The organism is Vitreimonas flagellata (assembly GCF_004634425.1).
GTDB lineage: Bacteria > Pseudomonadota > Alphaproteobacteria > Caulobacterales > Aquidulcibacteraceae > Vitreimonas > Vitreimonas flagellata.
The window spans coordinates 115,344-225,323 of sequence record NZ_SBJL01000005.1 but is presented as its reverse complement, the minus strand read 5'-3'; the positions used below and the strand labels follow the sequence as shown (position 1 = coordinate 225,323).

Below are 109,980 nucleotides of genomic sequence, written 5' to 3'. Positions count from 1 at the left end.
GGCACGTTGTTGGCGATGTGATATTTGGCGCCAGGATCGAAGCCCGCAGCCGAACGCTCAACAGGCGGACGAATGCCTTGATAGCGCTCCCGCAGGTCCCACCAGGCCGTATTGTATTGATCCGGCGTGATGCGGCCGTCGAACACTTGCCAGCGCCATTGGTCCATCGCCAACGCGAACGGCAGGAACGAAATTTTGCCGAGCGCTTGCTCCAGCAAGAGGTTCGTGTCGGCCGCGGCGGACGGCACTTGATTGCGGCGCAAGAGGCCAATCTCGACCAGATATTCCGGCGTGATGTTCAGCGCGATGAAATCGCCGATGGCTTCGTGGAAGCCATCATGCGCGCCGTCGCGAAAGAGAAACGGCTGCTGATTGTAGGCGCGTTGATAAAAATTATGACCGAGCTCGTGGTGGATGGTTTGGAAATGCTCTGCGTTGATCTGGATGCATTGCTTCACGCGCAGATCTTCGACGTTGTCCACGTTCCAAGCTGACGCATGACAAACCACATCGCGATCGCGCGGGCGCGTGAGCAGCGAGCGCTCCCAGAACGTATCCGGCAGCTCTTCCATACCGAGCGAGGTGTAGAAGCGCTCGGCCGCTTCTGTCATCGTCACTGGCGTGTAGCCGGCGCGGGTGAGCAGCTGCGTCGTGTCGTAGGTTTGCGCACTGCCGCGCGGGCGGACGATCGGCATCAAAGCCGTCCAATCCTGCGCCCACATATTGCCGAGCAGATCGGCGCGGATCGGGCCGGTGCGTGACTGGACCGCTTCGCCGTAATTGGCGCTCAAACGATTGCGCACGAAGCAATGCAGCTGTTCGTAAAAGGGCTGCATCTGGCCCCAGAGACGCTCGACCTCTTGCTCCATGTCGTCGGCCGGCATGTCGTATTTCGACAGCCACATCTGCGCTACGTTCTCGTAGCCGAGATCGCGGGCGCCTTCGTTGGCGATCTCGACCATGCGGGCGTAATCGTCATGCATGGGCGTCGCGACATCGTGCCATTCGGTCCACATCTCCTGCAGACGCGCCGGGTTACGCTCCGTGCCCATCAGGGTTTCGAGTTCGTCGAGCGTGACTTGGCGGCCCTGGTAGTCGATGCGGCCGGTGGAATAGATCGAAGCCAAGCGCGTGGTGATTTGCGACAGCTCGTCGGCCGCGCCTTCGCGTTGCGGCGCGGGCAGTGTGAGGCCGAGGCGCAGCATGTTGAGCTTGCGCTGCGTTTCGGGCGAGAGGTTCAAGCCCTGATAGCGCGCGGCTTCGCTGGCGATACGAACGCGGGTCTGGGTGCCTTCGGCGTCGGCGCGCTGCAGCAGCCATTCGGTGTCGTAATTGATATTGGTGCTATACACCCAAGCGACCCGGCCCTCGTATTCCGAGCGCGCCATCAATTCGCGCTCTGCATTGTCTACGAAGGCTTGCGCAGCTTCGGGCGTTGCAGCGGGCGCCGTGGCGGCCTGTTGCGTGGGCGTGGTCGCACATGCGGCCGCGAATGCGGCGATGGCGATCCAGGACGCCGCCGCCTTCAACAACGGTTTCGCGATCATCTTTTCCCCTCTCTCCAACGCCCGTTCGGTGTCTTGGGCGTTCCGTGACTTAAAGGCCTTCGGCGGCCAGCCATTCGATGCCGTCAGCCGACATCATGAATACCGCCGCTTGGCGCGGATGCGCCCCTATGGCGGCGAAGAAGCGCTGTGCGACTTCGTTTTCAACCCCTGTCGTGATCGCAAGCTCGCGCGCGCCCAGATCTCGCGCCCGCTGCGCCACCGCCGACATCATTTTGCGGGCGAGACCCGAGCGGCGGAACTCCGGTGCGACGTACAGCTCGCAGAGCACGACATTCGGACAGGCCCGGCGCGTGTCGTAGCTTTTGGTAATGATGGCATGGGCGACGAGTGGGCTATTGTGCCGCTCCTGCGCGACCCAGGCCTCAAACAGCGGGCTTGAGCCAAACGCGTGCGCTTTGATGCGATCGACTTCGAGCCCAGAGACGCCGCCCTCTTCAGCCGCCGCCGCCGCCGCCAACTTGGCGATCGCATCGGCATCGCGCGAAACGGCGCGGCGGATCTGGAAAACTGAATTCATACGTCTTGGTCATGTAAGACGCTCGAAGACGCTGGTGGCAAGCGAAACCGTGAAGCGGGCGTAGTGATCCGCTAGTGGTCGGCCCAGGGGCCCATCGGGCCGTCGTCGCCCCAGCCGCTGTCGCGCCGCGCCAGGAAGGCGCCCAAAAGCGTGAGGCCGACAACGACGCCAACCGCGATAAGGAACCAGAAGAACATTTCTTGCTCCAGGCGGCGGGATTCGAGCCCGCCAGAGGCTAGCGCGCCTCCCGTACAAGTATGTCGGGTTTGGTAACACGCACGTCCACTCCCTTCGAGGGCAAACCGATCCAGACGCGCAGCCAAGCAACCCGGCGCCCCAAATCGAAGAAAAGCCAGCAGCCCAAAGCGGTGGTTCCAATCAGCACTGGCGCTTCGATCCAGAGCGGCAGCTGCAGATCATCGAGATAGAAGCCGGCCACGACGATAATGGTCTGGTGGATGAGATAAAAAGGGAAGATCGCTTGTGTGAGCAGGCGCCGCATGGGCCCGTCCGCGTCGCGCAAATGGCGATGGGCAAAGCCGATGCAGGCCACGATCGCGCACCACGCCTCGAGTTCGCGCACAGCACGGAAGATCATGCGCATCCATTCCGGCGGCGTCTCGGGCGCGAGCGCAAAATATGTCACCAGCGCAGCCCACGAGGAGAGCGCGATGCCGAGCGCGACCCAGCGCAGCTTCATGCAGCGCGCGAAGAAGGGTTCGTGCTTTGCGATCGCGAAGCCGAACAGGAAAATGCTGAGATAAAGCGCGTGCAAATACCAGTCGGCCCTGAAATCGTGGCTCTCACCGAAGATCGGCATCAGCGTCACGCGCAGCGCGGCCATCACAAGCCAAGGCGTGAGGAAGAGGCCCGGCCCTGCGATCAGCACCGAAATGATTTTCGGCACGCGGCGCAGCAGCGGCGCCACCAGCACGAGCGCCAGCGTGTAAAGGATAAGGTACGCTACGAACCACATATGATTGTAGGTGGGTGTCGTGAGACAGCCGTCTGCGTCGCACCAATTGCCGGAGGCGGTGACGTAGCGCTGATAGAAATTCTCGACCGAAAGCGGAAACTGCGCCGCCTCCGCCGGCGGGTTCATCTGGATCGCCTCGACAACTTCGTAATAAGCCTGCGGCGGCACGATCACGAACACGGCCAGCAACAGCGGCGGCCAGAGCCGGCCCATGCGTGCGCTGGTGAAGCGCCAGGCGCTCATCTTGTCGACCATGAAGCGCGACGCAGCGCCGGCGACCAGGAAGAGCAGAGAGAGCCGCCAAGGATTGGTGAGCAGCATGAGCGGCTCGATCGCATCGCTCGCCCGGCTCGATTTCACGTGCCAATCCCAGGTCACGTAAAACATACCGCAATGGTAGAGAATGAGCAGAGCGAAGGCGATGATGCGGAGCCAGTCGAGGTCGTAGCGGCGGTCGTTCATGGGCGGGGATGTCTCCAAAAGCCCCCGCTTCTTTCGCGGCGGCTGCGCGCCGGCTAGTTTGGCGCCGCGCCCGGCGGCATGCGGGGACGAGCGGAGAAGCCTCGGTGACGAGCGGCGGGACAAGCGGGACGAGCGGTTGGGCCCGGTTTGAGTGGCGACCGTGGGCGTTTATCGCCCTTGTGTCGCTCGTCGTGGTGGCGGTGAACGCTTCCTCCGACTTTCTGGAGATGCGGCGCGCCGGGTTCGACTTCTATTGGTGGGAGCCCCTGCTCTGGGAAGTCACCAGCGCCCTCGTGATCGTGGCGATGGCGCCCTTGATTGGGATGGCCGTCCGGCGCTGGCCGCCGACGCAGGACAATCTCACCCGACCAGGCCTCATACATTTCGGGCTGACCGTCCCCTTCGCGATCGCCCACTTGGTCGGCATCTTCGTGCTGCGGGAGTCGGTCTATTGGCTGGCCGGCGCGCATTACGGCTTCTTCGACGAAGGTGTCGGCGCGGTGCTGCTCTATGAATGGCGCAAGGACGTGCTGACCTACGCCGTCATCGCCGCCACGTACTGGATTTTCGACTACATCGCCGCGCGCAAGCCGCTTCCCGCGCCGCCCGCCGGCGACGACCGCATCGAAATCCGCGACGGCGCGACGGCGGTGTTCCTGTCCCCTGTGGATATCCTCCTGGTGGAAGCAGCCGGCAATTACGTCGAATTCCACACCGCAGTGCGCACGCATCTGGTGCGCGCCACCCTGGTCGCATGGGAAGCGCGACTCACCGCGCGCGGTTTCGTGCGCGTCCATCGCTCGCGACTGGTGAACCGCACCAACATCATAGCGATCAAACCGACGGCCTCGGGCGACGTGGAGATCACTTTGAACGATGGGCGCACCATCGCCGGCAGCCGCCGCTATCGCGATGCGCTCGAAGGCAGCGCGGCGGTGGCGCCCTAACCCTCCATCTCGTCGCGGATCGTGCTGCGAGCCATCCAGAAGAGGAGCGCGGCGCCCAGGCCGGCGAAGGCGGAGACGAGCAGCGCCCAGCGCACGCCCTCGGCTTCACCCATGCCGAAAGTGATGGCGAACATATCGGACAAGGCGCCCACAGCGAGCGGGCCGAGGCCCAGGCCGATCAGATTGATGATGAAGAGCAGAACCGCGGAGGCCGTGGCGCGCATGTGCGGCGGCACGATGGTTTGCGCCGTGGCATAGACGGGCCCGTACCAGAGCGTTCCCAGAATGGAGCCGATGAGTAGCGATCCCAGCGCGAACGTCGCAAACGGCGAGAGGATGGCCAGCACATAAATCGGGATCACAGCGAGCGACGCGATCGCGGGCACGCTCACATAGGCGCGATAATCGCGCGCGCCGTATTTGTCGGCGATCATGCCGCCGAGAAACGCGCCGATGGCCCCGCCGATCCCGCCCATCAAGCCCAGCGCAAGCCCGAGAAATCCACCGGATTGCAGGCCGAACATCGCGGCAAGCGATGCGATCTCCTCGGTATGGTTGCGATAAAAGAACGAGGCCGCGAACGGGGCTTGGCCATAGCCGATGAAGGCTTTGATCGCGGCCGCGAACGACACGAGCCAGAATGTGCGTTTGCGTCTCAGCGTCGCGAGTGCAGCCTTGAATGGCTTTGCATCGCGCATCGCTTGCGCGCGCTCTTTGATGTCTGCGGCCGTTTGGCGAATGCGCGGCTCGACAAGCGTGAGCGCTGCAATGATCGCCAGCACAATGCCCGGTATGCCGCAGACGATGAACGCCATCCGCCAGCCATAGGCGTCCGCGATAATGCCGCCTAGCCCCATGCCGACCAGACTGCCGAGCGGCGTGCCCATTGAATAAAAAGCAAGCGCGGAGGCGCGCTTCTCCTTGGGCACATAATCGGTGATCAGCGAATGCGCGGGCGGCGTACATCCCGCCTCACCGACCCCGACGCCGATACGCGCGAGCAAGAGCTGGGTGAAATTCTGTGCAAGGCCGCAGAGCGCCGTGAAGCCCGACCACACAGCCAACGCCGCGCCAATGATGTAAGGGCGGTTGCCTCGCTCGGCCAAGCGCGCGATCGGCAGACCGAGCACGGTGTAGAACAGCGCAAACGCCAAACCGCTCATCGCTCCCAATTGCCAATCGAGCAAACCGAGTTCACGCTTGATCGGCTCGGCCAGGATATTGACGACCTGCCGATCGACGAAATTCATCACATAGATGACGAGCAACAGGCCCATCGCATAAGAGCGATAGCCTGGCGAAACGGCGCGCACCTGCGGCGCAGCCGCAGCGGCGGCGTCAGACAATCGGCTTCCTCCCCTTGTCGTTGAGAGAAAGCTTAGAGCGATTGGGAGGAACGTCTAGACGCGCACCGCCTCGGCCACGCGGAAGGTCAGCACGTCGCCGTCACCTTCGCGGACGGTGACGTATTCGCCGGGGCGCAATTCGTGGGCGCCGAGTTTGAAGAGCGGCTCTTCGGGGCCTTCGTCGGCCTCGTCATACCAGAAATACCAATTGTCGCCGCGATGGCGCAGCCAGCCGTCGGCCGGCGTCTCATTGGGATGAAAACGCCGGACCGCACATTGATCCTTTTTGTCGCGCCAGAGTGCGGCACTGAGCTTGCCGTTGCTATCGAGTGGCGCGTGGATCACGTAGCCGTATTCATCGTCCCCATCAGGGTAGCCGGCGTCTGGGTTTCGCCCCAGACGGAGAATTATTCGGGTCAGACCTGATGTTGGACCAGACATCGGATGCTCCTAAGTGCGAAGTCGCTTATGTCCGCCCCTGACACATCTTACATTGAGCCCGCGCAAAGATAAGAGGTTCCATGGCCCGCGCGCCAAAGATTGCCGCTTCCAAAGTCGCTGACGCGCCGCGTGCGTGGCAGCGTATGCTATCGGGCCGGCGGCTCGATCTGCTCGACCCCTCGCCGCTCGATGTCGAGATCGAGGACATCGCGCATGGGCTTGCGCGCGTGGCGCGCTGGAATGGGCAAACGATCGGCGCGCATGCGTTCTCGGTTGCGCAGCATTCACTCATCGTCGAAGACATCTGCCGCAAGCTTGCGCCCGAATGGGACAAGCAGAAGCGTTTGATGGCGCTTCTCCACGATGCGCCCGAATACGTGATCGGCGACATGATCAGCCCATTCAAAGCCGCACTCGGCATCGATTACAAAGCCTTCGAAGCGAAACTCGAAGCGGCGATCCATCTGCGTTTTGGCCTACCGGCGCATCCTTCGGCAACCGTCAAGGGCGTGATCAAACGTGCCGACATTATCTGCGCCTATTTCGAGGCGATCCAACTCGCGGGCTTCACCGAGGTGGAGGCCAAGCGCTTCTTTGGCGCGCCGCCGCGCAATATCCGGTTGAAATTGACGCCATTGCCGACAGGGCAAGTGCAAGAAGCCTTCCTAAAGCGCTTTCGCTCGCTCCTCGATCCGGCGTAGAAGACGGCCATGTCCATCATCGTCTGCCCTCTCTCCCGTGCGCCGGAAATCGCGCGCGAACGCAAGCCGTCTCATGTCGTCAGCTTGCTCGATCCGGGTTCGGGATTTCCTTTGCTCAATGGCTATGGCAACGATCGCCACCTTTGCCTCGAAATCCATGACATCGAAGCGGAAGTCGAAGGCCAGGACGCGCTCTGCGACAAGCGCATGCGCACGATCCTCGATTTCGTCGGCCAATGGGGCCGCGATGTTCCGATCCTCATCCATTGCTACGCCGGCATCAGCCGCTCGACAGCGACAGCCTTCATCACCGCGTGCGCGCACAATCCCAGCGCCGACGAAGAAGAGATCGCGCTGGCGCTGCGCGCAGCATCGTCCACGGCGAGTCCAAACCGCCGCTTCATTGCATTGGCCGACGCCGAGCTTGGCCGCGGTGGGCGCATGAGCCGCGCCATCGACAAGATCGGTCGCGGTCCGCCTTGGTATGAGGTGGGCGAAGCCACGCCCTTCGCGATCCCCGCGCAATTCGGCGCATGAGCGACACGCCGCGCATCGCCATTGGCTTGTCAGCCGTCATCGTCGCGGTGACGGAAGATGCCCCATTCGTGCTGGTGACGCGCGAAGCGGGTGAAGATGTGCCAGGCCTCCCATTCGGCCCGTTCGATCCGGCGGGCGACCGCACGCTTGAACTTTCGCTGCGCGGGTGGGTGCATGAGCAAACCGGCTTCGACATCGGCTATGTGGAGCAACTCTACACGTTCGGCGATCGCGGCCGCGAAGCGCCTCTGGCCGACATGAAGGGCGCGGGCCCCGATCGCGTGATCTCGATTTCGTATCTGGCGCTCACGCCGTCGCGCGCCACTTTGGATCGCGTCAGCGCGCGCTGGCGGTCCTGGTACGATTTCTTTCCGTGGGAAGATTGGCGCGACGGCCGTCCATCGCTGATCGATGAAATCATCGCGCCGAAGCTACGCGACTGGGCGCAAAGCGCGAGCGATTCCGCGACGCAGACCCAACGACGTGCGCGGGCAAAACTGGCGTTCGCGCTTGAGGGCGCCATCTGGAACGAAGAGCGCGCACTGGATCGCTACGAGCTGCTCTATGAAGCGGGCCTGGCGCCAGAAGCCGCCCGTGACGGCGCCCGCTTTGACGGCAAACCCACGCCCGCAATCAGCGCCGCGCATGGGCTGGGCGAGCCGATGCAATCAGATCACCGCCGCATCCTCGCCACTGCGATCGGCCGCTTGCGCGCGAAGATCAAATACCGCCCCGTCGTGTTCGAACTCGCGCCCGAACGCTTCACCCTGCTCAATCTGCAGCGCGTTGTGGAAGCGATCGCGGGCCTCGAATTGCACAAGCAGAATTTTCGTCGCCTGCTTGATCGCACTGGCCTGGTCGAGGGCACCGGCGAGTTTGATACGAGCGCCGGCGGACGCCCCGCCGAACTTTTCCGCGCTCGACGCGAGACATTACGCGAGCGACCCGTCGGGGGTGTGCACGTACCAGCGCCACGCGGCGAGTGAATGATGAAAATCGTTAACCGCAGACTGGCGTCCCAAGCCTAGGCTCCGCTACGAGATTCGGGACAGTCCGAATTGGGGAACGTCGCGACACCATGACGAGTGCTACCGCTAAGCTTGCGCCCATCCCGCCTTTCGGCGCGCATCCCACACTTTACGATTCCGATCCGGCGATGAATTCGTTCCGCGCCAGCGCGGTGGGCGGGTCGTTGTCAGTGATCGACGTGGCGAGCGCGATCCGCAAAGGCACTTGGCCGCGCGCGATCTTTGCAGTCATCATGGCGGTGGGCGCCAGCACCGTCCTTTCGCCGCCGATCGCCGTACTCTGGTGCGGCTTGATGCTGGCGTGGGAATTCGTGATCCGCATCTGGCTTGAGGACCACGTGTTCGCGCCGATCGCGGCCCGCTCGCAGAAGAACGGGTTCACCGCGCTCACGGCGATCCATTGGGTGGGCGCCATCGCCTACATGATTTTTCCCGCCGCCGCCTGGATGACCGGCGATCCGCTGGGGATGGTGCTTGCGACCGCTTGGGTGTGCGGCGCGGCCAATCACGCGTTCGTCTATTTCTCCAGCGAGCGCGGTCTGCTGCTCTCCAGCGTTCTGCCCATCCTGGCGTGCGCAGTCGTAACGCCCTTCGTCACGCATGGCTTCACCTCGACGGCGATTTTCAGCGTGATGGCGATGCTGTGCCTGCTGATGGCGGCAGGCTTGTTCGGCCACGATCGCCGCATCTTGCTCAGCCTACTAGCGAAGAATTTCGCCGCGCGCGTCGCCGCCGAGCAAGCCAATGCCGCAAAGTCGCAATTCTTGGCGACGATGAGCCACGAGCTCCGCACGCCGCTCAACGCGGTGATCGGCTATGCCGAGTTGATCGAAGAAGAGATGGCGAGCGCACAGGCGGACGTCGCCGAAGACGCGCGCAAGATTCACGGCTCAGCGCGGCAATTGTTGTCGGTGATCGACGTCATCCTCGATCTCTCAAAACTGGAAACTGGCGCCACCGTACTCGAGCGCGACCGCTTCGATGTGGCAGCTGTGCTCGCCAATTTGCGCGCGGCCGCCGCGCCGTTGGCCGAGATTAACGCCAATCAACTCTCGATCGAACAAACTGGGCCTTTAGGCGAGGCCGAGATCGATCATGTGCGCCTGCATCAATGCCTGATGCAGCTCATCTCCAATGCCGCGAAGTTCACGAAAAACGGCTATATCCGCGTGCTCGCGACGCGTGAGCAGGTCGGCGGACGCGCGCGCTTGGTGTTTGAAGTGACAGACACCGGCATCGGCATCTCGCCCGAACAGCAAACACGCATCTTCGACCCGTTCACGCAGGTGCAAGCCGATGCGGATCGGTCCTATGAAGGCGCAGGGCTGGGTCTCACGCTCGTGCAGCGTCTGGCGCGGCTGATGGGCGGCGATGTGACCTGCGCCAGCGAACTCGGCAAAGGCTCGACCTTCGTGCTCACGCTGGACGCCGGCGCCGCTTAGAAAATCGCCGGCGCTTCGCGGCCATATTGTAGCGGATCGACTAGGAGGCCGTCGACGCTGACCTCGTAGTGCAAGTGCACGCCGGTGGCGTTGCCGGTCATACCCATGCGGCCGATCGGTTCGCCGGCCTCGACGTGCGCGCCACGCCGCAAGCTCGGATTGATGTCGTCCAAATGCGCATAGAGCGTGCGCACGTTGCGACCGTGATCGATCTCAACGACATTGCCATAACCGCCGCGCGGACCGGCCTCGGTGATGCGCCCCTCGCCCGCGGCATAGATGAAGCCGCCTTCGCGATTGGCGAGATCAAGGCCATTGTGCAAACGCCCGCCGCCCGACGCCGTGCCGCGCCAGCCAAAACCGGAAGAGAGACACGCCACTTCAGTCGGATTGCGCAGCAGTGCGCCGGCCGGCGTGTAAATGTATGGCGTATAGAGCGTCGTCTCGCCTCGCGAGCCGATCTCACCGATGTTCGAACCCCAATTTCCGCACGCGAACAATTCGCTGTGCAGCGGCGCACGTGGCGCGTTGGTGTAGATATTCGGGCCAGCTGGCGTTGGCGCAGCGCCATAGACGTCGCCCACACGCGGGTACGGCGTATTGGTGACCGCGCAGCCGGCAAGCGCCGACGCGCCCAGCACGCCCAATGCAAAATTCCGCAGCATCTTCGAACCCAAAAGCTCAGACGCCCCCGCGTCCAGTTTGCCCCGCGACCATGAACGACACCTGAACGCTCACGCCACCGGCGCATTGCGCGGCAGCAACGTCCACCAACGCGCGGGCGCATTCATGCGTTCGGCGCCTTGGCCAGCCTCAGGACCGGAGCCGAAGAACACATCGCCGCGCAATGGCCCTCGCCGAATGGCGCCGCCCGTATCCTGGGCGACAAGCAAACGGCGGAAGGGCTGGCCGTCATATTGGCCGTCCACGAACACAACCGCGCCGTAAGGGTGATACGCCGGATCGACCGCGATGGAGCCAAGCGCTGTCAGCGGCACGCCCGAGGCGCCGTTCGGACCGGCGTTTGGATCACTGATCGCTTCCTCTTGGAAAAACACATAAGACGGATCAGCGTTCAGCGCCTGGCGCGTTGCCTCATGCCCGCGCTGCTCGCTCCAGGCCTTGAAATTCGCCCATGTCGCGCCGCCTTGCAGCTCGCCGCTGTCACGCAATGCGCCGAGCGCGGAGCGCCAGCGATAGCCGTTCTGCGCCGCATACGCGGCGCGCGATTGGGTACCGTCCGGAAAGGCGATGCGGCCGGAGCCTTGGATCTGCAGATTGTAGACATCGACAGGATGCGCGTAGGCGAACGCCTGATCGGAATTTGGATTGATCTGATCGCGCCGCGGATACGGGCGCACCTCGTTGCCGACGATCACGCCCGTCAGCGCGCGCGGCGCGCCGCGCAGCGCTTCGTTGTCGTAAGCTTCCGCGAACGCCGCGAGGTTGACGCTGATCATATCACCGGGTTTGCGCAGCAGCGGCGCGGAGAATTGCGCGTCAGGAAAGCGGCGCGCTTCGATGATCGGTTCGTAATACGCCGTGAGCCGCGCTTCGCCTGGGCCACGCACATAGAACGGACGGAAGTTCGCTTCGAAGAAGGCGCGCTCACCGCAAGCCGCAACGCTCTGCGCCGCAGCGCATGCTGGCGCCCAATCCGCAACCGTGCCGCCATAACGACCGCCACCTGGCAAGCTCGCATCCAGCGCACGCGCGCGACGGCCATCGCACGCGCGTCGGAATGCCGTGAGCGCGGGCGCGAGATCGGCGCTGGTCCAATCGGGGATGTCGGAGAAGTCCGCCGGCTGCAGTGCGAACTCCGCTTCAGGTTCAGGGTGCGGACCTGGCCCCGGTCCGCGCTCCGTCGTGGCGCACGCGGCGAGAGCAAGAGTGGCGCAAACGAGCGCAAGACGGCGGAGCATGGGCTTCTCCCAGAAAGCGAGGCCCGACCTTCTACCTCGCCTCGGCGCGCGCTTCAGCCACGGAAGGCTGTCATCGGCCTGAGATAATTCGCGCTTGCGCCGCGATTCCCCTGGGAGTAACGTAGTCGAGTTATGCTCAAACGAAGCATAAGGGTGGGTCGAGGCCCTTCTCGGCCATTTTTCACACCCTATATATGCTCTGATTGAGTATAAATGGCCCATTCGGGGCCGCAGGAGGCCGAACATGGCCCGCATTATTGACGCCCCCCTCACCAGCGCCGACGAAGGCTCGGGTTGCGACCCGCGCGCCATCCACGGCCAATGGGGCGCGCTCAACGCCGCCGCCGCACGTGGCTTGGCCTACACGCCTGAGGTCCAGGCGGAGACCGCCCCGCTCTATCAGCGCGTGAAGCACGTCATCCCCGCAGTGGAATGGCCGGCTTACGCGCCGCTGATCTCGGCCATCAACAAGATGAAGCGCGAAAAGAACGCGGTGATCCTGGCGCACAATTACATGACCGCCGAGATTTTCCACTGCGTCGGCGATTTCAAAGGCGACTCGCTCCAATTGGCGCGCGAAGCGGCAGAGACTGACGCGCAAGTGATCGTCCAAGCTGGCGTACACTTCATGGCCGAGACGTCGAAAATCCTCGCGCCGGAAAAAACCGTGCTGATCCCGGACATGCGCGCGGGCTGCTCGCTCGCGGCTTCGATCACGGGCGCCGACGTGCGCTTGATCAAAGAGCGCTTCCCTGGTCTGCCGGTCGTCACCTACGTCAACACGTCGGCCGATGTGAAAGCCGAGAGCGATGTGTGCTGCACGTCGTCGAACGCCGCGGCCGTGGTTGAATGGGCCGCGCGCGAATGGGGCGTGGATCGCGTCATCCTGTTGCCGGACGAATATCTCGCCAAGAACGTCGCCGCACAAACAGGCATCAAGATCATCGCCTGGCATGGCCGCTGCGAAGTGCACGAGCGTTTCACCGCTGAAGACATCAGCGAATTGCGCGCGGCACATCCTGGTCTTGTGGTGCTCGCACACCCTGAATGCCCGCCTGAGGTGATGGCGGCGGCGGATTTCGCCGGCTCGACGGCGGCGCTGCAAACCTACGTGGAAGAAAAGCGCCCCGGCAAAGTCGTGCTGCTCACCGAATGCTCGATGAGCGACAACGTCGCGGCCAATGCGCCGGATGTCGATTTCATCCGTCCGTGCAATCTCTGCCCGCACATGAAGCGAATCACGCTCGAAGCGATCTACGACTCGCTGGCCGAGATGAAGACCGAAGTGACGATCCCAGAGGACGTGCGCGTGCGCGCGAAGCTGGCGATCGACCGGATGCTGGCGCTGCCGAAGGAAAAGCCGCGCGCTTTTGCGACGGGCATGCCGCTGGCTGCGGTGGAAGTGGTCTAACCGGCAAAGTCCGCCCCATTGTCGCCCCCTTCGCCAACCACGACACGCCGCGAAAAGCGAGACGAGGTTTGGCATGCGTGCGATTTTGGCGGCGGCGGCGTTTGGTCTGATGAGCGCAATGGCCACGCCCACACTGGCGCAGAGCAACGACGATTATTCGGGCGCCTGGGCTTTCCAAACGACGCCCTATGGCGACGAGCAATTCGGCGTGGTGATGAGTGGCGCGGCGATCGTGCAATCGTCCGGGCGCGACCGCTACGACATCCAATTGATCGCCAACGAGCTGATTATCGAGCGGCAGACGGCGCGTTCGAGCCTCGTCAGCGCGCGACAGAATTGCACGGGCGTGGTCGAGGACGGCCAATTCAACATCGATTGCGAAATGGCCGAAGCGGTCGAAGGCTATCAGCCGGACAATTTCGTGCTCCAACGCAGCTCGCCGACGCAGCTGCAAGGCGTGCTCGCCTCAGCGGCCAGCGCGCAAGTGACGTTCAACCGCGTGCGGTGAGTGCACCCCTAACCCCCTCTCCGCATGGGAGAGGGGGAAGGTGAAAACTGACAACGTCCTTATCGTCGGCGCGGGCCTCGCTGGCCTGTTCCTTGCGCTCAAACTTGCCCCGCGGCGCGTGACGGTGCTGAGCCAAGCGCCGCTGGGCCAAGCCTCCTCGTCCGCGTGGGCGCAGGGGGGATTGGCGGCGGCGTTGTCGCCGGAGGACGATCCGAAACTCCATGCACAAGATACGATCGCGGCGGGCGCCGGCTTAGTCGATCCCGAGATCGCGTCGTTGATCGCACGCGAAGGACCGGCGCGGGTGATGGATTTAATCGCGCTTGGCGTGCCGTTCGATCGCACGCCAGACGGCAAGCTCGCGCAAAGTCTGGAAGCCGCGCACTCCAAGCCGCGCGTGGTGCGCGTCGCAGGCGACCTCGCCGGCAAAGCGATCATGGATGCGCTGATCGCCGCAGCGCGTGCGGCCCCGCATATCGAGATTGTCGAGAACATGCGCGCGCGCGTGTTGCTGCAAGATGCGAACGGGCGCGTGCGGGGCGTGTGGTGCGACGGCGATCATAGCTTTGTCGCGGACGAGACGGTGATCGCCACCGGCGGCGCTGGCGGGCTTTACGCCGTCACCACCAATCCACCGGAAGCGCAAGGCCAAGGCTTCGCGATGGCGGCGCGCGCGGGCGCACTGATCGCCGATCCCGAATTCGTGCAATTCCACCCCACCGCGATCGATGTCGGCCGCGATCCCGCGCCGCTGGCGACGGAAGCATTGCGTGGCGAAGGCGCGCATCTCATCAACGGCGAAGGCCAATCCTTCGTCGCTGATCTGGACGCACGCGACGTCGTCGCGCGCGCGATCCATGTCGAGCGCGCGGCCGGTCGCGGCGCTTTCCTCGATGCACGCGAAGCCGTCGGCGCGCATTTCCCGGACGCGTTCCCCACAGTGTTCGCCGCCTGTATGAGCGCAGGGCTCGATCCGCGCGTGCAGCCGATCCCGGTCGCGCCTGCTGCGCATTATCACATGGGCGGTGTGGTCACTGACGTTTGGGGCCGGACGACGCTTGCCGGCCTCTGGGCCGTCGGCGAATGCGCTTCCACCGGCGCGCATGGCGCAAACCGGTTGGCCTCCAATTCGTTGCTTGAAGCCGTCGTATTCGCGAACCGTATCGCCGAGGCGTTGCGCGACGGTGGCGCCGCCGGACTTTCGCGGCCCGAAATCGCCGCGCCGCCGCCTGTGATGGGGGAAACACCGCGCGCGGAACTTCGCCAATTGATGCAAGCGCATGCCGGCGTCGTGCGTGACGCCGCCGGCTTAAGTCTAGCGCTCGACCGCATCCACGCGCTCTGCGATGCTCACGGAATCGCAAACGCCCTGCTCGCCGCACGCCTCATCGTCACCGCAGCACTCGCTCGCAAAGAAAGCCGCGGTGCGCATTTCCGGAGCGACTATCTCGATGCCGCCGAAAAAAAACACCGCAGCTTCCTCACGTCTGCTGCCACCGCTCCCTGACATCGTCCTCGAGCCGATCGTCAAACTGGCGCTCGCGGAAGATTTGGGCGCGGCGGGCGACATCACCACTGATGCGCTGATCGATCCTGAAACGGGAGGCCGCTGGGCCGTGCGCGCGCGGCAAGCGGGCGTAGTGGCGGGCTTGGACGCGGCAATCCTCGCGGGCTTCCTCATCGATCCCGACATGGTGTTCGAGATCGCAGCGCCCGACGGCGCGCGCGTGAAGGCCGGCGACACCATCATGACGATCGAAGGCTATGCGCGCTCAGTGCTGATGGCCGAGCGCACGATGCTCAATTTTATCGGCCGCCTCTCCGGCATCGCGACGCTAACGCGGCTCTATGTCGATGCGGTGGACGGCATGGGCGTGATCATCGCGTCCACGCGCAAAACCACGCCGGGCATGCGCGCTTTGGAAAAGCGTGCGGTGAAGCTCGGCGGCGGCGGTGCGCATCGCTACGGCTTGGACGACGCGATGTTGATCAAGGACAATCACATCGCCGCTGCCGGCTCGATCCCGTTGGCGCTGCAGCGTGCGCGCGAAGCTGCGGCGCATCTCACGTGCATCGAGATCGAGGTCGATAATCTCGATCAGCTGAAGCAAGCGCTGCCGCATGCGCCCAGTGCGATCCTGCTCGACAATTTCACGCAAGCCGATCTGCGCGCCGCCGTGAAAATGGCGAAGGGCCAGACGATGCTGGAGGCCTCCGGCGGCATCACGATCGAAAACGTGTTCGCAGTGGCGGAGACGGGCGTCGATGTCATCAGCATCGGCGCGCTGACGCATTCGGCGAAGACGTTGGATATCGGGCTGGACGCGCTGTGATGCTCAAGGCGATTGCTGGGACGATCGCGATTGCACTCATGGGCTTGGGCGTGTTCGCGCTGGCCATTATTTGGGTGTTTCTTGGCTTCCCGTTCTTGCTCGCCGCGGCGATGATGATAGCATTCGCCATCCGGACGCCAAACGCATGGTGGTTTCTAGTTTCGATTTCCGCGTTAGGGGCGTTACTCGTCGTCGCAAATTTCGCTTGGGCGGTGTCACAGCCTTTGACAGGTCAGACCTGGCAAGATGGTGGGAGGGTTGATATGCAACCTCTAAGCTCAGCCAATATCGCCACCACCGGCGCGGTTGTCGGATTGGGTTTGTTCGTTACTTATCTAAGCGCTTTTGCGCTCTGGAAGCGCGTCGTCTTCGATCGCGCAGCGGTTGCCACTAACCCGTAGGGTTGACGATCGCGAACAGCAAATGGTCGCGCCAGGCGCCGTTGATCTTGAGATAGGCGCGCGCGACGCCTTCCTGGGCGAATCCGGCTTTCTCCAATACACGGCGCGAGGCCATGTTGTCGGGCTGGCAGGCGGCTTCGACGCGGTGCAGGTCCAAGTCCTCGAACGCGTAACGCACTACAGCGCGCACAGCGGCCGTGATGTAGCCTTTGCCGGCATAGCGCTCACCCGCCCAGTAGCCGAGCGAGGCCGTCAGCGCGACACCGCGGCGGATGTTCGAGAGCGTGCAGCCGCCGACGAGTGCATCGTCCTCGTCGCGAAACACGAACAGCGCGTAGGCCTTGTCGTCGCGCGCGTCTTCTGTGTAACGGCGCAGCTTATAGCGGTACGAGCCGCGCGAAGTTTCATCTTGCGCCCAGGTCGGCTCCCAGGGCGTCAGGAAATTGCGGCTGGCTTCGCGGATCTCGGACCAATCGGTGAAATCGCGTGCTTCAGGCGCGCGCAGATAAACGCCCTCGCCGTCTATGCGCCGCATACCGTCGCTGTCCTTGCGCATCAGCACCATGATTCAGGACTTTGCCTCAAACGCGGCCAGCGCGCCATGCCCCGCCTTGGGCCCAATCGCAGCCGCGCAGGCCTGGCCCGCCAGCGCGAAACGGGCGATCGCCTGCACGTCCTCAGCTGTGACAGCATCCAACCTTGCGCGAACTTCATCGAACGAGACGAGCCGGTCGCGCATCAACACTTGGCCCACGCGCGCCTCGGCGCGGGCGGACGGCGCTTCCAGGCCCATGAGCATCTGCGCGCGCGCAACGGCTTTGGCGCGCGCGAGCTCCGCATCGGTGGGGCCGTGATCGGCCATGATCGCGAGCTGCTCGCCAACGATCTTGGCGACGGTCGCGGCGTTGTCGGCCGAGCAGCCGGCGTAGACGCAAAGGCGCCCGTCATCCTCGAACGTGTCGAGGAAGGAATCGATCGCGTAAACGAGCCCTCGTGTTTCGCGCACTTCCTGGAAGAGCCGCGAGGACATGCCGCCGCCGAAAATCTCCGACATCAGCCGCGCCGCAAAGAGCTTGTCGCTGCCGGATTCCGGCGCGGCCCATGAGAAGACGAGATGGGTTTGCTCGAGCTTGCGCGTCTCGCTTGCGCGGCCAGCGAAGGGCTTCGCGGCGGGGCGCTCTTGCGCGGGGCCGGCTTTGAGATGGCCGAAGCGCTTCTCAGCCGTTTCCAGAAACGCGTCGCGATCGAAGGCGCCGGCTATGGAAACGATCACGCGCTCCGGCGTCATGTGCGCATCGTGAAACGCGCGCAGCGTTTCGACGCTAACGTTCTTCAGTGTTTCGTCTTCGCCCAGGATCGGCCGGCCGAGCGGCTGAAAGGGATAGAGCGCGGCTTGGTGCAGTTCGAACACGCGATCGTCCGGCACGTCGAAGGCTTCGCCGCGCTCTTGCGCGACCACGCCCTTCTCTTTCTCCAGATCATCGGGCGCCCAATGCGGCGCGAACAGGATATCGGCGATCATGTCGAGCGCGAACGGCGCGTGCTCGGCGACGACGCGCGCATAATACGAGGTGCGCTCATAGCCGGTGCCGGCGTTCATGGCGCCGCCGACATTCTCCATCGCTTCGGCGAATTGGCGCGCATCGCGCTCGCCCGCGCCTTTGAACGCCATGTGCTCGAAGAGGTGCGCAATACCGTTATGCTCCGCCGGCTCCCAGCGCGCGCCAACGCGCTGCCACACGCCTAGCGCCGCCGTGCCGAGACCAGGCATCGGATCGAGTGCGACGCGCACGCCGTTCGTCAGGCGATGGAGTTCTAGCTCCATGCGCGAGATCGTTCTTGGATGAAGCGCTTTACGGCTTCGACGTCATTGGGGAGCGTGTCGATACGTTCAGGGCGGCTGAAGAGATCGGCATGCTTGGCCGGCAATGGCGGACGCATGCCTGTCGCCTGCTCGACAGTGTCGGGGAATTTTGCGGGATGGGCGGTAGCAAGTGTGACGAGCGGATGGCCGAGCCCACTCACCTGCTGACGCGCACGCAAGCCTACGGCCGTGTGCGGGCACGCGAGGTAGCCGCTCTGCTTCCAGGTCGCGCGCATGGTCTCGGCGGTTTCCGCATCACTCACAGCAGTGGCGTCGAAATGCTCGCGCAAGAAGGCAAGCGCCTGAGGCGGAATATCGAAACCGCCCGATTGTGCGAATTGGTCGTATAGGCGTCGCACGACAGCGCCATCGCGGCCGACGGCTTCAAAAATGATGCGCTCGAAATTCGATGCGACTTGAATGTCCATCGCGGGCGAAAGCGTAGCGTGCGAGTGCGCGGCGCGTTCGTAGCGCCCTGTTTGCAGCGCGCGCGTGAGAATGTCATTGGCGTTGGTGGCAAGCACGATCTTGCGGATCGGCGCGCCGCACATCTTGGCGACATAGCCGGAGAATGCGTCGCCGAAATTGCCCGTGGGCACGACGAAGTCCACCGGGCCTGGCGCGCACAACGTATGAGCGGCGACCTGGAAATAAACGGATTGCGCGACAATACGGGCCCAATTGATCGAGTTCACGCCGGACAGACGTGCGCGCTGCGAGAAATTACGATCCGCGAACAGCGCTTTGACGATCGCCTGGCAGGCGTCGAAATCGCCGTCGATGTCGATCGCATGCACGTTGGCCGCGCCAGAGGCGGTCATGAAGCGCTTTTGCACATCGGAGACACGCCCCTTCGGCATCAGCACAAAGAGATCGCTGCGCGCGCTGCCTTTGATCGCTTCAACCGCTGCGCCGCCGGTGTCGCCGGACGTCGCGCAAACCACAGAGAGCTTCTCGTTGCGCAGCGTTAGCGCATAATCGTAGAGCGGCCCAATGAGCTGCATCGCTACGTCTTTGAACGAGAGCGATGGACCGTGGAAAAGCTCCAATATCCATTCGCCACCATCGATTTGGACAAGGGGCGTGATGGCTCTGTGCCAATTCTTATCGGCGGCCAGAAAGCCGTACGCGCTGTCGGCTAGCGCGCGTGCGGGGCTTTCGCCAAACTCGTCCTGCTCGCCGAGATCGGGCTTACCGAACGCCCCCAGCACGATCCCTGCGGAATTATGGAAGTGTCGCGTGAACGCCCAACCGTTATCGCGTCCAATAACCGGCCAATTCTCCGGCATATAGAGCCCGCCATCGGGCGCGAGGCCGGCGAGCACGGCGTCGAGAAACGAAACAGCCGGCGCTTGGCCGCGGGTTGAGATGTAGCGCATTAGTCTTCTGGTCGGCGTGGCGGCTTCAGGGCGAGGCGTCCGACGCTCATGTGATACGCGAAATAGATCACGATCAGCACGATCGCGAGGCCGTACCACGTGATCGCGTAGCCCATGTGCCGCTCGGGTGGCAGCGCATCGGCGCCGGGCGCAAGCGCAAACGGGTTTGGCGTGGCGCGGCCGTCGGCGCCGAGATAGGCGTTGGCGACGTAGAAATCGGCGACGTTTTGGAGGCCCGCGTTGCGTCCCATCGCCGGCAGATCAACAGCGAACCACAAGCGTTGCAGCGGGCGCGGCGCGAGCGTCATCGGCGCAGGCGGCTCAGGCCGGATCGAAGCGCCGATGATCGGTGCGTCGAAACGCAGTGAAGCGGGAAAGCGAATTTCGTCCGGGTTGGGCGGCTCGACGCCCTCGATGAAATCGGAATCCACGAAGACGATCTCGTCGCCGTATTGCACGGGTGCGAACACGCGCCAGCCCTGCTCACGCGTATCGGTGCGCACGCCATAGACGAATTGGATGGCGCCTTCGATCGGTTGGTAATCCTCGATCGTCATCTGCGCGACCGGCTCTTCGGCCAGCGCCATCTTCGTGTCGTACTTTTCCCATTGCCAACGGCCGAGCGACACCAGGATCGCAAACGCGATGATGGAGAAGATCGTCATCAGCCAAAGCGGGCGGAACTGAATCATCATGCTCCCCCATTTATGGCGGAGTTGTCGGCGCAGCCGACTGAGGGGGCGGCGCGCGCCACGGCCCCCTTCGTCTCGCGCTGCGCGCGATCCACTTCCCCCGCACGCGACGGAAGATTGGTGGTGCGGAACGAGTTCATTCGATGTCCGCGTGCGTAGCTTCACGCGCCTTATGCTTCCACTGGAAAGCAAACAGCACGGCTTTGAACGGCGGGAGAAGCGCCAAACACAGCGCGATGGCCGCGACCATTGTGATCGTGAGCGCCATCCAGCCGGGCAGTTCCAAACCAAACTGCAGAATGATGAGCAGCGGCGCGACGATGGCGCCGACGATCAGGATCACGAACACGGCTGGGCCGTCGCCAGCATCAGCGGCTTTGAAGTCGGCGCCGCACGCAGCGCACGTGTCGCGAAACTTGAGATAGCCGCTAAACAGCGCGCCCTGCCCGCATTGCGGGCAACGGAGCTTAAGCCCCGCTGCCCAAGCGGATGGCGGCTGTGCGCCCGTCACCCCTGCATCGTCAGGTACGGCATCACGTACACGAACGTGAAGAGGAACAGCCACACCACGTCAACGAAGTGCCAATACCAAGCCGCGGCTTCGAGGCCGAAATGCTTCTGCGGCGTGAACTGGCCGGCCATCAGGCGCAGCAAGCACACGAACAGGAAGATCGTGCCGATCACGACGTGGAAGCCGTGGAAGCCGGTCGCCATGAAGAAGGACGAACCATAGAGCGTCGCGTTGGTCACATCGCCCTGGTTGCCGAAGGCAAAGCCCGCGAGCGGGTATTCGACGCCGAACTGCACCCAGCTGAAGATCACACCCAGCACGACAGTGAGGATGAGGCCCAAGCGCGCGCCGTTGCGATCGCCGCTCTGCAGCGCGTGGTGCGCCCACGTCACCGTGGTGCCCGAGAGCAGCAGGATCAACGTGTTAATCAGCGGCAGATGGAAGGGATCGAAGGTCTCCACGTGTGGCGGCGGCCAATTGGCCCAAGCAGCGGCGGTGGCTTCATCCCACGTCGGCACCAGCCAATCGGCGCGATGGCCGTGATAGATGGCGAGCTCGAAGAAGGCCCAGAACCACGCGACGAAGAACATCACTTCCGACGCGATGAAGAGGATCATGCCGTAGCGCAGGCCGATATCGACCACCGGCGTGTGATCGCCTTGGCGGCTTTCCTTGATCACGTCGCCCCACCAGCCGATGCAGGTGAGGATGATGATGCCCATGCCAATGGCGAAGAGCGTCCAATGGCCTTTACCGAGGAAGAAATCCGCCTCGTTCGCCGACAACCCACGCATCAACACGACCGCGCCGACAGCCGCGATAAACGCGCCGAGCGAGGCCAGGAACGGCCACGGACTCGGATTGACCAGGTGGTAGTCGTGCTTGACTTCGCCGTGCGCCATTTGATCCCTCATGCGCCTTTGCCCATGCGCTTACAGCGCACCGGCAACAATGCCAAATCCATTACCCCGCCGGCGCCAACGCCGCGTCGGCGTCAGTGGAGCGGAAGAACGTGTACGAAAGTGTAAGTGTGTTGATCTCGGCCGTGTCGGAATCCGTCACGATTTCCGGATCAACGAAATAGACCACCGGCAGCTCGGCCGTTTCACCCGGCGCCAGCACCTTATCCTGGAAGCAGAAGCATTCGAGCTTCGCGAAGTACGGCCCAGCCATATGCGGCGTCACATTGTAGGTGGCGCGCGCGACGATCGGCTGATCGGAATTGTTGTGTACGGTGTAGAAGGCAAGGCCGGTCTCGCCGATGCGCAGCGTCTGATTGATCTGCGACGGCGCAAACTCAACCGGCAGGCCCGGCGCGACGTTGGCGTCGAAGCGGACCTCGATGCGGCGCTCGAGCACTTGATCGGGCGCCGTATCGGCTTCTTGCGTGGTGCCGCCATAGCCGGTGATCTTGCAGAACGCGTCGTAGAGCGGCACGGCGGCGAAGGCCATACCAGTCATGCCGACCACAACGCCGACGACGATCGCGGCCGTGCGCGCCATGCGCTTCGGATCCGGTGGTTGCGGGGCGCTCATTGGGCGCTGAGTCCGAGCAGGCTGAACGCCTGCATCTTCGACACCGTGATCGCGAACACGAGCACGATGAACGCGCCGATCGAGAGCGCCAGCCACATATTGCGGCGCTTGCGGGCTTTCTGCTCTTCCGGCGTGAGGATCACAGTCTCGTTCATGCGAACCCTCGTTCGATGAAGATCACGGCGAACAACGTGAAGAGATAGAGGATCGAGAACGCAAACAGCGCGCGCGCGTGCTTGTCTTCAGCCGGCACGCCCTCGCCCGCTTTCGAGCGCAGCACGCGATAGGCCAAGAACACGAACATCGCGCCGCCAAGCCCAGAGACGGCGGCGTAGATCATGTTGCCGAGGCCCGTGAGCACCGGCGTCATGGCCAGCGGCGCGAGCAGCAGCGAATAAAGGAAGATTTGTGTGCGCGTCGCCTTCGCACCGTGCGTGACGGGCAGCATCGGCACTTTGGCGGCGGCGTAATCGTTCTTCTGCAACAGCGACAGCGCCCAGAAGTGCGGCGGCGTCCAGAAGAAGATGATAGCGACGAGCAGGAGCGGATCGATGCCGAGCGCGCCTGTCTTTGCAGCCCACGCGATCGCTGGCGGCAATGCGCCAGCCAAGCCGCCGATGACGATGTTCTGCGGCGTCGCGCGCTTCAGCCACATCGTATAAACGACGGCGTAGAAGAAGATCGTGAAGGCCAGCAGCCCAGCCGCGAGCACGCCTGCGGCCAGATACATCGTCACAACGGAGAGCGCCGACAGCGTCAGGCCCATCATCAATGCTTCTTCGCGGTCGATGCGGCCCGACGGGATCGGGCGCGAACGCGTGCGCGTCATCACCAGATCGATATCGCTGTCGTACCACATATTGAGCGCGCCGGACGCGCCCGCGGCGACCGCGATCGCGAACACCGCGGCAAAGCCCAGCACCCAATCGCCAGCCCCGGGTGCGGCCACGTAGCCGACGAGCCCGGTGAACACCACCAAGCTCATCACGCGCGGCTTCAGCAGCGCGAGATAATCGCTCGCGCTTGCTGTGCGTTGGCGGGAGGCGGCGACATCAACCAAGGCTCGGCCTGTCCTAGTATCAGTGATGCGTGTCCGGCTTGATCACCGGCAGCTCATTGAATTGGTGGAACGGCGGCGGCGACGAGAGCGTCCACTCGAGCGTGGTTGCGCCCTCGCCCCATGGGTTCGCCCCGGCTTTGCGACGCGCAACGAACATCTCGACCACCGTGATGAGGAAGATCAGCACGCCAACGGCGGTGATCGCATAACCGATCGAAGAGATGTGGTTCCAGTACGCGAACGCTTCCGGATAATCGATGTAGCGCCGCGGCATGCCTTGGAGACCCAAGAAGTGCTGCGGGAAGAAGATGATGTTCACGCCAACGAACATCACCCAGAAGTGGAGACCGCCGAGGAAGCCGTTGTAGCGATAGCCGCTCATCTTCGGGATCCAGTAGTAGAAACCCGCGAAGATCGCGAACACGGCGCCGAGCGAGAGCACGTAGTGGAAGTGCGCGACCACGTAATACGTGTCGTGCAGCGCGGTATCGACGCCCGAGTTCGCCAGCACGACGCCGGTGACGCCGCCGACCGTGAACAGGAAGATGAAGCCGATCGCCCACAGCATCGGGACTTTGAAGTCGATCGAGCCGCCCCACATCGTGGCGATCCACGAGAAGATCTTGATGCCTGTCGGCACCGCGATGACCATCGTTGCGGCGATGAAATAGGCTTCGAGATCGAGGCCCATGCCGACCGTGTACATGTGGTGCGCCCACACGACGAAGCCGATCACGCCAATCGCGACCATGGCGTAGGCCATGCCGAGATAGCCGAAGATGGGCTTACGCGAGAACGTCGACACGATGTGCGAGATCATGCCAAAGCCCGGCAAGATCAGAATGTAAACTTCCGGGTGACCGAAGAACCAGAACAAGTGCTGGTACATGACGGGATCGCCACCGCCGGCCGCTTGGAAGAATTGCGTGCCGAAATTGCGGTCCGTCAGCAGCATCGTCAGCGCGCCGGCCAGAACCGGCAGCGAGAGCACGAGCAGCCACGCCGTCACCAACACCGACCACGCAAACAGCGGCATACGGTGCATGGTCATGCCCGGCGCGCGCATGTTGAAAATGGTGGTGATGAAGTTCACCGCGCCCAGTATCGAGCTCGCGCCCGCGATGTGGAGCGAGAGGATCAATAGATCCATCGACGGGCCGCTATGGTGCGTCGGCGATGTCGAGAGCGGCGCATAAAGCGTCCACCCGCCGCCGAAGCCCGGATAGTCGCCGTTGCCCGGCACCAGCATCGAAATCACGGCGAGCGCGAAAGAAGCCGGCAACAGCCAGAACGAAATGTTGTTCATGCGCGGGAACGCCATGTCCGGCGCACCGATCATGATCGGAACGAACCAATTGCCGAAGCCGCCGATCATGGCCGGCATGACCATGAAGAAGATCATGATCAGGCCGTGATAGGTCACGATCGTATTGTAATAGTGTTTGGCCGCATCAACGTCGGCGATCCACGGCAGCGACGTGAGCACGCCCACGCCCGGCTCGGCCAATTCCCAACGGATGAGGCCGGAGAGCGCGCCACCGATCAACCCCGCGATAATCGCGAAAATAAGGTACATCGTGCCGATGTCCTTATGGTTGGTCGAATAGACCCAGCGCTTCCAATCCCAAAGGCTCGGGCGGTGATCAGCGTGATCGTGATGATCAGCGGTGTGAGCAGCTTCGTGCGTCATAAACTTGCTCTCCGATCCTTAGCGCGTAGGCGTCGCGGGCGGCGTCGCCGGTTCGGCGGCGGGCGCTGCAGGCGTTTCACCGGCGGCGGGCGCAGCTTCCGGCGTGGCCGGGGTTTCAGCAGTAGCGATCGTGCCGCCCTGCGCTGCGATCCATTGATTGAATTCTTCACGGCTGACGGCGTGAATTTCGACGGGCATGTAGGCGTGGTTCAGGCCGCAAAGCTCTGAGCACTGGCCGTAATACACGCCTTCTTGGTCGACGTTGAACCACGTCTCATTCACGCGCCCCTGGATCGCATCTTCCTTGATGCCGAAAGCAGGAATCGCAAACGAGTGGATGACGTCATTCGATGTCACGAGCACGCGGACATTGGTATCCACAGGAACGAGCAGCGGCTCTGTGGTCGCCAGCAACCACGGGCGGCCAGCGGCCCGCGCCTCATCTTCCGGCAACAAGTTCGCCGCAATCGAGACGCCTTGATCCGGATACTCCAGATTCCAGAACCACGAATTGCCCGTCACTTTCAGCGTCAGTTCAGCTTCGGGAATGCGTTCTTGTTTGTAGATGAGCGGGAATGACTTCCATGCGATCGCAACAAGGATAAGAACGGGCACTACCGTCCAGATCACTTCGACGAGCATGTTGTGCGTGAATTTCTTCGGCGTCGGATTGGCGCGGCGATTGTAGCGCACCATCACCCACAGCAAGAGCACGAGCACGAACACGGAAATAGCGACGATGATCGGCAAAAGCAGACCATGAAACGCGTGAATCTCACGCATGACTTCCGTCGCCGCCGGCTGCAAGTCGACGCCGCGCGGCGTCGGTTGGCCGACCAATGCTGCGTGCGCTGTACCGCTGGCGAACATCAAGCTCGCTGCAGCCGCGAACAAAGCCCCTCGCTTCACGCTTTCGCCTCCTCAAGATTCAGCGTCGGTATGGCGCGAGCCGAGACCCACGCCTATAGTCTGCGGGCGCGGCATTCGACCGCGCCTTGCCGTTCTGTAAGTCACCAATCGGGTGGGGTGCTAGCATGAGCCGCGCTTGGCTTCCAAGGCGCTTCTCCGTCGCGATTCAGCGCGCGGTTGCCGCGATGGCGATCGTCGCCGCCGCCCCTTTCGTGGGCGCAACGGCTTTCGCGCAAGATCCGCGCGCCGTCACCACGATCGGCACTGACGCCAACATCCGTCGCTGCAGTGAAGCCGTGGTCGCCGGCGACACCTCGGACCGCACGGTTGAGGAATGCACCCGCGCACTAAATTACCGCCGCATCGACCGGCCCACGCAATTGCAGCTGCTGATCAATCGCGGCGTCACCCACATGCGCCGCGGCGAAAATGAACCTGCTCTAGCCGACTTTGACGAAGTGATCCGCCTGGACCGCCGCCAGGCCGAGGCACACCTGAACCGTGGCGCGGTCCTGGTGCAAATGCGCCAGCATGGCCCGGCGATTGCCGCTATTACCGAGGCCCTGGGCCTGGGCGTGCGTGAGCCGCACAAAGCCTATTTCAACCGGGGCGCGGCACGCGAAGCCTTAGGTGACCTCAGGGGTGCCTACGAGGATTATTCGACCGCGCTCGAAATCCAACCTGATTGGGGCCCGGCAAGCGCCGAGTTGGCCCGTTTCGCCCGCAATCGACGCGATCATCTGGCCACCGTCCTGAACGAACCGACGCCATAATCGGCGCTTCTGCTGCCGATATCCGGTTCCGGGCGCGCCAGCGCCCGACTCGGCCCCTATATGGAGCAGACGTAATTCCCCCGGAGCGAAGGAGCGCCGACATGGCCGACGGACTGAGCAAGGCCCCCGAACAAGCCGCCGAAATGGATTGGGACGCCGCCAGCCGCATTCTCGCCACGGCCACTCATGGCGCGGACGATGGCGAACTCTTTGTCGAGGACAGCAAGACCGAGAGCTTTTACTGGGACGACGGTCGACTGAAATCAGCCTCGTTCGACGCCACCCAAGGCTTTGGCCTGCGCGTGGTCGCCGGCGAGCGCGCCGGCTACGGCCACGCAAGCGTGCTGGAGACGGACGCCGTCAGCCGCGCCGCCGAGGCCGCCGCCGCCGTGAAGCTCGGCCATACGGGCACGCTTGATGCGAGCCCGGCCAAGGTGAACCGCCAGCTCTATGCCGATTTCGACCCGATCGAAGCGCCGCTGTTCACCGACAAAACCGAACTCCTGGCCGAGATCGACGCCTATTGCCGGGCCAAAGACCCGCGCGTCGTCCAAGTCGCCGCCACCCTCGCCAGCGCGCGCCGTGGCCTCACCATCCTGCGCCCTGACGGCGCAAAGCTGACGGACCATCGCCCGCTCGTGCGGGTGAACGTCTCGATCACCGTCGAGCGCGATGGTCGCCGTGAATCCGGCTCTGCCGGCGCTGGCGGTCGTGAGCCGTACGAGGTGTTCATTTCGCCGGAGCGCTGGAAGGCGCTGGCGGATGAGGCGCTGCGCATCGCGCTGGTGAACCTCGACGCTGAAGCTGCCCCCTCCGGCGAGATGGACGTGGTGCTCGGGCCGGGCTGGCCGGGCGTGCTGCTGCACGAAGCAGTCGGCCACGGCCTCGAAGGAGATTTCAACCGCAAAGGCACGAGCGCGTTTTCCGGCATGGTCGGCCAACGCGTTGCAGCGCCCGGTGTTACAGTTGTCGATGACGGCACGATCGAAAATCGCCGCGGCTCACTCACCATCGATGACGAAGGCACGCCGACGCAGCGCACGGTGCTGATCGAGGACGGCATCCTCAAAGGCTATCTGCAGGATCGCATGAATGCGCGCCTCACCGGCGTCGCGCCGACAGGTTCGGGCCGTCGCGAAAGCTATGCGCATCGGCCGATGCCGCGCATGACCAACACCTTCATGACCGCCGGCGACAAAGACCCTGGCGAGATCCTCGCATCGCTGAAACGCGGCGTTTACGCGGTTAATTTCGGGGGCGGACAGGTCGACATCACGTCCGGCAAGTTCGTCTTCCAATGCACCGAGGCGTATTACGTCGAGAACGGCCAGATCAAATATCCGATCAAGGGCGCGACGCTCATCGGCGACGGCCCTTCCGCACTCACGCGCGTGACGATGGTCGGCAACGATCTCAAACTTGATGAAGGCGTGGGCACGTGCGGCAAAGCCGGGCAGAGCGTGCCCGTCGGCGTCGGCCAACCCACGCTTTACATCACCGGACTGACAGTCGGCGGGATGTAGGACCAAGGTCACGATTTACAATTTCGAGAATCGAAGCAGAGATTTGTTCATCCCACTGTCTGGGGAGGTACATATGGCTGCGAAGAAGAAAACGGCGACTAAGGCTGCGGGCAAAAAGACCGCTGCGAAGAAGCCGGCCGGCAAGAAGAAGTAAGCTTCTTCTTTCCTGCACAGGAAACAGAACGCCGTCGGGGCTCCGCCTCGGCGGCGTTTTCCTTTTCCAGCCGTCGCACGCATCCGCCCCTTCGTCGCAAGGCACGACGAAACGCCCTGAAAACGCCCCCAGCAACGCGTCCAGACACATTGCTGAAATCATCCGGCAACAAAGCGGCGCAAGAAGCACGCGCCCACGCCGCAGGGAGGCGGCGTCGATAGGGGGAGATAGAATGCTCGGACGTATGATGGTGTCGGCGCTTGCGCTCACGGGAGCCGCCTACGCGCAAACACCGGTGAGCACCGATGCAGCTGCGACAGCAGATTGCGCACCTACGCCCGCGTGCGCGGTGACGCCGGCGAGCAGCAGCGATCGCGTGCACTACGACGCGCCCTTCTTCGCACAATTCAATCCGCAGACCGCGCTCGATATGGTGCGCCAGACGCCAGGCTTCTCGCTCGATGGCGGCGATGATCGCCGCGGCTTCTCAGGCGCTGTCGGCAATCTTCTGATCGATGGCTTGCGTCCGAGTTCGAAGAGCCAATCGCTTGAGAACATCCTGTCGCGCATTCCTGCGGGCCAAGTCGTGCGCGTCGAATTACTGCGCGGCGGCGAAGTCGCGGGCGACGCTTCGGGCGCGTCCGTGCTGCTCAACATTGTGCGCACGCCGACCGCCGGCAGCGGCGTGTGGGAAGCGGGCTTCGAATACACCTCGTACGGCGAGCCGGCGCCGCGCGGCGAATTCTCGTACAGCGGCCGCAGCGGGCAAATCGAATGGGGCGCGGGCGTCAATTATCGTTCGCAATATCGCGACCTGCCCGGCTGGCGGCATTTCTATGACGGCAATGGTGTTTACACGGGCCGCGCCGACACGCCCTCGCCCGATCGTGTTTTTCAAGAAGGCGGCATAAACGGCAACATCGCCTTCCCCTTGGGCGGCGGTCGCTTTAGCGCCAACGCAGAATTGAGCGGCTTCAGCTTCGAGACCGAAAACGGCTTCCCATTCTACGACGCGGCCGACGATCCCACTTTCGAACTCGTGCAAGTGTTTGAGGAACGCGAACCCGGCGTTGAAGTTGGCGTGAACTACGACCGCGATTTCGGACCTTGGTCGTTGGCGCTGATCGGCTTGGTCAATCGCGAAAACTATTCGAGCGACGACACCGGCGTATATACGGGCAGCGTTGTCGGCTCCTACATGCAAGAGCTTGATCAGGAATCTGGCGAGAGCATTTTGCGCGCTTCGATCTCGCGTTCGCTGTCGCCGCAGCACCGCATCGAATTTGGCGCTGAGGGCGCGTTCAACTCGCTCGATCAAACGCTCGTGTATGCCGAGAATGGCGCGTCGATCAATTTGCCGAACGCCAACGTGCTGATTGAGGAAGAGCGCGCGGAATTGTTCGGCACGCACACGTGGCGACCCGCCGACGCGTGGACGGTGGAGTCACGCCTTGCATGGGAAACCTCCACCCTCACCTTCACAGGTGACACCAATGACACGGTTGAGCTTTCCTATTGGAAGCCCTCGGTGCAAGTGTCGCGCCGCTTCGGGCAAAACAACCAAGCGCGCTTCCGCATCTATCGCGACGTGGGTCAGCTCGATTTCGGCGACTTCACCTCTGCTGCGGCCGTTGCGGATGGCCTCATCAATGGCGGCAATCCCGATCTCGTGCCGCAAACCTCCTGGATTGCGGAACTCGGCGGCGACATTCGCTTTGGCGCGGCAGCCCTCAGCGTGACGCTGCAGCATCAGCAGATCAGCGATGTCGCGGACCTCGTTCCGATCGTGGCGCCGAATCCGGATGAAGATCCGCTCGATCCGAACGACGATTTCTTCCGCTTCGATGCGCCCGGCAACATTGGCGACGGTGAACTCACGCGGCTCAACGTGAATTTCTCCACGCCGATCAGCTTCATCCCCGGCGGTCGCATCACGATCGACGGCCATTTGACAGATAGCGAAGTCACCGACCCCGTCACTGGCCGCTCGCGCATCATTTCCGAAACACCGGAATCGCGGATCGACATCCAATTCCGTCAGGACCTGCCAGATCTGCGTTTCGCTTGGGGCGTCAGCATCTTCAAGCAAGGCGAGCACCAATATTATCGCTTCAACGAGGTCGATACGAACGAAGAAGGCCCTTGGGTCGATGTGTTTGTGGAAACGACGGCGCTGCCAAACGACATGAAGCTGCGCCTGTGGGCGGCCAATATCACCGACGGCACGATCAATCGCGAGCGCCGCTTCTTTGGCGACAACATCAACCCCGACCGCAACGGCCCGCTCAATCGCGTTGATCTGCGCGAGCGCCAGTTCGCCGAAGCGCCGTGGCTGATCCTGGAATTGAGCGGCACGTTCTAAGCTTGCGAGACGCAGTGTTGCGAGGCGTGCGCGCGCTCGCTACACCGCGCTCATGACAATTCGCAACGCCGCATTCGCTCTCGTTCTTCTCGGTGCATGCGCCGCGCCCGCGCCTGTAGCTGAGACTCCGCGCGCCGCTCCCCTCGCCAGCGAAGCACAGGTCGCCGCGGCTGAAGGCGAAGCGCTGAGCGATGATTGGGGTGCGTGGAACAATCCGATCGAACCGTTCAACGTGATCGGCAACATCTATTATGTCGGCGCCGAGGGCATCAGCGCGTATCTGATCACAACGCCGGACGGGCATATTCTGCTCGACGGCGCCTTCGCACAAACGGCGCCGCAGATCATCGCCAATGTCGAGCGACTTGGCTTTCACATGCGCGATGTCCGCTATCTGCTGAACAGTCATGCGCATGTCGATCACGCGGCTGGCCTCGCGCGGCTGCAATTAGCAAGCGGCGCGCAAATGGTTGCTTCCGAGGCGGATCGCGGCGCCCTTGAGGCGGGCCGCTTTCCTTATGGCCCGTCGGAAGACCTCGCCTTCCCGCCCATCCGCGTCGATCGCGTGATCGCCGACAATGAAACGCTGAGGCTCGGCGGCGTTACGCTCACAGCGCTGATCACGCCCGGCCATACGCCGGGCTGCACCTCATGGCTGATGGATGTCGCGGGCGCGGATGGCGCAACGCACCGCGCCCTCTTCCATTGCAGCGCCACCGTCGCCGGACAAAGCCTGGCGCCGCCCGCCTATCCCAACATCGTTGCCGACTTTGAATCCACGTTCGCGCGTTTCCGCACGATCGAAGCAGACGTGCTGCTTACAAATCATCCGAGCATGATGGATTTGGAAGAACGTCGCGCACGCCAGATCGCCGGCGACGCCAATGCGTTTGTGGATGCGAATGCGCTGCCCGCATTCAATGCGGCGCTGGAGCAAGCATTCCGCGCGGAGCTGGCGCGCCAGCGCGCCGCTCAGAATTAGGGGATGAACCGCCGGCCTTTTGCACTGGTGTCGCCGCGCGCGTTTCTGCGGCGGCGCCGGGCATGGCTAGAAGAAACCGGCGGTGAGCCGGCGGTTCAACTCGTTACCGACCGCGGGGCGGCCGACGTTTCGCAGCACTAGGCGTATCGGTCTCGAACATCGGGTTCGCGTCGAACTGGCCCGCAAAGGGCGCATCCATCAGATAATCCGGCAGACGCGCACTCATCGCTTTTTCGTTCGAGACGGCGATGATCTGACGATCCTTCGTCATCGCACGCAACGTATCGGCGTTGATGTCGCCGATCAGCTCCGCGCTTTCCTTGGCCATCAAATGATTGGCGACGCCGAACAGCTGGAACACGCCGGCATTGTTGAAGATGGTGCGCCAATCTTTCGGATAGAGCCGCTGCAGCTGGCTCAGATCCTGGAAGAATGGCCACACTTGCAAGCCATAGCCGCGCAGCAGCGTCATCGACTGACGCAGCGGCCCGAATTCGCCGAGCTGCGCGCACTCATCCAGCAGGAAAAGCGTCGAGCGCTTCGGCCGACGCTTGCGGCCCATCACCGTCAGCATCAACGCGCCGACCCAAAGCCGCAGCAGTGCGCCGTGGCTTTCGAGCTTATCCGGCGGGATGACGATGTAGATCGTCATCGGATCGCCCTTGCGCACCGCATCGAGCGATATCGTCGAGCGCGACAACGAACGCAGCGCCGAATCCGAATTCACGACCTTCAGATACGATTGCGCCGTCGACAGAATGCCCGAGCGCGTCTGCTCCGTGATCGGTAGGAACGAGCTGATGTTCTGCTTCGACAAGCGATTGAGATTGTCGTGGCTCTCGATCAAGGCAGCGAGGTTATAGACCGCATCGTCGCTCATCAGGATTTCGCGGACCTTGCCGAAATGACGCTCGCTCTTGGTCGAGGTCTCGGCGACGGCGGCGATCACGCCCGACATCAGCGAGCGGCCCCAATTGTCCCAGAAGGGCTCCTTGTGGAAGCCGACATCGCCGGCCAGCAGCGAGGCCAGCATTTCAGAATCCGCGTCCAGTAGCGCGCCAGGGCGGTCGAACAGGTCGAACGGGTTCAGGCTGTCGGTTTTTTTGGAAACGGCCCCGAACGGATCGAGCAGGCGCACCTCCTGGCCCATCTCCTTCCGGCGGCGATGGGTGCAGTGCCAAGTCTCGCCCTTCGGGTCGATGACGATGACCGAGCCCTCAAAGCGCAGCAGGTTCGGGATAATGACGCCGCGGCCCTTGCCGGCGCCGGTCGGCGCGATGGTAAGCAGATGCCGGTCCTCGCCATAGAGGATCGGCGATTGGCTTTCGAGGGCGGTATCAGCGACGCGCGGCGCGCCAAAGCCGATCGGCTCTCTTTTGTCCTCCGAGCTATAGCCGAGCAGTAAGTCCATGACTTCTGGGCGCAATCCCTGCCCCGGAGCCTCAACGGGCTTCCTCTTGGAGCGGGTCGTGCGCGGCCGGGCCATGATCACCTCCATCTGGTCGCTAGAGAGCGCGACCGAGACTCACTTTCATAGAGACCAAACCCGGCTGGACTCGCTCCGCTTTGCGGCGATCGTGTCTTTTTGGTTAACGGCCAGTCGGCGGCCAGCGGCCCCCGTCCGCCCACACACAAGCCGGAAAAAAATCTTGGCGCAACGCCTTGACGGCGCCTCGTCCGCACTTTGTCCAAAAACACACTCGCCGGCCCTCTCGGACCAGCGAGTATTTGTTTTTATTGCATTTTTGATTAACGAACGTCGCCCATCCATTTTTTCAGGAAGGGCGAGATCGCGAGCAGGATGACGCCCGCTGCGATGCCCCACATGCCGACCTGTTGGAAGGTCGTTACGTAGGTGTTGAGCTGCGCGCCAAGGTCAACGACTTGGCCCGCGACTGTGTCCGACGATGTTTGTTGCGCGATGATCGCCGCGAGAATGTGCGCGAGCGAGGACGACAAGAACCACACGCCCATCATCAAGCCGACAACGCGCGCCGGCGAGAGTTTGGTGATCATCGACAGACCAACCGGCGATAGGAACAGCTCGCCCGTTGTGTGCAGCAGATAGAGCAGCGCCAGGAAGATCAACGGCACCTTGAAGTCGTCGCCAGCGAATTGCGCACCGGCAACGAGGATGAAGAAGCCGAGGCCGACTTGGATCAGGCCAAGCGCGAACTTCACCGGCGTGGACGGCTCCATCTTCCGCTTCGCCAGCCAAATCCACATCGCGCTGAACGGCAGGGCCAAGAGCACGATATAGCCGGCATTGAAGCTTTGTGTCTGCGCCGCCGTCATCGTCACGCCTGGCACGACCGTGAGGTCGGTGTTGCGTTCCGCGAACAGCGAAAGCGAAGAGCCCGCCTGCTCAAACAGCATCCAGAAGATGACGCTGAAGATAATCATGATCAGCGCCGCGAGCATCTGCGTGCGTTCCAAGCCTTTGAAACCGATGAGCGCAAACGCGATTACGGCGGCGAACAGGCCTGGCACCAGGATCGGCAACGCCGTTTCCATCAGCTCAGTTTGCTGCACGAGCAGCCAAGCCGGGATCACGGCGACGAGGCCGAGAATCCAGAAGAGGCCTTCGAAGGTGGCCGAGATCGGCTTCGGCGGTTCAGCCCTACCTTTCAGCCATTTCTGGCCCATCAAATATTGGATCAGGCCGAAGGTCATGCCGATGCCGGCGAGGCCGAAACCGTAGGCCCAGCCATAGGTTTGGCCGAGATAGCCGCACGCCAAGGTCGCCAGGAAGGCGCCGAGATTGATGCCCATGTAAAAGATGGTGAAGCCGCCGTCGCGGCGCGGATCGCCGGGCGCATAGAGCGCGCCGACCGTGGTCGAGATGTTGGCCTTCAAGAAGCCGACGCCAATGATGATGAAGGCGAGCGAGAGGTACAGGATCTGCTCGTATGGGATCGAGAGCCCACCCAGGTTCATAAAGTCGGGGCGCGTGCTGAGCGCGTAATCGGCGGTCGGCACCATCGCGGGAAAGGCGTCCGCCGCGCCTTCGATTGCCATGCCCTCGGCCGAGAAGGTGACAGGGTAACGAACCTCGCCAGGTGCAACGAGGAAGAGTTCGCGCTCTTCGCCACGGCCTTCGGAGATAATGTCGAAGGTCTCACCCGCAAAGGTGATCTCTTGCACAGAGCCGCGGCCCTCGAAGGCCATGCCAAAGTGCCCGAGCACAAGGAAGACGGCGCCGATGGTGACGGCTTTGCGAGAGCCCAAAAAACGGTCGGCGATCACGCCGCCGATAACGGGGATCAGATACACAAGCGCAGCGTACGCGCCGTAGAGGCCCTGCGCTTTGTCGTCGGAAAAGAGGAAGTGCTGAGTGAGATAGATCACCAGCAGCGCGCGCATGCCGTAGAAGGAGAAGCGCTCCCACATCTCGGTGAAGAACAGGGTCACAAGGCCACGCGGGTGGCCCATGAACGTCTTTTCGTCGGCGCCAGCGCCGGCGGTTTGGTCTGTCATTTACAATCCCCTGGGCTGCCCTGCCCGGGCGCCCTCCCTTACTTGGCGGACAGACAAGCCGCGCCGCGCGCCTTGCGTCAAGCGTGCGTCGCTGAACGGAGTTCGGGGGTCATGGTCCACCAGAAGGTCTGACCGGGGGTGGAATCCAGCCAGAAGCCCAGCCGGCGCAGGGTGCGCACTGAGGCGAGATTGCCTGAATCGCAGCCGGCAATGATGGTTTCGACGCCCGCATCGTCGAAAAGCCAGTCGATCACAGCGCCGGCGGCTTCAACCGCATAGCCTTGCCGGCGCTGACTGCGCGCGACGCCGTAGCCGATCTCGAATTCGCGCGCGGCGCGAAGCGAGGGCTCAAAACGCACGTCGCCGACGACACAGAAATTATCACGGTGCACTGCAACAACGCGCGTCGGCGCCGGCGCTGGGCCCCAAGCGTGGGAGATCGAACGCGCCACCAAACCCAAACTCGCAGCGCACCAATCGGACGGCGCATCCGCGCCCAGCACGTCCGCGAACGCCGCCTGCCCTGCGCGCGCCGCTTCCGCGAGCGCCGGCGTCACCGGCTCCAGCCGCATACGCGGCGTCAGCAGCGAATGCTTGAGCGCCTGAACCATGAGCGCACCATGCAGTGGCCACGCAGGCCGCGCAACGATCAGGCGCCGTTGCCAAGCCCTCAGCGGCAAGGCAGCAAGGCGCATGGCCAATCCGCGTCTCTTGATAGATCAGAAGCTTGAGCCCGGCGCCGAGATCGCGCTGGACGAAGCGCAGGCGCGCCATGTGGGCACGGTGCTGCGGCTTGATGCTGGCGACGGCTTGCGTGTGTTCAATGCGCGCCACGGCGAATGGCGCGCGAGCGTCAGCGCCAAGACGAAGCGCGGCATGCGCGTGCGCGTTGAAGCGTTGATACGCGAGCCGCGCGAGGCGCCCGATCTGGATCTTCTCTTTGCGCCGGTCAAACGCCACGCTACCGATCTCATAGTGGAGAAAGCCACCGAGCTAGGCGTGCGCCGCATCCGCCCCGTCATCACGCAACGCACCATCGCCGAAACCGTGCGCGTCGATCGTCTGCAAAGCATCGCCCGCGAATCCGCCGAGCAGACCGAACGCTTCGATGCGCCGGAAATTTGCGAACCACTTTCACTCGCCCGCGCACTCGACGGCTGGGATGCGTCACGCCCTTTGATCTATGCCGACGAAGCCGGTGACGATGCGAGCGCGCCCTGGGGCGGCGACACCGGCCGCGCCGCACCCATCCTCGACGCGCTGCAAAAGGTTAAGGCCGAACGCCTCGCCCTGCTCATCGGCCCCGAGGGCGGCTTCACACCTGAGGAGCGCCGCATGTTGCGCTCTTTGACTCATGTCATTGCCGTGTCGCTTGGCCCGCGAATATTGCGCGCCGAAACCGCCGCCATCGCTGCGTTAAGCGTTGTGCAATCAGCCTGGGGTGATTGGCGGTAGGGGTAGGCGCTTGCGGAACGGCCACAAAGCCTCCACATGCCCGCCACAGAGCCTGCCGGAGGAAGCGCTTGGCCGACACCAAAGAACAAGCCCCGCCGCTGACGGGCTTCCGCGATCTCGTCGCGCATTTCGAGAAGGGTCCGAAGCCGGATCGCTCGACTTGGCGCATCGGCACCGAACACGAGAAGTTCGCCTTCTACAAAGATACGCTTGAGCCCGTCCCCTACGAAGGCGAGCGCGGCATTGGCGCGTTGCTGAACGGCTTGGCTGACACTTATGGCTGGCAGCGCATCAAGGAAGGCGAGAACACGATCGCGCTGAAGCAGGGCATGGCCTCGATCACGCTTGAGCCGGGCGGTCAGTTCGAACTCTCCGGAGCGCCGCTCGAACATCTGCACCAGACGTGTTCGGAAACCGGTTCGCACCTCGCGCAATTGCGCGACGTCGCCGGCAAGCTTGGCATTGCGTTCTTGGGCATGGGCTTCTCGCCGATCTGGTCGCTCGAAGAAACGCCGATCATGCCGAAGGGCCGCTACAAGATCATGCGGGACTATATGGCCAAGGTCGGCCGCCTCGGGCGCCAGATGATGTTCCGCTCCTCCACCGTGCAAGTGAATTTGGACTTCGGCTCCGAAGCCGACATGGTGAAAAAGTTTCGCGTCGGCCTCGCCTTGCAGCCAATCGCCACCGCGCTCTTCGCCGCCTCGCCCTTCGCTGAAGGCCGCTTGAACGGCTTCCTCTCCTATCGCGGCCACATATGGAGCGACACCGATCCCGATCGCACCGGCATGCTGCCCTTCGTGTTCGAAGACGGCATGGGCTTTGAGCGCTACGCCCAGTACGCGCTCGATGTGCCGATGTATTTCGTCTATCGCAACGGCAAGTACATTGATTGCGCGGGCCAGAGCTTCCGCGCCTTCATGGACGGCAAGATGCCCGTCCTTCCCGGCGAGCGCCCCACCGCGCAGGATTGGGAAGACCACCTCACCACGATTTTCCCCGAAGTGCGTTTGAAAACGTATCTTGAGATGCGCGGCGCGGATTCAGGTCCCTGGTCGCGCCTCTGCGCGCTGCCCGCGTTCTGGGCGGGGCTTCTCTATGACGACGCAGCACTCGAAGCGGCGTGGTCGCTGGTGAAGAGTTGGACGGCGGAAGATCGCGAGAGCCTCCGCCGCACCGTGCCGTTCCTGGGCCTACGCGCGCCCATCCGCGGCAACAGCGCCCGCGATATCGCTCAAGCCACGCTCGCCATCGCGCGCCAAGGTTTGAAATCGCGCGGCATCACCGATTCCAGCGGCCAAGACGAAACGCATTTCTTGACCGAGCTGGATGACATCGCCTCCACCGGCGTCACGCCAGCCGAGCGCCTGATCGAACGCTACAAAACCGAATGGGGCGGCGACGTCCGCCGCGTGTTCGAGGCGTGCGCGTACTAGCCGGCGCTTCACACTGCAGCCAGCTATGGGGAGCTTCCCTCTCAGAGTGGGGACCCATCATGCTTATCTGGTCAGGTTGGGGTATTGGCGTCGTCATCATCGCCTTCATTGGCTTGGTGATCGCATTTGCGGCGGGCGACGCGCTCATGACGCAATTCGCCATGCCGTCTGGCCCCGCCAATTCGGCAGGCATTATCGTCGGCGGCGTGTTAGCTGCTGTTGGCATGATCTTGCTGACGCGTTGGCGCGTGCGACGCGAGAGCCGGACGTTCATCGATGAACGCACCGGCGAGCGCGTCGCAGTGCGCCCGAGCGCCGGCAGCCTCTTCTTCATTCCGACACGCTATTAGAGCTGGATCATGCTCGCGCTCACCGCGCTGATGGCGTTCTTCCAGTTTGACGCCGTCGGCCCGAGCTATTGATCGGGAAAGCAGGGCAAGGCGGCCTAAGCCGCCTCATCCGCCAACATATCGCCCCGGCTCATCGCGTTGAGCTTGGCGTAGAGCCCATGCCCGGCGATCAGCTCGGCGTGCTTGCCTTGCTCGACGATACGACCTTGCTCGAACACCAGGATGCGATCGGCTTCGCGGATGGTGCTCAAGCGGTGCGCAATCACGATCGTGGTGCGCCCTTGTTTCAACTCCGCCATCGCCGCCTGCACCTCGCGCTCCGTCGCCACGTCGAGCGATGACGTCGCTTCGTCGAGGATCAGGATCGGCGTGTTCGCGAGGAAGGCCCGCGCCAACGCGACGCGCTGACGTTCGCCGCCCGACAGCTTCACGCCGCGCTCGCCCACTTCCGTGTCGTAGGCTTGCGGCAGCTTCTCGATGAAATCATGCGCCCGCGCCCGTTTGGCCGCGTCGATGATTTCTTCCAGCGACGCATCCGGCCGCGCGTAAGCGATGTTCTCACGCAACGAGCGGTGAAACAGCGCCGGGTCTTGCGGCACCAACGCGATGCTCTGGCGCAAGCTCGCCTGCGTCACGTCGCGCACGTCCTGCCCGTCGATACGGATCGCGCCCGCATCAACATCGTACAGGCGCTGTACCAGCTTCACGAACGTCGACTTGCCCGAACCTGTCGGCCCCACCAAAGCCACCGTCTCGCCCGCCGCAATCTCCAGCGAGAAATCACTGTAGAGCGCAGCTGCGGCCTTCTTGTAGCCGAACGACACTTGTTCGAACGCGATGTGGCCGTTCTTCGGCGCGAACGCTTGCGCGCCCGCACGATCCACGACTTCCGCCTGCTCCATCGCGTACGCGACCACGTCCTCGATGTCGGCGATGCCCTTCTGCAGATTTTGCACGTTCTCGCCGAGCGTCCGCAAATAGCCGGACACCAGCAAGAACGACGTGATCGCGAACACGGCGTCGCCGGCCGTCGCGCGGCCATTGCTCCATTCGATCAGCACGAGGCCCAACAAACCGACCTGCAATATCCAAAGCAGAATGTTCTGAAGCACCCACGCATTGGTGAACCGCGACCAGGTTTCATTCGCCTCCTTGGTCCAAGCCCGCACCACGCCATCAAACCGCGCTTGTTCGCGCGCTTCGGCGCCAAACGCCTTCACCGTGGCATTGGACGAAACCGCGTCAGCCAAGGCCGCGCCAATTGCGGTGTCGGCCTTGATGTAACGCTTCAGCGGCTCGGCCACGTAGAAGCGGCTCGAGAGATACGCGACCGCCAAGAACAATAAGATCGTGCCGCCCGTGAACGCGCCGATCACCGGCCATTGCACGAACGTCAGCACGGTAACGCCGATCAGCACAGCAATTGCCGGGATCATGAACCAAACCAACGTGTCGGAGATCACGTCGTAGGCGTTCATCGCGCGGGACACGCGCCGCACCGTGGCGCCGGCGAAATTGTCGGCGTGCCAATCGGCGGAGAAACGCTGCACGTCGCGGAAGCCGTCCGTGACAATGCGCTCCATGTTCTTGGAGGCGAACGGAATGTGGAAGCGCACGCCTGTGTTGCGCGCCATGTAGAAGGCGAGCGCCAACAGCGCGAGCACGCCATAGCCCCACGCAGCCGCCTGTTGGCCCTCCGCCGTTGGCCCAGCCGTCAGCGCGTCGACCAAATGCTTCGATGCAAACGGCATCGACAGGTCAGCCACGATCGCGAGGCCGAACAACAGCCCGACCATCGCCAGCTTTCCGGGCTGGCTCGACCAATGTTTCCACATGAAAGCGGCCACTTGCGCGAATTTCGCTTTGCGCTGGCCGCCCTCGTTCTCGTCGTCAAAATCGTATGAATCGCTCATGGGATTACCGAATAGGAATCGCGGCCGCGCGAAAGCGGCGTCGCGAACTTCAAAGATGGGATCAAAGCGCTGGAAGCAAACGCCCGAAGGCGCGAAACACCCGCACGACTTTGCGCTACGGTTTCCGCAAAACCCGCAACCGGGTTCCGGGATTTCGAGCCGGAGCAGCCAAAGCTGCCGCGAAGCTCATCGGCGACCGTGCGCGGCGCCGCGATTTAACGAAGGCGGGTGTTCATAAAGCGCTCCTCAAAGCGAAGGCAGCTCACATAGCGAGTACGCCGCCTTGCGTAAAGCAAAACAGCCTTGCATGACGCCAATGTGAGCAATTTGAAACCCGCCGATGCGTTGAAGCAACATTGGACCGACGGCTTGCCGCGCGCGTGGAGGCCGTTTGCGCAACTCTCGCGGCTGGATCGGCCGATAGGCTGGCAATTGCTGTTGCTGCCCTGCCTGATGGGGCTTGCCGTCACACGCACGGGCTACGGCTTCTACACCGACGACCTTCGCTTCGCGTTCGCGTTCCTGCTCGGCGCCATCGCCATGCGCGGCGCGGGCTGCACCTATAACGACATTCTCGATCGCGACATCGATGCGCAAGTCGAGCGCACGCGCCTGCGGCCGTTGCCCTCTGGCGCTGTATCGCTGAAAGCCGCGTGGGCGTGGTTGCTGGCGCAATGCTTGGTGGGCTTGGGCGTGCTGCTCTCGCTGCCGCCGCTGGCGCAGATTGTGTCGCTGATCGCTATTCCGCTGGTCGCGCTCTATCCGCTGATGAAGCGCATTACGTGGTGGCCGCAGGCGTGGCTGGGCATCGTGTTTTCGTGGGGTGCGCTTGTTGGGGGCGGCGCTGTCAGCAACGAAAGCGGCGTGCCGTTGGAAGCGCTCATCCTCTATGCCGGCTGCATCTGTTGGACCATCGGCTACGACACGATCTACGCGCTGCAGGACCGCGAAGACGACGCGCTCGTCGGCGTGCGCTCCACCGCCCGGCTCTTCGCCGACAAATGGCGCACCTGGACGGGTGTGTTTTACGTCGCGGCCATCGCACTGTGGGCGTCCGCCGCCGCTGTCGCCGGCGCGGGCCTGATCGTCGCCGTATCGCTCAGCGCCATTGGCGCGTTGCTGATCTGGCCTATGCTGCAAAGCGTGAGTGACAAGAGTCCGGAAACGGCGCTCACCGCCTTCAAGCGCAACGCGTTAATCGGTACGGCCATCTTGCTCGCCTTCTCGCTTGAGCCCATCTGGCGTACATTGCGGCCGGTTTTGGGAATGTAAGATGAACGACGCGGAGAAGCACCTCGCCCAAGTGTGCAAGCGCTTCGCCAAGGTCATCCCCACGCACGAACCTTTCCCGACCAAGTTCGAGAAGAGAAAAGACCCCTATCGCGCTTTGGTGCGCGCGGTCGTGTTTCAACAACTCTCCGGCAAAGCCGCCACCACGATCCACAATCGCGTCCTGGCGCTCTTCCCGGATAAGGATCATCCCGAACCGGAAGATTTGCTCAACGCGCCGGACGAATTGCTCCGCAGCGCCGGCCTCTCGCGCCAGAAGAGCGCCGCATTAAAGGACATCGCGCAAAAGCGCCTCGACGGAATCATCCCGCAATCGCGCGCACTCGCGCGCCTCGACAACGAAGAGATCATCGAGCGCCTCACCGCCGCGCGCGGGGTCGGCCGTTGGACGGTGGAGATGTATCTGATCTTCACGCTCGGCCGGCCTGACGTTTTGCCAATTGACGATCTCGGCGTTCGCAAAGGCGCAGAGAAACTCTACAAGCGCAAATTCACGCCCAAAACACTCGGCGCCTACGGCGAACGCTGGGCGCCGTGGCGGAGTGCCGCCGCATGGCACTTGTGGCGCGTGGCGGATACGCAAACGCCCGAACAATCGAAGCTCTAACTTATCCTGCTCCGTCATTCCGGACGCGCGGAGCGCGATCCGGAACCCAGGGCAATCTGCAGAGTGTTTGCCGTGGGTTCCGGGTTCGGCCTCCGGCCGTCCCGGAATGACGGAGGCTATGTATGAGCTGCCTGAGAATCCGCGGGCGCTTCATCGCGTTCATGCATTCCGTAGTCGCGCACGACATGTGCTACACACAGGCGATAATCATGAACCACACCGCCTCGGCCCGCAACTTGCGCGCTGCGATGCGCTTGCAGTTGGCGCCATTGCGTGACCGCTTCTTCGTCGCGCCAGAAGGAGAGCGAAAGGATGCGGCCCTTGCTGCTCAGACTTTGAAACCGCTCGATCGAGATGAAGCCATCGATCTCATCCAGCAGCGGGCGCAATTCGCCAGCGATGCGGAAATACGCATCGCGATCGGCGGGCTCGACCTCGAAGATCACGGCGATCATCTGGAGCACAACTTCAGGAAGGTGCGATCTTCACGCAAAATGAAGCGCTCGCGCTTGGCGAATTCATAATTCTCCCGCCCCGCAGGATCTTGAGCTAGGCGTGCGCGATACTCCTCGTACGCCGCCAAACTGGCGATGTTGTACAAACCATACGCCCGCGTGGCTGAGCCCTCGTGCGGGGCGTAGTAGCCGATCAGATCGGCCCCGCAGCGCGGGATCGCCTCGCCCCATACTCTAGCGTAACGCTCAAATTCCGCGCGCTTAAACGGATCGATTTCGTAACGAATACAGCATGTCAGCATTTTGGACCTCCAGCCCCAAATCCTAGCGGATTGCGGCGGCGTCATGGTTCGACTAGCATCGAACCATGAAGGAAGGCCCCAACATCGCGGCGATCGCCGCTATGGTCGGCGATCCGGCGCGGGCGAATATGTTGACCGCGCTGCTCAATGGCGCGGCGCTCACAGCCACCGAACTCGCGCTCGAAGCCAACGTGACCAAGCAAACCGCAAGCTCGCATCTCGGCAAATTGGTCGACGCTGGCTTAGTCGACGTCGAAGCGCAGGGCCGCCACCGTTATTATCGCCTGGCCAATGCCGACGTCGCCGGTCTGCTCGAAACGCTGATGGGCGTCGCAGCGCGCGCGAAAGCTTTGCGCGCACGTCCGGGCCCGAAGGAGCCGGCGCTGCGCCATGCGCGCATTTGCTATGACCACCTCGCTGGCGAACTTGGCGTGGCGCTGTTTGACGCCTTCATCAAAAACAAATGGATGCTGCCCGGCCCCGAGAACACCTACACGCTCACCAAGCTCGGCCGCATCAAAGTGCAAACCTTCGGCGTCGACATCGCCGACATCGAGCGCGGCGCGCGCCCGCTCTGCCGCGCCTGTCTCGATTGGAGCGTACGGCGCCACCACATCGCCGGGGCATTGGGCGCGGCCATCCTCGATCAAATCTTCTACCGCGATTGGGCCACGCAAAAGCGCGGCAGCCGCGTGCTCGAATTCACGAAGGTGGGCGAGGCCGGCTTGAAGCGCGTCTTCGCGTTTGGGGAACCGCCGCCCACGTGAACGCCGCGTAAAGTGCTGTTTTTCGCACTGCAAAATGCGCTGCGCGCACATGTTGTGAAGTGAAATCGGAAACCAATTGCGCTAAACGAGGGCCATGCCAGCTGTCGCGCGCATCGACCCGAAAGACGTGTTCACGCCCGAGGAATGGGCGCGCGTCTCCGCGAAATCCTCATGGCGCGGCTTGGCGCTCGTGGCCTGTGCATGGGGCTTGATCGTCGCTGCCGGCGCCATGTTCGTCGTGTGGCCGAATCCGCTGACCTACATTTTGGCCGTCATGCTGATCGGCGCGCGCCAGCTCGGCCTCGCCATTCTGATGCACGATGCCGCGCACGGCGCGCTGCACCCGAATGCGAAGATCAATGATTGGGTGGGCGAATGGCTCTGCGCCGCACCCGTCGGCGCGCGGCTCGATTCCTATCGCGCCTATCACATCAAGCACCATCGTTTCACCGAAACGGAAGACGATCCCGATCTCGCGCTCTCCGCGCCCTTCCCAATTTCGCGCGGCTCGCTCTGGCGCAAGATCGTGCGCGATCTCACCGGGCAAACCTTCTTCAAGCAGCGCGTCGCGCAAATCTTCGGCGGCCGCAAACCCGGCGAAGTCGTCAATGCGAGCGTTGGCCGCTTCCTCGCGATCAACGCAGCGCTCTTCGCGGCCCTCACGCTCGCCGGCTATTGGTGGGCCTATCCCGCGCTCTGGATCGTGCCAATGGCGACATGGCTGCCGCTGGTCACGCGCCTGCGCAATATCGGCGAACACGCCTGCGTCGGCGCGCAAGCCGATCCGTTCACGCACGCGCGCACCACGCTCGCCAACCCGATCGAACGCCTGCTGATCGCGCCGTTCTGGGTGCATTATCACGCCGAGCACCATGTCTTCATGCACGCGCCCTGCTATCGCCTGCCGGCGCTGCACGATGTGCTGATGAACAAAGGCTATTGGTCCCGCATGAAAATCGCGCCGGGCTATTTCAGCGTGCTGCGCGAAGCGACGACACCGAGAGCGGCGGCTCTCGCCGCCGCTTAAGCAGTGGGCAATGGGGAGTAGGCAGTAGGGCGGCTCGCGTATAAACCCCACTGCCCAATACCTCTGCCCACTGCCTCACCTCATGATCTCCGACATCCCTGCCTTCATCCGCGAGAACACGCGCGTGCTTGCGCCGAGCCATGTGCCGGAGCTGCAGCTTCATCTCGCCGATGACGCCGTGAGCCTCTGGCAACTCACGGAAGAACAACTCGGCGAACTCGGCCTGCCGCCGCCGTTTTGGGCGTTTGCTTGGGCGGGTGGGCAAGCTTTGGCGCGCTATGTGTTGGATCATCCCAAAACCGTGCGTGGTCAAAACGTGCTCGATGTTGCCTCCGGCTCCGGGCTTGTCGCGATCGCAGCGATGAAGGCTGGCGCCACATCAGCGCTCGCAATCGACATTGATGCGTTCGCCTCGCACGCGGCGGTTCTGAACGCAGCACTCAATGATGTTGTAGTGCAAACGAGCGATGCCGATCCCGTCGGCCAGCCGACGGACGCGCAGGTCATTCTCGTCGGCGATCTCTTCTACGATCGCGATCTGGCGCCGCGCGTGCTTGACTGGCTGATCGCGCAACAGAATGCCGGCAAAAGCGTGCTGATCGGCGATCCCGGCCGCACCTATCTGCCGCGCGACAAACTCGAACAGATCGCAGCTTACGATATTCCCGTCACGCGCGCGCTTGAGGATGCCGAGGTCAAGCGCGCGGCGGTTTGGAAACTAAAATAGCTCTCCTTCCCGCGTGCGGGGAGGAGTTGGAGGTGGGGATGGCGCCGCCTTATCCGGAAAAAACTGAGCTATCCCCACCCCTGCCCCTCCCCGCGTGCGGGGAGGGATGAAGATTACTCGATCGCACACACATACATCTTCGCCTGCTCATCCGGCTCGCGGCTGCGAGCGTCCTCGCAGACGGCGTTCCAGAAGCGCATCACTTCTTCGCCGAGCGCGTTGCTGCGCGCTTGCAATTCTTCGAGTGTGGGCTCCGCCGTCGCTGGTTCAGAAATCCAAACCGGCTCAAACGCCGGCCCGCACGCGACTTCCGTGAACAGCCCGCGCGCGCAGAGGCGCGAGCGTTCGATATTGTATTCCCACGCCGTCTCGCGCAGCGAACGCGCCAATTCGCGCGGGTCGGTGACTTCCGGCTCGGCCGAGCCTGGGCGATCGCCAGTCAGCGCATGCACGTGGCTCAGCATCACGCCATAGCGGCCGATCTCGATGTTTAGCGTGAACGGATCGGGCGCTTCATTCGCGGCGGGCGCTTGCGGCGCGGGCGTTTGCGCGCCTTGTCCGCACGCCGCCAAAGCCAATGCCAAAATCAACGCGCGGAACTTCATGATCGCCTCCACCGGAATCCGTGAAGCGACCTTAACCAGTGCAGCGCGCCCGGTCGTTTGCTTTTTCGTTACCCGGCCCCCTTAGCCGCCAGTGATGTGCGCCATTGCGTTATACGCGGCGCAATATTCGCCGTGTTCCGCGTCCTCAGAACGACGCGCAAAGGCTATCGCGACAACCGCCAAGCTCAAGCTGGCAATTGCCGCGAACATCGCCCAAGCGACGCTCATAAAGTCGGCGTCGTCTAAACCACCCATCCCGTTGCCTTCGAGGCATTCTGTATGTCGTGACTATGCCGAAAGGCGGTGAACACGCGGTTTCTGAAAGCAAAACAAAAGGTTGAAATGCGGGTTTGTGCAAAAGCCAACAAAGGCTAGAGCAAGATCAGAGGGAGGACGCCGATGCTACGTCTGGAGATCGCTGCGCTTTATGCGGGTGTGAATATTCTGATCCTGCTGGTCTTGGCAGTGCTAGTGGTCGCTGGTCGACGCAAGCACAAGATCACGTTGGGCGACGGTGGAAACGCCGATTTCAACCGCGCCGTCCGCGCCCACGCCAACGCCGCCGAATACATCCCGGCGGGCCTCGTCGGCATCGTTGTTTTGGCCCTGATGGAGCCGGCAAGCCCACTTTGGCTGCTGCACGCCGCTGGAATTTCTTTGACGGTCGGCAGAATTTTACATGGGGCTGGCCTTCACGCCGGCACGCTGAACTTCGGCCGGATGTTCGGGATGATCCTGACCTGGGTCAGCTATCTGCTCATCGGCGGCGGTCTCATCGCCGCCGGGCTCGCCCAGCAGCTCTAAAGAACCCCTTACCGCCACCGCGCGATTGCCGCCCTTGGGCTAAGCGCCCATGTTGGGGGCATGGCTTTCGACGCTGATTCACAGGCCGCCCTGGCGGCCCTCATCGACTATTCCCGCCAGGCCGGGGCCGACGCTTCCGAGGCCTCCCTGGCTGCCCGCGAGAGCATTTCCGCAGAGGTCCGCATGGGCCAGTTGGAAGGCATGGAGCGTGAGGAAGGCCGGTCGGTCGCGCTGCGCGCCTTCATCGGCAAGCGCCAGGCCTCCGCCTCGACAACTGACCTTTCGGCCAAGGGTCTGCAGGCGCTGGCGGAGCGCACCGTCGCGATGGCCAAGGCCGCGCCGGAAGACAAATATTGCGGTCTGCTCGACGGCGCCTATCGCGCCAAAGGTCCGTACCCGGACCTTGAGCAATCGGATTGCGCGCGCCCCTCGCCCGAGCAATTGCTTGAGCTAGCGCGCATCTGCGAGGATGCCTCGCTCAAAATCCCCGGCATCGCCAATTCGAGCGGTGCGGGCGCGTCCTATGACACATCGACTTTCGTGTACGCGACCTCGGACGGCTTTGAGGGCGCGGAAAGCGCGACCTCCTACAGCCTCGGCACCTCGCCCGTCGCCGAACGTGGCGACGACATGGAGCGCGATTACGAATATCGCACCAAACGCTTCTTCGCTGACCTCGAAGCGCCGGAAATCATCGGCCGCCTCGCCGGCGAGCGCGCCGCCGCACGCCTCGGCGCCAAGAAGGTCGCCAGCACCAAAGCGCCGGTGATTTTCGAGAACCGCTTGGCCGGCCGTATCATCGGGCCGTTCCTCTCCGGCATTTCCGGCACGTCGGTGACGCGCGGCGTCTCGTTCGTGAAAGACAAGCTCGGCCAGCGTGTGTTCGCCGAAGGCTTCCGCATTCACGAAGACCCATTCGTGAAGCGCGGCCTCTCCAGCCGGCACTTCGACGGCGAAGGCGGCGCGGTGAAGCCGGTCGATCTCGTCGCCGATGGCGTGCAGACAACGTGGCTGCTCAATTCGTCCGCCGCGCGCCAACTCAATCTCGAGCCCAACGGCCACGCCACGTCCGGCCACGGTGGCCCGCCCGGCATCGGCACATCGAACCTCTTCGTGAAACCTGGCGACCGCGATCTCAAAGGCTTGATGAGCGACGCCGGCAAGGGCCTCTTCATCACCGAGATGTTCTCGCCCTCGCTCAACATGAACACCGGCGATTGGTCAGTGGGCGTGGCCGGCTATTGGTTCGAGAACGGCGCCATCGTGCATTCGGTGAGCGAAGTCACCGTCGCCGGCAATCTGCTCGATATGTACGCCCGCCTGCGCTGCGGCTCCGACGTCTACGAGCACTCTTCCCTGCACATCCCCAGCTTGATCGTGGACGACCTTGCAATCGGCGGCGTCTGACCTCGAGCTCCTGGAAGCAGCGGCACGCGAAGCAGGCGCCCTTGCCCGGCAATTGCTGGCGAAGCCGCTTGAGATCCAGTCCAAGGGCGAAGCGGGCCCCGTCACCAATGTCGATTTCGCGGTGAATGATCTGCTCACCGAGAAGCTGCGCAATGCGCGGCCTGATTATGGCTGGCTCTCGGAAGAAACGCCGGACGATCATAGCCAACGCATCGGCAAGCAGCGCGTCTTCATGCTCGACCCGATCGACGGCACCGCCGCGATGATCGCCAAGGCGCCGCAATGGACCATCTCCATCGGCATCAGCGACAACGACCGCGCCTATGCAGGCGCAGTTTACAATCCGATCACCGACGAGATGTTCTTGGGCGCGCCGGGCGCACGCGCCACGCTCAACGGCCGGCAGATGTTCGCCAGCAGCCGCGACACGCTCGAAGGCGCGCGCATGATCGGCCAGAAGAACCGCTTCTCCGACAAACGCTGGCAATCGCCTTGGCCGAAGATGGACATCATCGAACGCCAATCGATCGCCTATCGCATGGCTCTGGTCGCTGCAGGCCAAGGCGACGCCACGGTTTTGTTCGGCTTCAAGAACGAGTGGGACATCTCAGCAGGCGCCGCACTCATCGAAGCGGCAGGCGGGCGCGTCAGCGATCTTTGGGGCAAACCGATCAGGCTCAATCAGCCCGATCCGCGGGCGCCCGGCGTCGCTGCGGCTGGCGCGGCGCTGCACCCTTTGCTAATCGAGCGCACCACTGATTTCCCTGATCCGCGCAAGCGATAGGATGGAGCGCCATGAGCGAGCAACCACAGCTCCTGCACCTCGTTATCGGCGGCGAATTGAAAGACCTCGCCCGCCCGGAATTCGTTGATCTGACCGCCGTCGATTTCGTCGGCGCCTATCCGAATTATCGCACCGCCTACGACGCCTGGAAGGGTGCGGCGCAACGCACGGTCGACAACGCGCGGATGCGCTATTTTATCATCCACGCACACCGCCTGCTCGATCCGGGAACGGACCCTGAGCACGAACTCTAAACAGAGCACCAAGGCTCGCGGCCTGTTTGGCCGTCTGTGGCGCGAGTATGTCTCGCGCTACACGGGCACTATGGCCGCACTCGCACCGTCGCTGGCGCTCGTGGCCGCGGCCGGTGTCGCGTACGCGCTGATCCTCAAATACACGACGGACGGCATCACAGCAGACGACCCGCGCGTGCTGATCTGGGCGCCGATCGCGGTGCTGATCGCGGGCATCGTGCGCGGCGGGGCGATGTATGCGCAAGCTGTGCTGACGCAAGTGCTGGCGCTCAAAGTGCTGCGCGATCTGCAGAACGCGATGTTCGCGAAGCTCATGTCGGTCGATTTCGCACGCTACGCTCGCGAAGAGCCGGGCCGCCTCGTCTCGCGCTTCACTAACGACATCAACGTCATCGCCGACGCCCTGGTGCGCGGCGCGCAAGCCAGCATTCGCGACACCATCACCTTGATCGGCGCTATCGCGTCTATGCTGTGGTTCGACTGGGTGCTGACTTTGGTTGTGTTCGGCGTCTTCCTGCTCGCGGGCGGACCGCTGATGCGCATCGGCAAGATCGCCCGCAAGCAAACCCAAGCCGCGCAGCAGCAGATCGGCGCACTTTCGGCACTTTTGTTCGAGACCTTCGGCGCCGCGCGTTTCGTGAAGACCTACGGGCTGGAAAGCCACGAGACCGAACGGGCGCGCGAAGGTTTTGAAGCGCGGCGCAAACTCTCGGTGAAGCTCGCACGCAACCGGGCCGTGACTGTGCCGCTACTTGAGATCATTGGCGCCATTGCGCTCGCCGGCGTGCTCTGGATCGCCAGCGCGCGGATTCTGGCCGATCAAATGACAGTGGGTGATCTCATGGGGATGATCGGCGCCGTGGGCGTAGCCACCCCCGCCGCGCGCGCGATGGGCCAATTCACGACCTTGCTCAATGAAGCGGGTGCGGCGCTCACCCGCGTCTTCGGCCTGATTGATGAGCCGACGACGATCAACGACAAGCCTGGCGCGAAGCCGATGAAAGTCTCACACGGCGCACTCTCCTTCGAAAACGTCACTTTCTCGTACGGCGATGCACCGGCGATTTCGGACATCACCTTCACGGTGGAGCCTGGTGAAACCGTAGCTCTCGTCGGCCCATCCGGCTCCGGCAAGTCCACCATCTTCAATCTGCTGCCGCGTCTCTACGACGTCACCGCCGGCAGCGTGCAGATCGATGGGCAGGACGTGCGCGACGTCTCCATTGCGTCGCTGCGTTCCTCGATCGCGCTGGTTTCGCAGGAAGCCGCGCTCTTCAACGACACGATCCGCGCCAATATCGCACTCGGCCGCGCCGGCGCCACGAGCGCCCAGATCGAAGACGCAGCACGCGCCGCCGCCGCGCACGATTTCATCATGGCGCTGCCGCAAGGCTACGATACGAACGTGGGCGAGCGCGGCGGCAAGCTATCCGGCGGCGAACGCCAGCGAATCGCGCTCGCACGCGCCTTCTTGCGCGACGCGCCGATCCTGTTGCTCGATGAAGCCACCAGCGCGCTCGATGCGGAGAGCGAGGCCAAGGTGCAAGAGGCGCTGAAGCGCCTCTCTGTGGGCCGCACCGTGCTCGTGATTGCGCATCGCCTCTCCACCGTGCGTGACGCTGATCGCATCATCGCGCTCGAAAACGGCCGCATTGCTGAAATGGGCCAGCACGATGATCTCGTGGCCAAGGGCGGGCTTTATGCGCGCTTGAGCCGCCTGCAATTTCAGGGCGCCGAAGCGAGCTAGCGGAACACTTCAGCCTCGTTCGCGGTTATCGCCGCGAAGGGCGGGGCTGAAGGAGAGTTCTTCATGCCACGCCCTTTACACATCGCTTTGATTTCCGGCCTGATGCTGGCCTCGACAGCATCGCTCGCGTTCGCGCAAGAGAGCCGTGTGGTTCGCTACGGCGATTTGAATCTCAAGAACGAATACGACGCCGAGCGTCTGATCGATCGCATCGAAAACGCTGCGGAGGACGTTTGCGATACGAACACGCCTTACCTCGCCGTACGCCGCGCCGAAATTGAGTGCGAAGCCGAAACCGAGCAAGTCGCGGTGGATGACGTCGACCATCCGACAGTCACGAACCGCTATTATGCGACGCGCTATGGCTCAGGCTATCTCGAGGGCTCGTACGACGACACGAACCCGGCCCCTGCGGTCAGCGCGCCGAAATAATCAGCTCGGTTCATCCAGCACCGCGCGGATCTTGCGGGCCAGATCGTTCAACGAATAGGGCTTGAGCAAGAGCCGCGCGTCGGCGTCGACAACACCGTTGTGCACGATGGCGTTTTGCGTATAGCCGGTGGTGTAGAGCACTTTCAACGTCGGCCACCGGCTCTTAGCCTCATCTGCCAGCTTCCGCCCACTCATGCCCGGCATCACGATGTCGGTGAACATCAGCGCCGTCGCCGGATTCCTCTCCAGCACTTGCAACGCCTGCACGCCGCTATCGGCGTGCAGCACGGTGTAGCCAAGCTCGCGCAGCGAAGCGACGCTCAGCGTCCGCACGCGCTCTTCGTCTTCCACCACCAGGATCAGCGCGCCCGCATCCCCGGGCGGCAAATCCTCGATCGGCGTGGCCAATGGCGCGTCGGTTTCGGCCAATTGCGTGCGCGGCAGATAGAGCTTCACGCTCGTGCCGTGTCCGACCTCCGAATAAATCGCAACGTGCCCGCCCGATTGTTTCAGGAAGCCATGCACGTGGCTCAATCCAAGCCCCGTGCCCTTGCCGACTTCCTTCGTCGTGTAAAACGGCTCAAACACCTTCGCCTTCACCTCAGGCGGCATGCCCGAGCCCGTATCCGTCACGGCGATCATCACGTATTGGCCGGGCGCGACGTCGATATTCGCCGCAGCATAGGCCTCGTCGAGAAACGCGTTAGCTGTTTCAATCGTCAATTTGCCGCCGCCAGACATGGCGTCGCGCGCATTCACGCACACATTGACGAGTGCGTTCTCCAACTCGCTGAGATCGGCGTTGACGCGCCATATCCCGCCCGCGAGCACGGTTTCAAACTCAATCTGCTCGCCCAAAGTCCGCCGCAGCAATTCCGACATGCCGCCGACGACGCGGTTGACGTCCAGCACTGTCGGCTGCAGCGGCTGCCGGCGCGCAAACGCCAACAGCCGGCTTGTGAGTGTTGCTGCGCGGCGCGCCGCATCCATCGCGGCGTCAGTGAATCTTGCGATGTCGGTCTCTCCGCGCGCCAAGCGCCGCTGCGCCAATTGCAGCGCGCTGATGATAACGGCGAGCATATTGTTGAAATCGTGCGCGACGCCGCCGGTGAGCTGACCGATCGCGTCCATCTTCTGCATCTGGCGGACCTTGGCTTCCGCCTGCTCGCGCCCGCCCATTTCCTGCAGCAGACGCTCGTGCGCGCTACGCGCCTCATCACGCGACGTGCGCAATTCGCGCATGGCGTTTCGCACCGCCGTGACCAGCAGAAAGCCGATCGCCACCAAGAGAATGCCGGCGAACAACACGATGAATCGCAATTGCTGCGCCGAGCGATCCACCGCCGCCATTCGTTCGACGATATCGGTCTGCTCGCGCGCCTCGGCCGCGGCGATGATGCCGCGCAATTCATCCATCAATTGTTTGCCGCGATCAGACTCGACGATCAGCATCGCCTCATTACGACGGCCGTTGCGGTAGAGCAAAACGGTTTGCGACACTTCATCGAGCTTGCCAGCCACCAATTCACGCAGCCGCTGCGTCTCCGCCACCCGCTCCGAATTGTCGCCTGCAGCTACTTCCAGCAATTCCACAGAACGCGGCGCCTCATCACGGGAGGCCAGATAGGGCTCCAGATAAGATTCATCGCCAGTCAGCAGATAGCCGCGCTGGCCCGTCTCTGCGTCCTGCAGATTGCGCAACAGCAAACGCAGCTGCGAGCGCGTCTCTAGGGATTCGCGTACCGACTGGTTGAGTTCAACACTGCGCTCGCTCTGCCAGAGCGCGACGCCGATCGTCAGCAGCAGCAGAAAAAGCGAGACGCCTAAGCCGGCGACATAAGTCGCCACCGCCGGCAGGCGGCGTCCAAGTACGCTGACAGTCATTCCGGCCGGCCCTGACGCGTACGTAATGTGCGCTACCGCTTATTTCCGAGAACCAAGGTTCCCGCAACGGGAACGCGCTTATTCGCGTCGCAGAATTTTATCTACGAGCAGGTTGGCCCACCACTCGCCCAGGAAGGCGCCCTTGATCGCCTTCTGGTCGTAATCCTCGTCGACCCATTGCAGGAATGGTTTGCCGCTGGCCTTGGTCTCTTCGAGGTAGCGCTGGAAGAAGTAGTCGATGACGCCGGTTTTCCCCTGGCGCACGTGCAGATATTTCAGCCGCAGCTGCTCCACCGCCTCTTCGATCGGTAGGCCCATTTTGAAATGCTTGTAGAGCACCGCCATGGCGCCGGCGCGATCCGCGCCTGATTTGCAGTGCATCAAAGCCGGGTATTGGATGCGGTCGAACCAATCCTTGGCCGCGTGGATTTGCGCTTTGCTGGGCGGTTCGCGCGAATGCATGCGCTGGTCCACCAGCGTAATGCCGTGGCGCTCGCAGGCTTCTTTCTCGAGCGCGTAATAGCCCGTGTCGGCCTTGCCGCGCAGATTGAGGATCGTCTTGATCCCCATGTCGGCGTAACGCGCGATCGCTTCCGGCGAGGGCTGGTTGGCCCGCGCCATCACGCCGTCCTCGATCCAGTGGAAATTGGCGAACATCGCGCGCAAGAAGCCATGGTCGGCCCAGACCAGATCGTGCTCGGCCCGCCGCCGCCCATCGGGCGTCGCCAGGTCGAAACGGCTGGGATCTGCGGTCTTGCTCATACCTTACTCAAACGGCGGCTGGCGCATGGCCGGTCGCCCCCCGTATAAGGACGGACGCGGCTCACCGGAAGCCGTCGCGCCAGCGGACCCATGCTCAAGAATTTCCTAGGCAATTCAATCGTCCAGTTCGTGATCGGGCGTCTGATCGGGCTCTATATGCTGCTCGTGGGCGTCACCACGCGTTGGACGCGGGTGAACCAAGCGGCGATCGAACCGTTCTGGGCCGGCCAAGGAAAGATGATCGCCTGCATCTGGCACGGGCGCTTCATCCAGGTTCATAAGCTGTGGGCGTTCGGTCCCGGTGTGCCAAGGGCGAAGATGCTGATCTCCCAATCACGCGAGGGCGGCATCGTGGCGCACGCTTCGCGCACGGTCGGCGCCGAAGTGATCCGCGGCTCTTCGGCCAAACGCGGCCAGCAAAAAGGCGGCGTCGAAGCTATGCGTCAGATGGCCCGCCACATCGAAGACGGCGGCATCATCTGCATGACGCCGGACGGCCCGCGCGGGCCGCGCATGCGCGTAAAGCGCGGCCCGGTCCAATTGGCCAAGCTCGCTGGCGCTCAGCTCGTGGCGATGAGCTGGGCCACCTCCAACCGCATCGTGTTCGACAGCTGGGACAAATTTGTGCTGCCGCTGCCGTTCGGGCGTGGCGCGCTGATCTGGGGCGAGCCGATCGATCCGCCCGCGCTCGACGCGAGCGACGCTGAGTTCGAAGCGGTGCGCCTGAAACTGGAAACCGAAATGCTGCGCATTGCCGCCGAAGCTGATCGCATGGCTGGGACCGCCATCGTTGAACCTGCCCCGCTCAAGCCGGAGCCCGCGCAGCACACAGAAGAGGCGGCGCACGCTTCGTGAGTTTTTCTCCCGCTCTCCTCTTCTATCGCGCGGCGACGACGCTGGTTGGGCCCTTCGCCGGGTTGTGGCTCAACGCACGTGCGCGCAACGGCAAGGAAGACGAAGATCGCGTTGCCGAACGCTTTGGCCGCTACACGCAAGCGCGCCCAGAAGGCACACTCGTCTGGCTGCATGCGGCCAGCGTCGGTGAAAGCGGCGTCGCGCTGTCGTTGATCGAGGCGCTCGCGGCGCGCGATCCTTCGCTCTCCTTCGTCATCAGCACAGGCACGCGCACCTCCGCCGATCTCGTCGCCAAGCGCGCGCCGCCGCGCACGACGCACATCTATGCGCCGCTCGATACGGCTGCGAGCGTGCGTCGCTTCCTCGCGTACTGGCGCCCCGACCTCGGCGTCTTCGTCGAAAGCGAAATCTGGCCCAACCTCATCCTCGCCGCCGAAAAGCAAGGCGTGAAGCTCGCGCTGGTCAACGCGCGCATGAGCGTAAAGACGCTGCGCCAGTGGGAGAATTGGCCCGCCGCCGGCAAGCGCCTGGTGAAAGCGTTCTCCTTCATCTCCGCCGCCGATGGCCGGACCGCGCGCGCCTTGAAGCGCTTGCGCGGCGAAGAAATCAGCGCGCGCGGCAATCTGAAACTCGCAGCGCCCGCCCCGAGCATCGACATCAACGCCCGCGGCTCGATGCTGGCGCAGATCGGCGGCCGGCCGATCTGGCTCGCGGCCTCTACGCATGAGGGCGAAGACGAAATCGTGCTCGCCGCGCACGAGCGTTTGCGCGAAAATTTCCCGAACGCGCTGCTGATCCTCGTGCCGCGCCATCCCGAACGCGGCGCCGATATCGCCAAACTTGCAGCCGGCGCGCCACGACGCGCGCTGCGCCAACCGATCGCCGATGCGCCCGTCTATATCGCGGACACCTTGGGCGAGCTGGGGCTGTTCTACGATCTCTCGCCGATTGCGCTCGTGGCCGGCAGTTTGGCGCCGCACCTGAAAGGTCACAACCCGATCGAGCCGGCCAAGCTCGGCGCAGCCATTCTCACCGGCCCGTATGTCGAGAGCTTCCAGGATTTGTTCGACGCCCTCTTCACTGCCGGCGGTGCAACGAGTGTGGATACGCCATCCTCGATCGCGGCGGCTGTCACAGTGCTTTGGCGCGACGATGCGAGCCGCAATGAGCAGCTCGATTCCGCACGCCGCGTCGCAGCGCTCGGCGCCGATGCGTTCAACCACACGCTGACTTCACTTTCCGCGTTGCTGCCGCCCCAGCCGCGCGCGCCACGGGCTGCGCATGCGTCCGCCTGAGTTCTGGAAGGCCGATGTCAGCGGGCGAGATTCCGCGCTGGCGCTGCGCGCGCTACTGACGCCGCTCTCGTGGGCGTACGCCTTGGCCTCAGCGCATCGCATCCGCACCACGATTTCGCGTCATGCGCCGGTGCCGGTGATCTGCATCGGCAATCTCACCGTCGGCGGCGCGGGCAAAACGCCGATCTCGCGCGCCATTCGCGCGAAACTTGGCCCCGCCGCACACATGCTCTCGCGCGGTTATGGTGGGCGCGTTGCAGGCCCGCTGCGCGTCACCACCGATATGTCCGCAAGCGAAGTCGGCGATGAGCCGCTGCTGCACGCGCGCGACGGCGCCGCCTGGATCGCGCGCGACCGCCTCGCCGGCGCGCTCGCCGCCGCGCAATCCGGCGCGCACGCGATCATCTTGGACGACGGCTTCCAAAATCCAACGCTGGCGAAGGATCTCTCCATTGTCGCCGTCGACCCTGGCTACGGCATCGGCAACGGCCAAGTGTTTCCGGCGGGCCCCTTGCGCGAGCGCTTGGCAGATGGCCTGGCCCGCGCCGATGCAATCGTGTTGCTACACCCGCAAGGCGCCGAGCAGGTCGAGCAAGAATGGCTCGAAGGCTTCGCCAAACCGATCCTGCACGCGCGGCTCGAACCTGCCGGCATCGTTCCCGAAGGCAAGCTCGTCGCTTTCGCCGGCCTCGCACGACCGGAAAAATTCTTCGACACATTGACCGCTATGGGCGCCAAGCTCGCCGACGCTGTGCCGTTTCCCGATCACCACCCGTTCAGCGAGGATGATCTGAAACACCTCGAAGCGCTGGCCAAAGATCACGACGCACGTCTCATCACCACCGAGAAAGACGCCGCCCGCTTGAGCCCGGAATGGCGTGCGCGTGTGGCGATTCTGCCAGTCGCCGCGCGCTTTTCCGACGACGCGGCCCTGGAGAACTTGCTCGCGCCCATCCGCTCGCGCATGAACACGATGCATGGCTAAGCCGAAGCAGATCAATCTTATGTTTCGCCTCGAGGCGCTGGCTTGGCACGCCTATGTCGGCGGGCTGGGCGCGTTGGGGCTGGACCGCGCGTCGCGCTGGGGTGCAGCGATCGTGCCGGTCGTGGGGCAACTCACGAGCGCGCACAAAACCGCCCTGCGCAACATCAAGATGGCCTTTCCCGAGCAGAGCGACGAATGGCATCGCGAAACCCGCGCCGAGATGTGGCGCGAGATCGGGCGCATGTCCGGCGAGTTTCCGCACATGGGCACATTCCTCGAACGCTATCGCAGCGGCGAACTGGAATTCCGTGGCAAGGAGATTGTAGAGGCGACGCTCGGCAAAGGCGCCGTCTTCATCGGCGGGCATTTCTCTGATTGGGAAATCACCTCGCTCTGCCTGGCGCAGGTCGATCCCAATTCGCACTTCACCTATCGCCCAGCCAACAACCCGATCATCGACAAATACATTGTCGAGACGCGCGCCGCGTTCGGGCTTGCGCTGCAAGCAGCCAAAGGCAAGGAGGGCGGCATGGGCCTGTTGCGATCCCTGAAGAAGGGTCGCAGCGTCGCCCTGATGAACGACCAAAAATACAATAAGGGCCTCTCCGTTCCGTTCTTCGGCCATGAGTGCATGACCGCCGATGGCCCCACGCGCCTCGCGCTTAAATTCAATGTGCCGCTCATCCCGATCACGGGCCGGCGCATCCAAGGCACCAAATTTGTCGCCACCGCCTATCCGCCGATCCCGCTCGATTACGACAAGCCGAACGACGAGCAGACCGTCTATGACGGCGTCAAACGCGTGAACGAGTTCATGGAAGCGCGCGTGCGCGAAGCCCCGGCGCAATGGTTCTGGGCCCACCGCCGCTGGCCAAAAGAGGCGTGGAAAAAAGCGGGCGTGATGTGAAGCTGCTGCCGTTCCACCGCTTCGAGATCAACTCGCCGCTGGATCGGCAGGCCGCTCTCGCGGCGATGGCGGCGCATACAGAACCTGAGAATTGGTTTCGCTGGCGTTGGCCCAGTTCGAAGAATGATGATCGCTTCGAGGGGCAGATCAGCGCCGAGAGCTTTCACGTCCGCCGCATCATTGGCTATCGCAATTCGTTCTTACCTGTTGTCGATGGCGTCGTGCACGCCAGCGGCCGCGGAAGCCGCATCGAAATCACGATGCGGCCGTTCGTGTTCGTTTTTGCGTTTGTCGGCCTTGCTGCTTTCGCGATGTTTCCGATTGCATTCGTCACGGGCGATGGTCTGGGCTTTCTGATTGGCGGCGGGTTCCTGCTGTTCATCTACGCCATGACAATGGGCGGATTTTGGTTCGAGGCCGCCAAGCAAGAGCGTGTTCTGCGTCAGATTTTCAAAGCGGATTGAGGGTTCGAACGTGTTGAGACGGATCGCACTTGGCGCACTCGCCTTAAGCGCCTGCGCCGCCACCATGGCAAACCCGCCGCCCACGCCGCGCGCGCACTCCATCGAGATCGTCGGCAATTATCATGGCCGCCAATTGCAGCTCGACATCAATGGCGGAACGGTCGCGCAGGGCATGCAGCACCTGCTGCCAACCGGCATCGCATGGCGCGAACAATTGCCGCCGAACGGACCTGTCACGGTGACGCTCACCTTCGCCGCCTGCGGCGCGCCGTTCAGCCAAACCTTCACACCCGGCGCCGAAGCGCCCACACTCATCATCGATGGCTGCGACATCCGCCTCGTCGGCGTGAACTAAGGAGGGCGCGATGCGCGCAATAATTCTAGGCCTCACCCTCATCGCGTCGGCTTGCGTGTCCGTTCAAGCCAACGTGACGACGACGCCCGACGCCACGCTGCTCGCCGTGCAAAACGCGCGCATGCGCGAGTGCCCAGCCGATCGCATCCAGGCCGGCGCGCGCAGCGAAGGCTTCGGCGCGCAAAGCGGCGTGCTCGGCGAAGACCTCGCGCTCACGCCCGTCGCCAGCGATCCCACCAAAGCCGTGCGCCTGCGCCGCCTCACCGTGGCGCCCGGCGGGGTGATCGCCTGGCACGACCACACGGCCGTGCAAGGCATGGCGCTGTTGGTGTCCGGCGAAATGGTGGAGTTGCGCAACACCTGCCTCGATCCAATCATTTACCGCGCTGGCGATATCGCCCGCGAGGATGCAGGCACTGCACATTCATGGCGCAATGAGACGAGCGAGCCGGCCGTCGTGCTCGTGTCGCACGTGATCAGGCTGCCGCGTTAAACTCGGACCGCCCTCAGGGCGCCAACAATTGCGCTCGCGCCGCGGCCAAGCCTTCCACCGCGACACTCGGATCAAGCTGACGCTCGCGCCAGCGCATACGCCAGCACAGATGCGGGCCCGTCGCGCGTCCGCTCGAACCCACAGCGCCAATCACTTGGCCTTGGCTTACGCGATCGCCCACAGCCACGTCCAAGCGGCTCATGTGCAGATACATCGTGATCAGGCCCTGGCCATGATCGATGAACACCAGCCCGCCTTCGTAATGCATGTCGGGATTGGCGAGCGTGACGACACCGGCCGCCGGCGCGCGGATCGGCGTGCCTGTGGGTGCTGCGATGTCATAGCCAAAGTGCGGCGTCGATGGCGTGCCATTCAAAATGCGCTGATTGCCCCAACGCCCCGACACGCGCCCGCCATCGATCGGCAGAATGAAGCCGTCGAGAAAACCTTCCATGTCCGCCAAGCTCGCGAACGCCTCGCGCTTCAACGCCGCTTCGCGCGCGATGCGCTCAAGCACGGCCGGATCAGTCGGCGTCACGGTCTGCTGCGGCAGCCCATCGACGCGCTGAATATCGAACTCACGCGCGACAATCGGATAGGTCGCACTCGTGCTCGCGCCATTCGCGCTAGCCGTCACCACGCCCTCGGCGCCATGTTCGCGATTGAATCCAATCACCGCCCAGCCCTGCGCATCCGCCTGACCGCTCGCGACGCCATCCACCGCAATCGCCGCCCCCGGCAACGTCCGGCACAACGCAACACCGCCTTGCGTGAACGCGCCAGCGCAATTCAACGAAAGCGTTGCAGGCGGCGGCTCAACCGAGCCGACCCCTTCAATCGGCGGCTCAACAACCGGCGGCGTCTCCGCAGGCGCAGGCGCCTCAGCGGCGGCACACGCAGCCAGCGCGAGAGCGAGCAGCAGCGCCCTCATGGCTTCTTCACCAAACGCTGCGTCGCTTCCGCCGGCCCGCGATAGGCCTCCTGCAGATCGACGCTCCAATATTTCAGCTCATCTAGCGAAATCTGCTCACCGCTGACCGCGCAGCGCACAAAGAGGCCCTGCTTCAGGATCGTGATTTCATTGTCGCCGTAGCGGACAACCGCCTCCGGCCCACCGGGATCATGCTTGTTCATCGGCAAATTTGTACGCCGCGCCGCCGCGCTCTCAAACATGCCGCTTGCGTTTTCTATCTCTGGTTGTCTTTTCGTCATAACGGAGGCTGAGATGGCCGGCTTTGCGGAGCACGATCTGCTCGATGATGTGCTGCGTCGTAACGTAGACGCTATTCACGCGCCACGCTGGCTGCTGAGCTGCCGAAGAAGCCACGCTCGAACAAACTCAACAGCGCCGCGTCGCGCCGCTACCGAACAACCACGTCGTCCTCATCATGAAGGCTACGCGGAAATGCAATCTGCGCTGCACTTATTGTCATGCCTGGCGTGCGACAGGCGCGCCGATATCATTCGAGACTATGGCTGCGGCCACCTGGGATACGCTCGCGGCGCCCAATGTGCGCCAGGTCGATTTCGTCTGGCACGGCGGCGAAGTCACGCTGCTTGATCCAGAATATTTCGAGAAAGCGATAACACTGCAGCGTGTGTTCAAACGCAGCAGCCAACACGTGACCAATTCGCTCCAAACCAACGCCACGCTGATCACAGACGCAGGGTGCGCGCTCTGGCGAAAATTCGAATTCTCAGTCGGCGTGAGCATCGATGGCTTGCCGCATGTACACGACACAAAGCGGATTGATCGTCGCGGCGCCGGCGCCTGGGATCGCGTCATCGCGGGCTTGGCGATGCTACGCGAGCAAAAAATCTCCCACGGCGCCCTCACGGTGCTCTGCGAGGCCACGATCGCCGCCGATCCGCGCGTTTTCCTTGGTCACATCGCAGCGCTCGGCGTCGACGGCGTAGCGCTGCTGAACGCCGTGCCGCAAACCTCCGGCGAACTCACCGCGCAGGATGAATGGCTGCACTTCGAACGCTTCACTGAATATCTCGTCGCACTCTACGCCGCATGGGATCGGAACTATCGCCATCTGTTCGGGATTCGCGAATTCATCTCCCTGGAAAACAATCTCACTCGACCGCGCCCCATCATTTGCGTGCACGCCGCCCGTTGTGTCGGCCAGTTCCTCACCGTCGAACCCGACGGCGATGTCAGCCCGTGCGAAAAGTTCGTCGGCGATCCGCGCTTTCGCTTCGGCAATCTGCACGAACACACCTGCGCAGAAGTTCTGCGCGCCTCGCAAAACTTCGAGACGCTTCGCCAAGAGGAAGCGGTGCTCAAGGGCGCGATGCAAACCTGCACACACGCGGCAATCTGCAGCGGCGGCTACGTGCACGACGCGTTGATCAAACACTTGTGTGAGGGCGAAGACCAAAGCGCATGCTGCGGCCTGGCGCCTCTCATCGAAACCATCGCCGCGCGGTATGGAGGAAAGAATGGCGCGTGAAATCTCTCTCTCGGAGGCTGAGATGACCCAACTCGAACAGGATTTGGCGAGCGGTAAATTGACCGGACCAGCCAAGGTGATCGCCCGGACGGCAGCCGACCAAGCACGCGCGGCCCGCGGCGCGGTATCGACCAATGATGTGGGCTGGGACTTCCAGTGGACCTATCGTTTCTGACCGAGAAGCGGCGGGGGAAACCCCGCCGTTCCATTTCTTGATAGCCCTCAAGGCGATTTGCTGTGCGCGCTATAATTGGACTGTTGCAAAGTCCAGGTCAGCGAGGAAAATCACGGCGACTCATGACAGCCCACTTGAACACCGCTGCGCCGCAGACGCGCGGGCGCGACTGGCGCCTGTTCATCCCCAAGTCCGTCACTGTCATTGCTCAAGAGGGGTATTCCTGGACAAAATTGCGCGCGGACGCGCTGGCCGGCCTCACCGTGGCCATCGTCGCAGTGCCGCTGGCCATGGCCATCGCCATCGCCTCGGGCGTCACCCCGGCGCAGGGCCTTATAACCGCCGTTGTCGCCGGCTTTCTCATTTCCGCCCTCGGCGGCGCGCGCTTCCAGATCGGCGGCCCAACGGGCGCGTTCATCGTGGTCGTGTACGGGGTGGTGCACCAATACGGCTATGACGGGCTCGCCGTCGCGACAATGATGGCGGGCGCAATTCTGATCGCTGCAGGTCTGATGCGCGTCGGCGATTGGATCAAATACATTCCCGAGCCGGTCGTCACGGGCTTCACCGCCGGCATCGCCGTCATCATTTTCACCAGCCAATTGCGCGACCTTTTCGGCCTCTCCATGACGGAGGTCCCCGCGGAATTCGTCGAAAAGGTCGGCGCTTTCTGGGCCGCGCGTGAGAGCGTCAGCCTCATTGCCTTTGCGCTGGCCGCCAGCGTGGTGGCTATCATCCTCTTGTTGCAGCGTTATCTGCCGCGCTGGCCGTCGCTGCTGATTGGCGTCGCAAGCGGAACAGCGCTGGTATGGGTGTTCAACCTACCAGTGGAAACCATCGGTTCGCGCTTTGGCGCCGAAGCCGCCACAGCGCTGCCGAGCTTCCAAATTCCAGAGTTCAGCTTCGCGCGCATGCAGCAATTGCTGCCCTCGGCGTTCACCATCGCCTTTCTCGCTGGTGTCGAGAGTCTGCTCTCCGCGATGGTGGCGGACGGCATGACAGGCCGCCGTCATCGCTCCAATTGCGAGATCGTCGCCCAGGGCGTGGCCAATGTGGCCGCGCCGCTATTCGGCGGCATTTCAGCCACCGGCGCCATCGCGCGCACCGCAACCAATATCCGCGCCGGCGCGCAAACCCCGTTCGCCGGCATATTTCATGCGGCGTTCGTGCTTATTATCATGCTTGGCCTCGGGCCGCTGATCGCGCACGTGCCGCTGGCCAGCCTCGCTGCCGTACTCACCATCGTCGCCTGGAACATGAGCGAGCAGGAGCGTTTCCGACACCTCTTGTTTGGCCTCGCAGGCGATCGCGTCGTCCTGCTCGCCACCTTCCTGCTCACCGTACTCGTCGATCTCACCATCGCGATTGAGGTTGGCGTTGTGCTTGCCGCGATCATCTTCATGCATCGCATGAGCGAAGCGACAGCAATTTCTCGCGGCGTGTCGCTAGTCGAACGCGACCAAGATGATTTCGCCAATCCACGCACCGGGTATGAAGCGCGCGCTGAACTTCCGCGCGGCGTCGAAGTCTTTGAGCTCCGCGGCCCGCTCTTCTTCGGCGCTGCGAGCCGCCTGATCGACGCACTCGACGCAGCATTTCCGCCACCCAGGGCCTTCATCCTGCGCTTCCGCGAAGTGCCCCTGGCGGACGCCTCCGGCGTCAACGCGCTGCAGCGCTTCCTGAAGCGCTGCGCGTCGCACAATGTGGCGGCGATCTTCTGCGAGTTGCGCCCCAGCGTCCACGCCTCGCTCGACACGTTGCATGTGCTCGACCAAGTCCGCGTGACCGAAAGTTATGATCAGGCCATCGCGATCGCGACGCACGCAATCGACAAGGACCAGAACAGCGAACTCTGATCAATTCACCTGCCGCTCGCGGCCGGCCCAATAAGGCTCGCGCAATTGGCGGCGGAGGATTTTGCCGGAGGGGTTGCGCGGCAGGACGTCGATGAAATCGACGCTCTTGGGCGCTTTGAACGCGGCGATCTTGGAGCGCGCGTAGGCAATTATGCTTTCGGCGTCAGCCTCTTGTCCGGGCTTGACCACAACGATCGCTTTCACCGCCTCGCCCCATTTGTCGTCGGGCACACCGATCACGGCGACTTCGGCGACTGCGGGATGGCCGTGGATCGCGTTCTCGACTTCGGCCGGATAGACGTTCTCGGCGCCCGAGATGATCATGTCTTTGATGCGGTCTTGAATGTAGAGATAGCCGTCCTCATCGAGATAGCCGGCGTCGCCCGTGCGCAGCCAGCCTTCGCTATTGACGGTTGAAGCGGTTGCGTCCGGTTTGCGCCAATAGCCCTTCATGTTCGCAGCTGAGCGCGTCGCAACTTCGCCAATCTCGCGCGGCGGCAAAGGTTTGCCATCCGCATCGAGCACAGCGATTTCCACACCAGGCATCGGAATGCCCGCCGAGCGCATGCGCTCGTTGCCGTCTGGATCGTGATCTTCGGGCGGCAAATAGACAATCGTGCCCGTCGTCTCGGTCATGCCGTATTGCTGTACGAATTGGCAGCCGAACACGTCCATGCATTCTTTCAACAGCGCCACCGGCATCGGCGAAGCCCCGTACAGAATGACCTTCAAGCTCGAATAATCGATCTCACGTGCGCGCGGCGTGCGGATGATGAATTGGAGCGCGGCCGGCACCATGAACATCTTGCCGACGCGCTCGCGCTCAATCACTTCAAGCGCTTCCATCGGATTGAACTCGCGCGCGACCACGTTCCGCACGGCGTTGATGAGGCCAACCAGCCCCCACCCCGTGCCGCCAATGTGCGCAATCGGCATGGCGACGTAATTGGTGTCGCCCTCGTTCCACTCATTCCACTCCATGCGCGCTTCGGACAGCATGCGACGCGACCGCAGCATGTTGGCGTTGGTCAGCATCACGCCTTTGGGACGACCAGTCGTGCCCGAAGTGTAGAGCAGGATCACAGGGTCTTCGATATCGACCGCGACATTCGGATCGATCCTGCCGCGCGCATTGCGCCAGGTTTCGTAGAGCGGATATTTGTGCGCACCCGCCTCCATCGCCACGACGAGCGGCTTCTTCTCGACTTGCGCCAGCGCCGCATCGAGGCACGCCACGCACTCATCGCCGACGAACACGATCGGCGCCTGATTATCGTTGAGGATATAGGCGACCTCATCGGGCTGCAGACGCCAACCAATCGGCGAAATGATCGCGCCAATCTTCGAAGCGCCCAGCAGCACCTCGAAATAATGGTCCATGTTCTTGCCAAGGAAAGCGACGGACTGGCCCTTCTGCACGCCGGCGGCGATCAGCCCGTTGGCGACCTGATTACTGTGCGCATCGAGCTCACCATATGTCGTGTTGCGCCCCTCAAAGCTCATCGCCACGCGATCGGTCCGTGTGCGGCCATGATAACGCGCAACGTCCCCCAGCGTGTGGAGCAGATCAAATTCTTCCGGCTGCAGCGACGCCGCCATGTTCTCGCCTCCCAAAGACTTGTTATTTTTGGGAAGCTTAGCCGGGCCGAGGGGTCTGTATAGCCTCTAACTTCCGATAGCTCGCGCCATGAACGAGGCGAACGCGAGCAGGAGCACCAAAAGGTGCGTCTCCCACATGACAAAGCTGCGCATGCGCTTCACCTCGGCTTCCGGCGCGGTGAACGTAGCGTCAGCGTCGGCAGCGCGCTTCCAACGCATGAAGGTGCGCGTGGGCAAAGCCGAGAGCGCGCCGATGATCAGGAACGTACCCATCTTGGCCCAGAAGAAGGGTTGTACGGAATAATAGTCCCAGCCCTTCGCGCCCCAGAGCACGCGCGAAATCCCGGCGAGGATGATCAGCACTGCGGCCACGCCGTAAAATAAATCGACACGCAGCAAGAGCTTCGCCACGCGACCGTCCACTGGCAGTCTGAGAATGAAAAGCTCGGCGACCAGCGCGCCGACAAGCACAAACGCAAAGACGAAGTGCAACCAAGCTAAGCCAGCGTCGTGATAGAGCATCCACCTCTCCTCACGGCGAGCTTAGCCCATCAATCGTCGCGGTGAACCCGTTCGCGGCGTTCGTGGCGCTCTTGCGCTTCGAGCGAGAGCGTCGCGATCGGGCGCGCGTCGAGGCGCGAGAGCGAGATCGGTTCGCCCGTTTCCTCGCAATAGCCGTAAGAGCCGTCTTCGATACGACGGAGCGCGGCGTCGATCTTGGCGATCAATTTGCGCTGACGGTCGCGCGTGCGCAGTTCCAGCGCGCGATCAGTCTCGCTCGTCGCCCGGTCTGCCAGATCCGCTTCGGCGACAGTGTCCTGCTGGAGCGAGGCGATGGTGGAGCGAGATTCCTCGAGAATCTCTTCTTTCCACGCCAAAAGCTTTTGCCGGAAATATTCCTGCTGACGCTCATTCATGAACGGTTCGTCGTCAGAAGGGCGATAATCTTTCACGGTCGAGGCCATTTACGAACTCCCGGCGCCCCCTCGAGGCGCCGCCTTCATAGCGTCCGACCTAGGGCTCGTCCATCGAGCAAGGAAGGCGCCACATTCCCTATTTTTAGTCCCTAAAATCTGGGCCTTGTCGGCCAGACCTCAAGATCAGGCCCGACCGGACATGCGGTCGAGCTTGGCCGCCTCTACCGCGAGTCTGACGTCAATTTCTTGTAGGACGGCGTCGAGCCCCGCCTCTCCGGTGGGTTCCCCAGCTCGGCGCAGGGTTTCCAGATCGGCCCGGATCGAGGCGGGCGCACGGCCGGTCAGCAGCCCAGCCGCCAGTTTTTCCAAGGTGTCCAGGGCATCTTGGCCCCTGCGCGCCTGGCGCGAGCGGCGTTGCCCCGGCTCATCCCCCTGCAGCGCCAAAAGCGCGTCCAAGGGGGTGATTGCGCTGGTCGGCGCCGTGGCGGCGGCGCGCTGTGGCTCGTCCACATCCAGGCTGAAGCCAGGCGCGGCTGCCCCCCCGGTGCGCTTGGCGCCCCCGGCGGAACTGACGGATCGGCCGCTTTCGATCTTCATGCGCGACTCTCAGAAGCTGCTGCTACCACGGTTAAACGCTTCAAGTTTGAACGAGCTGTTAACCAAACTGGTCGCGTATCGTGACCATGAAGTTTGTCTCTCATGCGACGCGTACTGCGTTGCTCGCTTTCGCGTCCGTCGCCGCAATCGCTGCGCCCATCGCGACGCCCAACGCCTGGGCCGGCCCGCGGATCAAGGACGTCGCCGACTTCGAAGGCGTCCGCGAAAACCAGCTCGTGGGCTACGGCCTCGTGGTCGGCCTCGCAGGCACGGGCGACTCGCTGCGGAACTCGCCGTTCACGCGCCAAAGCTTGGCCGCGATGCTTGAGCGCCTCGGCGTCAATGCGTCGAACGGCAATCTGAACACGCGCAACGTCGCCGCCGTCATGGTGACGGCGAACCTGCCGCCGTTCGCGAGCCAAGGTTCGCGCATTGACGTGACCGTGTCTGCGCTCGGCGATGCGCGCAGCTTGGCCGGCGGCCAATTGCTGGTGACGCCGCTAATGGGCGCGGATCAACAAGTGTACGCGGTGGCCCAAGGCCCGCTCGCGATTGGCGGCTTCTCTGCTTCGGGTTCGTCAGGTTCTTCCGTCACGCGTGGCGTGCCGACGGCGGGCCGCATCGCGTCCGGCGCGCTGGTGGAGCGCGAGACCACGTTCGACATCGCCAACGCACCAGAACTGCGCTTGGCCCTGCGCAATCCAGATTTCACCACCGCCCAGCGCATCGCCGCTGTAATCAACGCGACAGTGGGCGGCGACGCCGCGCGCGCGACCAATCCCGGCACGATCGCGCTGCGCAGGCCAGCGGATTTCGCGGGCGACATGGTGGCGCTCGTCGGCCGCATTGAGAACCTGGAAGTTGAAGTCGATACGCCGGCCCGCATCGTCATCGACGAAAGCTCCGGCATCGTTGTGATGGGCGAAAACGTAAAGGTTTCAACGGTGGCGATCGCGCAAGGCAATCTCACGATCTCAATCCAAGAAGATCCGTTCGTCAGCCAGCCAGCGCCGTTCAGTCGTGGCGAAACGACTGTCGTTCCATCGTCCAGCGTGAGCGTGGAAGAAGAAGAAGGCGGGCTCGTCATGGTGCCGGGCGGCGTTGAACTGCGTCAGCTCGTCAACGGCCTGAACGCACTCGGCGTCACGCCACGCGACATGATCTCGATCCTGCAAGCGCTCAAAGCCGCGGGCGCCATCCAAGCCGAAATCGAAGTGATGTAATGACAGGCCCGATCGCTCTTCCCGGCGCACCGCTGCCGCTCAGCACGACGCCGGCGCCCTCGCACGATGATGTGCCGCCGGAAGTCCGCCGTGCTGCGGAAGAGTTCGAAGCCGTGTTCCTCAACCAAATGCTCGCGCCGATGTTCGAGGGCATTCAAACAGACGGCCTCGGCGGCGGCGGTATGGGCGAAGAAATATTCCGACCGATGCTGATCGAGCGCTACGCGCAATCGCTGACGCAAGCCGGCGGCATCGGCATCGCCGACAGCGTCATCCGTGAATTGATGCGCATGCGCGAAACCGCTGTTCCGCCGCAGGAGGCCGCCGATGGCGCTGCTGGCTGACGACGCGAAGGACCGCGCCGAGCAATTGCTGCTGCTAACCGAGCGGCTCACCGAATACATCGCCGAGGAAACCCGCCGCATTGAAGCGCGCGAGCCGCCGCTCAGCGGCGCACAGGCCGATGAGAAGAACCGGATGGTCAACGCCTATCGGCTGGAACTCACGCGCATCAAACACGATCGCACGCTGATCGAAGGCGCGCCCGCCGCCCTGCTCGACAAGCTCAAGCACCGCACCAACACGCTGCACGAACGTCTCGCCCTGCACGAAACGGCGCTCGGCGCGGTGAAGCTGGTGACGGAAGGCCTGGTCCAGGCCATGGCGGAAGAGACGGCTCGCCAGCGCGGCGGCTCCGCCGGCTATGGCGCACGCGGCACGATCGAAGGCCCGAGCGGGCCGATACCCACGATTGTGGACAGATCTGCTTAACAGCCGCCGCAGATAAACCCCGATCCGGGGACAAGTTCGCCTTTCCTGTAATTCATCTTGCCCTGTGGCTTTTAGGTCGGCTTTGTAGCGCCTTCTTGGTGGGGAGATATGAAGCACGCGAAGGTCCAAGGCGCTTGGCGTCCCGTACGGGCGCGCCGCAATACCCGGCATCGCCCTGAGGGCGTGCTGAGCGCGCTCGCCTTCAATATTTGCATGGTGCTGCTGCCGCTGGCCTCCGCCGCCGCCCTGATCGTGATCGGGCGCGACCATCTCTACGCTTACGAATATTCCGACGCCGGCGCGCATGTCGTGCGCGAGCGGGTCGAACAATTGAACGGTGAATTGATCCAGCTCGACTTCGATCGCCAACGCCAATGGGACGATCTGGTCGCGATGGAATTGCGCGCGGGCGATCCAGCCGCGGCGCGCGGGTTCCTGCTTTCCGGCGCCGGGATGTTGCCCAATCGCTCCGCCAACGTGCTGACGCAGGCAATCGCTAACGACGCCTCCGAAGCGGAACTCGAAGTCGCCGCATTGGAATTGCTGCAGCCGAGCACGCGGCAGAATTATCAGCAGCAAGTGCCGCTGCTCTCACAACGCAATGCGGCAAGCGCGGCGCAACGGCCGGCGACGCTCGCCGACCCACAGGATTTCGAGCTGATGGCGCGCGCGCTCATCGCGGAACCGGAAACCGATCCACTGCAATTTGTACTCACCGGCTTTGCGCTTGGCCTCGCCGGCGATCTCACACCCGGCATGCAGCAAGGCGCCGTCGCCCTGCTCGCCTCCAGCCGGCGCGACGATTTCCCCGACAGCATCAGCGTCGAAGTGCGCACGCTCGCGGCCGAAGCGCTGCCGATTGAAGCGTTCCGCCAGATTGCACGCGAAAACTCAGCAAGCTCTGTCGATGATTTGGCGACGGCTTTCCGCACCGCCGTCGTCCCCGAGCACGCGACACGTCTGCGCGAAGTGCTCGCCCAATTGGGCGCGATCGGGGAAGCCACCAACACAGGCGCCGCCGCCGTCATGCTTACGCACGCTTACACATTGCCGGACCTGCAACGCCTCGTGCTGATCGCGCGCGCTTCGGGCGATCGCGCAGCCGCCGCCGCCAAGCGTCTGCCGCGCGACGGTCGCCTGCTCGACACCGCGCGCGGCGAACTCACCTTCACGCGCGACCTCGTCAGCGCGCTGACGCTGGCCGGCATCGCCGCAGCCGGTCTCATCGCGATCGTGCTCTTCAAATTGTTCCAAGCCGCCGCCGGGGCATGGCGCCGGATGCGTGCCGAGGACGACGAAGACGATTACGGCGCAGAGCTGATCGACATCAGCAGCAACAATTGGCGCCCGCTCTAAGCGCTTAAGCGCGGAAAAGCGTGAGCACCGCTTGCGGCTCGGCGTTGGCGATCGAGGCGCCGCCCATGCTTTGCAGCCCCTGACGCACTTGCAGCGCCAAGAGGCGCGCGCTTTCGGCGTCTAGATCGTTGCGCACTCCCATCGCGCCTTCGGCGGCGCCGAGGAAACCTTGGTGGGCCTCGAGCGCGCGGGCGCTGTCGATCAGCCGGTTCATGGAATCCTGCAGCGTCTCCAAGGAACGCTGCACGGCTTGGCCAAGACCTGCATCATCCAGCTGGGCTTGAGCACTGACGCTGATGATGTCGGTCACGCCCGGCTCGCTCTTCAGGCGCAGATCCGCGCCACCGATCGTCACGGGCGCGCCGCCTGGCTCGGCGTAAACATTCAAGCTCTGCCCGGCGACGAGCGTGCCGCCTTGCGCGATCGCGCCATCGACGCGTTGTTGATAGCTGCCGAGGATCGTCTCGAGATCTGCTTGCGAAGTCGCGCCGCGGGCTGCGACCAGCATCGCCTGCGCGTCGTGGCCCACGGCCAAAGCTTGGTGAACCTGGTTGAGGCCGTCACGCACGCTCTCGCGTGCCGCGGCGATCGAAGCGCCGCTCACTTCAACACGATCACCCAGCACCGCGGCCTCTGCGTTTCGCGCCGCGCCGTTCGGCTGCTGATTGCGCGCAAAGCGATTGTCGACGCCAAGAGTATTGGCGCCCGTCGTGCCCGGTACGATGCTGGAGACCATGCTGGCCGCTCCTGTTCGGATCGCGCAACCAGCCCCATGTCGGCCGCGCGGCGCACTTCAAGCGCGATCGCAAGCAACACGAGATTCGTTAATGAAGCGTTAACACTAACGCATCTTAATTAAGAAAATTTACGCCTCGTTTACGACTTTAGAAATCACTCGCCGTAAAGCGCCCGCATATACGCCATCACCGCGCGCGAATAGGCCAGCTGCCCTTCACTCGGGTATTTACGCAATGTCTCTTCGGTGTTGGCGTCGGTCAAGAGCTGCACAAAGCGGCCCGCGCTCGGATCGAGACTGACTTCCAATTTGTTTGGCGTGGCCACATCGTTGCGCTGGGCGTCCAACGCTTCGGCCCAACGCCGATCGGCCGCTTGCGCGGCCGGACCCTTCTCAGCTTCGAGCTGTGGCTTAGGTGCGAATTGCAGCTCGACGGCTGGGGTTGGCGGAGTAATCGAACTCATCGCTCATGCCCGTTGTCTCGGAAATCGGCGGAGGGCCGAAGCCCTCCGCCTTTTCCGTCTTACGCTTAGCGGAAGAACGACAGAACGATCGACGGCGCTTGGTTCGCGATCGAAAGAGCTTGCGCACCGAGCTGCTGCTTCACTTGCAGCGCTTGGAGGCGAGCCGATTCCTTCGCGAGGTCAGCGTCGACGAGGTTGCCGATACCCGCTTCGATCGAGTCGCTCAGCTTGCCGAGGAAGGTCTTTTGGACTTCCAGAGCTTTCGCTTGCGCGCCCATCGTGGCGAGATCGCGGTTCAAGTTGGTCATCGCATCGTCGATCGCGGTGACGGCAGCCGAAGCGCCGCTGGCGGTCGAGATGTCGAGAGCCGAGGTGACTTCTTCCAGCGCTTGGCCGGTGGCGCCCAGCGTGAAGTTGAAGCCTTGGACCGTCAGCGCGTTCGTGCCCGAACCCGGCGCGACGGCTTGCGTCATCGACGTACCAGCGGCGCCGGCGCCGAAGATGCCCGTGTCGTCGGTCAGGGTGTCATCTTCATAATATTCGACCGTGAAATCTTCCTGCGAGTGGAAGGTGATTTCACCGGTTTCATCGTCGAACGACGCGGTGACGCGGCCATTCGACTGATCCGAGACCGAGGTCAGGAAGTCGTTGATCGTGTCGCCCGTCGTCAGCTGGATCGTCATCGTTTCCGTGACGTTGCCCGTCGTGATGCTGAAGCGGACTTCCGCGTCAGCAGCCGTGAAGTCGAGGCCCGTCGCGTTCTCGAGGTCAGCGTGGATCGAATAGGGGTCGCCGTTGCCGTCAACGAGCGCATTGCCCGTCAATTCGAAGCGGCCGCTCGATGAGCCGGCAGCGTCGGTGGTCAGCACGGTGAACTCGGCCGAGCCGCCCGTCAGGTTGGTGCCGTTGACGAGGTTCGAGCCGTTGAAGGTCGCGGCGTTGACGATCTGGTCGATCTGGTTGCGCAGCGCGTCGAAGTCGGCCTGCAGCGCGGCGCGCTGGTCGGTCGAGAGGTCGGTCGCTTGAGCGGCGACGGACTTTTCCTTCAGTTGCTTCAGAATGTCGCCGACGGCTTCACCAGCCGATAGGCCCACGTCGATCACCGACGTCGCACGGTCGATACCGTCCATAACCGCGCCCAGCGACGCAACGCGCGCCCGCTGACCTTCGGCGATGGCGAACACGGCGCCGTTGTCTTTCGCGGACGAAACCTTGAGGCCGGTGTTGATGCGCTGTTGAACTTCAGAGAGTTCGCGGCCCGTTTGGTTCAGAGATTGGAGCGCAACGAGAGCGCCGTAATTGGTGTTAACGCTGGTCATTATGTGGTCCTTCTGGACGATGTTGACCGGCCGTTTTGGCCAGCTGGGCGAAGCCCGAAATGCGCGCCGCTCCCTTTAAGAGAGATGACGCGTTGTCGGATTTTTTAAGCAACAAAGGTTAATTGAGTGTCAGCGCCGGAATGATCCGGAGGCGAATTGCAGAGGAATTATTTGCCTAGCTGCGCCGGGATTAACTGAAGAGATCAGCGCGCCAACAGGCCTTCCATCATGGTGCGGTTGATGTCGATCAGCGGCTCGATCTCAACGCCGTCGCGCAGCACTTGGCTGGAATAGCGCGCCACGAACATGGCGAGCGAGATGATTTGGCCGCGCAGTTCGAGCGGCAATTGATTTTTCGGCTGCGAGCAATCGGCCGCGAGCATATTCCAAAGCCGGCGATTGGAATCCAACGCCTCCGCGAGCAGCCCGCCGGCGAGCTTTTCCTCGTGCGCACGCACAAGCGCGGCCGTCGCCTGCCCGAACGCTCGATATTCCAGCTCGCGCGGTGACTCAGCCTGCGTGGCTGCGCGCTGGTACGCTTTGATCGACATCCCTCAGCCCCAGACGCTCTGCCTCGTACGAAATGAGTTTTCGGCAGCGCATCAAGGCCCGGTAATATTCGCCGGCCATTACTTCTTTGGAAACGCCAATGCACTCGGTGAGAATGGCGGGGTCGCGAACGACACCCATGAACTCAGCCAGACGGGCGGCAAACTCTGAATAGGCTTTGTCGCGGCCGGTCTCGTCCAGATACATCAGCATAATCGGGAAATAGATGCGCTTGGCCGGCGTGTCGGCCTCGTCCTGCTGCATGATGTCCTTTTCACGCAGCACCGAGGCCTTGTTCTGCAGCACGAGTGCTGCGCGCCGGTCGCCGTTTTGCACGACTGCGCCGTTGACGACGAATTTCTCGCCCGGCCGCAGCGACAATTTGAGTGGCATGTGCCCTCTCCCCTCCCCGTTCTGGGAGTACCTGAGCGGCCTACCTTTGGCTGCTACGGTTAACGAGAGATTGCCAAGCCTTGCGTCGGCGCAGCGGCCGGCCTTATTGCTGTGGTGCAACATTCAGGAGCGGTAATGCGGTTCGAAGGCACCAAAGACTATGTCGCTACGGAAGACCTCAAGGTCGCCGTGAACGCGGCGATCACGCTGGAGCGGCCGCTTCTGATCAAGGGCGAGCCGGGCACCGGCAAGACGATGCTGGCGATCGAGGTCGCCAAGGCCATCGGCGCACCGCTGATCGAATGGCACATCAAGTCGACCACGAAGGCCGTGCAAGGCCTCTACGAATACGACGCCGTCATGCGCCTGCGCGACAGCCAATTGGGCGACGCGCGTTCTGCCGACATCTCGAACTACATCAAGCGCGGCAAGCTTTGGGAAGCCTTCGAAAGCGACGTGCGCCCGATCCTGCTGATCGACGAAATCGATAAGGCTGACATCGAGTTTCCGAACGATCTCCTGCAAGAGCTCGATCGCATGGAATTCTACGTTTACGAGATCAACAAGACGATCAAGGCCAAGCAGCGCCCGATCATCATCATCACCTCGAACAACGAGAAGGAATTGCCGGACGCGTTCCTGCGCCGCTGCTTCTTCCACTACATCCGCTTCCCCGATGAAGACACGATGCGCGCCATCATCGAGAGCCATTATCCGGGCGTAAAGGCGCGCCTGATCAACGAAGCGCTCAAAATCTTCTACGACATGCGCAAAGTGCCGGGCTTGAAGAAGAAGCCGAGCACCAGCGAATTGATCGATTGGCTGAAGCTCCTGCTCACGGATGACGTCGACCCGGAAACTCTGAAGCAGCGCGATCCGTCGAAGCTGATCCCGCCGATGCACGGTGCATTGCTGAAGAACGAAGCCGACGTGATGCTGTTCGAGCGTCTGGCGTTTCTGGCGCGTCGCGAACAACGCGGCGGCGCGAGCTAGGCATGTTCCAGCGCTTTTTCACCGAACTCCGCGCCGCGCGCGTGCCTGTCAGCCTCAAGGAATATCTGACGCTGGTCGAGGCGCTGGAGAAGGATGCGATCCCGCCGGACGTGCAGGATTTCTACTATCTCTCCCGCGCCGCTTTGGTGAAGGACGAGCGCCATCTCGACAAATTCGATCTCGTGTTCGGCACGGTGTTCAAGGGCATCGAGAATACGGCCGACGCCGTTAACGCCGAAATCCCGGCCGAGTGGCTGCGCGCGCTCACCGAAAAATTCCTGACCGACGAAGAGAAGGCGCAGATCGAAGCGCTCGGCGGTTGGGACAAATTGATGGAGACGCTGAAAGAGCGGCTCGAAGAACAACAGAAGCGCCACGAAGGCGGCAACAAATGGATCGGCACCGGCGGCACGTCGCCGTTCGGCAATGGCGGCTACAATCCCGAAGGCGTGCGCATCGGCGGCGAAGGCAAGGGCCAAGGCCGCGCTGTCAAAGTGTGGGACAAGCGCGAATACAAAAATCTCGACGACAGCGTCGAACTCGGCGTGCGCAACATCAAGGTGGCGCTCCGGCGCCTACGCAAATTCGCGCGTACGGGCGCGGCGGATGAACTCGATCTCGACGGCACAATCAAGAAAAGCGCGCGCGAAGGCTATCTCGATCTCGTGCTGCGCCCCGAGCGCCGCAATGCGGTGAAAGTGCTGCTTCTGCTCGACATCGGCGGCTCGATGGATTCACACATCAAACTTTGCGAAGAACTCTTCTCCGCCGCGCGCACCGAATTCAAAAGCCTCGAATTCTTCTACTTTCACAATTGCCTCTATGAGAGCGTGTGGAAGGACAATCGCCGTCGCCACGACGAGAAGACGATGACGTGGGATATGCTGCACAAATATCCGAGCGATTATCGCGTCGTCTTCGTCGGCGACGCCACCATGAGTCCATACGAGATCACCTATCCCGGCGGCTCGGTCGAGCATTGGAACGAAGAAGCCGGCGCGGTCTGGCTGCAGCGCGTTGCGCAAATCTATGAGCGCGTGGTCTGGCTCAATCCCACGCCACGCGCGCACTGGGACCACACGCCCTCGATCCAAGTCGTGCGCGAGATTATCGGCGAAAACCGGATGTTCCCGCTCACCATCGAAGGCCTCGACGGCGCCATGCGCGAGCTGAGCCGCTGATCGTCGCCTGCGATTGAACCTGTGCGGCGGCATCCCTATCACTAAGCGGTAGGAGCTCCTCATGCGCGCAGCGCCCCTTGTCGTCCTGGCCTTCCTCGCCGCCTGCAACGCCCAGCCCTCGCCCGTCGATACCGAAGGCGCGGACCCACGCGTGGTGCAGGCGCGCGGCACGTTGGCGGAGAGCGAACAAGCGACGATCGCGATCTTCGAGACCGCCTCGCCCTCGGTCGTACTCGTCATCAGCGGCGGGCGCGGGCCCGGCGGCTTCAACAATGTCGAGATTAGTTCGGGCACCGGCTTCGTCTGGGATGAGGCTGGCCACATCGTCACCAACAACCACGTTGTCCAGGCGCAGGAGATCATCGTGCGCCCGCCGGGCGGCGAAGACATTCGCGCCACCGTCATCGGTCGCGCGCCGCAATACGATATCGCCGTCCTGCGCCTCGAACGTCCGACGCAAGCGCGTCCCCTGGCGCTCGGAACCTCCTCGGATTTGCGCGTCGGCCAAGCCACGTTCGCGATCGGCAATCCGTTCGGCTTCGACCAGACCATCACCTCCGGGATCGTCTCCGCGCTTGGACGCCAATTGCCCACGCAAGAGGGCCGCGAGATCGCCGACGTCATCCAAACCGACGCCGCCATCAATCCTGGCAATTCAGGCGGGCCGCTCCTCGATAGCGCCGGCCGCGTCATCGGCGTGACGACTGCGATCTTCTCACCGTCCGGCGCCTATGCGGGTCTCGGCTTCGCGGTGCCGGTCGACACCGTCGCCCGCGTTGTGCCGCAACTCATCGCCAATGGCCGCGCGCCCATCGCCGGCATCGGCATCGTCGCCGCGGACCAGTCGATCGCGACACGGCTCGGCGTTGAAGGCGTGCTCGTGTGGCAAACCGCGAATGGCTCGCCCGCCGATCAAGCCGGCTTGCGCGGCACCGATCCGCGCGGCGGTGTGCTGGGCGATGTGATCGTGCAGGCCGAAGGCGCGCCCGTCCGTCGCCTAGCCGATCTCACCAATACGCTCGATCGCCTCGGCGTCGGCGCCAATGTGAACCTCACGATCCGCCGCGGCGACCGCCAAGTTCAAGTCAGCGTGCCGATCACCGACATCAGCGCGCCGCAAGAAACACAAAGCTCGGGCAAATAGCGCCGCGCTTAGTGCGTCATCAGGATGGGAATTTTCGCGTCGCGCACCATGCGCGCGGTGACGCCGCCGAAAATCTCCTCGGCCCATTTCGGATCTTCGTAAGCGCCCAGCACGAGGAAGTCGGCGTTGAAGCCTTCGACTTCGGACACGATCATCCGATCCGGCCCTTCCCAGCTTTCGCGCACCACCGGCTCTTCCACCTTCACACCGTGGCGGAGTAAATACGTGATCACGCGGCCAATGCCGGCCTCGTCCTCGCCTTCGCGTTCACCGCGCGGATTGGCGACGCAGAGGCGCACGGCTTCCGCATTCTTCAAGAACGGCAACGCCGCTTGCACGGCGCGCGCGGCCTCCGGTGTGCCCTTCCACGAAATCACAGCACGCCGGCCCCAGGCGTGCGGGTTGATCCAACGCGGCAACATCAAGCATGGCCGCCCGCCTTCCAGCACGGCGCCCAGGAAAATATCCGTATCGAGCCGTGAGCCGTCCATCTCTTCCGGCTGACCAAAGATCACGAAGTCTGCCGTGCGCGCCGCGCGCGCCGCCGCCGCTTGTGAATCGCCGGCGGGAATGTCGACGCCGTGCACATGCACGCCGGCGCCAGCGACGCCCTGCAATGTCTTCACCGCGGCATCGCAATCCTTACGCACAATCGAGCGGGTCTCCGCGTCCAATCCGCCAACGGCCTCGGCCGCCACCGCGAAAGAGATCGGCACTGGCGCGAGCACCAGCGCTTCGAGCTTACCGTTGAAAGTCTTGGCGACATCCATCGCCATGCGCAGACGCGCGACGCCATCCTCTGACGCATCCGCGAACACCAGAAATTCTTGCCAGCCCATATCCGCCTCCGCCGCAAAAGCGCGCCGCGCACCCTTACAAGCGCGCGGCGGCTCCGCAACAGGAAGATCGTCTGAGGTTAGGGCGCGGCCCAGACCAGATCGGCAGGGCGATAGCCCAGCGCGGTGATGCGGCGCTCAAAATCCGCGCGCTGCTCGGGGCTGATGTTCTCCGCACGCGTCAGAATCCAGAGGTAGCGACCCTCCGGTTCGCCGACGATGCTCCAGGAATAATCGTCCGCGCGTTGCAGCACCCAATAATCGGCCCAGAACGGCCCGAAGAAACTCACTTCAAGCTTGCCCTCGCCGGCCTCGCCTGTCGCACGGGCGCGCCCCTCGGCGCTGCGGCGTTCGCCATTCGCTTCAATGCAGGTGTTCAACACCGAAATGAGTCCATCCTCGCGCGCGGCATATTCAGCCGTTGCGCGCTGGCAGCCACGCTCGAAACTATTCGGCAGCCGCGCCTGCTCATGCCAAAGGCCGAGGTAAGCTTGCTGATCTATGTAGGCCACCGGCAATGCTGCTTCGCTTTGCCGATAAACTGGGTTTGGGGTGCAGCCAACGGCCAGAAGCGCCAGGGCGGAGAGTAATAGAATACGCATGGCGGTGGATACGCACGGCTTGCGGGTTCGGTTCCCTTTAACGAAAATGGGTCACAGGGGAGTGATATGAACCGCCGCGCTTTCCTTTCGACCGCCGCCGCCTGTAGCGTCGTCAGCGCCTCCGCCCAATATGCTGCCGAAGCGCAGCCGGCGGAGCGCTTTGCGATGGCCGCGCGCTATAGCACCGAGCGCAATGGCGCGACGTTCCTCGTCGTCCGCAACGGCATCATTCTCGCTGAAGCGTACACGGGCGCTGCCGCCGATACGCGTTTGCCCGTCGGCGAAGGCACGCGCGTGTTTACGCCACTTTTGCTGGCCTCGCTCGCACAAGATCGCTTGCTCAATCTCGACGAACCCGTCGCCGCCACGCTCGGCGATTGGGGCGCGCATCCAGTGAAGAGCACGATCTCGATCCGCGTGCTGGCGAGCGGCGCCAGCGGTATCGCCTTCGATCGCCGCGACACGCGCGACCTCGCCACCGCGATTGCACTAGAGCCGCGTGAGTCGCCCGGCACGCATTTCGTCAATGACGAAGCGCCCTATATTTTGCTCGCAGAAATCGCGCGGCGAAAACTGGAAGCTTCCGGTCGCGAGCCCGATCCGGCGCGCTATCTCACACAACGCACGCTGGGGCCCATCGGCTGCACGCCAATCACATGGACGCGCGCACAAGGCGGCGCGGCGCGCTTTGACGATGGCGTCGCCGTTTCCGCGCGCGGCTGGGCGCAGGTGGGCGAATTGATTCGCCGCGAGGGCGTGTGGCGTGCAGCACAACTCGCCGACGATGACGTGATGCGTGAAGCGCTGCGCGGCTCGTTCGCGGAATCACGCGCAGGCTTCGGCCTTTGGCTCGGCGCCATCGCGCGCAATCGCAGCGACCTTAACGTCGACACTGACCTCTGGCGCGCACAATCGCCAGCGCCCACCGATCTCGCCATGGCGGCCGGCGCAGGCGGACAACGGCTTTACGTCGTGCCGTCAGCTGGTCTCGTGATCGTGCGTCAGGCGCGCGCCGGCAATACACAATGGTCCGACGCGCAATTCCTGTCGCTGCTCTGGCGCGATCTTTAACGCTGTCGGATCAGCAGGCCGCCGATCAGGCCGAGCAAGCCACCACCCGCGCCGCCTGTGATCAGGTTCGCCAGGTGCGCGCCATTCTCGCCCTCGATCAGATTGCTCCACATCGAAGTGACATTGCCGACCGCCTCGACATTGCCGCCGGTATAGCCCGCCGCCAGGCCGCCAATCGCGCCGATCAGGGTACGGCCAAGCAGACCGCCGCCGCCGCGTGTGATCGCGCCAAGTATGTTGCCGCCGATGGCGCCGCCCAAGGCTTGCACCGCGAACGGAAGGATCGTCGCCATATCCATGCTGTTTCCCCTCTCGCCGCCATTTTCGCCCGGTTGACCCCGGGTCGCTGTCGCGCGGCGGCGTCAGAATACGTGTTCCGTAGCGGGAGACAACAAAGATTGCATCGTCGTAATCTTCGCACACGCGTCGCGCGAGAACGTGCAACCGTGACATTGCAGTGTCGCTTTCGACTCATCTCACAAGCAATGCGCACTTACTCACAATCTCATGCGGCCTGAGTCGCTGGCGCGACCAAAAAGCCGTGGTAGAGGTCCGGTCCAACAACGATCGGCCCCCCAATGATCGATATTCGCATTGTCTGCACGCATGACGCCGCCAAGGTGGCCGAGATGCTGATGCGCCTCCTGGAGGCGGAGCAGCACATCGTGCGCCTGACGGTGGGTCGCCAAGCATATCACGACCTTGAAGCCAATCAGGACGCTGAAGAAGCGGTGCTGATGATCTGGTCGCCTGCGGCGCCGGGGCAGGAATACATGCTGGCCTGGGCTGAGCGCACCGCAGCGGAGCGCCTGGTTGAGATTTCGCGTTCGCCGGGCGCGCCTAAGATCAATCGCCAAGCGCCGGTCATCGACTTCTCGAGCTGGCGCGGTGAGCGCGGTGGCCGCGCCTGGAACGCCCTGAACGAGCGCCTCCGCACGGTCACGCGCGTGTTCGAGCCATCACGCGGCCCATCGCAGCAATCCGTCATGCTGATGGGTCTGGCCAGCGTCGTCGCCGTAGGCGGCGCGCTTGCGCTGCGCATGAATGACGTTGCGCCCGTGCAAACGGCGCAAGCGTCCGCCTCGGAAACGATTACGTTCGCAGATGCGGGCGATGCCGGCATTGGCGGCGCGACCACGTTCGCCGAGCCGCCCTCCGCCGACGACATTTTCCGTCTGCCGCGTGCGCCGGCGCGTCTTCAGCAGCTGCCGCCGCGCACGCAGATCATTCTCGATCAGCTTGAGCCCAACACGCCGATGGATATTCGCGATCCGACGCTGCTGGAACGCCTGCAGGGCCTCAACCCGTTGCGCGACATCGCGCGCAACGGCGACGATCAAACCTAAACGCCGCGCCGCACGCGCAGCCAATGTAGGATCGCCCAGGCGTGCGCCTCGTGGCGCACTTTGCCGAGCGCTTCGGAGGCGCTCATCCAAACCAGCGCATGATCTGGTTCACTCGGATCACCGTCGTCGGCTGAGAGTTCGACTTCATAGAAGGTCGCCAGCGAATTACGCGGCTCGCTCTTGTTGATCCAAAACTGGCCAGCACGGCCAATCACGCGCGTGGGCCACACCGTGAGCCCGGTTTCTTCCTGAAATTCGCGCATCAGGGCTGCGGCTTCATCCTCGTCCGCTTCGATGCCGCCGCCGGGCAGATCGTATTCGTACGGCGCTTTCTTGCCGATTTGGACGATCGCCAGATTGCTCTCCCCGCGCGGGCAAATGCCATAGGCGGTCATGCGTTCGAGGTAGGTGAGCCCCGATTGGGTTTGGCCGAATTGAAGCGCGAAACGTGTCATTGGCGCCGATATAGCGCGACGCGGCGGCCCTGGCGATGCGTGTTGAAAGCGCGCTTCAGCCGTGGCCTAACCGGGCCATGGATATGGACCGCCTCAACCCAGTGATGCTGATCACGGGCGCCGCCTCAGGGCTGAGCGCGGCCGCCGCGCGGAAGTTCGCGCGCCGCGCCCAGGGCGGGCTCATTCTAGTCGATGCCGACGAGGGCGGCTTGGAGGCCGCCGCCGACGCCATCGAGACCCCGCCCGAGCGCGTCTCTACCCTCGCCTTCGACATCGCCGACAGCGAACGCTGGATCCAGGCGCAGGATTTCATCCGCGGCCAGTACGGGCGGCTCGATTACGCCATCGTCGACACCAGCGCCGCACAAAGCGCGGTCACCGTGAGCGATGGCGATCTCATCGCCTGGAGCAGCAATGGCCACGAGAACATCGCGCTGACGCTGCGCGCGCTCACCAATCTCATGGGCGCCAACGCACAAGGCGGCGCCATTGTCGTGCTTGGGCTCGCTGGCGCGGCTGAAGTTCTGCGCACAGCCGCTCTTGACGGCGCGGCCACGAATGTGCGCGTCAACGCCGTCAATCAGGGTGTCGCGCCGATTTGGCGTAACGCGCCTCTGTTTCAGGATTTGATCCGCGAAGAAGGCGACGAACGGCGTGCTTTCAAAACCCTCGTCACGCTGCCCAGCGCACTCGCGCGTTTCGACGGCGACATTTTCCAACTCATCCGCCAGCTTCTCTCCGACGATTGCCCTGCAACCGGCGCCACGCTCGTGGTGGACGGCGGCTACGCGCTCTGATCCGATCGGCGAAGCGATTCTCGGGAGCGTGCGATGCAATCGATCCTGCAACGATTTATTGGCTTCGACCGTTTGCTCGGGCCGACTTTGGTTAAGCTCGTTTATTACGTGGGCTTGGTCGGCCTAGTCTTCTTCGTGGCGATGACAATGTTCGTCGGCCTCATGTCAGTGTTCACCGGCAATCTTGGCCAAGGCGCCATGCAATTGATCGCAGCGCCAGCGATCGGCGCGGTGGCGCTCGTCTATTGGCGCTTCCTCTGTGAGCTCTTCATGCTGGCGTTTCTCGCCTACGAGCGCATGGGCGAAATCCGCGACCGCTTGCCGGATTATTCGAAATTCTAATCAAGCCGAGAAGCGCTGCACCAGATCCATGGGCACGCGCTTCAGCTTGCGCGTGTTTGCGTCGAGCATGCACCAATTCGATTTGATCTGCGCGGCGGGCTTGTCGCTGCCCAGCTTGTAGATATCGACATAGCGCGGCCACATCGGCCCACGCGGCTCATCCGCCACCCAAGTGCGCACCTCGACCTCGTCGCCAAGCTGGAGCTGTGCGCGATAATCGACCTCGTGGCGCATCACCACCCAAACGAAGCCCGCGATCATCTCCTCGCTCGCGCGCGCGCGCCAATGCGCGATGGCGATGTCCTGGGCGTAGCGCAGATAGACGATATTGTTGACGTGCCCGAGCTCGTCGATATCGGCGGCGTCCACCGGGAAGCGCTGTGTGAAAATCTCTGCGGCCATGCCGCCAGACTAGCGCGAAAACACTAGGGCGCGTCAGCGGCGAATTGCTCCAAAGCGACGAGCGCTTCGCTCAAAGCCGCCTCAACCTGCCCCAACACCTCCGCGCGCCCGGCCTCGTCGGCTTGCTCCGCCGCCTCGCAGGTCGCCGCAAGTTGCGTAAAGCCAATGCCGCGCGCCGAGCCCTTCATTGCATGCAACGCCTCGCGCCAGCCGGCGCCCGACGCAAACGCACCGCGCCACCCCGAGACCTGCCCGCGGAACAGCTCGAGTATCTCAAGCTGCAACGCCCGGTCGGCGCCGGTCATGTGATCGAAGTGCGCGCGGTCGAGGATGGTCATCACACACGTTCTCCGCCGCGCCGTTTAAGGCGAGGTTGAAAACTGGAGACTGCGTTGAAAGCGATGGTGGGTGATACAGGATTCGAACCTGTGACCCGCTGATTAAGAGACGCAGGGCAACCCTTATTTTTCAAGGAAATCTCGTCACAACACCGCGCGAAACAGCCGAAAAACGCTCTTATTCGCCAGTGTCTTAACAAATAACCCGTCACAACAAGAAAAATCATTGACAGCATGTGGCGCGCAGCGGTCGCCGGGCGCGCGTTGCGTCACAACATTCTGTGTACTCAAGTTTCCGAGGGCGATGTCCCAAAGGAATCTGGCACCTGAAGCAGCGCGCCGTAAGGGACTTGAACTCAAACCATTTGCTTCCATCTAATTCCCACGAGCTAGCCAAAGTGTGTTTCCGGTTCACTCACTGGACGGCTAGGTACTGGAAAAAACCGGAGCCGCTGGCCTAGCGCACCTACTTGGCTACATTAAGGGTACGGTGCGAGGTAGAGGAGGAGCGGGGCATGACCCTGCTAATCGCTATCGAAGCCAGTCAGTCGGACGGTACTGTGTATCGCTTGGCCTTGGCGTGGACATTGCGCCCGCTGGCTTCGTGGTTCGCGGAATTATCGCGACTGATCTAAAAAAAGGGCGCTCCGGCAACGGAGCGCCCTTTATGCCATAATGGGGCGTTTATCTGGCAAGGAAACTACGGGCATGTTTGCGACGGGCACCTCGGATCGTTGGAACGACAAGATCAGTGAGGGTGATCGGAATAAGGTGCGGGCATTCGTGGCACTGCTTGGCGACGAGATCAAAGCCGGGGCCGTGACGCGAGGATTGTCGCTCAGAGAATGTGATGGCGTCCCTGCTTCAGACGTAGTTGCGATTCTTGATCCTGACCTATTGCACCTTTCATTTCAGCGAACGTTCAGTGCCATGAGTAGCTTTCTAGCGCTCGGCGTAGAGCGCAAGTCCGACGCCCATGAAGCGGCCAAAGTGGGTCATCAAGAACTGGGCTTCACGGCACCTGGTGCGATAAGCGTCCCGCGTGCGGTGCTTGGGGTGGATGAAAACATACAGAAAGATTCCGCGAAGCGAATTGCCGGCCAATATCTCGACAATCTCGCGAAGGCGCTGAGCCGCCCGAGAGCAATCGCTGGTTATGAAGCGTTGCAGTCGATGCTGGATGCATTTTCGACGGATCACCCAGAATATGACCGAAATGTTTTCGTCGCGATGAGGTTCGCTCAAACGAAGCAAAACGACGAAATTTGGAATTCGATCAGCGCGACACTGAGGAACTTTGGGATGTTCGCTCATCGAGCAGATGCGAAATCGTACCCACAGGACGACGACCTCTGGAACAACGTTTGTGTCTACATGTTGGGCTGCAAGTACGGGATTTGTGTCTTCGATCAAATCGACGATCGCGATTTTAACCCCAACGTACAGATTGAGTATGGCTTTATGCGCGCTTGCAACAAGCGCGTGTTACTCCTGAAGGATCAACGACAGCCCACCATGCCCGTTGACATAACAGGCAAAATTCGACGCGAGTTCGACACTTACGACATCGCGTCAACAGTGGCGAAGCAAGTGTCGGACTGGGTTGAGCGCGATCTGGGCCTCCGCGCCACCTGACCGCTTAGACCTGCTGACAGCATGTCAGCGGCATTGGAACATCAATTTGCGCGATTGTGCTTGCGTGTCGCGCTAAGAACGCCAGCCCCGTTGCGAATAGTCCCGGGCCTCAAATAGCTCTTAAACATTGTCCAGTGACGTTTTCCGTACACGTCTCTGTATCTGATAATTGCGCAAAGCATAAGCGTGCCTTGGCCGGCAGCGAACGCTGTGTGCATAGCTTCGGTCCACCTCGCATGGTGCGTTTGCGTCACCTCGACCGGCTCTTGTCCCGGCGCAAGGTCAACTCTGGAACTCCACGTTGGCACGACCTTATCGGCAGGCGTCCTAACTTTGTGGGTGTTCGGATCGTCACAGGCGACGATGTAGTACTTAGATTCAAGCTCGCGCGCCGGCGTCGCTCCAAAATTCTTTATTTGGTAGCTGAAAGTTGGTTGAGCGCCGATGGCTAAATCTTTTACAGCAACAACCGGCACCCCTACATAAGCACGTAGCTCTCGCTGGGAATGCTCGGCGAACGCTTTGTTGGCGTCTTTCGCGGCGTCAGCAGCGCTCTGTGCGGCGCCAGTGGCTTTGCGGGTCTCAGCCAAAGTCCACGCAACGTAGATGACGCCGGCGACAGTAATCAGCGCGCCGACAACGCCCGTAACGAACGTTGCGAACGCCCACGCCGCCATGTCTTGTTGCGCGCGCAAATCGGCACTGGTGTATCTTTCGTCGCTGGGGGCCTGGGGGGCATCAATCGTGCACCTGAAGTTGCGTGAGCGGGGCGCACCGGAACACTGAGCCTCTATTGGTTCGCGAACATGTTGTTGCTGTTCGCTGACAGCAGCGTCGCGCTCGACACCATGTTCGCGGCGTTGTTCGGTCCATGAAATTGCGCCCAAGCCAATGACTGCAAGCGCGCAGATCGTCAGAAGCGCGATTATTCCGAATGCGATTTTACGCCTAAAGCCATCAGACATTGGAGAAAGAACGCCACGAGATTACGCGATGTGGTCGCGATGTTCGTTTATGTCCCCTGAACGCAGAAAGCCGTCAACCTCCCCGCGAGTGCTGCGTCGTTTCTGATGCCTTTGAGCATCATTCTCGACGGTGCTGCATTCAACCACAAGCGGCAGCATAGACCGGAGACAATTCGCTTTCGCGCGCAGCCATCCCGCACGGTGAATTTGTCTATGACCCGCTGACTTAGTGATGCTTTGAACCGCTTTTAACCGCTCTGAGCAGCTGAGCTATAGTCAGCTGCTCAGAGCGGATTGTGCATTGTTTTTATGTACAAAATTTACAACCCACCAGAAACGCTGTCAGCGGGTCTAAACTTTGGAGAGTCAGCAGCTCTACCGTGGACTGGTATTCACGTCAGATCGTTTCTGAGCCGATTCACGCGTCTATTTCGATCAACATAAGCAAGTAAGTTGGCAATTTGCTTTCGGAAATAGAGGGGAAGTAACCGAGGGGGCGTCACAACGCCCCCTCGGTCTCCCTGTGGATTTCCTGAGAAAAAACTCAATGAAATCTGGTGGGTGATACAGGATTCGAACCTGTGACCCGCTGATTAAGAGTCAGCTGCTCTACCAACTGAGCTAATCACCCGGAATCGCGAAGGCCCCGGGAATAAGCAGATTGGCGGGGTTCGTCCAGTGCGGCTTTGTCGTCTTGTGCGAAAAGCTTGGCTGGGCGAGCGTCGGTCGGCGGGAGGAATTCTATGAACGACTTTGCGTGGGCGCTGGCCGGCTTTGTCCTGATCCATGTGGGCGTGTCCGCCACGGGGCTCCGCGCCCGGTTGGTCGGAGCGATCGGCGAGTGGCCGTATCGCGGGATTTTCTCCCTGGTTTCGCTGGTGCTGCTGGCCTGGCTGGTTTTCGGCTACCAGGAGATGCGGGCCGATCCCTTTGATCCGCTGAATGAAATGCTCTGGCTGCCGGCCGATTTGGCGCGCTGGCCGGGCTATTTCCTATCCTTCCTTGGCATCGCGCTCGCCGTCACGGGCGTGCTGTCGCCGGGACCGACCTATGCCGGCTTTGAGAGCAAATCCCTGGCGCAGGCAGAGCCCGCGCGCGGCGTGCTGCGCATCACCCGCCACCCCTTCCTTTGGGGCGTGGCCGTCTGGGGCCTGGGCCATTTGCTGCTGAATGGCGAGCGCTTCGCCATCATGCTGTTCGGCGGCCTAGCACTCATGGCGATTTTCGGCGCACGCTCGATCGACCGAAAAGGCCGCGCCCGCGACGCCGAAGCCTGGGACCGCTTCGCCGACGTCACCTCCAACGCGCCGTTCGCGGCGATCGCCCAAGGCCGCAACAAGCTGGCGCTGGGCGAGATCGGCTGGCGCGGGCTCGTGGGCGTAGCTGTGTCGCTGGCGATCATGCTCATGCATGGCCAGTTGCTGCGCGCTTTCGCGAACTAGGGCGCCACCGCCTGACGCGCGGCGATGTAGCGGCGCATATGTTCTTCCAAGGCTGAGAGCGGCACGGAGCCCAGCGCTAGAATTTCATCGTGGAACGGCCGCGGATCGAAGCGTTCGCCGAGCGCTGCCTCAGCCTCCGTGCGCAAGCGCCGGATCGTAAGTTCGCCCAGCTTGTACGCCAGCGCTTGGCCCGGCCAGGAGATGTAGCGATCGACTTCCGTCTCCACTTCGTGCTGCGAAAGCGCGGTGTGGCTGGCGAGATAGTCGATCGCTTGCTCGCGTGACCAGCCATATTGATGGATGCCCGTATCGATCACCAGCCGCGCGGCGCGCCACATCTCGTAGCTCAAGCGGCCGAAGTTTTCGTACGGCGTGCGATAAATGCCGAGCTCGATGCCGAGATATTCGGAATAGAGCCCCCAGCCTTCGCCATAGCCGGAGAAATACGTGTAGCGCCGAAACGCCGGCATCGCGTCGCGCTCTTCGGCGAGTGCTGCTTGCATCGAATGGCCCGGCGCGCATTCGTGCAGCGTGAGCGCCGGAATGTTATAGAGCGGCCGGCTCGCCAGATTGTAGGTGTTCATCATGCACGAGCGTAAGCCGCCACGACCGGCCGTATAGAATGGCGCGATCGCATCCGGCACCGGCACGATGCCGAAACGGCGGCGCGGCAGAAGCCCAATCACATCGCCAATGCGCTCGTCCGCGCGCTTGGCCACCCACGCGGACGTCATCATCAACTCATCCGGCGTGCGCGCATAGAATTGCGGATCGGTGCGCAAAAACGTGATGAATGCTTGCAGTGAGCCGGCAAAGCCCGCCTCGCGCATCACCGCCTGCATTTCCGCTTCGATCCGCGCCACTTCGCGTAAGCCGAGCTGATGCACCTCCTCCGCACTCATATCGAGCGTGGTGTATTCGCGGATCTGCGCTGCGTAATATTCAGCGCCATTCGGCATTTCGCCAGCGCCGATGCTGGTGCGCGCGCGCGACAGATAATCGTTGCGATAGAAGCGCAGTAGATTCTGATAGGCCGGAATCACTGCGCTTTGGATCACGCTACGTGCTTCGCGGCGCAGTGCTTCTTGTTCGGCAGCCGGGATCGTCGTCGGCATGGTCGCAAACGGCGCGTAGAACGGGTTGCGCTCAACATTGGCTTCCGTGAACGAGGCGATCGATTGGTCGCGACCTTCCAGGGTCACACGCGGCACGCTGAAGCCACGCGCGAGACCGGCGCGCATGTTGGCAATCTGCTCACGGAAATAGCGCGGCGTGTCGCGCATGCGGCCGATATAGCGCCGGTACGCCGCCGCATCGCGCAATTGCTGACGCTCGGCCAGGTACGACCAGAACGAGGAATCGCTATTGAACGGCATTTCCCATTCGCGAAAGCGCGCGTCAGCGATGGCGATCTCAAGATTTGTGCGCAGCACGGCGGCGTTGACGCGCTCGCCTTCCGACAATTGTTCAGCCGGGATCGCGTTCAGCGCGGCCAACGCCTCCTGCCAATGTGCGGCACGGCGCGCTTGCGCGGCGGGTGTCACGCTCGGCAAATGGTCGTCATCAGTGATGCCGCCTTCGCCATCGTCAATCTGGGCGAATTCGCGCATGCTCCAGGCCCAATCGCTCTCGTAGAGCGCCTGCAGCCGCTGATCCGCCGCACGCGGCGTTTGCGCCAAGGCCGCCGGCGCCCACACGAGCGCCATTGCACACACAAGTTCACGAAGCTTCATCATCGCCCCACCGCAACTTTGCGCGGAGTCTGCACGCGGACGCGCGCCGCTCAAGCCCCGTTCTGCGAACGACCCGCGAGCGCTTGCCGCAGTTTTAAGCCCAGTTCGCGGCGGCGGTATGGTTTGCGCAAGAGGTGCGTGCCCGTGGCCAAGCGCCCCTCTTCGGCCAGCACGATATCGGGATTGCCGGACGTGTAGAGCACGGGCAAGCCGGGCACGAGTTCGCGCGCCGCATCGGCCAATTGCCGGCCATTGACGCCGCCCGGCATCACGACATCGGTGAAGAGAAGATCAAACGCGGTGTCGGCGCGCAGCAGTTCAATCGCTTCGGTGCCGTGCCGGGCTGTGACGACGCGATAGCCCATCTCGCGCAATTCGTTGGCGACCTGCACGCGGACGAGGTCGTCGTCCTCCACCAACAAGACGCGCTCATTGCCGGCGGCGACAGCCGCGTTATCGCCGACAGCTTCCGCCGCAGCCTCGACGCCAGTCGCGCGCGGCAGGTAAAGCTTGATGCGCGTACCTTCGCCCACCACCGTATCGATTTCGATGCGGCCCTTGGATTGGGTGACGAAGCCATAGACCATCGACAGGCCCAAGCCGGAGCCCTTGCCGATTTCCTTGGTGGTGAAGAACGGCTCGAATGCGCGCGCCTTGGTCGCCTCGTCCATCCCCGTGCCGGTGTCGCCGACACTCACCACCACATAGTCGCCAGCCGCGCCGCCGTTGCCGTCTGCGAGCAAACACACATTCGCTAGTTCGATGCTCACCGTGCCGCCATCCGGCATCGCGTCGCGCGCATTTATGCAGAGATTGAGAATGGCGCTTTCGAGCTGAAGTTTGTCGATCAGCGCTTCCCAAAGATCGTCGGTCGCGGCGATCCGCACTTCGACGTGCTCGCCCAACGCGCGCTTCAGCAAGCCTTCCATGCCGCGCGCGAGTTGGGCCACGTCCGTCGTCTTCGGGTCAAGCGCTTGGCGACGCGAGAACGAAAGCAAACGACTTGTCAGCTCGGCGCCACGTTCGGCCGCGATGCGCGTCATCTCCGCCAGCGCGTGCATCTGCTCGTTGCCGGCGAGGCGTATCTCCAGCAGCTCGGCGTTGGAGAGGATCACTGTCAGCAGATTGTTGAAATCGTGCGCGACGCCGCCGGTGAGCTGCCCCACAGCTTCCAGGCGCTGCGACTGTCGCAATTGCGCTTCAAGCTCGCGTTGCTCGGTCACCTCCAGCATGGCGCCGACCATGCGCACGGCGACATCATTGTCGTTGCGAATGACAAAGCCGCGATCTGAGACCTGCGCGAACGATCCATCGGCGCGCACGAAGCGGTATTCGTCGGTCCACAATTCTTCGCCGCCGTCGATGACGGCGTGAATGCCTTTGACGACGCGATCGCGGTCGTCCGGATGGATATGCTGCACCCAGCTCTCGCCGATCTGCGGCGTCTGATCGTAGGCGTAGCCGAAGCGGGTGCGCATGCCGTCGCCCCACCAGATGGTGTCGTCGACGAGATCCCAATCCCACACCACATCTGCGGTGGCTTGCGCAATGATGCGGAAGCGCTCGTTAGACTCCTTCAGAGCCTGCTCGGCGCGCTTCCGCTCGCTGATCTCGCGCGCGACTATGACGATGTGCGTCGCCTCGCCGGATGGCGCGCGAAACGGCGTCATCTGCAGATCGACCCAGAGCGGTGCGCCTGACTTGGTGTGATAGATCAATTCACCGCGCGTCGCTTGGCCCGCGAGCAATTGCCGACGCATGTCCTCAAGCAACACGAGATCGGTCAGCGGGCCCCGCATGAATTGTGGCGATCGCCCGTGGATTTCCTCAGCACCGTAGCCTGTCTTCTGCACAAACGCGTCGTTCACAAACACAATGCCAGGCGTGGGGGATTCGGCCGTCGCCGCTTCCGTTATGACAACGATGTCGTCGAGTTGCGAGACGGCCGCCTGCAGCAGGCGCATCTGTTGCTGCATCGCATAGGCTTTGGAGATGTCACGCAGATAGAGCGCAAGCCCCATGCTCTCGGTGCGGAACGCGCGCACTTCTATGCGGGCGCTGTTCAGCGCGTAATCGACTTCGAACGTGGCATGCCCGCCATCCCGCATGATGCGGCGGTACTCCGTGTCGGCGCGCGAGCCGACCACCACGGGAAACTCCGCCCAAAGGGTCTTGCCGAGCAGCGCCTCGCGGCTGCGCTGCAATTGGCGTTCGGCTTTGGAGTTAACGTACGTGAAACGCCATTCGTGATCGAGCAGCACGAAGGCGTCGGGCATGCTTTCGAGGCTGGCGCGCAATTGCGCGGTCAGCGCACCGTCCAAAGGCGCGCTGGTCGGTTCGGCGGCATCATCCTGACCCGTACCCATAATTCGCCGGTACGGTGTTCGCGGGCGAAGTTCAAGCAGGCGCGCGCGTCAAGCCGCCCGCGCCGCTGTATTGGACCGGCTTAGAAACGGAACCGGATCGCGGCGTTGACGCTATGGCGCTCGATCTGATCGCCGAACTCGCCTTCGTAGCCGAGCGAGAAGGTCGAATAGCCGTTGCTGGCGTCAAAGCCGATGCCGACGATCGGGCCGCCGTCGCCCAAGCCTTCGTCGATCAAAGTGAAATCGTCGCCACCCGAAACGAACCGCACGGTGCGCTCGGCTTCCTCGTCGATGACGTTGGCGCGATAGCCGACAAACAGACGCGGCGCGAGCACGTTGCGTGCGCCCCAATTGAAGCGGGCGCTCAGTTCAAGGCCCGCATCCGCCCAGAGGCGCTGCGAGAAGGCGCTGTCGACGTCGTAATCGATCGCCAAGCCGCCGCCTTCTTCGGTGTAGGCCTGCTCGGAGAGCGCAACGTAGGTGAGGCCGACCTGCGGCGTGACGATGAACCAATCGGCCATCCGCATTGGCGCTGAAGCGCGCGCCGAGGCGTGACCTTCAAACGCCCACCAATCGCCTTCAGACATGGCGTTAAAGTCTTCGCCGATCTCCACGAAGCGGCGCGATTGCGTCTTGCCGGCGCCGAGGCCCGCGATGAAGTCTAGATCGATCGGCCCGCGCGCAGCGCCGAGATAGGCGTTGAACTGCCCGAACCACGAAGCGATCTCGCCCTCCGGACGACCAGCTTCTTCAACTTCCGACGCCACGAACGACGCTGACAAACCAAACAGATCGCCGCTCTCAAGCGGGCCGTCGATGCCGAGCGCGATGCCGAAGCCGGCGCCCTCAAATTCTTGCCCGTTCGCCGTCGGCGGCGTGCGCGTCACGAGATAGCCGATTTCCTGCGCCCAGATGGACACTTCATCGAGGCCCTGCAAACGCGTCGCGGCCAAGCGATTGCTCGTGGCGCCTTGCATCTGCTGAATTGCCGTCGTCGCGATCTCCGCCGCCGCGCCTGAATAGCTCGGCATCAGGTCGTCATAGGCGTCGAAGAAGTCCGCTTGGGTTGAGAGCGTTGCAAAGGCGGCCGCCGCATCATCGTCCAAACGGAGCGCTTGGATCAGCGGATCGAACGCGGCCGTCTGGTTCGCCGTCAAACCCAATTCCGACGCGGTCTTCATCTCGTAATTGGCTTCGAGCGAATTCGGATCACCGGCAACGACGCCAATCGAGAGATCGTAGAGATACGGCGTGCCTTCCGCGGTCACATCGCCGACCACGAATTCTTCGCCGACCAAACCGCCGGCTGCCGTGAGGAAGATGTAATCGCCCGGGTCGCTGGAATCCGGCAGACCAACGGGCAACACCGGCACGATGACCGAGCCATCGACGAACGTCACTTGGCCGGTTGCAATCAGATGCGTGGTTTCACCAGCCGTCGGCGACAGCACGATGCCCAAGATTGAATCGGCGCCGAACGACGCCGTCGAAAGGTTGGTGTCGCCGCCGCCATGATAAAGCGCGCCGTCGGTAACGCTGATGTCCAGGCCGGCTGCGTTGTCGATGCGGCCGCGGAAAATCGCGCCGTTATCGATGTTGAAGATATCCGAGCCGCCGCCGAACGAGACATCGCCAATGATGCTGCCGGCGTCGAGTTGCAGCGTATCGCTGCCCGCGCCCAGCAGGATATCGCCTTGAATCAGGATCGCCGGATCGTCGAGATCGTCTTCGGAATCGTCATCCGTCTCATCGGGCAAATCACGTTGCCAGATCAAAAGATTGTTGGTCGAGGCACTGAAATCAATCGCGACCTCATCGCCCGTCACCGCGGGCGGCGGCACACCGTCGGTGAGATCGTCATCTGTCGGCACATGCTCAGCAATAATCGAGCCCGAATTGTAGAGCGTCTGAACCGAGCTGCCCGCATCGTGGAACACGACCGCATGGCCTTCCTCGCCAAACAAGCGCGCACGGATCGTACCCCGGTTATCGACGACAGGCACATTCGCTTCGCCGTCGAAGCGGACGCCATAGGCGGTGAACACATCGTCGGATTGCACGTTCGTCACGGTGTTGCCGCGCAGGAGCACCAGGGGCGAATTCACCCAATCACCGATGTGAAGCGCTGTGGCGTTCGCATTCCAGGCGGTGGCGCCCAGCGTGCTGTCGAGCACGATGCCCCCGTTCACGGTGACGGTGGCGGCCGCGGAATCTCCTTGCAGCGAAATACCTGTGCCGGTGATGCCGTCGAACACGCCGTTCGTGGCGATGGCGCCGCGCACCTGCAGGCCGTAGCCATTGCCGTTGACGCCGAGCACGAGGTTCTCGCCCGCTTCGGCCTCTACGAACAGCGCGGGAGCTTCGCCGTAGAGCGTGATCGACGCTGTCGCGTTGTCGTTGGTTTCGTCCTCGTCGCCATCTTCGAGTCCGTCGCCGTCGTCATCCAGATCGTTTTCGAAACCCACGCCCTGGACCGTGACGCCGCCGACCACGTTATGGCGGATGTGGATGGCCGAGCCGCCTTGCAGCATGTCGTCGGCGTCGAACTCATCATCCTCACCAGGTCGAACGGCGTTGCGATAGCCCGTAACATTCCAGGTGCCATTGATGGTCAGCGCGCCATCGATCTGCCCGTCCACAAGGAGGCCGGTGCTGTTCTCGCCACGAACACTGACACTGCCGGCGACGTGAACGTCACCAGCCGTGCCGCCAGCGGCGTCGCCGAGAATGGCGACGCCATAGGAATTGTCGCCAACCACATTGATCACGCCGGTATTGGTCAGCGTGCCGTCATAAGTTGCATCGCTGTCGAGCAGGCCATCGAGGCGGATACCGTAGGATTGGTTGCCCTCAACGAAGATCGTGCCCGAACTGTCAATCTCGCCAATGAATGCGGGACCAGCCTGAAGACGAATGCCGTGATGATTTACACCTTCCGCAAACGGGCCATCGAGATCGCCATCGTCGTCCGCATCGTCGCCGACATAGGCTTCGGTCAGGTTGATCTGGCCAGCATTCGAGATCACGCCCGAGTTGCCGCCTTCAATCAGAATGCCGGTGGTGTTGTCCTGATCGAGCGAGGTGAGACGACCGCCGCTCGCAATCGTCACGTCGTTGCTAGAATCGACGGTGATAGCGGTTTGACCATCCGTCACCGTGATGTTGCCGCCGCTCGCGACCGTGATGTCGCCCGCCGCGACTGCGCCGCCTGCGACTGGATCGGATGTGGAAAGCGGCGTTGTCGTCGCCGTCGAAATGGTGACGTCTTCGGCCTTCGCCGGTCCTGCCGCCGCGCCTACGAGCGCAACAGCCAAACCCGCGAGTTGAACTTTGTTGATCCGCATGCCGGCTCCGTCCCCTTCCGTGTCCACGGGGAGCCCGGCGACGCCTCAAGCCGCCGTTCGAGCCGCGCCAGAAGGCCGCCCGATTACCCCGCTTTGCCGCGGACGGGGGCGCCCCCGTTAACCGCGCGTTTGGGTTGGCATGCCGGCTTTGCCGAATTTTGTCCATAGCGCGACGCACGCCCGGAATTCGCGTGATGCGCACATAAAAGTGACGCCGCAAAAGCTTGCGCCGATTGTGACTCGTCGCCCAAGCGAAATGAGCCTGAATTGAGGCGCGGCGCGCGAATTAGGAGCGGCGTTGCAGCCGCAAATCGGCCAACGTGGCTTTCGTCTCACGCTGCGGCGCGGTCGTTGCGGTCAGCGACGCGACGAGGTCAGCGACGGCGGCGGCCGGCACGGCGGGCGAGAAGAAATAGCCCTGCAATTCCGTGACGCCGACGAGGCGCATGACCGAGGCTTCGGCTTCGGTTTCCACCCCCTCGGCCACGATCTCCATGCCAAGGCCGCGGCCGAGCGTGACCACAGATTGGATGATGGTCATGGCGCGCTTGCGCTCATGGATGCCCGTAACGAAAGCGCGGTCGATCTTGATCTTGTCGAAGCGGAAATCGCAGAGATAGCGCAGCGACGAATATCCGGTGCCGAAATCGTCGAGCGCCACCTTGAAGCCCATCCCGCGCACGGAATCGAGGATCTGGCGGTTGCGGTCCGACGTTTCCATCAGCACGCCTTCGGTGATTTCCAGCACGATGCGGCGTGGATCGATGGCGTAGCGATCCTTCAGCTCGGTCAGCAATTCCGGCAGATCCACGTGTCGGAACTGCACCGGCGACAGATTGATCGCGACGTCGAGATCCGGCCACAGCTTGGCCTCCTCGAACGCACGCTCCAGCACGAAGGCGCCCAAAGCCGGCATCAAGCCCGCCTCTTCCGCGATCGGCACAAAAACTGCTGGCGATATGTCACCCTTGGTCGGATGCTTCCAGCGCAACAGCGCCTCCACACCCGTCACGCGGCCGCCGGCACATGAGACCAGCGGCTGATAGTGCAATTGTAGCGCCTTACCTTCGAGCGCGGCGTGCAGCTCAAGTTCGATTTCGCGGCGCTGTTCAACTTCGGCCGCCATATCGGCCGAGAACATCATGGCGCAGTCGCGGCCTTTGTTCTTGCCTTGGTAGAGTGCGATGTCGGCGTTGCGCATCAATTCTTCGGGCGACGCACCATGATCCGGCGCCATCGACAGGCCGATCGAGGCCGTCATGCGGATGTGCTGGCCGTACACATCAAAGCTCTCTTCGAACGCCTTGCGCAGACGTTGCGCCAATTCCTCTGCCGCCTCCGGGCGGTTTGCGCGGCAGACGACGGCGAATTCGTCGCCGCCGAAGCGTGACAGAAAATCTTCCGGGGCGATCGAGCTCTGCAGACGTTGCGCCACCGCCATGATCAGCGCATCGCCGGCCTGGTGGCCCATGGTGTCGTTGATGTCTTTGAATCGGTCGACGTCGATATAGGCGACCACGACGCGGCCATTGTTGCGTTGCTGGATCAGCGCATCGAGCTGGTCCTGCAGGCGCGTCACGAAATGGTGGCGGTTCGGCAGGCCCGAGAGCGCGTCGTGCAGCGCTTGGTGGCGCGATTGCTCTTCGCGTTCGGCCAAATCCGTCGAGGCGCGCTTCAAGCGGCCGATCATCGTCCAGGTCAGCCATCCGGCGCCGATCACGCCGATCGCGACCAGCGGCAGGATGAAGAACAGGAGGAAATTGCCCGGCTGACGCGGAGTCCAATTCAAATAACCAATCGGCGTGCCGTCATCGGCCAGAAACGGCTCGGAGATCATGCCATCGACCTGCATCGGCCCGGACGACAAGCGCAGGTCCGGCATCAGCAATGTGCGGCCGACCGCGGCCATGAAATCTTCGTCCATCTGGACGACCGACACCATCAGATGCGGCTCGCCTACCAAGACCTCGGCATCGACGCTGGGCACGATCGCCATGGCGCTGACCACGGCTGGCTGGCCGCCCACGGTCAGAATATGGCCCGACCAGCTCGCATCCTCGGCGCCGAGTAGGAACGAATAGCGTTGTTGATCCGCCGTGAAGGCCGCGTCGCGGAGGCGTAGCGCATCATTGCGCTGCCCGCGCGCGGCCATCACGACTTGGTCGAGGACGTTGGCGCGGCGCGAATAGGCCACGGCCGGGTGGCGCTGAAGCTCGCCGCCGATATTGGCGTAGATCGAACGATTGTCGCCATCGACGAGGTACATCTCATCGTGGCCATAGGTTTCATAGAAATAAACGCCGATATTGGTCTCGATCCATTCGAGGTCGAGCGGCCGGCGCTGGGCATTGACGACCGCGTCGTCCCACCAGGCGATCGCCTTTTCCTCGTTGAGCACCCGGCTCACGGCTTGGTCGAGGGCGTTTTCAACCAATTGGCGCTCGCGCTCGATGGCCGTGCGGTTCGCCGACCAGCCCGCGTACGCAACGACGGCCAACAGCAAAAGGCCGAAGAAGGTCAAAACGGCGCCGATAACCAGCGTCAGACGACGCAGATTATTCTTATACGGGACTGATCCGAGGCCGCCGAATGTCATGGTTGAGCCAAAGTAAATACGGCACATCTTGCGCCAATATGGAGTTTTGCCAGAGCTTCCCCAATATACTATTACCCTTGGCCGACTTTTTTATTTACACGATACTAATATCTAAGCAATTCAGCACCCTGTGGTTGTGTAAAAAGGTCACGTTAACCTTGTATTTTAACGAAGGTAAATGCTGATTAGGTATTGCCATTAAATTATTTACGCTTTATTAGGGAACCAAGGCATCGCGGCTGCAACGTTCAGGGGACAACCAGGTACTCGCCGCTGCGATCTAAGTATTGAGCCGGACCAGAAGGGACACCCCGATGACGCGGTACGTCGTCAAGACGCGCGCCGACAGCGCTGCGCTCAAGCGCGCCGCCGTGGCCATTGAGCAATCGGCTTGGAATGCGCTCGGTTATCTCAATTTCACGCGCGCCCATTTCGAACATTATGACGAGCTCCTGGAGCGCTACGCCGACTTCCAGATTTGCTTGGTCGATGAAGCAACCGGTTACCCGGTGGCGATCGGCTGCTGCGTGCCCTTCTATTGCCCGGACCCGGAAAAGCTGCCGGCTGAAGGCTGGGATTGGATCGTGGACTCCGCCGGCCGCGCGGAAAACCCGCCGAACATGCTGGGCGGCCTCGGCATCTCCGTGCCGCAAGTCCATCGCTCCAAAGGTCTCGCGCGCCTTGTCATAAAGGCGATGCGTGACAAGGCCGAAGCCGCGGGCTTCCAAGGCGTGGTCATTCCCGTGCGCCCAACCTCGAAAGCCAAGCACCCCGACGTGCCGATGGCCGAATACCTGCGTTGGACGGACGACAAGGGCCGCACCTACGATCCTTGGCTACGCAGCCACCTCGCCGCCGGCGGCCGCATCGTTGGCCAAGCGACGCGCTCGATGGTTGTCGAAGAGCCGGTGTCGTTCTGGGAGACCTGGACGGGCCGTACGTTCGAGCAATCGGGCGAATACGCGATCGATGGCGCGCTGACGAAAGTCTGTGTGGATCTCGAACGCGGCATCGGCCTCTACGAAGAGCCGAACGTCTGGTTCCAGTACAAGATCGCGGAAAACGCCTAAACGGCTTTGCGCAATTTCTGCGCGTCGTACACCGGCTCGGCGATCGCCGCGCCGTAGAGATAGCCTTGGGCCAACTCGCAGCCCATCGCTTGAAGGACAGCGGCGGTCTCGGCGTCCTCAACGCCTTCCGCCGTGACCTTGAGCCCGAGCGCCTTGCCGAGGCCGACAAGCGCGCCGACGATGGTTTGGTTTTCGCGGTCGGTTGTGATGCGCGCCACGAAAGAGCGGTCGATCTTCAATTTGTCGATCGGCAATTCGCGCAACAAGAAAAGCGACGAATAGCCGGTGCCGAAATCGTCGAGCGCGATTTGCACGCCCTGGTTCTTCAACGACAGCAGGGACGATTTCGCGCGCGCAACGTCGCCGATCATCGCGCTTTCCGTCACTTCGATTTCAAGGCGACGCGCCGGGAAGCCGGTTTCGCGCAGCGTACGCAACACCTTCTCCGGGAACCATTGGTCGCGCACTTGGCTCGGCGAAATATTCACGGCGAGAATGAACTCACCCGGCGCTTCGAGCGCCTTGCGGCACGCTTGCGCCAGCAACGCCCAGAACATGGCGTCGACCAGGCCCGCCTCTTCAGCGACAGGAATAAAATCCACCGGCGAGATCATGCCGCGCTCAAGGTGCGGCCAGCGCGCCAACACTTCAAAGCCCGCAAGCTCGCCCGTATCAACACGCACCACAGGCTGGAAGTACGGCACGATATCGCCGCCAGGAATGGCCGTGCGTAGTTCGGTTTCGAGCGCGGCCTTCGACTTCAGCTCCTCGTCGATCGATGAATCGAAGAATTGATAAGCGCCGCGATCTTCTTTCGCGCGCAGCATCGCGGCATCTCCGCGCTGCAACAGCTCGGCCGCATCGCGACCATCTTCAGGGCAGAGCGCAACACCAATCGAGGCGCCGACCGTCAGCTTCAAGCCATTGACGAGGATCGGCGCAGAAAGTTCGTGCAGAATCCGACGCGCCGCAGCAGCCACACCTTCACGGCCGCCCGGCCCTTCGAGCAGAACAGCAAATTCGTCACCACCCAAGCGCGCCGCAAAACTATCGTCGCGGATGCAGCTGTTGAGGCGGGTCGCAATCACTTGCAGCAATTGGTCGCCGATAGCGTGACCATGCACGTCATTGATCGGCTTGAAGCGATCGAGATCGATGAACATCAACGCGAACGCGGTGTCCTCTTCGCCGACGAGGGCCAAGCGACGCTCTAATTCTTCCAAGAAGTGGCGGCGATTGGCCAAACCCGTCAGCGGATCGTGACGCGCCAGCGTTTGCGCCAACGCCTCCGCGGCTTGACGCTCATTGATTTCGGCCGACAGCGTTTCGTTGGCCGCAACCAGATCCTGCGTGCGCTCAAGCACCGCGCGCTCAAGATCATTGCGGATCGCATCAAGCTCAAGCACCGCTTGGCGGCGATCCAATTGCGCTTTCACGCGCGCGCTCAACACCCGCAGATCGATGGGCTTCGAAATATAATCGTTGGCGCCGCCTTCGAGCGCTTTGGAGACGATGTCGCCGTCATCAAGCGCGGTCACAACAATAACTGGAACGTGCTCGGCGTCGAAGCGCGCGCGAATGCCCATCAGCGCGTCGTAGCCCGAGCGCTCCGGCATCATCCAATCAAGCAGTACGAGTTCGATATTGTCTTCCGCGATCGCATCTTCGATGCCGACAGCGGTTTCACGCAGTACGACTTCGTAGCCGCGTCGCTCCAGGCGTCGGCCCAGCATGTCGCGATTCTGCGCCTGGTCATCGACCAGCAGAATGCGTCCAAGGCGCGCCGCTGGGGACGCGCTGTCATCGCTTTGCGCCGGAGACATTCTCTCCCCTGGCCCCACTAAACACCAATACCAGCGTTCGGTTGTAATTGATCGAGGTTGAAGCGACGCTAACGACGCGCGTCATTGATGGAAAAATTTGCAAAACGCTTCGCTAACCTTGACGCGCGCTAACCATGCGCGCGGTTGCTTACGCTGCGTATTTCTCAATCAGCGCGACGAGGCCCGCGAAGTCGACAGGCTTGGTCGCAAAATCATCGCAACCCGCTTCCATGCACTCGCGACGCGCGCTTTCCATCGCATGCGCGGTGAGCGCCACAATCTTCACACTCGACACTGTCGGCGTTTGGCGCAGCACTTTGGTTGCTTCGATGCCCGACATCACCGGCATCGAGATATCCATCAGGATCAGATCCGGCGCGCATTTTTGCGCCATTTCCACGGCTTCAGCGCCGTTCTCCGCACAATGCACTTCGTAGCCGCGGCGCTCCAAGCGGCGCGTCAGCATTTCGCGATTATCGGGATGGTCTTCGGCAATGAGAATACGCATGGGGAGAGGCCTTTCACGCACTTCTTGCTATGGACGAAGGAACCGACGCTGGCGCCGGAGTGGAATTAGATTCAACGCGCGCAAAGCGCAATGCCGCCGCCGCGAGAACATCGCGATCAGCAGGCTTAACGAGAAGTTCACAAGCGCCCGAGTTCAGCGCACGCTGACGTTCGTCGTCGATCGAATGAATGATAACGGGAATTTGCGCCGTGCCGCTCATGCTCAACATCGAGAGCACGTCCCAACCCGTCATGTCCGGCAGATTGATATCGAGCAAGATCAAGCTCGGCTGCAACTCGCGCGCCATTGCCAAACCTTGCGCGCCAGTCGCGGCGCTTTTCACATCAAAGCCCAAACGTGTCAGCGAGCGGCTGGTAAGATCGCGTGCACTCTCTTCATCATCAACCAAAAGAACAACGCGTTGCTTGCCCTGCCCTACGGCAGCGCTCGCATCAACGCGCTCCTGCGTCGGCGCATCAGAGAGTTGTGCTGGGAAGCGCAGCGTGAAGGTCGAGCCCTCGCCGGGCGCGCTCAGCACAGTGACGTCGCCGCCAAGCATTTGCATTGTCCGGCGCGTAATCGCGAGCCCGAGGCCGGTGCCGCCATATTTGCGCTCGGTCGAAGCGTCTGCCTGCATGAAAGCATTGAACAGACGGTGCAGCTGATCTTCGCTCATTCCAATGCCGGTGTCGGACACCGAAATCTCGATCAAGTCCTGATCGCCGCCCATGTGCCGCGCGGCGCGCACAACGATGTCGCCATTCTGCGTGAACTTCGCCGCGTTCGCGAGTAGGTTGAGCAAGCACTGGTTCAGCTTGAACGAATCCGTCGACGCCTCGCCGATGTCGGCCACTTCAAGCGTGAGTGTGTTGCCATTCTTCTCCGCCACAGGGCGCACCGTAGCGACCGCCTCGCGCAAGAATTGCGGCACGTCGAATTCCGCGACCGACAATTCCATCCGGCCAGCTTCAATCTTCGACAGATCAAGAATGCCGTTGATCAGATGCAGCAATTGGCGCGCCGAACTCAGCACGCGCTGAATGTCGGCGATGTCGTTATCACGACCATCCGCTTCAGCTTCTTCCTGCAGCATTTCGCTGTAGCCGATGATGGCGTTGAGCGGCGTGCGCAGCTCGTGGCTCATATTGGCCAGGAATTGCGATTTAGCGACGTTGGCGGTGTCGGCCGACTCGCGCGCAGCGCGCAGCGAATTGATCGTCTCGGCGAGCGCGGCGTCGCGCACATCCATCTCTTCGAGCAGACCTTCCAGGCGCTCATACATTTCTTCCAGATTGATGGCCGATTCATCGATCTCGTCCGCGAAGGCGGCGCCGACAGGCGCGAACTCCGCAAACAGCGCGCGATTGGCCTTCAGCGTTGTCTCCGCGCGGTGCATCGCCTCGATGAACGCCGCCTCCTGACGCTTGCGCGCAGTGATGTCCTTGGCGAACACGATAATCTTGCGCACGCCGCCCGTGCGCCCGAGCACACGCCGCGACCAGAGTTCGACCCACTTCACAGTGCCGTCCGGGTGCATGACCCGATGTTCGAGCGAGCTATCCGCGCCCTCCAAGACTTCGGCAAAATAAGTCTGCAGCAGCCGGCGATCATCGACGTGAATGATCGGCGTGCTCGTATCCATGAATTCCTGGAACGTGATCGTGCGGCCATAGAGCGGCAGCGGGTCGCCGTGCCAATTCACGCGCGAGGTTTTGAAATCGACCTCCCAAACAATCGTACGCGCAACGTCCAGCGCCATGCGCAGACGCTCTTCGTTCTCCTCGACGGCCGCACGCGTCTCGACGAACGAGGTGATGTCGCGCCCATGCGCAATCACGCCTAGAATTTCGCCGCTGGGACCACGCCACGGCCGCGCACCCCACTCGAACCATTGCGTGCCGGCGCTCGTCTTGGTCTCATCCTCCTCGTGATATACAACCTCTCCGGCGAGCGCGCGCTTGAATGCGTCGCGCCATTGATCGGGCGACCACGGAATAAGTTTGTCGAGCTTCTCGCCAATCCCATCGCCCTTGACGCTCAGCGCCATGCGCATCGGCTCGCTCATCGCCAACACTTTGCCGTCGCGATCCATCAAGGCCGCCGCGACCGAGCCTTGCTCGATCATCAGCTTGCCCATCGTCGCGCTCAAATCTTGTTTGAGCGCCGCATCGCGAAGCGCGGCTTCAGCGTCCGCCGCGCTCATGCGCGCGAGCGTGACGTAGGCCATCAGCGCGCCGCCGCCGACAGCGGCGATCAGCGCTAAATCCCAATCCGGTTGGCCAGACATCGCCGCAATCATCAAAGGCGCGGCCAGAAGCGAAAGCGCCGGCGGTGCGGCGCCCGCCATCGCAATCGGCAACGCGCCCGAGGCGCCGCGACTGAAATGGCGCACGACACCCGCCACCCACAACACCATTGCAGCAGCGGCGGCCGCCGCCTCGCCATGCAGCCAAAGTGCGACAGGCAACACCGCGTAGAACGCCGAGTTCGTGAACGCCCACGCGCACAGCCCCCAAAACACGCCGCCCTTGATCTCAGCATCGGCAATGTCGAGGCGGCGATAGAGTTCTGTATCGAAGACGAGCAGCAGCGCCATCACCGCCGCCCAGCCTACGGGCATGCTTCCGCCCATAATGGCCGCAGCCAAGCCCCCGGTGAGCATCACCAGCGCCACGGAGGCCGGCATCTCGCGCCGACGTGTCTCCGCCGCGTTCGCGATCGCCATAGGCGTCGTTGTTATCATTGCGGAAGCGCTCCCCCCGAACGTATCGGGGTAACGCTGCCAGCAGGCTGTGAATTAACCCTAAACCAGAAGCCACGATCGACTCGCTTTATGCTGGTGGCGAGCCATGCCCCGCCTCGCCGACCCAGCTTTGCCCGAACGCCGCCGCAGCCAAATCCTGGAAGCGGCGCGCACTTGTTTTCGCGAGCGTGGCTTCCGCCAGACCACAATCGAGGAAATCTGCGCCGAAGCCCGGATCAGCCCAGGCGCGCTCTATCGCTACTTCCATTCCAAGGCCGACATCGTCGCCGCCATCGCCCTCGACGCCCGCGCCGAGGCGGAAGCGGCGCTCGACCAGCTCCCGGACGCCGAAGCCCTGGTCGAAGGATTGGCGGAGGTGGCGCGGGCGTTCTTGGAAGCCTTCGATAAGGACGGCGACGCCGCCCTGCTCTCAGACATTTGGGCGGAAGCGGCCAGAGATTCCCTATTGGCCAAAGCCTTAGCCGAACGCGACCGGATCGCCCGCGGCCGACTGGCCAGCGCCATCGACAAGGCCCGGCGCGGCGGCGGCATTTATCCGGCGATGGACTCCGAGGAGGCCGCGGAGACGCTTTTGACGGCCTTAGAAGGGTTTGCTCTACGCCGCGCTCTCTGGCGGGCTGGGCCAATCTCAACGAGCCTCCGCAAATTCCGGACGCTGGCGCTGCACGTGCTCAAGCCCAAACGCTAGGCGCGGTGAGCCACAATAATGGCCACGTTGGCCAGGAAGCAGACGACCGAGAGCGCAAAAAGCCAGGGAAAGCCGTGATTGTGCGGCTGGCGGCGCGCAACGACTTCCAACACCGCGCCTAGCACCACGAGTCCGGCCGAAACGGCCATGATCCAGAGCTCATGCTGATGCAGAAGATGATGGAAAGGCTCGAAAAAATCGCTCAGCAGCGCGATCCCGGAGGTCGCGCCCGACAACGCCGCCGCAAGCATCGCCATAGCCGGCAAGCCGCAGCATAAAGCGTGCAAAGCCACCACTGCCGCGTGAGCCAGATGCGCCTTTTGCCCGGCGCGGGCAGTGTTATGTTGTAACATTGCCCGTTACTTAGCCGCTCAGGCGTGCGCGTCAAGCACGGTCGGCAAGAAAATAGCCGCCAATTCGTTATTCGGCCGATATTACCGCTTTCATCGCTTGTGCCGCCGGAGCGAACAACGCATATGCGGAACATCGCATTGAGGTAGAGGGCGATGCTCGCTTTTCTCGTCGCAGTCCGGGACGCACTTTTGGCCATCGCGCTCGCGTGGGTGGGCATCACGCTTGAAGAGCGTGCGGCCGAGCACGGTACGGCTGAACCAGCCGCTGAAGCATCGCGCGATCGCTGAAACCTTGGTCATTCGCGCCCCAAAGCAGTGCGGCGCCCTTGAAATCGTCTAACTTATCTCGTTTCCGTTGAGCGTTAGCAGACGCTTGAGGAAATCCGCATGAGCACGCTCGACCGCAAGAGCGATCCCGGCGCCGGCATGAGCGTGTTCGCGTTCGTTGTCGCGGGCCTTTGGATCGTCGGCGCGGGCGTCGCCGCTTTCGCGCTGATGGGCGCTGATCGCGTGCAATCGCTCACTTTGGTTGAAGGCGCCGCCATCGGCGCGGCGGTGCTCTTCCCCGCTCTCATGGCGATCTTCGCCGGCGTCGCCGCGCGCGACAGCGCCCGCGCCCGCGCCGAAGCGCAACGCCTGGCCGACGCCGCCGATCGCCTGCTCAATCCAGAGCGCTCCGCGGAAGACGCCGCACGTCAACTCGCGATGACGGTGCGCGGCGAAATCTCGACGCTCGACCAAGCGCTCGAAAAGACTCTCGCGCGCCTGCAAGACGTCGAAGGCCAAATCGCGCGCCAGGCGCAGGCCGTCGACAACATGGCCGACCAAGCTCGCGCCGGCGCCGGCCAAATGATTTCCGGCATGGAGCGCGAGCGCGAAGAGCTGCTGCGTATCTCAAAAGAGCTGACCAACCACGCGCAGACCATTGGCGACTCGATCTCGCGCCATACGCACTCGATCAGCGAAGCCGCGCGCGTCGCCGAAGCTGAAGTCCGCGCCGCCGACCAGGCGCTCGACCATCGCCTCACCTCGTTCGGCGCCGCAGCCGCCCTCATCAGCGACCGCACGCACGGCCTTTCCAGCGCAGCACAAGCCAGCGCCGACTCCGCGCTTCGTCTCGAACAAGCGCTCTCGAATGCGCTCGACATCTTGGCGAAGGCGACAAACCTCACTGACGCCGCGCGCCAATCCGCCGAAGCCGCCACGCTCGCCGCCAACTCCACTGCCGGCGCCGTGCGCGACACCACGCATCGCGCCATCGACGACGCCAAGCGCGCCGCCGATCTCATCCGAAACGAAGCCGTCAACGTGGAGCGCGAAGCCGCTGTCGCGTTGGAGCGGCTGCGTGATGCGGCGGATGCTGCACGAAGCGCCGCCATCGGCGCGCGTGAAGCGGTTGAAGATGAGGCGCCGCAGCCAGCGCGCCCGCGCGTGCGTCGCCGTACGCCCGAGGCGCAAGATTCCGCTTACGACAATTCCTGGCGGGACGAGCCCGATCCGCTCGATGCGCCGCCGCCGCGCGCGCGCCGCGACGACGCGCTGTTCGGCGAACGCCAGGAGCGCCCTATCGAACGCCCGCGCCAAGATTCCACCCCCGCCGATTGGACCTGGCGCGACCTGCTCTCGAACGTCGAAGAAGGCGCCACGCCACAATCGCCGGCCGTGCGCGGCGCGCCCGCCGAAGATCCGGTCGCGCACCTGCGTCGGCGCATAACCCAGCCGCGCACAGCGTCCCCCGCTTTGCCAATCATCGAGACCATCGAACAATCGGGCCTGCGCATGGACGATGTATTCTCGCCGTCCGCGCTCGAACGCATCGCACAACGCTCGCGCGGCGGCACACAAGCGCGTCGTCGCGCTGTCCGCGACGCAGCGCCCGACGCCACGCATCGTCTCGCCGATTTCCTGACGCGCGACGCGCATGCCAACCAGGAAGCCATGCTCTTCCTGCGCAACGAAGGCATGCGCATCGCCGAACTCATCGGCCGCGGCCGCGCCGCCATGAACGCCGAAGCCACACGCGCGTTTTTGCTGATTGATGCGGCTGCGGGCTAATCCCCGCGATAAATCCGGTTGAGCGCCGCTTCGCGCTCGGTGATGGCCGCTTCGTTTTGCTCTGCCTCGACCTCGGTGTGCGGTTCGGGCAGAGCGGCGCGCGCCCAATAGAGCGCGCGTTCGTAGATGCGGGCGTTTGCTGGCGCTTGAGCCAAGGCAGCTTCGTAAATCTGCATCAACGCGCTTGCGCCGTAGATGTCCGCATCGATCGCGCGCACGAGCGCCTCGGCGTTTTCGATATCCAACTCCGCAATGAGGCGTTGCGCTTTGGACGTGACGCTAGCTAGACGACGTTCGAGCGAAGCGCTTGGACTCTCCACCTCCGGCTTCGGCGTCAGCTCCGGCGTGCCTGCGCCTGCGACGAGCGGCAGATAGAGCGAGGGCCGCGCGCCGATATCGAGCGACAGCATCGCCATTTCCAGAAACGGGCCGTAATCGGGCCAAAGCACGCGCGGCGCACGCGCCACGCCATAAATCACCGCACCGTCATGCTCGAAGAGATAATGCGTCTCGCGTATGTCGCCCGCGACGTCCGCCGCGAGCCCTGGCCAAACATGCTCTTCGCCGATCGCCGCCACTTCGCGCACTGCGCCATCGCATAAGCGCGCCATCAGCGCACTCAGATCCGGCGCACCATCTGGATCGATCTTCCAAAGCCGCAAACTCGCAGGCGCGATCGCTGTGAGCGCTGCTATGCAATCGCTTGGCGCTTCGTCGTCCTCAAACAATCCGGGCGGCGCTTCCATCGTGACGGCGCCGAAGCGTCTGCGCGGGTACATCATCGGATGAACCGGAAGGCGAGATAGGCGACGCCAAGCGCAAGCAAGCCAACAATCGTAAACACGATCGGGCCTATGCCCTTCTCTAGAATGAGAAACGCATTCTCCAGATGCGCGTCATCAACCCATGCCTGCACGCGCGCGCCCAGCGGATAGTCCGCCAATGCCGCCGCCGCATCTTCGTGCGAGCCATAAGTGGTTTCGATGATGTTGGGGCGCATCATTGCGCTTTCGTATGCGCGACCTTCGACGACGTATCGAAACCGCACTTCCGGCGTGTAAGTCGTGGTGGACGTATTGCGCGACAAGCTTGGATCAGTGTCGCTCGACAAACTGCGCGTCACTTCGGAATGGATAATCTCCACCTCGATCGGCCGCGCGTACTCGGCGATGCGATGCTGCAGCACGTATTGCGCGACACCGACATAAAGCATCATCGCGCCAAGACCCGCGAACATCAGCACGAACACCCAGCGCATCACGGCCCCTCCGCGCCGCCATACGAGCCGGCGATGGCGTTCACCATCGCGCGCGCCCGCTTCTCGCCGCCGTGCTTATCCCAAATCCACACCGCCACACGCACACCCCGCGCGTGCTCCACGGCGAGAAAGCGGCCGGGCCAATCGTACACATCCCAACATCCGACCACGTGAACACTGAGCTCGCCGAACAGCTCAGCGCCATCCGCACCGGCGCGCCGCTCGACCGGCAGACGCACCGCATTGTCGCCCCAGCCCTTTTCGTCGCCATGCGCCCAGCGCGTTGTTAACCCGCCGCGCGCGGCGTTCACGAAATCATCGATGTCCGCATGCGCGTCGCGACGCGCAACCGCGATAATGCCGTTGCACTCCATCGTCCCCGACATCATCGAGCGCAAATGGCGATAGAGCACGAGCACGCCCGCGTCGCGCCAGTTCTCGTCCCTATAAGGATGAAGCTTGTAGCCACGCGGGGGCCGCACCGCGCCGCCGCCGGGAAGCGCCAGCGCTTCACGCGGCAAGAAGGGAAAAGACATCATCGAAAAAAGGCGCTTGTTCAAACGCGCTTCTCATCGCCGGTTAACAACAGCAACGTCAACCTTAACCACACTCCCAAAACGCTACGCGGCGCGGATTTTGCGCCGATCTGGCGCACGCGCGCCCGGCGAAACTCACTCGCTCATGTGGCATGCGCGTTGCACTGCGCACTCGTTAACGCCTGCAAACCTTTATGGGCGAGGAGTTTACCATGCGGTACGACCTTGAGGACGAGCGCGATCCGTTCGAAGGCTTCGGCGATATCGAAGCCGCGAATGAAGATACCGCGTTCCGCGATTTCGAACCCTTTGCCGACGAGCCGGCGACGGTCGAACCGCGCGAGCCAATCAAAGTGAAGACGGGCTTCTCGTGGGCCGGTTTCCTCGGCGGCCTCGCGGCTCTGCTCTGGATCGGCGCCGCGATCGGCGGCCCGCTCTCCTATTATGGCGTCGACGCCGTAATGACGATGGACCCGGCGATGCAAGCCGGCCTCATCGCACTCGCATTCGGCCCGGCTCTACTCTTCTGGGTCGCCGCCTCCGCCGCGGGCGAAGCGCTGAAGGCGCGCAAGCTCGCTGTGGAACTCACACGCATCGCCCAAGACGCGCGCACGCCGTCGGCCGCCGCCGAAGAAGGCGCGCAACGCCTCACCAATATCGTCAAGCACGAGATCGAAAACCTGAACGACGCCGTCGCCTCGGCGCTCGATCGCTTGGCCGAGCTTGAGCGCAGCACCCAACGCAACGCCGCCCTCTTCAACGAAGCCGTCACCTCGTCGCGCGAGAACGTCGAGACGATGGCCTATGTACTGCAACAAGAGCGCGACGCCATCGTCGAACTCAACGGCGATCTCAAGGGCCAGACCGAAAACATGGCCAATTCGATTGGCCGTCAGATCCGCCTGATGCGCGAAGCATCGAAGCTGGTGAAGACCGAAATCGTCTCAGCCGAAGATGCACTGCAATCGTACCTCAACTCTTTCAGCGCCTCGGCCTCAACGCTCGGTGACCGCACGGCGCAAATGCATCGCGCCGCTGACAACGCAGCCGCCGCCAGCAATTCGCTCAACGGCTCGATGAGCCAAATGCTCGAAGGCTTGGCCGAAGCC

114 protein-coding genes and 1 tRNA gene (2 of these 115 running past the window's edge) are annotated in these 109,980 nt (G+C 62.9%); 56 read left to right on the top strand and 59 right to left on the bottom strand.

The window, feature by feature from the left end; all coding sequences use genetic code 11:
• The 4 genes from EPJ54_RS19080 to EPJ54_RS19070 form a co-directional block, all read right to left on the bottom strand.
• A protein-coding gene (locus tag EPJ54_RS19080) for a M2 family metallopeptidase (protein ID WP_135213361.1) crosses the window boundary here: on the bottom strand, positions 1-1,547 show its 5' portion. Its footprint begins 292 nt before the window's first position; the window shows 1,547 of its 1,839 coding nt (coding positions 1-1,547); it begins with the start codon at positions 1,545-1,547; the stop codon falls past the left edge of the window.
• 49 nt (positions 1,548-1,596) lie between these two features.
• Complete coding sequence (locus tag EPJ54_RS19075; protein WP_135213360.1) at positions 1,597-2,085, bottom strand: GNAT family N-acetyltransferase; 489 nt, start codon at positions 2,083-2,085, stop codon at positions 1,597-1,599.
• 71 nt (positions 2,086-2,156) lie between these two features.
• Positions 2,157-2,282, bottom strand: coding sequence for a hypothetical protein (locus EPJ54_RS20295; protein ID WP_275574769.1), 126 nt, complete (start codon positions 2,280-2,282; stop codon positions 2,157-2,159).
• 38 nt (positions 2,283-2,320) lie between these two features.
• On the bottom strand, positions 2,321-3,523 hold the full coding sequence (locus EPJ54_RS19070) for an acyltransferase family protein (RefSeq protein WP_135213359.1): 1,203 nt from the start codon (positions 3,521-3,523) through the stop codon (positions 2,321-2,323).
• A 179-nt stretch (positions 3,524-3,702) separates the two neighbouring features.
• Here EPJ54_RS19070 and EPJ54_RS19065 point away from each other — a divergent pair, with 179 nt between their 5' ends.
• Positions 3,703-4,470, top strand: coding sequence for a LytTR family DNA-binding domain-containing protein (locus tag EPJ54_RS19065; RefSeq protein ID WP_167755848.1), 768 nt, complete (start codon positions 3,703-3,705; stop codon positions 4,468-4,470).
• Here the strand turns inward: EPJ54_RS19065 and EPJ54_RS19060 are convergent.
• Together EPJ54_RS19060 and EPJ54_RS19055 are read right to left on the bottom strand one after the other, a co-directional pair.
• Positions 4,467-5,747, bottom strand: coding sequence for a spinster family MFS transporter (locus EPJ54_RS19060; protein ID WP_135213442.1), 1,281 nt, complete (start codon positions 5,745-5,747; stop codon positions 4,467-4,469). The genes EPJ54_RS19065 and EPJ54_RS19060 overlap by 4 nt on opposite strands.
• A gap of 123 nt (positions 5,748-5,870) precedes the next feature.
• Entirely contained in the window at positions 5,871-6,257 is a 387-nt protein-coding gene (locus EPJ54_RS19055) for a sortase family protein (protein ID WP_135213357.1), read from the bottom strand.
• 80 nt (positions 6,258-6,337) lie between these two features.
• Between EPJ54_RS19055 and EPJ54_RS19050 the strand changes: the two genes are divergently transcribed.
• The 4 genes from EPJ54_RS19050 (at position 6,338) to EPJ54_RS19035 (ending at position 9,965) form a co-directional block, all read left to right on the top strand.
• Positions 6,338-6,958 (top strand): YfbR-like 5'-deoxynucleotidase, encoded by a 621-nt coding sequence (locus EPJ54_RS19050; protein ID WP_135213356.1) that lies wholly within the window; start codon positions 6,338-6,340, stop codon positions 6,956-6,958.
• A 9-nt stretch (positions 6,959-6,967) separates the two neighbouring features.
• A complete protein-coding gene (locus EPJ54_RS19045) occupies positions 6,968-7,495 on the top strand; it encodes a tyrosine phosphatase family protein (RefSeq protein ID WP_239591034.1) in 528 nt (175 codons plus the stop codon).
• The gene (locus tag EPJ54_RS19040; protein ID WP_135213355.1) at positions 7,492-8,481 is read left to right on the top strand and encodes an NUDIX hydrolase; all 990 of its coding nucleotides are present in this window, start codon (positions 7,492-7,494) and stop codon (positions 8,479-8,481) included. Before EPJ54_RS19045 ends, EPJ54_RS19040 begins: the two co-directional genes overlap by 4 nt.
• Positions 8,482-8,573: 92 nt before the next feature.
• Positions 8,574-9,965 (top strand): sensor histidine kinase, encoded by a 1,392-nt coding sequence (locus EPJ54_RS19035; RefSeq protein WP_135213354.1) that lies wholly within the window; start codon positions 8,574-8,576, stop codon positions 9,963-9,965.
• Here EPJ54_RS19035 and EPJ54_RS19030 read toward each other — a convergent pair.
• Together EPJ54_RS19030 and EPJ54_RS19025 are read right to left on the bottom strand one after the other, a co-directional pair.
• The gene (locus EPJ54_RS19030; RefSeq protein WP_135213353.1) at positions 9,962-10,630 is read right to left on the bottom strand and encodes a M23 family metallopeptidase; all 669 of its coding nucleotides are present in this window, start codon (positions 10,628-10,630) and stop codon (positions 9,962-9,964) included. The two genes, EPJ54_RS19035 and EPJ54_RS19030, sit on opposite strands and share 4 nt — an antisense overlap.
• Positions 10,631-10,699: 69 nt before the next feature.
• Complete coding sequence (locus EPJ54_RS19025) at positions 10,700-11,887, bottom strand: MltA domain-containing protein (protein ID WP_167755847.1); 1,188 nt, start codon at positions 11,885-11,887, stop codon at positions 10,700-10,702.
• Between the two features lie 244 nt (positions 11,888-12,131).
• Between EPJ54_RS19025 and nadA the strand changes: the two genes are divergently transcribed.
• The 5 genes from nadA (at position 12,132) to EPJ54_RS19000 (ending at position 16,540) form a co-directional block, all read left to right on the top strand.
• Entirely contained in the window at positions 12,132-13,298 is a 1,167-nt protein-coding gene (nadA, locus tag EPJ54_RS19020; RefSeq protein ID WP_135213351.1) for a quinolinate synthase NadA, read from the top strand.
• A 73-nt stretch (positions 13,299-13,371) separates the two neighbouring features.
• On the top strand, positions 13,372-13,806 hold the full coding sequence (locus EPJ54_RS19015; protein ID WP_135213350.1) for a hypothetical protein: 435 nt from the start codon (positions 13,372-13,374) through the stop codon (positions 13,804-13,806).
• Between the two features lie 40 nt (positions 13,807-13,846).
• Positions 13,847-15,313, top strand: a complete 1,467-nt coding sequence (locus EPJ54_RS19010) for an L-aspartate oxidase (RefSeq protein WP_135213349.1) — start codon at positions 13,847-13,849, stop codon at positions 15,311-15,313.
• Positions 15,258-16,139: a carboxylating nicotinate-nucleotide diphosphorylase gene (gene nadC / locus EPJ54_RS19005; protein WP_135213348.1), complete on the top strand. Its 882-nt coding sequence runs from the start codon at positions 15,258-15,260 to the stop codon at positions 16,137-16,139. Before EPJ54_RS19010 ends, nadC begins: the two co-directional genes overlap by 56 nt.
• Positions 16,139-16,540 carry a hypothetical protein gene (locus EPJ54_RS19000; RefSeq protein WP_135213347.1) on the top strand — a complete coding sequence of 134 codons (402 nt, stop codon included), beginning with the start codon at positions 16,139-16,141 and terminating at the stop codon, positions 16,538-16,540. The genes nadC and EPJ54_RS19000 overlap by 1 nt, the downstream gene beginning before the upstream one ends.
• Here the strand turns inward: EPJ54_RS19000 and EPJ54_RS18995 are convergent.
• From EPJ54_RS18995 to coxB, 11 genes are all read right to left on the bottom strand, one after another.
• Complete coding sequence (locus EPJ54_RS18995; RefSeq protein WP_135213346.1) at positions 16,530-17,105, bottom strand: GNAT family N-acetyltransferase; 576 nt, start codon at positions 17,103-17,105, stop codon at positions 16,530-16,532. The genes EPJ54_RS19000 and EPJ54_RS18995 overlap by 11 nt on opposite strands.
• Positions 17,106-17,108: 3 nt before the next feature.
• Positions 17,109-18,365, bottom strand: a complete 1,257-nt coding sequence (locus EPJ54_RS18990) for a M16 family metallopeptidase (RefSeq protein ID WP_135213345.1) — start codon at positions 18,363-18,365, stop codon at positions 17,109-17,111.
• Positions 18,356-19,783: a threonine synthase gene (gene thrC / locus EPJ54_RS18985; protein WP_135213344.1), complete on the bottom strand. Its 1,428-nt coding sequence runs from the start codon at positions 19,781-19,783 to the stop codon at positions 18,356-18,358. Before thrC ends, EPJ54_RS18990 begins: the two co-directional genes overlap by 10 nt.
• On the bottom strand, positions 19,783-20,478 hold the full coding sequence (locus EPJ54_RS18980; protein WP_135213343.1) for an SURF1 family cytochrome oxidase biogenesis protein: 696 nt from the start codon (positions 20,476-20,478) through the stop codon (positions 19,783-19,785). The genes thrC and EPJ54_RS18980 overlap by 1 nt, the downstream gene beginning before the upstream one ends.
• A gap of 133 nt (positions 20,479-20,611) precedes the next feature.
• Complete coding sequence (locus EPJ54_RS18975) at positions 20,612-20,986, bottom strand: DUF983 domain-containing protein (protein ID WP_135213342.1); 375 nt, start codon at positions 20,984-20,986, stop codon at positions 20,612-20,614.
• A complete protein-coding gene (locus EPJ54_RS18970; protein WP_135213341.1) occupies positions 20,983-21,888 on the bottom strand; it encodes a cytochrome c oxidase subunit 3 in 906 nt (301 codons plus the stop codon). The genes EPJ54_RS18975 and EPJ54_RS18970 overlap by 4 nt, the downstream gene beginning before the upstream one ends.
• Before the next feature lie 61 nt (positions 21,889-21,949).
• Positions 21,950-22,489, bottom strand: coding sequence for a cytochrome c oxidase assembly protein (locus tag EPJ54_RS18965; protein WP_135213441.1), 540 nt, complete (start codon positions 22,487-22,489; stop codon positions 21,950-21,952).
• 29 nt (positions 22,490-22,518) lie between these two features.
• Entirely contained in the window at positions 22,519-22,677 is a 159-nt protein-coding gene (locus EPJ54_RS19975) for a hypothetical protein (protein WP_167755821.1), read from the bottom strand.
• Positions 22,674-23,582, bottom strand: coding sequence for a heme o synthase (cyoE, locus tag EPJ54_RS18960; RefSeq protein ID WP_239591033.1), 909 nt, complete (start codon positions 23,580-23,582; stop codon positions 22,674-22,676). The genes EPJ54_RS19975 and cyoE overlap by 4 nt, the downstream gene beginning before the upstream one ends.
• A gap of 19 nt (positions 23,583-23,601) precedes the next feature.
• Positions 23,602-25,272 (bottom strand): cytochrome c oxidase subunit I, encoded by a 1,671-nt coding sequence (ctaD, locus tag EPJ54_RS18955; protein ID WP_135213339.1) that lies wholly within the window; start codon positions 25,270-25,272, stop codon positions 23,602-23,604.
• A gap of 18 nt (positions 25,273-25,290) precedes the next feature.
• Positions 25,291-26,181, bottom strand: a complete 891-nt coding sequence (gene coxB, locus EPJ54_RS18950; protein WP_239591032.1) for a cytochrome c oxidase subunit II — start codon at positions 26,179-26,181, stop codon at positions 25,291-25,293.
• Between the two features lie 125 nt (positions 26,182-26,306).
• Between coxB and EPJ54_RS18945 the strand changes: the two genes are divergently transcribed.
• From EPJ54_RS18945 to bla, 4 genes are all read left to right on the top strand, one after another.
• A complete protein-coding gene (locus tag EPJ54_RS18945; protein WP_135213338.1) occupies positions 26,307-26,954 on the top strand; it encodes a tetratricopeptide repeat protein in 648 nt (215 codons plus the stop codon).
• A gap of 101 nt (positions 26,955-27,055) precedes the next feature.
• Positions 27,056-28,477: a metalloprotease TldD gene (gene tldD, locus EPJ54_RS18940; protein WP_135213337.1), complete on the top strand. Its 1,422-nt coding sequence runs from the start codon at positions 27,056-27,058 to the stop codon at positions 28,475-28,477.
• Between the two features lie 386 nt (positions 28,478-28,863).
• On the top strand, positions 28,864-30,993 hold the full coding sequence (locus EPJ54_RS18935; protein ID WP_135213336.1) for a TonB-dependent receptor domain-containing protein: 2,130 nt from the start codon (positions 28,864-28,866) through the stop codon (positions 30,991-30,993).
• Between the two features lie 52 nt (positions 30,994-31,045).
• Positions 31,046-31,975, top strand: a complete 930-nt coding sequence (gene bla / locus EPJ54_RS18930) for a subclass B3 metallo-beta-lactamase (RefSeq protein WP_135213335.1) — start codon at positions 31,046-31,048, stop codon at positions 31,973-31,975.
• 103 nt (positions 31,976-32,078) lie between these two features.
• Here the strand turns inward: bla and EPJ54_RS18925 are convergent, their stop codons facing one another.
• The 3 genes from EPJ54_RS18925 to EPJ54_RS18915 form a co-directional block, all read right to left on the bottom strand.
• Positions 32,079-33,386, bottom strand: coding sequence for a type IV secretory system conjugative DNA transfer family protein (locus EPJ54_RS18925; protein ID WP_167755846.1), 1,308 nt, complete (start codon positions 33,384-33,386; stop codon positions 32,079-32,081).
• A gap of 338 nt (positions 33,387-33,724) precedes the next feature.
• Entirely contained in the window at positions 33,725-35,452 is a 1,728-nt protein-coding gene (locus EPJ54_RS18920) for a peptide MFS transporter (RefSeq protein WP_239591031.1), read from the bottom strand.
• A 77-nt stretch (positions 35,453-35,529) separates the two neighbouring features.
• Positions 35,530-36,063: a GNAT family N-acetyltransferase gene (locus tag EPJ54_RS18915; RefSeq protein WP_135213333.1), complete on the bottom strand. Its 534-nt coding sequence runs from the start codon at positions 36,061-36,063 to the stop codon at positions 35,530-35,532.
• An 82-nt stretch (positions 36,064-36,145) separates the two neighbouring features.
• Between EPJ54_RS18915 and EPJ54_RS18910 the strand changes: the two genes are divergently transcribed.
• From EPJ54_RS18910 to EPJ54_RS18900, 3 genes are all read left to right on the top strand, one after another.
• Positions 36,146-36,907, top strand: coding sequence for a 16S rRNA (uracil(1498)-N(3))-methyltransferase (locus EPJ54_RS18910; protein WP_135213332.1), 762 nt, complete (start codon positions 36,146-36,148; stop codon positions 36,905-36,907).
• A 68-nt stretch (positions 36,908-36,975) separates the two neighbouring features.
• Positions 36,976-38,343, top strand: a complete 1,368-nt coding sequence (locus EPJ54_RS18905; protein WP_135213331.1) for a glutamate--cysteine ligase — start codon at positions 36,976-36,978, stop codon at positions 38,341-38,343.
• 59 nt (positions 38,344-38,402) lie between these two features.
• On the top strand, positions 38,403-38,693 hold the full coding sequence (locus tag EPJ54_RS18900) for a hypothetical protein (RefSeq protein WP_135213330.1): 291 nt from the start codon (positions 38,403-38,405) through the stop codon (positions 38,691-38,693).
• Between the two features lie 95 nt (positions 38,694-38,788).
• On the opposite strand, the gene EPJ54_RS18895 is transcribed toward EPJ54_RS18900, so the two are convergent.
• Entirely contained in the window at positions 38,789-40,606 is a 1,818-nt protein-coding gene (locus EPJ54_RS18895) for an ABC transporter ATP-binding protein (protein WP_135213329.1), read from the bottom strand.
• Between the two features lie 318 nt (positions 40,607-40,924).
• On the opposite strand from EPJ54_RS18895, the gene ubiA reads away from it, so the two are divergent.
• Both ubiA and EPJ54_RS18885 read left to right on the top strand, forming a co-directional pair.
• On the top strand, positions 40,925-41,878 hold the full coding sequence (ubiA, locus tag EPJ54_RS18890; protein WP_239591030.1) for a 4-hydroxybenzoate octaprenyltransferase: 954 nt from the start codon (positions 40,925-40,927) through the stop codon (positions 41,876-41,878).
• Position 41,879: 1 nt separating this feature from the next.
• On the top strand, positions 41,880-42,503 hold the full coding sequence (locus EPJ54_RS18885) for a DNA-3-methyladenine glycosylase family protein (RefSeq protein ID WP_135213327.1): 624 nt from the start codon (positions 41,880-41,882) through the stop codon (positions 42,501-42,503).
• A gap of 116 nt (positions 42,504-42,619) precedes the next feature.
• On the opposite strand, the gene EPJ54_RS18880 is transcribed toward EPJ54_RS18885, so the two are convergent.
• Together EPJ54_RS18880 and EPJ54_RS18875 are read right to left on the bottom strand one after the other, a co-directional pair.
• Positions 42,620-42,958: an antibiotic biosynthesis monooxygenase family protein gene (locus tag EPJ54_RS18880; protein ID WP_135213326.1), complete on the bottom strand. Its 339-nt coding sequence runs from the start codon at positions 42,956-42,958 to the stop codon at positions 42,620-42,622.
• The gene (locus EPJ54_RS18875) at positions 42,955-43,260 is read right to left on the bottom strand and encodes an NIPSNAP family protein (RefSeq protein WP_135213325.1); all 306 of its coding nucleotides are present in this window, start codon (positions 43,258-43,260) and stop codon (positions 42,955-42,957) included. Before EPJ54_RS18875 ends, EPJ54_RS18880 begins: the two co-directional genes overlap by 4 nt.
• Before the next feature lie 65 nt (positions 43,261-43,325).
• Here EPJ54_RS18875 and EPJ54_RS18870 point away from each other — a divergent pair, with 65 nt between their 5' ends.
• The 3 genes from EPJ54_RS18870 to EPJ54_RS18860 all read left to right on the top strand — a co-directional run bounded on the left by EPJ54_RS18870 (position 43,326) and on the right by EPJ54_RS18860 (position 45,781).
• Entirely contained in the window at positions 43,326-44,027 is a 702-nt protein-coding gene (locus EPJ54_RS18870; protein ID WP_135213324.1) for an ArsR/SmtB family transcription factor, read from the top strand.
• Between the two features lie 94 nt (positions 44,028-44,121).
• The gene (locus tag EPJ54_RS18865) at positions 44,122-45,054 is read left to right on the top strand and encodes a fatty acid desaturase family protein (protein ID WP_135213323.1); all 933 of its coding nucleotides are present in this window, start codon (positions 44,122-44,124) and stop codon (positions 45,052-45,054) included.
• Positions 45,055-45,136: 82 nt separating this feature from the next.
• Positions 45,137-45,781 carry a class I SAM-dependent methyltransferase gene (locus tag EPJ54_RS18860; RefSeq protein WP_135213322.1) on the top strand — a complete coding sequence of 215 codons (645 nt, stop codon included), beginning with the start codon at positions 45,137-45,139 and terminating at the stop codon, positions 45,779-45,781.
• 113 nt (positions 45,782-45,894) lie between these two features.
• Here EPJ54_RS18860 and EPJ54_RS18855 read toward each other — a convergent pair whose 3' ends face one another.
• Positions 45,895-46,386, bottom strand: coding sequence for a hypothetical protein (locus EPJ54_RS18855; protein WP_135213321.1), 492 nt, complete (start codon positions 46,384-46,386; stop codon positions 45,895-45,897).
• 81 nt (positions 46,387-46,467) lie between these two features.
• A complete protein-coding gene (locus EPJ54_RS19970; RefSeq protein WP_167755845.1) occupies positions 46,468-46,641 on the bottom strand; it encodes a hypothetical protein in 174 nt (57 codons plus the stop codon).
• A 144-nt stretch (positions 46,642-46,785) separates the two neighbouring features.
• Between EPJ54_RS19970 and EPJ54_RS18850 the strand changes: the two genes are divergently transcribed.
• The 6 genes from EPJ54_RS18850 to EPJ54_RS18825 all read left to right on the top strand — a co-directional run bounded on the left by EPJ54_RS18850 (position 46,786) and on the right by EPJ54_RS18825 (position 51,814).
• Positions 46,786-47,190, top strand: coding sequence for an MAPEG family protein (locus tag EPJ54_RS18850; protein WP_135213320.1), 405 nt, complete (start codon positions 46,786-46,788; stop codon positions 47,188-47,190).
• A 60-nt stretch (positions 47,191-47,250) separates the two neighbouring features.
• Positions 47,251-48,597: a TldD/PmbA family protein gene (locus EPJ54_RS18845; RefSeq protein ID WP_135213319.1), complete on the top strand. Its 1,347-nt coding sequence runs from the start codon at positions 47,251-47,253 to the stop codon at positions 48,595-48,597.
• On the top strand, positions 48,578-49,381 hold the full coding sequence (locus tag EPJ54_RS18840) for a 3'(2'),5'-bisphosphate nucleotidase CysQ (RefSeq protein ID WP_135213318.1): 804 nt from the start codon (positions 48,578-48,580) through the stop codon (positions 49,379-49,381). Before EPJ54_RS18845 ends, EPJ54_RS18840 begins: the two co-directional genes overlap by 20 nt.
• An 11-nt stretch (positions 49,382-49,392) precedes the next feature.
• Complete coding sequence (locus tag EPJ54_RS18835) at positions 49,393-49,635, top strand: DUF4170 domain-containing protein (RefSeq protein ID WP_135213317.1); 243 nt, start codon at positions 49,393-49,395, stop codon at positions 49,633-49,635.
• A 70-nt stretch (positions 49,636-49,705) separates the two neighbouring features.
• The gene (locus tag EPJ54_RS18830; protein ID WP_135213316.1) at positions 49,706-51,382 is read left to right on the top strand and encodes an ABC transporter ATP-binding protein; all 1,677 of its coding nucleotides are present in this window, start codon (positions 49,706-49,708) and stop codon (positions 51,380-51,382) included.
• Between the two features lie 63 nt (positions 51,383-51,445).
• Positions 51,446-51,814 (top strand): UrcA family protein, encoded by a 369-nt coding sequence (locus tag EPJ54_RS18825; RefSeq protein ID WP_135213315.1) that lies wholly within the window; start codon positions 51,446-51,448, stop codon positions 51,812-51,814.
• On the opposite strand, the gene EPJ54_RS18820 is transcribed toward EPJ54_RS18825, so the two are convergent.
• Entirely contained in the window at positions 51,815-53,698 is a 1,884-nt protein-coding gene (locus EPJ54_RS18820; RefSeq protein WP_239591028.1) for a CHASE3 domain-containing protein, read from the bottom strand.
• Between the two features lie 78 nt (positions 53,699-53,776).
• Positions 53,777-54,460: a fused DSP-PTPase phosphatase/NAD kinase-like protein gene (locus tag EPJ54_RS18815; RefSeq protein ID WP_135213314.1), complete on the bottom strand. Its 684-nt coding sequence runs from the start codon at positions 54,458-54,460 to the stop codon at positions 53,777-53,779.
• A 90-nt stretch (positions 54,461-54,550) separates the two neighbouring features.
• Between EPJ54_RS18815 and EPJ54_RS18810 the strand changes: the two genes are divergently transcribed.
• From EPJ54_RS18810 to EPJ54_RS18780, 7 genes are read left to right on the top strand one after another with little or no spacing between them, the layout of a single operon-like run.
• On the top strand, positions 54,551-55,315 hold the full coding sequence (locus tag EPJ54_RS18810; RefSeq protein WP_135213313.1) for a lysophospholipid acyltransferase family protein: 765 nt from the start codon (positions 54,551-54,553) through the stop codon (positions 55,313-55,315).
• Entirely contained in the window at positions 55,312-56,610 is a 1,299-nt protein-coding gene (locus EPJ54_RS18805; protein ID WP_135213312.1) for a 3-deoxy-D-manno-octulosonic acid transferase, read from the top strand. The genes EPJ54_RS18810 and EPJ54_RS18805 overlap by 4 nt, the downstream gene beginning before the upstream one ends.
• Positions 56,591-57,595: a tetraacyldisaccharide 4'-kinase gene (gene lpxK, locus EPJ54_RS18800; protein ID WP_420823052.1), complete on the top strand. Its 1,005-nt coding sequence runs from the start codon at positions 56,591-56,593 to the stop codon at positions 57,593-57,595. Before EPJ54_RS18805 ends, lpxK begins: the two co-directional genes overlap by 20 nt.
• Positions 57,588-58,502, top strand: a complete 915-nt coding sequence (locus tag EPJ54_RS18795; protein ID WP_135213310.1) for a lysophospholipid acyltransferase family protein — start codon at positions 57,588-57,590, stop codon at positions 58,500-58,502. The genes lpxK and EPJ54_RS18795 overlap by 8 nt, the downstream gene beginning before the upstream one ends.
• A complete protein-coding gene (locus tag EPJ54_RS18790; protein WP_135213309.1) occupies positions 58,499-58,966 on the top strand; it encodes a hypothetical protein in 468 nt (155 codons plus the stop codon). Before EPJ54_RS18795 ends, EPJ54_RS18790 begins: the two co-directional genes overlap by 4 nt.
• A gap of 10 nt (positions 58,967-58,976) precedes the next feature.
• Complete coding sequence (locus EPJ54_RS18785) at positions 58,977-59,321, top strand: hypothetical protein (RefSeq protein WP_135213308.1); 345 nt, start codon at positions 58,977-58,979, stop codon at positions 59,319-59,321.
• A gap of 10 nt (positions 59,322-59,331) precedes the next feature.
• Positions 59,332-59,814: a cupin domain-containing protein gene (locus tag EPJ54_RS18780; RefSeq protein ID WP_135213307.1), complete on the top strand. Its 483-nt coding sequence runs from the start codon at positions 59,332-59,334 to the stop codon at positions 59,812-59,814.
• Positions 59,815-59,827: 13 nt separating this feature from the next.
• Here EPJ54_RS18780 and EPJ54_RS18775 read toward each other — a convergent pair whose 3' ends face one another.
• Positions 59,828-60,745 (bottom strand): M23 family metallopeptidase, encoded by a 918-nt coding sequence (locus EPJ54_RS18775; protein WP_135213306.1) that lies wholly within the window; start codon positions 60,743-60,745, stop codon positions 59,828-59,830.
• Positions 60,742-60,987, bottom strand: a complete 246-nt coding sequence (locus EPJ54_RS18770) for a DUF2093 domain-containing protein (protein ID WP_239591027.1) — start codon at positions 60,985-60,987, stop codon at positions 60,742-60,744. The genes EPJ54_RS18775 and EPJ54_RS18770 overlap by 4 nt, the downstream gene beginning before the upstream one ends.
• A gap of 215 nt (positions 60,988-61,202) precedes the next feature.
• On the opposite strand from EPJ54_RS18770, the gene EPJ54_RS18765 reads away from it, so the two are divergent.
• From EPJ54_RS18765 to EPJ54_RS18755, 3 genes are all read left to right on the top strand, one after another.
• Positions 61,203-62,273, top strand: coding sequence for a radical SAM/SPASM domain-containing protein (locus EPJ54_RS18765; protein ID WP_135213304.1), 1,071 nt, complete (start codon positions 61,203-61,205; stop codon positions 62,271-62,273).
• Complete coding sequence (locus tag EPJ54_RS18760; RefSeq protein ID WP_135213303.1) at positions 62,263-62,448, top strand: DynW-associated RiPP peptide; 186 nt, start codon at positions 62,263-62,265, stop codon at positions 62,446-62,448. Before EPJ54_RS18765 ends, EPJ54_RS18760 begins: the two co-directional genes overlap by 11 nt.
• A gap of 122 nt (positions 62,449-62,570) precedes the next feature.
• Positions 62,571-64,304, top strand: coding sequence for a SulP family inorganic anion transporter (locus EPJ54_RS18755; protein ID WP_135213302.1), 1,734 nt, complete (start codon positions 62,571-62,573; stop codon positions 64,302-64,304).
• Here EPJ54_RS18755 and EPJ54_RS18750 read toward each other — a convergent pair whose 3' ends face one another.
• The 4 genes from EPJ54_RS18750 to EPJ54_RS18735 all read right to left on the bottom strand — a co-directional run bounded on the left by EPJ54_RS18750 (position 64,305) and on the right by EPJ54_RS18735 (position 67,417).
• Positions 64,305-65,903, bottom strand: coding sequence for a fatty acid--CoA ligase (locus EPJ54_RS18750; RefSeq protein ID WP_135213301.1), 1,599 nt, complete (start codon positions 65,901-65,903; stop codon positions 64,305-64,307).
• A 66-nt stretch (positions 65,904-65,969) separates the two neighbouring features.
• Positions 65,970-66,425, bottom strand: a complete 456-nt coding sequence (locus EPJ54_RS18745) for a DUF2214 family protein (protein ID WP_135213300.1) — start codon at positions 66,423-66,425, stop codon at positions 65,970-65,972.
• A gap of 29 nt (positions 66,426-66,454) precedes the next feature.
• Positions 66,455-66,868 carry an RNA polymerase-binding protein DksA gene (gene dksA, locus EPJ54_RS18740; protein WP_135213299.1) on the bottom strand — a complete coding sequence of 138 codons (414 nt, stop codon included), beginning with the start codon at positions 66,866-66,868 and terminating at the stop codon, positions 66,455-66,457.
• 135 nt (positions 66,869-67,003) lie between these two features.
• Positions 67,004-67,417, bottom strand: a complete 414-nt coding sequence (locus EPJ54_RS18735) for a flagellar assembly protein FliX (protein WP_135213298.1) — start codon at positions 67,415-67,417, stop codon at positions 67,004-67,006.
• 86 nt (positions 67,418-67,503) lie between these two features.
• Here EPJ54_RS18735 and EPJ54_RS18730 point away from each other — a divergent pair, with 86 nt between their 5' ends.
• The 4 genes from EPJ54_RS18730 (at position 67,504) to EPJ54_RS18715 (ending at position 70,767) form a co-directional block, all read left to right on the top strand.
• The gene (locus EPJ54_RS18730; protein ID WP_135213437.1) at positions 67,504-68,640 is read left to right on the top strand and encodes a flagellar basal body P-ring protein FlgI; all 1,137 of its coding nucleotides are present in this window, start codon (positions 67,504-67,506) and stop codon (positions 68,638-68,640) included.
• Positions 68,640-68,984, top strand: a complete 345-nt coding sequence (locus EPJ54_RS18725) for a rod-binding protein (RefSeq protein ID WP_135213297.1) — start codon at positions 68,640-68,642, stop codon at positions 68,982-68,984. The genes EPJ54_RS18730 and EPJ54_RS18725 overlap by 1 nt, the downstream gene beginning before the upstream one ends.
• The gene (locus EPJ54_RS18720; RefSeq protein WP_135213296.1) at positions 68,968-69,411 is read left to right on the top strand and encodes a flagellar basal body protein; all 444 of its coding nucleotides are present in this window, start codon (positions 68,968-68,970) and stop codon (positions 69,409-69,411) included. The genes EPJ54_RS18725 and EPJ54_RS18720 overlap by 17 nt, the downstream gene beginning before the upstream one ends.
• A 108-nt stretch (positions 69,412-69,519) precedes the next feature.
• Positions 69,520-70,767 (top strand): hypothetical protein, encoded by a 1,248-nt coding sequence (locus EPJ54_RS18715; protein WP_135213295.1) that lies wholly within the window; start codon positions 69,520-69,522, stop codon positions 70,765-70,767.
• A 4-nt stretch (positions 70,768-70,771) separates the two neighbouring features.
• Here EPJ54_RS18715 and EPJ54_RS18710 read toward each other — a convergent pair whose 3' ends face one another.
• The 5 genes from EPJ54_RS18710 to flbT all read right to left on the bottom strand — a co-directional run bounded on the left by EPJ54_RS18710 (position 70,772) and on the right by flbT (position 74,228).
• On the bottom strand, positions 70,772-71,503 hold the full coding sequence (locus EPJ54_RS18710) for a hypothetical protein (RefSeq protein WP_135213294.1): 732 nt from the start codon (positions 71,501-71,503) through the stop codon (positions 70,772-70,774).
• Between the two features lie 155 nt (positions 71,504-71,658).
• The gene (locus EPJ54_RS18705) at positions 71,659-71,967 is read right to left on the bottom strand and encodes a hypothetical protein (protein WP_135213293.1); all 309 of its coding nucleotides are present in this window, start codon (positions 71,965-71,967) and stop codon (positions 71,659-71,661) included.
• 65 nt (positions 71,968-72,032) lie between these two features.
• Positions 72,033-73,286, bottom strand: a complete 1,254-nt coding sequence (locus tag EPJ54_RS18700; RefSeq protein ID WP_135213292.1) for a flagellin — start codon at positions 73,284-73,286, stop codon at positions 72,033-72,035.
• 203 nt (positions 73,287-73,489) lie between these two features.
• Entirely contained in the window at positions 73,490-73,837 is a 348-nt protein-coding gene (gene flaF / locus EPJ54_RS18695) for a flagellar biosynthesis regulator FlaF (protein ID WP_135213291.1), read from the bottom strand.
• Positions 73,797-74,228 carry a flagellar biosynthesis repressor FlbT gene (gene flbT, locus EPJ54_RS18690; protein ID WP_135213290.1) on the bottom strand — a complete coding sequence of 144 codons (432 nt, stop codon included), beginning with the start codon at positions 74,226-74,228 and terminating at the stop codon, positions 73,797-73,799. Before flbT ends, flaF begins: the two co-directional genes overlap by 41 nt.
• A 135-nt stretch (positions 74,229-74,363) precedes the next feature.
• Between flbT and EPJ54_RS18685 the strand changes: the two genes are divergently transcribed.
• The 3 genes from EPJ54_RS18685 to EPJ54_RS18675 all read left to right on the top strand — a co-directional run bounded on the left by EPJ54_RS18685 (position 74,364) and on the right by EPJ54_RS18675 (position 77,546).
• Positions 74,364-75,221: an AAA family ATPase gene (locus tag EPJ54_RS18685; RefSeq protein ID WP_135213289.1), complete on the top strand. Its 858-nt coding sequence runs from the start codon at positions 74,364-74,366 to the stop codon at positions 75,219-75,221.
• 2 nt (positions 75,222-75,223) lie between these two features.
• Entirely contained in the window at positions 75,224-76,402 is a 1,179-nt protein-coding gene (locus EPJ54_RS18680) for a vWA domain-containing protein (protein WP_135213288.1), read from the top strand.
• A gap of 61 nt (positions 76,403-76,463) precedes the next feature.
• A complete protein-coding gene (locus EPJ54_RS18675) occupies positions 76,464-77,546 on the top strand; it encodes a S1C family serine protease (protein WP_135213287.1) in 1,083 nt (360 codons plus the stop codon).
• 8 nt (positions 77,547-77,554) lie between these two features.
• Here the strand turns inward: EPJ54_RS18675 and EPJ54_RS18670 are convergent, their stop codons facing one another.
• On the bottom strand, positions 77,555-78,385 hold the full coding sequence (locus EPJ54_RS18670) for a universal stress protein (protein WP_135213286.1): 831 nt from the start codon (positions 78,383-78,385) through the stop codon (positions 77,555-77,557).
• Positions 78,386-78,462: 77 nt separating this feature from the next.
• Complete coding sequence (locus EPJ54_RS18665) at positions 78,463-78,984, bottom strand: lipocalin family protein (protein ID WP_135213285.1); 522 nt, start codon at positions 78,982-78,984, stop codon at positions 78,463-78,465.
• Between the two features lie 66 nt (positions 78,985-79,050).
• On the opposite strand from EPJ54_RS18665, the gene EPJ54_RS18660 reads away from it, so the two are divergent.
• A complete protein-coding gene (locus EPJ54_RS18660; protein ID WP_135213284.1) occupies positions 79,051-80,055 on the top strand; it encodes a serine hydrolase domain-containing protein in 1,005 nt (334 codons plus the stop codon).
• On the opposite strand, the gene EPJ54_RS18655 is transcribed toward EPJ54_RS18660, so the two are convergent.
• Positions 80,052-80,354 (bottom strand): hypothetical protein, encoded by a 303-nt coding sequence (locus tag EPJ54_RS18655; protein WP_135213283.1) that lies wholly within the window; start codon positions 80,352-80,354, stop codon positions 80,052-80,054. The genes EPJ54_RS18660 and EPJ54_RS18655 overlap by 4 nt on opposite strands.
• Before the next feature lie 279 nt (positions 80,355-80,633).
• Here EPJ54_RS18655 and EPJ54_RS18650 point away from each other — a divergent pair, with 279 nt between their 5' ends.
• A complete protein-coding gene (locus EPJ54_RS18650; RefSeq protein ID WP_135213282.1) occupies positions 80,634-81,401 on the top strand; it encodes a hypothetical protein in 768 nt (255 codons plus the stop codon).
• Here EPJ54_RS18650 and EPJ54_RS18645 read toward each other — a convergent pair.
• Complete coding sequence (locus EPJ54_RS18645) at positions 81,398-81,856, bottom strand: NUDIX domain-containing protein (protein ID WP_135213281.1); 459 nt, start codon at positions 81,854-81,856, stop codon at positions 81,398-81,400. The two genes, EPJ54_RS18650 and EPJ54_RS18645, sit on opposite strands and share 4 nt — an antisense overlap.
• Positions 81,857-81,933: 77 nt before the next feature.
• On the opposite strand from EPJ54_RS18645, the gene EPJ54_RS18640 reads away from it, so the two are divergent.
• Together EPJ54_RS18640 and EPJ54_RS18635 are read left to right on the top strand one after the other, a co-directional pair.
• Positions 81,934-82,653, top strand: coding sequence for an SDR family NAD(P)-dependent oxidoreductase (locus EPJ54_RS18640; protein ID WP_167755844.1), 720 nt, complete (start codon positions 81,934-81,936; stop codon positions 82,651-82,653).
• Between the two features lie 33 nt (positions 82,654-82,686).
• Positions 82,687-82,995: a DUF4282 domain-containing protein gene (locus EPJ54_RS18635; RefSeq protein ID WP_135213279.1), complete on the top strand. Its 309-nt coding sequence runs from the start codon at positions 82,687-82,689 to the stop codon at positions 82,993-82,995.
• Here the strand turns inward: EPJ54_RS18635 and EPJ54_RS18630 are convergent, their stop codons facing one another.
• Both EPJ54_RS18630 and EPJ54_RS18625 read right to left on the bottom strand, forming a co-directional pair.
• Positions 82,996-83,397 (bottom strand): acyl-CoA thioesterase, encoded by a 402-nt coding sequence (locus EPJ54_RS18630; RefSeq protein ID WP_135213278.1) that lies wholly within the window; start codon positions 83,395-83,397, stop codon positions 82,996-82,998. It abuts the gene before it with no gap.
• Between the two features lie 23 nt (positions 83,398-83,420).
• Positions 83,421-83,735, bottom strand: coding sequence for an Hpt domain-containing protein (locus EPJ54_RS18625; RefSeq protein ID WP_135213277.1), 315 nt, complete (start codon positions 83,733-83,735; stop codon positions 83,421-83,423).
• 708 nt (positions 83,736-84,443) lie between these two features.
• On the opposite strand from EPJ54_RS18625, the gene EPJ54_RS19965 reads away from it, so the two are divergent.
• On the top strand, positions 84,444-85,370 hold the full coding sequence (locus tag EPJ54_RS19965; protein ID WP_167755843.1) for a hypothetical protein: 927 nt from the start codon (positions 84,444-84,446) through the stop codon (positions 85,368-85,370).
• A 41-nt stretch (positions 85,371-85,411) separates the two neighbouring features.
• Here the strand turns inward: EPJ54_RS19965 and EPJ54_RS18615 are convergent, their stop codons facing one another.
• Entirely contained in the window at positions 85,412-86,335 is a 924-nt protein-coding gene (locus EPJ54_RS18615) for a hypothetical protein (RefSeq protein ID WP_135213276.1), read from the bottom strand.
• A gap of 555 nt (positions 86,336-86,890) precedes the next feature.
• Positions 86,891-86,966: transfer RNA gene (locus EPJ54_RS18610), tRNA-Lys, on the bottom strand.
• 112 nt (positions 86,967-87,078) lie between these two features.
• On the opposite strand from EPJ54_RS18610, the gene EPJ54_RS18605 reads away from it, so the two are divergent.
• Positions 87,079-87,777 (top strand): NnrU family protein, encoded by a 699-nt coding sequence (locus EPJ54_RS18605; RefSeq protein WP_135213275.1) that lies wholly within the window; start codon positions 87,079-87,081, stop codon positions 87,775-87,777.
• Here EPJ54_RS18605 and EPJ54_RS18600 read toward each other — a convergent pair.
• The 4 genes from EPJ54_RS18600 to EPJ54_RS18585 form a co-directional block, all read right to left on the bottom strand.
• The gene (locus tag EPJ54_RS18600; protein ID WP_420823051.1) at positions 87,774-89,510 is read right to left on the bottom strand and encodes a DUF885 domain-containing protein; all 1,737 of its coding nucleotides are present in this window, start codon (positions 89,508-89,510) and stop codon (positions 87,774-87,776) included. The genes EPJ54_RS18605 and EPJ54_RS18600 overlap by 4 nt on opposite strands.
• A 50-nt stretch (positions 89,511-89,560) precedes the next feature.
• Positions 89,561-91,876 (bottom strand): PAS domain S-box protein, encoded by a 2,316-nt coding sequence (locus EPJ54_RS18595; protein WP_135213274.1) that lies wholly within the window; start codon positions 91,874-91,876, stop codon positions 89,561-89,563.
• Between the two features lie 80 nt (positions 91,877-91,956).
• The gene (locus EPJ54_RS18590; protein ID WP_135213273.1) at positions 91,957-95,220 is read right to left on the bottom strand and encodes an autotransporter outer membrane beta-barrel domain-containing protein; all 3,264 of its coding nucleotides are present in this window, start codon (positions 95,218-95,220) and stop codon (positions 91,957-91,959) included.
• Between the two features lie 286 nt (positions 95,221-95,506).
• A complete protein-coding gene (locus EPJ54_RS18585) occupies positions 95,507-97,816 on the bottom strand; it encodes a putative bifunctional diguanylate cyclase/phosphodiesterase (RefSeq protein WP_167755842.1) in 2,310 nt (769 codons plus the stop codon).
• A 314-nt stretch (positions 97,817-98,130) separates the two neighbouring features.
• Here EPJ54_RS18585 and EPJ54_RS18580 point away from each other — a divergent pair, with 314 nt between their 5' ends.
• The gene (locus EPJ54_RS18580; protein WP_239591025.1) at positions 98,131-98,886 is read left to right on the top strand and encodes a hypothetical protein; all 756 of its coding nucleotides are present in this window, start codon (positions 98,131-98,133) and stop codon (positions 98,884-98,886) included.
• Here EPJ54_RS18580 and EPJ54_RS18575 read toward each other — a convergent pair.
• The 3 genes from EPJ54_RS18575 to EPJ54_RS18565 form a co-directional block, all read right to left on the bottom strand.
• Positions 98,883-100,709, bottom strand: a complete 1,827-nt coding sequence (locus EPJ54_RS18575; protein WP_135213271.1) for a putative bifunctional diguanylate cyclase/phosphodiesterase — start codon at positions 100,707-100,709, stop codon at positions 98,883-98,885. The genes EPJ54_RS18580 and EPJ54_RS18575 overlap by 4 nt on opposite strands.
• Before the next feature lie 148 nt (positions 100,710-100,857).
• A complete protein-coding gene (locus EPJ54_RS18570; protein WP_135213270.1) occupies positions 100,858-101,217 on the bottom strand; it encodes a response regulator in 360 nt (119 codons plus the stop codon).
• Positions 101,218-101,230: 13 nt separating this feature from the next.
• Positions 101,231-103,942, bottom strand: a complete 2,712-nt coding sequence (locus EPJ54_RS18565) for a PAS domain-containing hybrid sensor histidine kinase/response regulator (protein WP_167755841.1) — start codon at positions 103,940-103,942, stop codon at positions 101,231-101,233.
• 124 nt (positions 103,943-104,066) lie between these two features.
• On the opposite strand from EPJ54_RS18565, the gene EPJ54_RS18560 reads away from it, so the two are divergent.
• On the top strand, positions 104,067-104,669 hold the full coding sequence (locus EPJ54_RS18560) for a TetR/AcrR family transcriptional regulator (RefSeq protein WP_135213268.1): 603 nt from the start codon (positions 104,067-104,069) through the stop codon (positions 104,667-104,669).
• On the opposite strand, the gene EPJ54_RS18555 is transcribed toward EPJ54_RS18560, so the two are convergent.
• Positions 104,666-104,926: a hypothetical protein gene (locus tag EPJ54_RS18555; RefSeq protein WP_135213267.1), complete on the bottom strand. Its 261-nt coding sequence runs from the start codon at positions 104,924-104,926 to the stop codon at positions 104,666-104,668. The genes EPJ54_RS18560 and EPJ54_RS18555 overlap by 4 nt on opposite strands.
• A gap of 249 nt (positions 104,927-105,175) precedes the next feature.
• On the opposite strand from EPJ54_RS18555, the gene EPJ54_RS20290 reads away from it, so the two are divergent.
• Both EPJ54_RS20290 and EPJ54_RS18550 read left to right on the top strand, forming a co-directional pair.
• The gene (locus EPJ54_RS20290; protein WP_275574768.1) at positions 105,176-105,310 is read left to right on the top strand and encodes a hypothetical protein; all 135 of its coding nucleotides are present in this window, start codon (positions 105,176-105,178) and stop codon (positions 105,308-105,310) included.
• A gap of 99 nt (positions 105,311-105,409) precedes the next feature.
• Entirely contained in the window at positions 105,410-107,077 is a 1,668-nt protein-coding gene (locus tag EPJ54_RS18550; protein WP_135213266.1) for a methyl-accepting chemotaxis protein, read from the top strand.
• Here EPJ54_RS18550 and EPJ54_RS18545 read toward each other — a convergent pair.
• From EPJ54_RS18545 to EPJ54_RS18535, 3 genes are read right to left on the bottom strand one after another with little or no spacing between them, the layout of a single operon-like run.
• Complete coding sequence (locus EPJ54_RS18545) at positions 107,074-107,823, bottom strand: hypothetical protein (protein ID WP_167755840.1); 750 nt, start codon at positions 107,821-107,823, stop codon at positions 107,074-107,076. The genes EPJ54_RS18550 and EPJ54_RS18545 overlap by 4 nt on opposite strands.
• A 32-nt stretch (positions 107,824-107,855) precedes the next feature.
• Positions 107,856-108,335 carry a DUF3592 domain-containing protein gene (locus EPJ54_RS18540; RefSeq protein ID WP_167755839.1) on the bottom strand — a complete coding sequence of 160 codons (480 nt, stop codon included), beginning with the start codon at positions 108,333-108,335 and terminating at the stop codon, positions 107,856-107,858.
• Positions 108,335-108,874 (bottom strand): hypothetical protein, encoded by a 540-nt coding sequence (locus EPJ54_RS18535; RefSeq protein ID WP_135213263.1) that lies wholly within the window; start codon positions 108,872-108,874, stop codon positions 108,335-108,337. Before EPJ54_RS18535 ends, EPJ54_RS18540 begins: the two co-directional genes overlap by 1 nt.
• 209 nt (positions 108,875-109,083) lie before the next feature.
• Between EPJ54_RS18535 and EPJ54_RS18530 the strand changes: the two genes are divergently transcribed.
• Positions 109,084-109,980, top strand: the beginning of a protein-coding gene (locus EPJ54_RS18530; RefSeq protein WP_135213262.1) for a coiled-coil domain-containing protein. The gene runs 960 nt beyond the window's last position; the window shows 897 of its 1,857 coding nt (coding positions 1-897); the start codon lies at positions 109,084-109,086; the stop codon falls past the right edge of the window.

What these genes read in the sequence shown, in the direction of transcription:
- EPJ54_RS19075 (WP_135213360.1), bottom strand. Translation starts at nt 2,085, where the DNA reads ATGAATTCAGTTTTCCAGATCCGCCGCGCCGTTTCGCGCGATGCCGAT.
- EPJ54_RS20295 (WP_275574769.1), bottom strand. Translation starts at nt 2,282, where the DNA reads ATGTTCTTCTGGTTCCTTATCGCGGTTGGCGTCGTTGTCGGCCTCACG.
- EPJ54_RS19070 (WP_135213359.1), bottom strand. Translation starts at nt 3,523, where the DNA reads ATGAACGACCGCCGCTACGACCTCGACTGGCTCCGCATCATCGCCTTC.
- EPJ54_RS19060 (WP_135213442.1), bottom strand. Translation starts at nt 5,747, where the DNA reads ATGGGCCTGTTGCTCGTCATCTATGTGATGAATTTCGTCGATCGGCAG.
- EPJ54_RS19055 (WP_135213357.1), bottom strand. Translation starts at nt 6,257, where the DNA reads ATGTCTGGTCCAACATCAGGTCTGACCCGAATAATTCTCCGTCTGGGG.
- EPJ54_RS19050 (WP_135213356.1), top strand. Translation starts at nt 6,338, where the DNA reads ATGGCCCGCGCGCCAAAGATTGCCGCTTCCAAAGTCGCTGACGCGCCG.
- EPJ54_RS19045 (WP_239591034.1), top strand. Translation starts at nt 6,968, where the DNA reads ATGTCCATCATCGTCTGCCCTCTCTCCCGTGCGCCGGAAATCGCGCGC.
- EPJ54_RS19040 (WP_135213355.1), top strand. Translation starts at nt 7,492, where the DNA reads ATGAGCGACACGCCGCGCATCGCCATTGGCTTGTCAGCCGTCATCGTC.
- EPJ54_RS19035 (WP_135213354.1), top strand. Translation starts at nt 8,574, where the DNA reads ATGACGAGTGCTACCGCTAAGCTTGCGCCCATCCCGCCTTTCGGCGCG.
- EPJ54_RS19030 (WP_135213353.1), bottom strand. Translation starts at nt 10,630, where the DNA reads ATGCTGCGGAATTTTGCATTGGGCGTGCTGGGCGCGTCGGCGCTTGCC.
- EPJ54_RS19025 (WP_167755847.1), bottom strand. Translation starts at nt 11,887, where the DNA reads ATGCTCCGCCGTCTTGCGCTCGTTTGCGCCACTCTTGCTCTCGCCGCG.
- nadA (WP_135213351.1), top strand. Translation starts at nt 12,132, where the DNA reads ATGGCCCGCATTATTGACGCCCCCCTCACCAGCGCCGACGAAGGCTCG.
- EPJ54_RS19015 (WP_135213350.1), top strand. Translation starts at nt 13,372, where the DNA reads ATGCGTGCGATTTTGGCGGCGGCGGCGTTTGGTCTGATGAGCGCAATG.
- nadC (WP_135213348.1), top strand. Translation starts at nt 15,258, where the DNA reads ATGCCGCCGAAAAAAAACACCGCAGCTTCCTCACGTCTGCTGCCACCG.
- EPJ54_RS19000 (WP_135213347.1), top strand. Translation starts at nt 16,139, where the DNA reads ATGCTCAAGGCGATTGCTGGGACGATCGCGATTGCACTCATGGGCTTG.
- EPJ54_RS18995 (WP_135213346.1), bottom strand. Translation starts at nt 17,105, where the DNA reads ATGGTGCTGATGCGCAAGGACAGCGACGGTATGCGGCGCATAGACGGC.
- EPJ54_RS18990 (WP_135213345.1), bottom strand. Translation starts at nt 18,365, where the DNA reads ATGGAGCTAGAACTCCATCGCCTGACGAACGGCGTGCGCGTCGCACTC.
- thrC (WP_135213344.1), bottom strand. Translation starts at nt 19,783, where the DNA reads ATGCGCTACATCTCAACCCGCGGCCAAGCGCCGGCTGTTTCGTTTCTC.
- EPJ54_RS18980 (WP_135213343.1), bottom strand. Translation starts at nt 20,478, where the DNA reads ATGATGATTCAGTTCCGCCCGCTTTGGCTGATGACGATCTTCTCCATC.
- EPJ54_RS18970 (WP_135213341.1), bottom strand. Translation starts at nt 21,888, where the DNA reads ATGGCGCACGGCGAAGTCAAGCACGACTACCACCTGGTCAATCCGAGT.
- EPJ54_RS18965 (WP_135213441.1), bottom strand. Translation starts at nt 22,489, where the DNA reads ATGGCGCGCACGGCCGCGATCGTCGTCGGCGTTGTGGTCGGCATGACT.
- EPJ54_RS19975 (WP_167755821.1), bottom strand. Translation starts at nt 22,677, where the DNA reads ATGAACGAGACTGTGATCCTCACGCCGGAAGAGCAGAAAGCCCGCAAG.
- ctaD (WP_135213339.1), bottom strand. Translation starts at nt 25,272, where the DNA reads ATGACGCACGAAGCTGCTCACACCGCTGATCATCACGATCACGCTGAT.
- EPJ54_RS18945 (WP_135213338.1), top strand. Translation starts at nt 26,307, where the DNA reads ATGAGCCGCGCTTGGCTTCCAAGGCGCTTCTCCGTCGCGATTCAGCGC.
- tldD (WP_135213337.1), top strand. Translation starts at nt 27,056, where the DNA reads ATGGCCGACGGACTGAGCAAGGCCCCCGAACAAGCCGCCGAAATGGAT.
- EPJ54_RS18935 (WP_135213336.1), top strand. Translation starts at nt 28,864, where the DNA reads ATGCTCGGACGTATGATGGTGTCGGCGCTTGCGCTCACGGGAGCCGCC.
- bla (WP_135213335.1), top strand. Translation starts at nt 31,046, where the DNA reads ATGACAATTCGCAACGCCGCATTCGCTCTCGTTCTTCTCGGTGCATGC.
- EPJ54_RS18925 (WP_167755846.1), bottom strand. Translation starts at nt 33,386, where the DNA reads ATGGACTTACTGCTCGGCTATAGCTCGGAGGACAAAAGAGAGCCGATC.
- EPJ54_RS18920 (WP_239591031.1), bottom strand. Translation starts at nt 35,452, where the DNA reads ATGACAGACCAAACCGCCGGCGCTGGCGCCGACGAAAAGACGTTCATG.
- EPJ54_RS18915 (WP_135213333.1), bottom strand. Translation starts at nt 36,063, where the DNA reads ATGGTTCAGGCGCTCAAGCATTCGCTGCTGACGCCGCGTATGCGGCTG.
- EPJ54_RS18910 (WP_135213332.1), top strand. Translation starts at nt 36,146, where the DNA reads ATGGCCAATCCGCGTCTCTTGATAGATCAGAAGCTTGAGCCCGGCGCC.
- EPJ54_RS18900 (WP_135213330.1), top strand. Translation starts at nt 38,403, where the DNA reads ATGCTTATCTGGTCAGGTTGGGGTATTGGCGTCGTCATCATCGCCTTC.
- EPJ54_RS18895 (WP_135213329.1), bottom strand. Translation starts at nt 40,606, where the DNA reads ATGAGCGATTCATACGATTTTGACGACGAGAACGAGGGCGGCCAGCGC.
- EPJ54_RS18885 (WP_135213327.1), top strand. Translation starts at nt 41,880, where the DNA reads ATGAACGACGCGGAGAAGCACCTCGCCCAAGTGTGCAAGCGCTTCGCC.
- EPJ54_RS18880 (WP_135213326.1), bottom strand. Translation starts at nt 42,958, where the DNA reads ATGATCGCCGTGATCTTCGAGGTCGAGCCCGCCGATCGCGATGCGTAT.
- EPJ54_RS18875 (WP_135213325.1), bottom strand. Translation starts at nt 43,260, where the DNA reads ATGCTGACATGCTGTATTCGTTACGAAATCGATCCGTTTAAGCGCGCG.
- EPJ54_RS18870 (WP_135213324.1), top strand. Translation starts at nt 43,326, where the DNA reads ATGAAGGAAGGCCCCAACATCGCGGCGATCGCCGCTATGGTCGGCGAT.
- EPJ54_RS18865 (WP_135213323.1), top strand. Translation starts at nt 44,122, where the DNA reads ATGCCAGCTGTCGCGCGCATCGACCCGAAAGACGTGTTCACGCCCGAG.
- EPJ54_RS18860 (WP_135213322.1), top strand. Translation starts at nt 45,137, where the DNA reads ATGATCTCCGACATCCCTGCCTTCATCCGCGAGAACACGCGCGTGCTT.
- EPJ54_RS18855 (WP_135213321.1), bottom strand. Translation starts at nt 46,386, where the DNA reads ATGAAGTTCCGCGCGTTGATTTTGGCATTGGCTTTGGCGGCGTGCGGA.
- EPJ54_RS19970 (WP_167755845.1), bottom strand. Translation starts at nt 46,641, where the DNA reads ATGGGTGGTTTAGACGACGCCGACTTTATGAGCGTCGCTTGGGCGATG.
- EPJ54_RS18850 (WP_135213320.1), top strand. Translation starts at nt 46,786, where the DNA reads ATGCTACGTCTGGAGATCGCTGCGCTTTATGCGGGTGTGAATATTCTG.
- EPJ54_RS18845 (WP_135213319.1), top strand. Translation starts at nt 47,251, where the DNA reads ATGGCTTTCGACGCTGATTCACAGGCCGCCCTGGCGGCCCTCATCGAC.
- EPJ54_RS18835 (WP_135213317.1), top strand. Translation starts at nt 49,393, where the DNA reads ATGAGCGAGCAACCACAGCTCCTGCACCTCGTTATCGGCGGCGAATTG.
- EPJ54_RS18830 (WP_135213316.1), top strand. Translation starts at nt 49,706, where the DNA reads ATGGCCGCACTCGCACCGTCGCTGGCGCTCGTGGCCGCGGCCGGTGTC.
- EPJ54_RS18825 (WP_135213315.1), top strand. Translation starts at nt 51,446, where the DNA reads ATGCCACGCCCTTTACACATCGCTTTGATTTCCGGCCTGATGCTGGCC.
- EPJ54_RS18820 (WP_239591028.1), bottom strand. Translation starts at nt 53,698, where the DNA reads ATGACTGTCAGCGTACTTGGACGCCGCCTGCCGGCGGTGGCGACTTAT.
- EPJ54_RS18815 (WP_135213314.1), bottom strand. Translation starts at nt 54,460, where the DNA reads ATGAGCAAGACCGCAGATCCCAGCCGTTTCGACCTGGCGACGCCCGAT.
- EPJ54_RS18810 (WP_135213313.1), top strand. Translation starts at nt 54,551, where the DNA reads ATGCTCAAGAATTTCCTAGGCAATTCAATCGTCCAGTTCGTGATCGGG.
- EPJ54_RS18795 (WP_135213310.1), top strand. Translation starts at nt 57,588, where the DNA reads ATGGCTAAGCCGAAGCAGATCAATCTTATGTTTCGCCTCGAGGCGCTG.
- EPJ54_RS18780 (WP_135213307.1), top strand. Translation starts at nt 59,332, where the DNA reads ATGCGCGCAATAATTCTAGGCCTCACCCTCATCGCGTCGGCTTGCGTG.
- EPJ54_RS18775 (WP_135213306.1), bottom strand. Translation starts at nt 60,745, where the DNA reads ATGAGGGCGCTGCTGCTCGCTCTCGCGCTGGCTGCGTGTGCCGCCGCT.
- EPJ54_RS18770 (WP_239591027.1), bottom strand. Translation starts at nt 60,987, where the DNA reads ATGTTTGAGAGCGCGGCGGCGCGGCGTACAAATTTGCCGATGAACAAG.
- EPJ54_RS18765 (WP_135213304.1), top strand. Translation starts at nt 61,203, where the DNA reads ATGAAGGCTACGCGGAAATGCAATCTGCGCTGCACTTATTGTCATGCC.
- EPJ54_RS18760 (WP_135213303.1), top strand. Translation starts at nt 62,263, where the DNA reads ATGGCGCGTGAAATCTCTCTCTCGGAGGCTGAGATGACCCAACTCGAA.
- EPJ54_RS18755 (WP_135213302.1), top strand. Translation starts at nt 62,571, where the DNA reads ATGACAGCCCACTTGAACACCGCTGCGCCGCAGACGCGCGGGCGCGAC.
- EPJ54_RS18750 (WP_135213301.1), bottom strand. Translation starts at nt 65,903, where the DNA reads ATGGCGGCGTCGCTGCAGCCGGAAGAATTTGATCTGCTCCACACGCTG.
- EPJ54_RS18745 (WP_135213300.1), bottom strand. Translation starts at nt 66,425, where the DNA reads ATGCTCTATCACGACGCTGGCTTAGCTTGGTTGCACTTCGTCTTTGCG.
- dksA (WP_135213299.1), bottom strand. Translation starts at nt 66,868, where the DNA reads ATGGCCTCGACCGTGAAAGATTATCGCCCTTCTGACGACGAACCGTTC.
- EPJ54_RS18735 (WP_135213298.1), bottom strand. Translation starts at nt 67,417, where the DNA reads ATGAAGATCGAAAGCGGCCGATCCGTCAGTTCCGCCGGGGGCGCCAAG.
- EPJ54_RS18730 (WP_135213437.1), top strand. Translation starts at nt 67,504, where the DNA reads ATGAAGTTTGTCTCTCATGCGACGCGTACTGCGTTGCTCGCTTTCGCG.
- EPJ54_RS18725 (WP_135213297.1), top strand. Translation starts at nt 68,640, where the DNA reads ATGACAGGCCCGATCGCTCTTCCCGGCGCACCGCTGCCGCTCAGCACG.
- EPJ54_RS18720 (WP_135213296.1), top strand. Translation starts at nt 68,968, where the DNA reads ATGGCGCTGCTGGCTGACGACGCGAAGGACCGCGCCGAGCAATTGCTG.
- EPJ54_RS18715 (WP_135213295.1), top strand. Translation starts at nt 69,520, where the DNA reads ATGAAGCACGCGAAGGTCCAAGGCGCTTGGCGTCCCGTACGGGCGCGC.
- EPJ54_RS18710 (WP_135213294.1), bottom strand. Translation starts at nt 71,503, where the DNA reads ATGGTCTCCAGCATCGTACCGGGCACGACGGGCGCCAATACTCTTGGC.
- EPJ54_RS18705 (WP_135213293.1), bottom strand. Translation starts at nt 71,967, where the DNA reads ATGAGTTCGATTACTCCGCCAACCCCAGCCGTCGAGCTGCAATTCGCA.
- EPJ54_RS18700 (WP_135213292.1), bottom strand. Translation starts at nt 73,286, where the DNA reads ATGACCAGCGTTAACACCAATTACGGCGCTCTCGTTGCGCTCCAATCT.
- flaF (WP_135213291.1), bottom strand. Translation starts at nt 73,837, where the DNA reads ATGTCGATCAAAGCGTACCAGCGCGCAGCCACGCAGGCTGAGTCACCG.
- flbT (WP_135213290.1), bottom strand. Translation starts at nt 74,228, where the DNA reads ATGCCACTCAAATTGTCGCTGCGGCCGGGCGAGAAATTCGTCGTCAAC.
- EPJ54_RS18685 (WP_135213289.1), top strand. Translation starts at nt 74,364, where the DNA reads ATGCGGTTCGAAGGCACCAAAGACTATGTCGCTACGGAAGACCTCAAG.
- EPJ54_RS18680 (WP_135213288.1), top strand. Translation starts at nt 75,224, where the DNA reads ATGTTCCAGCGCTTTTTCACCGAACTCCGCGCCGCGCGCGTGCCTGTC.
- EPJ54_RS18675 (WP_135213287.1), top strand. Translation starts at nt 76,464, where the DNA reads ATGCGCGCAGCGCCCCTTGTCGTCCTGGCCTTCCTCGCCGCCTGCAAC.
- EPJ54_RS18670 (WP_135213286.1), bottom strand. Translation starts at nt 78,385, where the DNA reads ATGGGCTGGCAAGAATTTCTGGTGTTCGCGGATGCGTCAGAGGATGGC.
- EPJ54_RS18665 (WP_135213285.1), bottom strand. Translation starts at nt 78,984, where the DNA reads ATGCGTATTCTATTACTCTCCGCCCTGGCGCTTCTGGCCGTTGGCTGC.
- EPJ54_RS18660 (WP_135213284.1), top strand. Translation starts at nt 79,051, where the DNA reads ATGAACCGCCGCGCTTTCCTTTCGACCGCCGCCGCCTGTAGCGTCGTC.
- EPJ54_RS18655 (WP_135213283.1), bottom strand. Translation starts at nt 80,354, where the DNA reads ATGGATATGGCGACGATCCTTCCGTTCGCGGTGCAAGCCTTGGGCGGC.
- EPJ54_RS18650 (WP_135213282.1), top strand. Translation starts at nt 80,634, where the DNA reads ATGATCGATATTCGCATTGTCTGCACGCATGACGCCGCCAAGGTGGCC.
- EPJ54_RS18645 (WP_135213281.1), bottom strand. Translation starts at nt 81,856, where the DNA reads ATGACACGTTTCGCGCTTCAATTCGGCCAAACCCAATCGGGGCTCACC.
- EPJ54_RS18640 (WP_167755844.1), top strand. Translation starts at nt 81,934, where the DNA reads ATGGATATGGACCGCCTCAACCCAGTGATGCTGATCACGGGCGCCGCC.
- EPJ54_RS18635 (WP_135213279.1), top strand. Translation starts at nt 82,687, where the DNA reads ATGCAATCGATCCTGCAACGATTTATTGGCTTCGACCGTTTGCTCGGG.
- EPJ54_RS18630 (WP_135213278.1), bottom strand. Translation starts at nt 83,397, where the DNA reads ATGGCCGCAGAGATTTTCACACAGCGCTTCCCGGTGGACGCCGCCGAT.
- EPJ54_RS18625 (WP_135213277.1), bottom strand. Translation starts at nt 83,735, where the DNA reads ATGACCATCCTCGACCGCGCGCACTTCGATCACATGACCGGCGCCGAC.
- EPJ54_RS19965 (WP_167755843.1), top strand. Translation starts at nt 84,444, where the DNA reads ATGTTTGCGACGGGCACCTCGGATCGTTGGAACGACAAGATCAGTGAG.
- EPJ54_RS18615 (WP_135213276.1), bottom strand. Translation starts at nt 86,335, where the DNA reads ATGTCTGATGGCTTTAGGCGTAAAATCGCATTCGGAATAATCGCGCTT.
- EPJ54_RS18605 (WP_135213275.1), top strand. Translation starts at nt 87,079, where the DNA reads ATGAACGACTTTGCGTGGGCGCTGGCCGGCTTTGTCCTGATCCATGTG.
- EPJ54_RS18600 (WP_420823051.1), bottom strand. Translation starts at nt 89,510, where the DNA reads ATGAAGCTTCGTGAACTTGTGTGTGCAATGGCGCTCGTGTGGGCGCCG.
- EPJ54_RS18595 (WP_135213274.1), bottom strand. Translation starts at nt 91,876, where the DNA reads ATGGGTACGGGTCAGGATGATGCCGCCGAACCGACCAGCGCGCCTTTG.
- EPJ54_RS18590 (WP_135213273.1), bottom strand. Translation starts at nt 95,220, where the DNA reads ATGCGGATCAACAAAGTTCAACTCGCGGGTTTGGCTGTTGCGCTCGTA.
- EPJ54_RS18585 (WP_167755842.1), bottom strand. Translation starts at nt 97,816, where the DNA reads ATGACATTCGGCGGCCTCGGATCAGTCCCGTATAAGAATAATCTGCGT.
- EPJ54_RS18580 (WP_239591025.1), top strand. Translation starts at nt 98,131, where the DNA reads ATGACGCGGTACGTCGTCAAGACGCGCGCCGACAGCGCTGCGCTCAAG.
- EPJ54_RS18575 (WP_135213271.1), bottom strand. Translation starts at nt 100,709, where the DNA reads ATGTCTCCGGCGCAAAGCGATGACAGCGCGTCCCCAGCGGCGCGCCTT.
- EPJ54_RS18570 (WP_135213270.1), bottom strand. Translation starts at nt 101,217, where the DNA reads ATGCGTATTCTCATTGCCGAAGACCATCCCGATAATCGCGAAATGCTG.
- EPJ54_RS18565 (WP_167755841.1), bottom strand. Translation starts at nt 103,942, where the DNA reads ATGGCGATCGCGAACGCGGCGGAGACACGTCGGCGCGAGATGCCGGCC.
- EPJ54_RS18560 (WP_135213268.1), top strand. Translation starts at nt 104,067, where the DNA reads ATGCCCCGCCTCGCCGACCCAGCTTTGCCCGAACGCCGCCGCAGCCAA.
- EPJ54_RS18555 (WP_135213267.1), bottom strand. Translation starts at nt 104,926, where the DNA reads ATGGCGATGCTTGCGGCGGCGTTGTCGGGCGCGACCTCCGGGATCGCG.
- EPJ54_RS20290 (WP_275574768.1), top strand. Translation starts at nt 105,176, where the DNA reads ATGCTCGCTTTTCTCGTCGCAGTCCGGGACGCACTTTTGGCCATCGCG.
- EPJ54_RS18550 (WP_135213266.1), top strand. Translation starts at nt 105,410, where the DNA reads ATGAGCACGCTCGACCGCAAGAGCGATCCCGGCGCCGGCATGAGCGTG.
- EPJ54_RS18545 (WP_167755840.1), bottom strand. Translation starts at nt 107,823, where the DNA reads ATGGAAGCGCCGCCCGGATTGTTTGAGGACGACGAAGCGCCAAGCGAT.
- EPJ54_RS18540 (WP_167755839.1), bottom strand. Translation starts at nt 108,335, where the DNA reads ATGCGCTGGGTGTTCGTGCTGATGTTCGCGGGTCTTGGCGCGATGATG.
- EPJ54_RS18535 (WP_135213263.1), bottom strand. Translation starts at nt 108,874, where the DNA reads ATGATGTCTTTTCCCTTCTTGCCGCGTGAAGCGCTGGCGCTTCCCGGC.